Below are 115,343 nucleotides of genomic sequence, written 5' to 3' on the forward strand. Positions count from 1 at the left end.
CAAGTATTAACCAAGACGAGTAGACAGATCAAGAAAGTGACAAAGGCAAGCGGTGCTAGCACTCCTCCTTGCAAATGGTGAATGAGACCTGTCGTTTTGGAAATAGCATAAACGAAAACCAAATCATAGAAAAGCTCAGTGAATTCAACCCGCTTATGCTGAATCAGTGATGTCATAACAATTCCTTTCAAAATATGATTTTCCCTAATGTTTGGGAAGACAAAAACTAACACATACTATATCACAAAATTCCCAACAAAAACAAGTAAATACTTAACTACTGCTACATAAGAGTACAGCCTTCACTACAATCAAATCTTTTAAGTTATAATGATATTAATCGACCATTTCAAGATGCTAGGCGAAAATTGAATTGCACTACCGACTTGTCATACTTACCTACTAATTTTTTTGAAAATAAATTCCGCTAATAAAGTTTTATTGATTCACCTCAGCAGATACTATACTTTTAGAGCGATATTCCTCTTCGCCCATCTGAATTTGCAATTTCTTCTGCTGAAAATAAAGGTGACGTTCTACCTGATTGAGAGCAGCCTTGAGAGTCGCAAAGACTAGAATTAATGCAAATTCTTCCTTGGTAGTAACATTTGATAATCTCAGGGTTTTAATCTTCTATCTTCTAAGCGTCCCTATAGTACACTGTAAGGTCACATCAATAGCCTTAATTGCCCAATCGGATAGCCAAATGTCATGGTATCACTACATTATTGACCTTCTTTACTTGAAGTCATGTCTTACACATTTCTTTAGATTTTCATTTATTTGATCATATTTTGAAGTTGCAAAAAAACTATTCTGACACATTGTTATACTTAACAAAAATCAGAAATAGCGTTATAATAGTGTTATGACAAAAGAACTTACCCCAACTCAAGTCGAAGAATTAAAGCAAGCACTTAAAGATAAAAATAATGCTCCGCATCATAGAAAAATCCAGGCACTCATTCTTTATTCTGAATGCCATAATTTAACATCCGTAGCTAAATCAGTAGGTTTTGTCCATCAGACAGTCCGAAACTTATTGAATCGCTATCTAAGTGGTGGCTTAGAAGCCCTCTTAAAGGAAAATCGTGGTGGTCGCCGCCGCTCCTATATGACGCATGAGGAGGAAGAAGATTTCCTTAAAGAGCAAGTCTCTTCTTCTTTGAATGGAGAATTCATTACCGTTAATTCCCTCTTTAAAGCCTATCAAGAGAGAGTTGGGCACAAGACAAGCCGAGAAGGTTTCTATGCTCTCCTGAAACGTCATGGTTGGCGTAAAGTTAGCCCACGTCCCCAACATCCGAAAAAAGCAGACGCCGAAACCATTTTAGCGTCTAAAAATAAAATCTTTATTCAAGGAGAGAGTGAGTAAGCGTTTTATTAATGGAAAAGAATATCAAAAAATCCGCCTTATGTATCAAGATGAGGCGGGTTTTGGGCGTATCAGTAAACTTGGTTTCAAGAATAAAGTATTTAAGACTTTAAATGAGGTAATTGATAAACTTGAAGAGGTTATTCAAACCTTAACTGCTTATCAACTCAAATCAATTGTACATAGAGACTGGACTTCCGCTATTTTTGATTTTAACTGAGTATTAGCATGAAAAATACATATAATCATTTTTCTAGCTACATGCACTTTTCAAAACATTTCCACTAATTTACATCTTAATACAATTCTTCACTCTGGAAGCTGTTATTTCACATTTTTCTACAAAAAAATGAATCTCATATTTGAAAATATACTTTTTCTATGTATTTGTTGTTAGCTTATACTGTCACTCTTTCACATATTCCAAAATATCAGCCGGCTGACAATTCAATATGTCACAAATGGAAATTAGGGTTGTAAAACGGATACCCTTGGCTTTCCCCGTCTTAAGAATAGATAAATTAGCCTGTGTGATATCAATCATTTCTGCCAACTCTTTTGAGGTCATTCCTCGCTCCGCCAAGACCTTGTCCAAATTAACTTTGATGTATCCCATTAGATAAACCCATCTGCATCATCTTTTAGGGCTTTGCCTTTTTTAAAAATAAGAAATCCCGCAAAGGCAACAACCACAATAATAATGCCATAAAAATAATTAGTATGAGAAAAATCAAATAGTGAACTGGCATTCTCAATATTAAAGAAATCAAAAAGAAGATGTGCTCCAACTTGTAAAATGATAGTCATCAAGGTAAGCACTGCAATTCTTACACTACTTTCAGCATTTTCCACAACAAAATAGTTTTTCTCTGCTAGCCGGAGAATAATCTTTCTAAAATAGTAGAACGAGAAGGCGTAGCAAATAAGCACCGCAACAGCAATAAAGCCTACTAAAATAGTGACAGGATAGCTGGGAAGTTGTTCCCACTCCATTAATTCTAACACTTGATCTTGTAGAACAAAAAACATAAATATTCCCAAAACAACCACCGCAGAGCAAAGCAAGAGAAGGTATTGAGCTACTTTTGCTAAGAATGCAATAAATTTAAAAAGAATTGTTGTCATTATTATAACTCCTTCATAAACTACAAAATATCTTTTTTAACCGTTACTGTTGATTCTAATTCTTCGTAAATAACTTTACTATTATTCCACCCCAATCTACAAAGTTAGACATGGAAAAACTTCTATCAAAAACCCCTTTTATATTATCGTTTTACGATAATAATTCTTTATAATTATTGTAAAACAATAATTATAAAATGTCAAGAAATAAAGGAATTAAAAAACTGATTCTCAACAGAAATCAGTTTTTTTTGAAATTTAATTTTATTTCTCCAACTCCTTCAAAGCCTGATAAAAGTCTGGAAAATCCCGTTTTAGGAGGACAAAGTTGCCATCTCGGTTGAGAAAACTGTGTTCTGAGTGGCCTTGGCAGACAAGAATCTGGTCTTGATTTGTCATGGTGTAGTCCAGCGCCAGCCTTGCCCCCTTAACACTAGCCACTTCGATGACAATCGTAATCTCATCTGCAAAAGTCGAGGTTGCCTTATAGCGACAATCCACAGCTGTAACGGGGGAAATGATCCCCTTCGCCTCTATACAGTCATAAGGAAAACCAATATCCCTTAACAAAAAGGAACGTGCTTCTTCCATCCAGCGTACATAATTGGAGTGGTGGGTAATCCCCATGCGATCCGTTTCATAGTATTGAACGCTATGTTTGTATGTTTTCATGAGATTCTCCTAACCAAGGTTAGCAATGGTACAGCCACTACCTCCGGCATTTTGCGGTGCGTAGGCAAAGGATTTGACGTGTTTGTTTCGGCGAAGATAGTTGGTGACACCTTCGCGAATGACACCTGTTCCAATACCGTGAATGATGTCCACTTGTGCCATATTATTGAGCAGGGCTTGGTCAATAAATTCGTCTAGCTCTTGCATAGCTTCTTCGTAACGTTTACCACGGAGGTCCAAACGAGCTCGTGGTCCACCACCTGACTTGGTCTTCTTAATGACATTAACTTGCTTCTTCTTAGGTTTTTGAGTTTCTTCTTGTACCTTGACCAGACTAAATTCGTCCTCTTTCAGGGTCATCTTAATCAAACCAATCTGCGCTTCCCACTTACCATCCTTGAGTTGGCTGATGAGGGTCCCATGTTGACCATAAGCAGCGACAATAATGTCATCCCCAACACGCGGCGCACGAAGCTTCTTAGCTTTTTTGAGTACCTTATTCTTAGACAGGTCAACCTGCGGAGCTAGTTTTTTGAGTTTACTTTTGGCTTCAATGATTTCATGTGGCTTGAGTTCAGCTTTATCATGCAGATGTTTTAGAATGTCATCACTCTCAGCAAGAGCCAAGTCAACAATTTCTTGGGCCTGAGCAATAGCTTTTTCCATTTCCTTGTCACGTTCATGCGAGAATTCATTATAAAGTTTTTTGACTGCACGGTTGAATTTAAGATTTTCCTGCTCTACTTCCTTGATATGCTCAAGTCGTTTACGGGTTTCCAAAGTCTGCTGCTCTAACTGTTCAATGATACGATTAACATCACTGTCCGCATCAGTCATTTGCTCTGCTTCATTGACAATAACCTCTGCCAATCCCAAACGGCGAGCAATCTCAAAGGCGTTAGACCGACCTGGAACCCCCTGCATAAAATGATAAGTAGGGCTCAAAGTTTCAGTATCAAACTCCATGCTGGCATTTTCCACAAAGGCAGTCTCAATCCCGTAAGCTTTAAGTTCCGGATAGTGAGTCGTCGCCATAGTCTTGATTTGCGTCAGTCGTAAGTGTTCTAGGATAGCCATAGCCAAGCTAGCACCCTCTTGCGGATCCGTACCGGCTCCCAGCTCATCAAAAAGAACAAGACTATCGCTGTCTGCCACCTCTAAAATCTCCACAATGTGAGTCATGTGACTTGAAAAGGTTGATAAACTCTGCTCAATGGATTGCTCATCACCAATATCTGCAAAAATAGCATTAAATACAGCAACCTTGCTACCCTTATCTGCCAAAATAGGCATACCAGACTGGGCCATGAGTTGAGCCAATCCCAGCGTTTTCAACATGATGGTCTTACCACCTGTATTTGGACCTGTAATGACAATGGCTGTCAAATCGTTCATGAAGTGTAGGTCATTAGGAACAGGTTTGGTCAGCAGCGGGTGACGAACATTGAGCAACTGAACCGTTTTGTTTGCTGAAAGACTAGGCACCGTAGCCTGATTATCCTGCATGAAGAGATACTTAGCCCGTACAAAATCAAGGTGTCCCAGCAACCAAGCATTATTGCGAATGACATTGGTATGAGGACGGAGCATATCTGACAATTCACGCAGGACACGCGCCATTTCATGTCGTTCATCTGCACGAAGCTGCGTGATTTCTTCGTTGAGCTGAACAACTGCACGTGGTTCAATATAAACCGTACTACCAGACGCTGAAATGTCATGGACAACCCCTGCTACACGGTTACGGTATGTATTTTTGACAGGTAGGACACTTCTACCATTACGACTGGCAATGAGATTTTCTGACAGGTAGTCTCCCTGTTTTTTGAGGACGTCTTGCAGGACCTGACGAACCTGGCTTTCACTGGCAGTAATTTGACGACGGATTTTCTCCAACTCTGGACTGGCAAAATTCTCAATAAAACCACCATCATTAATGGCTTGCAAACTGCCTTGCAAGGTTGGAAAAATCTCCAGTTTTTCAAATAAATCCTTGAGAGCTGTCAGCTGAACGTTTTCCAAGTCTGCATAAAAGCGCTGCATTTCCGCAGAGACTTGCAGGACTTTCTTAATATCAATCATTTCAGGAATATTGACATCCGTTTCTAATTCTAAGCGGCGCAAGGGCTCCGAAATATCATGCAGATTACCCATGCCAAAGGAATGGTGCTCAATGAAAAGCTGTTCCATATCCACCATTTCTGCAAAAGCTCGACGAATCCGCTCACTGTCAGTCATCGGCAGCAATTTGCTTAGTTCCTCCTGCCCTTGTTCAGTTTGGAGATAGGCTGCAAAAAGCTGTTTGACTTTATCAAATTCTAACTGTTCCAAAATCTTAGTATTCATAGGCTCTATTATACCAAAATTTCAGAAATAATGACGGAAATGTCACACGAGAGCAACCTCTCTTTACTTTGAAGAGCAAAAGTTGACACTGTAAAACCTTTGAGGGGATGTCACTTTTATCCAATTAAATTGGCTAACTCAAATTTTCAAATGCTTAAAAACCTTTTAGCCTGATATAAGGCTCAAAAGATCAACGTTAGACAAAAAATAATTGAAATTTCTTTGTCTGTCAACGTAATAAATGACTATAAAGCAATCTAAAATATCATAAACGCTAAACTCGCCAACTACCGAAAACAAAAAAACAAGCTTGGAACAATTAAGTCCCAAGCTCATTTTCGGAGATTATGAAAAATTTTGAAATCAGTTCGTAGAAAACTAATCTCATAAAAATTTAGGATTGAATGTAGTATAGCACATGCATCAATAAAATGCAAAAATTTTGACTCATACAAGTCATTATGCCACCCAAAGCTGGCTTAAAAGTCCCGAAATAATTGGAAAATGGTTAACCAAAAATTTTATGACACCACTAGAAGCCAAGGTATTTTGTACAAAAGACATTGGAACCGTCGCAAGAACACTAAGGCCTAATTCCAGAAAAAGACATGTCACCAAAATCGCTAAAAGACCACTTACAAGATTGGTCTTTCGACTTTCAAAACGATCAAGCGGCGCAAAATGAACAAAAATTCCTAAAAAACGAACCAATAGGTACGATAAAAAAAATAAGATACAAAAAGACACACCAGCATAATAGACCGAACTGAGCTTAAAAACATTAATCGCTGTATAAAAAGACATGGTCACGCCTTCAGCCGGATTTGAGAAGGGTATCCAAAGAGAAATTTTTTCTGCCACTTTCTGATAATAGTTTGAAGCAATAATAAATGAAAACACTGCCCCAACACTATAAAAAACCTGTAAAATGATACCACGATTATAGCCAATGTAAAAACTCCAAGCTAAAGTCAGCAAGATTAAGAATGATAACATACTTACTCCTCACCAGTGTCTGCCCGACTTGCTTTTTCCTGCAAATCACTAATAGCTGTTTGACGCAATTCTTGGACTTCTTTTTCAATTTTTTCAACTTCAAGTTCACGTGTCAGCTGAGTTGATAGAGAGTTGATAGTCATCAAGATGGCGATCGTTTCATTATCAGCTTGAGGGAGCCTTTCTTTGATTGCCTGATATTTTTCTAGAGCAACACGTTCAACCTCTTCCATAAAGAGATTATCTTTATCTGTTGTCAGCGTCAGCACTTTTTCACCAAATGTAAATTTATAGCGATTCTTATTTTTCATACTAGTTACCTCTTTTAGCATTATACCGTAAAATTTAGCTTTCGTAAAATGATGAAAGAAAAACATCTCTAAAAACAGTTAAGACCTCCGTATTTTTTAGTTTTGTGATAAAATAGTGACATGACTGCAATTGTAATGACACTCGGTCAGGGACGAACGACCGACATTCCTCAAGAACTATCCCGCTTTCAAGTAAATAGTAATAATCCTTATGTCAGTTTTGCCGCCAAAACGCGAGAAGCTTCTGTCCTCATCTATACATCTGGCAAGGTCGTCTTTCAGGGGACTGGTGCCTCAGTTTTAGCTAGTCAATTTGGCTATCAGGATATTTTGGAAAATAGCAAAGCTAAAAGTCCAGCTGGGCAAAATCTTGCCTTAATTGGGTCTGATGAGGTAGGGAACGGTTCTTACTTTGGTGGTCTTGCAGTCGTTGCTAGTTTTGTCACTCCAGATGAACATGCTTGGCTAAAAAAACTCGGTGTGGATGATTCCAAAACTCTCAATGATATCAAGATTCAACAACTAGCACCGGTCTTAGAAGAAAAAATTCCCCATAAAGCTCTGCTATTATCCCCACAAAAATACAATCAAGTGGTCGGCAAGGGAAAGCGTCACAATGCTGTCTCAGTCAAGGTTGCTCTCCACAATCAGGCCATCTATCTGCTCTTACAAGAAGTTGCAAGACCTGACAAAATTGTGATTGATGCCTTTACTAGCCAGAAAAATTATGAAAAATATGTTAAGGCTGAAACCAATCACTTTGACAATCCACTGACATTCGAAGAAAAGGCCGAAGGGAAATATCTAGCAGTTGCCGTTAGTTCTATCATTGCGCGGAATCTCTTCTTGGAAAACCTTGATAAACTGAGCCAAGAAACAGGTTTTATCTTACCAAGTGGCGCCGGAAATAAGTCCGATAAAGTTGCCAGTCAGATTTTAGCAGCCTATGGCATGTCTGGCTTGGAGCATACTGCCAAGCTTCACTTTGCAAATACACAAAAGGCACAGGCCTTACTAAAAAAATAAGGAAAGATTAATGAAACATTTTATCAAAGAATGGGGACTTTTTATCCTCTTCATGCTAGCATTTGGCTTATCACGTTGGTTCATTTGGCAACCAGTCAAAGTTGATGGCCACTCTATGGATCCGACATTAGCAAATAGTGAACGTTTAATCGTGATTCGCACAACCTCTATCGACCGTTTTGACATTGTTGTCGCTAGAGAGACTGAAGATGGTCAGACCAAAGACATTGTTAAACGTGTTATAGGTATGCCTGGTGACACTATCTCTTACAAAAACGACATCCTCTATGTTAATGGCAAAAAAGTCAGTGAACCTTATCTAAAAACCTATCAAAAAGCTTTCAAAGACGATAAATTACAAAGCATCTATTCTTATAACAGCTTTTTCCAACAACGCGCACAGACTTCTACTGCTTTCACGACAGATGCTAGCGGAAATGCTGAATTTACAGTAACTGTCCCAGATGGAGAATATTATTTGCTCGGCGATGACCGTATTGTCTCCAAAGACAGTCGCGAGGTAGGTACTTTCGAAAGAACTGCCATTATTGGTGAAGTCAAATTCCGCTTCTGGCCTCTTTCAAGTTTTGGTAGCGTCGAATAATCTAGAGGGCTGGGCTCAGACTCAGCCTTTTCTTTGTAGAGTAGGAAAATCACTATGGAAGTTTATTTTTCAGGAACTATTGACCGTATTATTTTTGAAAATGCCAGTAACTTTTTTAAAATTTTATTGCTAGAAATTGAAGATACTGACTGTGAAGACTTTGATGATTTTGAAATTATCGTTACAGGAACCATTGCAGATGTCATGGAGGGTGAGAATTACACCTTTTGGGGTGAATTGACCCAACACCCTAAATATGGTGAGCAACTCAAAATCAATCGTTATGAGCGCACCAAGCCCAGCTCATCCGGTTTGGTCAAATATTTTTCTAGCGAGCATTTCAAAGGAATTGGTAAGAAAACTGCTGAAAAGATTGTGGCACTTTACGGTGACAACACCATTGATAACATTTTGGAGGATCCTAGTAAGCTAGATAGCATTTCTGGGCTATCCAAAGTCAATAAAGAACGTTTCATTGCCAAACTTAAACTCAACTATGGTACTGAGCAAATTTTAGCCAAACTCGCTGAATATGGTTTAACCAATCGTATCGCTGTTGAGATTTTCAATGCTTATAAAGATGAGGCACTGACCATCATTCAAGAAAATCCCTATCAATTGGTTGAGGATATTCAGGGTGTAGGTTTCAAAATCGCTGACCAATTAGCAGAACAATTAGGCATTGAAGCCGACTCTCCTCAACGTTTTCGCGCTGCTCTCGTTCACAGTCTCCTAGAAACCTCGCTAGAACAGGGTGATACCTATGTAGAAGCTAGAAAATTACTCGAAAATGCTATTGTCTTGCTTGAAGAAGCACGACAAATTGAACTAGAGCCCGCTACTGTAGCGCAAGAATTAAGTAACCTCATCGCCGAAGATAAGGTACAAAATATTGATACAAAGATTTTTGACAACAGTCTTTTTCACGCAGAAGCAGGTATCAAAAAACACCTGACACGCATCTTGGATACCCCGCTGAATACTGATTTTTCAACTGAACAACTCGCTGAAGAAATCACTGAAATTGAAAATAATCTCGGTATCAGCTATGATGACGTTCAAAAATCCGCCATCCAGCAGGCTCTTCAAAGTAAAGTTTTTATTCTGACTGGCGGACCAGGGACAGGGAAGACTACGGTTATCAATGGTCTTATCGCAGCCTATGCTAGTCTTAATCGACTTGATCTCAACAAGGGAGACCTCCCTATCGTTTTAGCAGCACCGACAGGTCGTGCTGCTCGTCGCATGAGCGAATTAACTCACCTCCCAGCAGCCACTATTCACCGCCATCTAGGTCTCAATGGTGACAATGACTACCAAGCCATGGACGATTATCTAGACTGTGACCTGATTATCGTTGATGAATTTTCTATGGTTGATACTTGGCTAGCCAACCAACTCTTTAGTTCCATTTCATCTAACACTCAAGTCATCATAGTGGGTGATAGCGATCAGCTGCCTTCCGTTGGTCCAGGACAAGTCTTAGCAGATTTACTAAAAATAGCTGAGCTGCCTCAAGTAGCGCTTACCAAAATTTTCCGACAATCGGAAGACTCTACCATTGTCACTTTGGCCGCGCAGATGAGACAGGGACAACTACCTCATGATTTTACCCAGAAAAAAGCTGATCGTTCCTATTTTGAAGCTCAAGCTCAACATATCCCGACTATGGTTCAAAAGATTGTCAGTTCTGCCATCAAAAGCGGTATCTCCCCACAAGAAATCCAAATCTTGGCACCTATGTATCGTGGGCAGGCTGGTATCAACAATCTCAATGTCCTCATGCAAGAACTCCTCAATCCTCTAACTGATGGCATAGAATTTCTCTTTAATGACATTAAATTCCGAAAAGGCGATAAAGTTTTACATCTTGTCAATGATGCCGAAGCTAATGTGTTCAATGGTGATATTGGCTACATTACCGACCTTATTCCAGCCAAATATACTGAGTCCAAACAAGATGAAATCTTCATAAACTTTGATGGAACTGAAGTCATCTACCCGCGTAATGATTGGATCAAAATTACACTTGCCTACGCTATGTCTATCCATAAATCACAGGGAAGTGAGTTTCAAGTTGTCATTTTACCCATTACACGTCAGAGTGGTCGTATGTTACAACGCAACCTCATTTACACTGCTATCACACGCTCAAAGAGTAAGCTAGTTATGCTGGGAGAAATCTCAGCCTTCGACTACGCCATTAAAAATGAAGGTGCCAAGCGAAATACCTATCTTGTAGAACGTTTTAGTCCTGACCTCATACCTCTACTGCCAGCTTCCGATTCTTTGAGACTACAAAGACAAACTTCAGACAAGACTGACCCACCCAAAGCAAACAAAGATGTCAGTTGCCAGTCAGACAACCAGTTAAGCCTAAACTTAGATGATGTTAATCTAGAAAATGAAACAATTGAACACCGCCTTACTGAGGAAAATCTTCACATCATTGATCCTATGATTGGTTTAACGCAGACTGATATCAAGCATTTTTTTAAATGATTTTTCTGTCTACTTATTGAAAAAATCATTTAAACATATTTACATTTTCAGTTTTTGTGCTAAAATAATTGTATATTAAATCTAATACAATTATTTTGGAGGTCTTCTATGATTTCTTATGAAAAAGTTAAGCAATCTTTTCGTAGCTTTACCATTTTGAGTATTGTTATCAATGCTATTGTTACGGTTATTTATCTATTGGGTATTGCTGGTATTTTATTACTTATGGCAAATCTAAACAATCCTAAGTTCACAGCCGCCTATACAGATAATCAATTGGCTACTCTAAAACTTTCAATCACACCCTTTGCTATTTTCATGTCTGTTTTATCACTTGCTATTGCTATCTCAATTATTGTTTTCAGTGCCCTAAACTTGTCCAAATTAAAGAAAAATGCAGAGCTTAGCTATATTCCACATTTCTTAGGTATCGGCGTATCGGTTCTTAACATTTTATTTAGTTTTACAGATCAAATTAGCATTTTAACCTTGGTTATCCAAGCTGCTCTTATCGCTATGTATTACTATACCTATTCCCGCGCAAAATTGCTTAATCAGCAACTTGAAGAGGAAGAAGATTAATATCTAAAAACACGAACTGATCTCAATCGGCATTCCACTGATAGAGATTAGCACGTGTTTTTTATACTTCTAGTAAAATATCTTGCTTCCCATTTTCCAGTCCAGTGACCGTCACACCAAGCAAGCGGACACCGGCTGAACTCTCTTCAAGACTATCATAAATCGTCTTAGCAGTTTGATTGATTTTATCAAAATTATCTGTCACATCATCTAAAGTCACACGCTTGGTCAAGGTTGAAAAATTAGCATAGCGTACCTTTAAGACCACTATCCTACCAACCTTTTTATTTCGGCTCAAGGTGTCAGCGACACGTTGAGCATTTTTGGAAATTTCTGCCTTAATGTCATTATCGTCATAGAGTAATTTCGCATAAGTCCTCTCACTGCCGATAGACTTACGCACTCGATTGGGTTTGACTGGTGAATTAGAAATTCCGCGAGCCTTACGATAAAGATCATAACCAAAACGCCCAAAGCGGTCAATCAAGGTCCACTCAGGAACCGCCAATAAGTCTTTTCCAGTAAAAATCCCCATGTCATGCAACTTTTCAACAGAGCGTTTCCCTACGCCATGAAATTTTTCGATGGGGAGTTTTTCTAAAAAAGCTTGCGCTTCTTCTGGCAAAACTAAGGTTAGACCACGCGGCTTTTCAAAATCTGAAGCCAACTTTGCCAAAAATTTATTATAAGAAATACCCGCAGAACACGTTAAATGAACTTCCTCCCAAATATCATACTGAATCATCTTAGCAATCTTAACAGCTGATTTAATGCCTAGCTTATTCTCTGTCACATCCAGATAAGCTTCATCGATAGACATGGGCTCGACCAAGTCAGTATATCGCTTAAAAATCTCACGAATCTGATAACCAATCTCACGATACTTGCGATGATTGCCAGAAATAAAAATAGCTTGAGGACAACGTTCATAGGCTTCCTTGGAGGACATGGCTGAATGCACTCCAAACTTTCTAGCTTCATAATTACAAGTTGACACCACTCCACGTCCACCCGTTTGACGTGGGTCGCTACCAATAATAACAGGTTTCCCCTTGAGTTCTGGATTGTCTCGTTCTTCAACAGACGCAAAAAAGGCATCCATATCGATATGAATGATTTTCCGAGATGTGTCATTTATCAAAGGAAAAATTAACATGATGCCTCCTAAGTGAGTGTCGCCTCATTTGCATTTCATAAAGTAATGCCTGACAGACCCTATTTATATATATTATACCTTTTTTCATCATTTTCATCCAAATTTTCAAATTTATAGGACAGATAAGATATCTTTAAGAAACTGTATTATAAAAGAAATACTATTTTAGAAGTTTTTTCACTTTAGAAAACGCTTCCTGTATGATAAACTATACTTGTAAATGTAACAGATGTGTTGTTACTAGATTTAAGGAGACAAATAAATGGCAACTGTAAAAACTAACACAGATGTTTTCGAAAAAGCCTGGGAAGGCTTCAAAGGAACTGACTGGAAAGAAAAAGCAAGCGTAGCACGTTTTGTACAAGCTAACTACACACCTTATGATGGTGATGAAAGTTTCTTGGCTGGCGTTACTGAACGTTCACTTAAAATTAAAAAAATTGTAGAAGAAACTAAAGCTGGCTATGAAGCTACTCGCTTCCCTTACGATAGCCGTCCTACTTCAATTGCTGGTATCCCTGCTGGCTACATCTCAAAAGAAGATGAATTGATTTACGGTATCCAAAATGATGAATTGTTCAAATTGAACTTCATGCCAAAAGGTGGTATCCGTATGGCTGAAACTGCTATGAAAGAAAACGGTTATGAACCTGACCCAGCAGTTCATGAAATCTTCACAAAATATGTAACAACTGTTAACGATGGTATTTTCCGTGCTTATACGTCTAACATTCGCCGTGCCCGTCACGCACACACTGTAACTGGTCTTCCAGATGCTTACTCACGTGGACGTATCATTGGTGTTTACGCACGTCTTGCTCTTTATGGTGCTGACTATTTGATGCAGGAAAAAGTTAACGACTGGAATGCTATCACTGAAATTGACGAAGAATCAATTCGTCTTCGTGAAGAAGTTAACCTCCAATACCAAGCACTTGGTGAAGTTGTTAAATTGGGTGACCTTTATGGTGTTGATGTACGCCGCCCTGCTATGAACGTTAAAGAAGCTATCCAATGGGTTAACATTGCTTTCATGGCAGTCTGCCGCGTCATCAATGGTGCAGCTACCTCTCTTGGACGTGTGCCAATCGTTCTTGACATCTTTGCAGAACGTGACCTTGCTCGTGGTACATTTACAGAATCAGAAATCCAAGAATTTGTAGACGACTTCGTTATGAAGCTTCGTACAGTGAAGTTTGCTCGTACTAAAGCTTATGACGAACTTTACTCAGGTGACCCAACCTTCATTACAACTTCTATGGCTGGTATGGGTGCTGATGGACGTCACCGTGTTACTAAGATGGACTACCGTTTCTTGAACACACTTGATAATATCGGTAATGCTCCAGAACCAAACTTGACTGTACTTTGGACTGATAAACTGCCTTATTCATTCCGTCGCTACTGTATGAAGATGTCACATAAACATTCTTCTATCCAGTATGAAGGTGTGACAACAATGGCCAAAGATGGTTACGGTGAAATGTCATGTATCTCATGTTGTGTATCACCACTTGACCCAGAAAATGAAGAACAACGTCACAACATCCAATACTTTGGTGCTCGTGTAAACGTCCTTAAAGCTCTTCTTACTGGTCTCAATGGTGGTTACGACGATGTTCACAAAGACTACAAAGTATTTGATATCGAACCTGTCCGTGATGACGTTCTTGACTTTGATACTGTTAAAGCTAACTTCGAAAAATCTCTTGATTGGTTGACTTCAACTTACGTAGATGCTCTTAATATCATTCACTACATGACTGATAAATACAACTACGAAGCTGTTCAAATGGCCTTCTTGCCAACGAAACAACGTGCTAACATGGGATTCGGTATCTGTGGCTTTGCCAACACTGTTGATACTTTGTCAGCTATTAAATACGCTACTGTTAAACCAATTCGTGATGAAGATGGCTACATCTATGATTATGAAACAACTGGTGAATACCCTCGTTGGGGTGAAGATGATCCTCGTTCAAACGAATTGGCTGAATGGTTGATTGAAGCTTATACTACTCGTCTTCGCAGCCACAAACTTTACAAGAACGCTGAAGCAACTGTATCACTTCTTACCATCACATCAAACGTTGCTTACTCTAAACAAACTGGTAACTCTCCAGTTCACAAAGGGGTTTACCTCAACGAAGATGGCACAACAAACCTTTCTAAACTTGAATTCTTCTCACCAGGTGCTAACCCATCTAACAAAGCGCGTGGTGGTTGGTTGCAAAACCTTAACTCACTTGCAAGCCTAGATTTCTCATATGCTGCAGATGGTATCTCACTCACAACTCAAGTTTCTCCACGTGCTCTCGGTAAAACATTTGACGAACAAGTTGACAACTTGGTAACAATCCTTGATGGTTACTTCGAAAACGGTGGTCAACACGTTAACTTGAACGTTATGGACCTTAAAGACGTTTATGACAAGATTATGTCTGGCGAAGATGTTATCGTTCGTATCTCTGGTTACTGTGTCAACACTAAGTACCTCACAAAAGAACAAAAGACTGAATTGACACAACGTGTCTTCCACGAAGTTCTTTCAATGGACGATGCTGCTGAAGCTATCTCAGGCCAAGCCTAAGCCTTAGCTCATACTAGAAAAGAGATTTGCTACTTGGCAAATCTCTTTCTTTTAACTATAATAAAAGACATGATAATCAAACAAACACGCAATACGCTGTCAGATACCTATCTTGACGCACTAAAAATTCGACAAATCGTTTTTGTCAAAGGACAAGGCGTTCCACAATCACTTGAAATTGATGAACATGAAGCACATTGTTTGCATTTTGTTCTTTACGATGACAATGGCAAAGCTGCGGCTACCTGCCGTATTTTACCTAGTAAAGATCTAACTTCTGCAATCCTGCAAAGAATGGCTGTACTATCAGACTATCGTGGACAAAGTCTTGGTAAACAGTTGCTTCAACAAGTAATCTCGTTTTGTCAAGAGCAAAACTTTCAAAAAATAACACTACATGCTCAGCTAACAGCAGAGGGTTTCTATCGCAAGATAGGCTTTCTACCTTGTGGTGACATTTTTGAAGAAGCTGGTATTAAGCATGTTACCATGGAAAAAGGATTAGTCTAATTTTACATCTTAAGACCTAAAGAGAGTATTTTACATTATTTATCGTATTTTAACTGACAGTTCTAATTGTGCTCTAAATTAAATTCAGATTTTGCTTACTTGATTTGATGAATGTCAATTTCCATAAAAACTTTATAACCTACTCTGCTATCCGAAAACTAAAAAGTAGCAAATTCCCATCTGCACATTATTGACAAAAATCTCATTCGATTTCTTTCGAACCTGTAACAACCTTTTTCAGACCGTTGAAGTTAATCTATTTTTGATTTTTATTAATACTCAATGAAAATCAAAAGTAGCCTAGGAAACGAAGCCGACGATAGAACTTGAGTTCATTAAGGCAAGTTGACAACGGATAATTTTGATTTTCGAAGAGTATAAGTATTCGTAAAAATGCTATACTACAGAAACTAAGTAAAACTCCCCAATCTTACTTTAACTAAAAACCAGCTCCTTATAAATAGAGCTGGTTTTATATTACTATCCGTGATGCCTTATTTCTTCCCTCTTAACCTCTTAAATGTTGCTTTAATAGTATCAGCGATGTCACTGCTTTGTTCTTTAAGATGTTCCATACGACGCTTGTTCATATCTTCTTGCACCTTACCGTAAAGATCATCTTGAACTTGACCAGCTAGTTCAACTTCTCGTCCAATTGCCAGAGCATCCCAACGCATAATGTTCACTTTAAATGGAGCAAAGACATGGTTAAGTATAGATTCATCCTCCTCATGAACCAGTGCAATGACAGCTACATCTCCATCAAGCAACTTAGTAGTGACTTCTTCAATCAAACTATTGTCAGTTGAATCTGTCATACTCCCACTTGCTGCACCAGCTAAGGCTCCCAAACCATAGCCAAAAATAACTCCTAGAGGGCCACTTAGAATACCAATAAGTCCACCAACGATACCACCAATGGTAGCATAATCACGAGTAGCATCATCAAAATCAACAGAATCCTTAATTGAAACCTTTCCCGCTTCGTTCTTAACGAGTGCAATCTGTGCAATCTGAGTCCTGTCATCCTGCTTAAAAGACTTTAATTCAGAAAAAGCCTGATAAGCTTCACTTTGAACATCGAAAACCGCAACTAAAACATTTGCCATAAGACCTTCCTCCATTTCCATGAAAAACAGTAACCGTTTTCTTTACTTTCATTATACCACCTTATCATAAAAAAAGCTGAGAAAAAATAAATTTCTCGGCTTTTATTTTATAAAAAATCAGCTAACTTTTCGTAGGTCCTACCATTACGAATGGTCACTTCCTTGTAAAGTGGTGTCTTGATTAGCTCCTTATGATAGGCTGTTTTCAAATATTGGCTTTCGCTGTATTTTCCCCAGAAAATGGCAAAGCTGCCAAAGTGAACCACTTCATCAACTAGGTTCATCTGACAAATCAAATCTTGAGCAAGCTTATGCTGGTCGGTTGAGGTGTAAAAAAGGACATCTTTTCGCGCCAAGTCACTGTGCCACCAAGCAGGAAGTTGGTCATAATCATCTTGATACTCTTTCTGACTAAGCAAACAAAAATGCTGAATGAATGGATAATACTCTGCAAAGAAAGCTTGCAATTTATTGCTAATCAACTCTACGGGCCGCTGGCTGTCAAAAAAGAGATTACCACTATTGATGTAGCTGGTCACCTTATCGAACCCCAGTTCAAACAATTCCTGTTTTAAATCAGCCATGACAACCTTGTTCTTGCCACCAACATTTATCCCTCGTAAAAGCAAAATGTAACGCATCTAGCCCTTCAACTCTTCCTTGATAGCATCACGAATAAGACGACGCCTTTCAATCCATAGTGGCCGATCATCATATTCAAAAGTACGATTAGTCAAAAAAATGGCCGCCAATTGCTCTTTTCTATTGACCATGACAAAAGGACCAGTGTAACCTGTGTGGTCGATCCAATCATCATCTAAATTCCAAGCAATCGAACGCGGTTTAACTTGACTGCCATAATTTTGCCAGAGTTTTTCTGCAAAATCATCACTCAGATAATGCTGACAAAATTTCTCCAAATCGTTTAGGGTTGAAAATAGCCCAGCTGATCCCGCATGAATATCTAATACTCTCGCTTTGGGATCGTGAACATAGCCATCCGATATTCCCTTAACTGTCGGAACTGCTCCTTCAACTGGGCCAAAGCTTGTTTGCTGCATAACAAAAGGCTTGAAAATCTGTTCTTCAAACAGACTAGGCAGGGGTTGCCCAGATAGTCTTTCCAGCATAAAACCAAGCAACAGAAAATTGATATCGGTATATTTAAAATCCTTATCCTCAGTCACTCGAATGTGATTGATAGCCTGTCTAAGTTCTTCTGCATTCATCTCATCACGATTTGGAATATAGGGGTCAATACCGCTAGTATGGGTCAAGAGCTGACGCAATGTCACAGAAGCATCATGAAAATCAGGATAATAAGCTGTCAGAGACTTATCCAGATCTAAAGCTCCGCTATTGACCATAAAAATCACCACAGTACCCACACCCACAACCTTTGAAACAGAGGCTAAGTCGTAAATCAATCCCTTCCCAACTGGCTGAATACCATCAATCGTTCCCAAGTAGTATTCTGACCACTGGGCATTACGGTAAATTGCTAAACTGGCACCGTGATAAAGATTTTCACCAATCTGCTTCCTGATAAGTTCAAGTGTTTTTTGACTCATTTGACAAACCAAATTTCAATCTGGCTAGGGTCTGAAATCACCAGAATATTTTCTTTCTTATCAAGATATATAGCCAAATTTTTGCTGATAAAATAATCTCTAAGTGCTGTCAAGTCATAATCTTTTGGCACTTGACATTCCATAATTTCTAAATCCCAAGTAACATTTGGTTCCACGGCTAAATCCGCCCCTTTAGCCTCAACAAATTCAAGTTTCAAAGGAAATTGACCATCAAAAACAGTTTGATAAAAATTCTTTGATGCCACTAAATCTGAAACATTTAAAACAATGCGCTCAAAATGATAAGCTGATAAGCCCTTGATTTCTGGTTGAACTGGTAGATTAGGGCGAGCAATGCCTTGTAAATCATTGATATCATCCTCAGCATGTAGGAGGAAAAGGTCTCCTTCTGGTGACAAAGTTTCGTAGGCATAACCTTTCTTTCCTTTAAAAACTTGTTGCGCTGTGGCACCATTTGCTAAAAGTGCCGCAATCTCATCAGGATTTTCAGCCTTAACTGAAATACGATTAACCTTCTTTATCCCCTCTACAGCCCTTGTACGCATGGACGGAGATTCTTCAATGATAAAACTAGAGGTTTTATGACCATAATCAGAAAAAATGGCAATCGCATTTTCCTCGCTAACTAACTTAAAGCCAAGACATGTTTCGTAAAATTCAATGTTTCTGTCGCGGTTATTTACTCGTAAAACAGGATGAGCAAATCTAATGTGTTCAAATAATGACATAGTGTCCTCCCTTACAATCTCTTCTATTTTAGAAAAAAACTCACCATTTGACAAGAAATTATGTGCTAACTCTCTGAAAATTTATAAACAAAAAAGAAGGCTTTCGCCTTCAAAGTTAATTCTTAAAGATACAAGTATTTGAACAAAGCCACTGCGGCAAGGGCAGCAAGAATAGGTGCTACAACGGGTACCCAAGCATACCACCATTTTGAATCGCCTTTAGCTTGACCAAGGATTGATTTTGGAAGCAAAGCATGGACGATACGAGGTCCAAGGTCACGCGCTGGGTTAAGTCCAGGACCAGTTGGTCCACCAAGAGAAGCAACAAGTGTCATCACCAAGAAACCAATTCCAATGTGTGCCACTGACAAGCTTCCTCCTGCCATTAGGGAAGCAGATGGATTTTGAGAAAGGAAATCAGACTCAGTTATCGCACCAGCGTATTGTTTCACGGTAGCAAGGATTGCTTCATGACCAAAGTAGTTTTTTGTCAAAGCAAGAGCTCCGAAGAAAAGAACGAATGAACCTGCAAATTCATTTAAGAAACCATTGATGTAAGAAGCTTTATGACTTGCTTTTGTACCATCATCAACAGCTGAAATAGTTGAAAATGAGCCAAGTACATGATTTGGATTTTCTGTTTGGAGATAGTAAGGTTTATAAACCATTACAACAACCAATTGACCAAAAATAGCACCAAGCATTTGTGCAACGATATAAGGTGCAACGTGTTGCCATGGGAAAAGTCCTGATACAGCAAGACCTAGTGTGAAGGCAGGGTTGATATGGTTTCCTGATACGTTACCAAACATAAGCGCAGGCATCATCACACCAAAACCATAACCAAGAGCAATGATAACCCAACCAGAGTTATTTCCCTTAGTACCCTTTAAGTCAACGTTTGCAACGGCACCATTCCCCAAAATAAGCAAGAAGGCTGTTGCGATAAATTCAGTGATGTATTTCACTGTCCATGTAACATCCATGTGTCTTTATTTCCTCCAAAATGATAATAATTTAGACATCTACCATTTTATCAAGTATAATAGACATTGTAAAGATGATAATAATAATTAAAACGTTTACTTTTTAGAAGGGAAAATTTCATGAAATACAATCAATTCTCTTACATTCCTGTCTCCGTAGAGATAGCAGAGCAAGAATTACAGGCCCTGGGCTTTGATGTTGCTAAGGAAAAAACTCCAAAAGAAAATCTGGAAATCTTTGTTCGAAAAATTCATTTTAATTATGCTGATACCGATTATCCTTTGTCAAACCTCATTTCTGATTTTGAAACTAACTTATTAGATTTTTTCCAGTCTAGTCGTAATTTGACTATTGAAGTTTTTAATACTATCGCTCTGCAAATACTAGGTTTTATCCCAAATGTTGATTTTTCAGACATTGCTAAGTTTGTTGAACAGATTAATTTTCCTGTACTTTTTAATGAAACTGAGTTTATCAGAACCCTACATCATTTGTTAGCCACTCGTATGAAAAAAGGTATGACTCTCATTGATGACTTGGTCAGCCGTGGCATGATTCCAATTGACAATGACTATCACTTTTTCAATGGTAAGTCTCTAGCAAGCTTTGATACCAATGACCTCATTCGTGAAGTTGTCTATGTGCAAGCTCCAGTGGACACTGATAACGATGGAGAGTTGGATCTTATCAAAGTCAATATTATCCGCCCTAAGGCAGCGCAAGCTATTCCTACCTTAATGACTGCAAGTCCCTACCATGAAGGTGTGAATGGTCCTGCTAATGATAAAAAACTCCATAAGATGGAAGATCAATTGGCTGTTAAGAAATCTGGTCAAATCTCAATTGAGAGTCAAGACTTTACTCCACTTGAAGTTCCAAGCTGTCATCTTCCTATTACCGAGGCAGAACAAACCTTTAATTATATTGACAGCTATAGTCTCAATGATTACTTTTTAGCTCGTGGTTTTGCCAATATCTACGTTTCTGGTATCGGAACAGCTGATTCAACAGGATTTATGACCAGCGGAGACTATGCACAAGTGGAAAGTTTCAAAGCTGTGATTGATTGGCTCAATGGCAGAGCAGTGGCCTTTTCTAGCCACCGTCGTGATAAACAGGTGTTAGCAACCTGGTCTAATGGTCTCGTCTGTACAACCGGAAAATCTTATCTTGGAACACTCTCAACAGCTCTAGCAACCACAGGTGTTGAAGGCTTGAAAGTTATTATTGCTGAATCTGCTATTTCATCTTGGTATGACTATTACCGTGAAAATGGATTGGTTTGCAGTCCTGGCGGATATCCAGGTGAAGATCTGGATGTACTCACAGAATTGACCTATTCTAAGAACCTATGGGCTGGGGACTATTTACGTAACAACTCCCACTACCAACTTCTTTTAAATGCTCAGTCTGAAGCCCTTGATCGTGAGTCTGGTGATTATAATCAATTTTGGCACGATCGCAATTATTTGCCTTACGCAGACAAGGTAACTGCTACTTGTGTCTATACCCACGGTCTACAAGACTGGAATGTCAAGCCACGTCAGGTTTATAATATCCTCAAAGCGCTGCCATCTTCTGTAGAAGCACATGCATTTCTACATCACGGTGAGCATGTCTATATGCATAACTGGCAATCATTAGATTTCCGCGAAAGTATGAACACTCTCTTGTCTGAGAAGCTACTGGCTCAAAATTATCACCTAGACTTACCAAATGTGCTCTGGCAAGACAATAGTCAAGAACAAACCTGGAGGGCCTTAGAACAATTCGGGACAACCACTTCCGTTAACCTATCTTTGGGGCTAGGCAATCGTATCATTGACAACTATTATGACAAAGAGGACTTCAATCGTTATGGCAATAATTTTAGAACTTTTAAGACTGACCTCTTTGCAGGTAAGGCTAACGCTATCTGTCTAGACATCACTCTTGAACAAGATATTCATCTCAATGGGGAAATGATTCTTCACTTAACTCTCAAATCCAGTGAAAATAAGGGCATACTATCTGCTCAAGTCCTTGATTTTGGCAAAAAGAAACGCTTTACAGATATTCCTGGCTTTGTTGACTACAACGCTATTGATAATGGTCGTAATTTCGCTCGTGAAGCTTTACGTGAATTACCATTCAGAGAAACACCATATCGGGTTGTCTCAAAAGGTGTTCTCAACTTACAAAACCGCACTAGCTTGTTGACTATAGAAGAGGTGCCTACTAATCAGTGGATGACCATTGATTTCAAACTACAACCTAGTCTTTATAAGTTCAGCAAGGGAGATAAGGTTCGCGTGCTTCTGTACACAACAGATTTTGAACACACCATCCGTGACAATTCTAGCTATGATTTGACCATTGATTTAGACAAATCTAGTTTAGAAATTCCTATAGAGAAATAGCGTGGGCATTTGACGCAGAAGCATTCTCTAAGTTCTCAGAGAAAAAACACCTCCTCTTGTTCATAGAATCTAGAGGAGGTGTTTGTGTTTTTATTCTCAACGAAAATCAAAATTGGGATAAGTAACGCAGATTCAGATAGAACTCAGCTTTTTTATAATTTTGGAATGACAGGCTAAAAACTTCCGTTGGAGGTTTTCACTCCTCAAATCAAGTCACAAGCGTCTGCGTTTAATTTTCAAAGAGGTTTATTTGTGAAAGGTCACGGTCATTTTAGTTCCCAAGCCTAGCTGACTTTCCACCTTAATATCGGCATGATGTTGATTGACTGCATGCTTGACAATGGATAGCCCCAGGCCAGTGCCACCCAACTTCTTCGAGCGACTCTTATCAACCCGATAGAAACGCTCAAAAATACGTTCCTGCTCATCTTTGGCAATCCCAACTCCTGTATCTTGTACCGTCAGAACAATCTTGTCCTCATTCGAGGTGATACCGACAGTCACATCTCCCTTATCACGGTTATAGATAATAGCATTATCACAAAGATTATAAATCAAGGAATGAATAAGGGCGTGATTACCAGTAATATAAGCTGGTTCCCCTAATAAATGCAAGTTGATATGACGTTCGTTTGCCTTAGCAGATAGACTTTCTAAGACTTCCTCTGATATCTGATAGAGATTGACGGGTTCCATAGCTAACTCTTCTGACTCATCAAGATGTGACAGTTTAATAATATCTTCTACCAACTGAATCATACGTTGAGACTCACTGTGGATTTTCTCAGCGAATTGTGGAACATCTTTTTGCGCAACAACATCACTAGCCAACATTTCAGAATACCCAGAAATCAGATGCAAAGGTGTTTTCAGTTCATGAGAAACGTTTGCTGTAAATTCACGGCGCAGCTGCTCTGCCTGAAGTTGCTCTGTGACATCAAAGAAAAGAAGCGCTAAACCAGTCACCTTATCCTCAGACTGAATAGGACGCACCATAACTTTGTAATGCGAGTCATCTAATTGCAAAATCCCTTCTTGCTTGCGACCTTGAAGACCTTTTTCAAGCCAATTATTTAGTGATAGGTTACGGATAATTTGTAACATATCTTTGCCCAAACACGTTTGATCAGTCTGTAAAATATCCTGTGCCGCCTGGTTGATACTGATGATGCGACAGTTATTGTCTAACAAAATCATACCTTCTTTAATTTTAGAAATAATGGTATCAAATTCTGACTGACGTTGCTCTATCACAACTTCTCGCTCAGTGACTTCCTTTTGATGTCTGGCAATCCGTCTTAGAAGGGGTGAAATTTCTTCATAGGCATCATTTTCAAGCGGATGATCAAGATCCAGCCGATTCAATGGTCCCACGACACTCTTAGCAATGGAGTGTGAAAGCCATAGAGAGAGGAAGAAGGCCAATACAAGAATAAGAGCTAAAGGCTGGAACATCCGAAACAAAAGCACTAAAATACTATGTCTAGTCACAGATAAGCGAATAACAGTTCCATTATCCAAGCGCTGAGCAGAATAAAGAGACTGAGTGGTTAAAGTTTTCGAGTAGCGAACACTCTCACCGTAACCATCTTTCAAAGCTTCTTTGATTTCTTCTCGATTGGCATGATTGTCCATGGTCTGTGCATCGGACTCATTATCATAGAGAACCTTTCCTTGATTGTCAACCCAAGTGATTCTGACATTTGACATCTTGAGCTCATTAAAATAATCTTGGCCTTCTAGAGAAACCCCTTGAGCAGCTAAGGCTGTCTCCGTCTGCAACTGCTCCTTTTGTACTTGAGTAAAATAACCATAAAGCAAGCCAACAACCATAAATAGGGTCACCAGAAGAACGCCTAGCGTGGCAAAAAAAGTTGAACGAAAGATTTTCTTAATCATCTGTTACCTCCAAACGATAACCAACGCCACGAACTGTCTTAATCAGATGACTAGCATCTCCAAGTTTCATGCGAAGGGTTCCAATATGGACATCAACTGTTCGTGTTTCTCCGATAAAGTGTTCTCCCCAAACTTTATCCAAAAGTTCCTGCCGTGTAAAAACACGGTCAGGATTTAACATCAATAAAGATAACAGTTCAAATTCTTTCAGAGTTAATTCGATTTTTTGCCCATTTTTTCTAACCGTGTAATTTTTTGAATCCAGAGCGAGGTTTTTTATTGTCAAATGAGTTTCCTGCTCCTGATTAGATGTACGTCTGAGGACTGCTTTAATGCGAGAAATCATTTCCATCATACCAAAAGGTTTAACCAAGTAGTCATCTGCGCCCAAATCTAATCCTTTGACTTTATCGAATTCTGTTCCTTTGGCAGTTGTCATGATTACTGGAATATCTTTTGTCATGCCATTTTCGCGTAGGGATTTCAAAATGGTCAATCCATCATCTACAGGCAGCATGATATCTAACAGTATAAGCTTGGGTTGCTCTTCTTCCATGGCTTTCCAAAATAGGAGGGAGTCAGGGAAACCCTGAGCCTCAAACCCTGCTGTTCGTAAAGTATAAAGCATCAGTTCTCGGATATCATCATCGTCTTCAACGCAGTAAATCATGTTTCTTCTCCATTCAGTTCACCAGTGATTGAAAAAATTACCCACTTAGCGACATTGACGGTATGGTCACCAATTCTTTCCAAATATTTGGCAATCATCAAAACATCAATAGTATATTCACCATCATTTCCAAGTTCAGCAATATGGGCAATTAAACTTGCCTTTATTGTATCAAATTCTTTGTCCACTGTGACATCTTTTTGGATAACTTTTAAAGCTAAAGCCTCATCATCATGGACAAAGGCATCCACACTGTCTGTTACCATATTGACAACGTGTTTGACCATTTGCTTGAGATGACGAAACTCAGCTCCTTCATGAACATGACCATCACCAATAATATCGGCAATTTCAGCAGATTGTGCACCAATACGCTTCATATCATAAACCATTTTTAAAGCAGCTGAAATACGTCGCAAATCCTTGGCTACTGGCTGTTGACGAAGCAATAGTTTAAGACATTGTGATTCAATATCTCTTTCCATCTGCTCAATTTTTTGATAGGTTTTACTGACATCATTGACCAGATGCTGATCATTTTCACTGATGGGCATTAAGGATTTTGAAATGATATCTTCACATAAAGACCCCATCAAAATTAAATTGGTATTGAGTGCATGCAGTTGATTTTCAAAGGTTGAGCGTATCATCCGAATCTCCCTGTTATATAATTTTCTGTGCGTTCGTCTTGTGGCATTGAAAATAGTTGGCTTGTTTTGTTATACTCAACAATTTCTCCCAATAGGAAGAAGGCTGTCTTGTCGGAAATCCGCACAGCTTGTTGCATGTTGTGGGTCACCATGACGATAGTATATTTCTTCTTAAGTTCAATAACCAAATCTTCAATTTTTGCTGTTGAAATCGGATCTAAGGCACTTGTTGGTTCGTCCATGAGGAGGACATCAGGTTCAATGGCCAAAGCTCTAGCAATGCAAAGCCGTTGCTGTTGACCACCAGACATTCCAAGAGCAGATTTATTGAGGCGATCTTTGACTTCATCCCAGATAGCGGCTTGTTTTAAGGAACGCTCCACAATTTCATCCAATTGAACTTTATTGTGAATGCCATGAGTTCGAGGCCCAAAGGCAATGTTATCATAAATACTCATCGGAAATGGGTTTGGTTTTTGGAAAACCATACCTACTTTTTTACGAAGGACATTGATATCCAAATCGCGGTAAACATCTTCTTTATCTAATGTGACCTCTCCAGTAATGCGGCAATTTTTCACCAAATCGTTCATTCGGTTAAGACTTTTCAGTAAGGTTGATTTCCCGCATCCTGATGGACCAATGAAAGCTGTAATTTCATTGCTGGCAATTTCCAAATTAATGTTTTTTAAAGCCTTGAAGTCTCCATAGTAGAGATCCAAATTTTTAATTTCTATTTTATTCATCGTTTGTTTTACTTCCTAATCGTCTAGCAATCAAACCCGACACTAGATTAATGATAATAACTAACACTAAGAGAACCACTGCTGTAGCATAGGTTTGATTGACATAAAGTCCCTCTCCTGAGATGGCATACATATGCACAGCCAAAGTCCGTGACGAACTGAAAACACTCTTAGCCACTTCAGCAACCGTACCTGCCGTAAAAATCAAGGCAGCCGATTCTCCAACAATTCGCCCGATCGCTAAAATAATTCCTGAGAAAATTCCCGGCATGGCGCTAGGAAGGACAATTTTAAAAATTGTTCGAAGTTTGCCCGCTCCAAGTGCAAAAGCCCCTTCACGATAAGAGTCTGGTACCGAAAGCAAAGCTTCTTCTGTTGTTCGCATAATCAGAGGCAAAATCATGATACTAAGTGTAACAGCTCCTGACAGCAAGGAAAGTCCCATGTGAGCGAACTTAACAAAGAAAAGGGCACCAAACAGTCCATAGATGATGGAGGGAATCCCAGAGAGCGTTTCGGTTGCAATCCGAATAACACTAACAAAAGGGTTATCCCGGCGCGCATATTCTGCCAAATAAATAGAAGCCCCTATACCAATAGGTACGGCAACACTTAATGCCAATATGGTCATAAAAATCGTATTAATTAAGGCCGGTAACAGAGAGACATTCTCACTATTGTAAGTCCAAGCAAACAAACTCATGTTTAAGTTGGGCAAGCCTTTAACCAGAATGTAACCTACCGTGAAAGCAATACCTACAAAAGTTGACAAAGCAGCCCCATAAACTAAAAAGTACAAAATTAGTGACACCAGATCCCGCCGACGTGACTGCCAATTTTGCTTGAAGCTGCGGTGATTGATATTTTCCATACTTACTCCTCTTTATGTAACAACGAAAAGCTGATGTTAATGATTAGGACAAATATAAAGAGAACAACAGCTGTCCCTATGAGAGCTTCTCTGTGAAGACCACTAGAGTAACCCATCTCCATAACAATATTGGTTGTCATAGTTCTGACTCCTGATGTCAAGGAATCTGGCAAGACAGCTTGGTTACCTGCAACCATGATAACTGCCATAGTTTCTCCGATTGCACGTCCAACCCCTAAAATGACAGCTGCCAAAATTCCTCGCTTCGCTGCTGGCAGTACCGCAAAAAAGATGCTACGCTCATGGGAAGCCCCCAGAGCTAAACCACCTTCATAATAAGACCTAGGAACAGCGCGAATAGCAGCCTCAGAAACACTGATAATAGTTGGTAAAATCATCAAACCAAGCAAGATTGAGGCAGTAAGAACCCCCATGCCAAAGCCACCGATGTTATCACGAACAAAGGGAACTAAAACAACCAAACCAAAGAAACCATAAACAACCGATGGAATTCCTGCCATGAGGTTAATAGCCGCCTTGAGTGGTCTGTAGATGGCTTCAGGACAAAAAGAAGACATAAAAACTGCTGTCAAAACTCCAATGGGGACTCCAATAATAAGAGCCCCTGCTGTCACATAAAGTGAGCCAACAATCATTGGAAAAATACCAAAAAGATTGTTAGCCGGTCTCCATACCGTCCCGAAAAGAAAGTTACCTAAGCCAATTTTGTGAATAGCAGGAATCCCACTCGAAAACAAAAAGAGGCAGATTAGTAGCACGGATAGAACAGAAATGCAGGCGGTAAGGAAAAATACCGCTTGCATCATTTTTTCTTTTGTATGATTCATTCATGACCCCTTAGTCTGAAAGACCGTCCCAGCTTGTTGTCTTACCTGTAAAAATCGTCTTGACTTGTTCGCTTGTTAAGCCATCAACTTTGTTATCTTTATTGACAATAACAGCAATTCCATCCATCGCAATAACTGTTGAGCTGACTCCTTTAGAGGTTTCTTCATCTTTCAAATCACGTGACGCCATTCCAATATCAGCTGTTCCCTCAATAGCATTTGTGATACCAGTTGAGGAGTCACTTTGTTGAATTTCTACTTCAACCTTAGAATTGACTTTGCTATAAGCTTCTTTTAATTTTTCCATAACTGGTGTGACAGAGCTTGATCCTGAAACGACAATCTTGCCAGAATCAACTGAAGATTGATAAGCTTTGGTATTGTCAAGTGGAATGTAACCATTTTCTTCTACGACAGCTTGACCATCAGAACTTAAAATAAAGTTGATAAAATCTTGAGCAGCCTCACTAATCTTATCTTTGGTAACAATGTTAAATGGACGAGAAATCTTGTAGCTTCCGGCTTTAATATTGGCAACACTTGCTTCAGTACCATCAATTTTCAAAACCTTGACGGTATCATCTAAAGAACCTAGCGAAGCATAGCCAATAGCTGACTTATCTCCAGCTACTGTCGTTAGCATAACAGAGGTCGAGTTAGTAACAATGGCCTTGTCCGTTGTCAAATCAACCTTTTCACCATTTTGCTCCTCTTGGACCCCGAAAAGTTCAACAAAGGCGCCGCGCGTCCCTGAACCATCTTCACGGGAAACAACACTGATATTACCAGATGCAGATGAAGAAGCAGACGAAGAACCTCCGTTTGATTTACCACAAGCTGAAAGTCCCACTAGAGCTGTCAAACCAGCTAAAGTCAGTACTGAAAACAATTTACATTTTTTCATGATGTTCTCCTTTAAAATCTTTACAATGACCATTATAGAGAGCAAACATCAAATCTATTACCATACTTTTGTAAAGTTTTTGTAAAATCAGCACCAAACGCTCGCTTTTCTCACACAGTTAAATAGGCAGTTGCTTTAAAAAATGCTATAATAAATGAAGCTTTAAGAAATACCCAAAAGGCAACATAAGGCAACGAAAATTTAACAAGAGGGTCTAAACCCTTGATACGAAAGGAATCTTAAAAATCTTATGATGAATATGCAAAACATGATGCGCCAAGCACAAAAAATGCAAAAACAGCTAGAAAAGAAACAAGCTGAGTTGGCAGAAACAAATTTCACTGGTAAATCAGCTCAAGAGCTCGTTACCGTAACTTTTACAGGTGATAAAAAACTGGTTTCCATTGATTATAAAGAAGCTGTCGTTGATCCTGAGGATGTCGAAACCCTACAAGATATGACTGCACAAGCCATCAATGATGCACTCAGCCAAATTGACGAAGCAACTAAAAAAACAATGGGAGCATTTGCAGGTAAATTACCATTCTAGAAAACAAAAATGGATTGGCAGAGCCAGTCCATTTCTATTTGTCATGATATGGTTTGATTTTCATCGAGTATATTAGTCCAAGGGATCTACAAACCAAATTGTAAATTGAAGAAATTCTTTTTCTTGCTCCAATCGGTAACAAAAACCTTGTTTTTCCAGAATTTGTTTAACCAAGTAAAGTCCTACTCCTGTCCCCCCATCTTCTTTAGCTCTGCTAAAATCTGGACGATAGAACGGAAGAAATAATTTGTCTAGTTCTTCCTTGTCAGGTAAATACTCTGCTTGATTTTCAATTCGTAGATAATGCTCCGTTAAACTTACTCGGATAGCCCCTCCTTCCTTTGTATAGCGAAAGGCATTATCTAAAAGATTCTTTATTGCTTTTACAAAATAAGTTGAATTAAGGCTGACCCATACTGGTTCAAGATTTACGATGAATTGGTAAGAATGGACTTTTGCAAGTGCCTCATAGGGCGTCAAATACTGCTCTATCAGTTCTTTCAAATCAACTCGCTCTTGCTTAACTTTCAAACTGAGATCCAAATTTGTGGCTTCCAAGATGGAACAAACTAACTGTGATTGCTCTTGCAAAATGTCTCGACATTTCTTCAAATAAGTCTCGTGATCTTTAAACTCTCCGACGTTATAAATCATGCCCTCTACAAGACCTAACATACTAGCAATGGGCGTTTTTAACTCGTGGGCAGTTATTCGCAAAAAATCAGCCTGCTCCTCTTCACGCGCCGCCCTTTTTACATTTTCAGCTCTTAATTCTTCAATACTTGTCAGTAATTTAGAATAAAGATAGTTCACATCCTGTGCCAAGATTGCAATTTCATCTTGACCGCTAACTTGACAAGATATTCCCTCTTCCATCAATTGCATTTGCCTTGCCGTCTGCGAGATGGCCTTGATGCGTTTGGTAGAAAGGTGACTGTAAATATAGGCCACCAAAGTTGACAATAATATAATAGCCAACAAAATAAAAGGATAAAATGTCACTAAAACTTGACTAACACCAGACAAAGATTGAAAACCATATTCAGCTTGAACAATGTATTTTTCTCCATCAGAACTCGTGATTAATTTTGACCAACTTCCGATTTGATCAAAATTTCCCTTTTCCAAATAATGCTGACTTTGAGCAATAATTTCCTTGTCGGATGCACTAGGATAAACAGCTTCACCCGATGATGTTAACAAATTAAGTAAAATATTAGGATAACGCTGATCGTACTTCTTAATATTTGAGAGAAGGCTTTCCTTAGATTGCCCATCCAGTTCTTTAACAATCGTGACATAGTCTTTTTTGAGTTCAAGTTGCTTAGCCTGATTATAGTAAATCGGCATGACATAAGCCATAAACCCAAGCAAAATCAAAATCGTTCCCGCAATCAAGCTACTGACAATCAGAAAATTTTTACGAACAATTCCCACACCTATTCCTCCGTAATCTGGTAACCACGTCCAATAACTGTTTTTAAAGGAAGAGAGGGCATTTTTTTCCGTAAATTCTTCATATGATTATCCAAGACACGGCTATCCAACTCTTCATAACCCCAAATAGCCATCATAAGCTGACTTCTACTTACAATTCGTCCCTTCCTATTAACCAAAAAAAGGAGAATATCATATTCTTTCTTGGTTAAATTGACTTCTTGTCCAGAAATCTTAACTGATCCCTCCTCTGGCAAAATGCTAATATCAGCAACTTCAATAGTCTGTCTAATCGTTTGATGCCGTAAAATATTCTCAACCCGCTTCATCAGAATTAGTGGTGAAAATGGTTTAGTCACATAATCGCTGATTAAATGATTAAAACTAATCAACTGAGTATATTCGTCATCCATAGCTGTCAGCATCATGACAGGAACCTGAGAGGTCCTTCTAATTTCTTTAAGTACTTCAATTCCCGTCATTGATGGAATCATTACATCTAAAATTATCAAATCAAAAGTTTCCTTATAAAAGGCTTCCAAAGCAAGTTTCCCATCAAAAATGGAGCATACTTGATGACCTTCTTCCCTCAAAAATTCACAAACAACTTGGTTGATAACACGATCGTCCTCAACAACCATTATTTTCGCCATAAAAACTCCCTACAAAACTTTCTTGTTTTATTATAATCTCCGACAGTTCTCTATGCAAGCTGAGAACCTTTGTTAGTGAAACTCTTTTAAAAAAACAGATAAAAAACAGATGAAATTTAGGTCAAATACCATTATCTTTGTTATAATAAAGCTTGACTTATGTATGGTTATAATCATACAAAAACAACTTTTGGAGGAACACATGCTAATTACAGTTATTGTCTGTCTAATTTTTTTGGCTCGGTTACTTTTTTTAAGATTATCACTAAAAAACGAAGCCAATATCCTGAAAAATGGTGGGAGAGAATACGGTCAAAAAAATACTCAAGTACTAACACTACTACATATTCTCTTTTACCTTTCTTGTTTAGTTGAAGCGATTCTTCGTGGACAAAATTTTGACTGGATCAGTACGATTGGACTGGTATTCCTTGCTTTTTCTATTTGGATGTTGTACTTTGTCACACGTATTCTTAAAGGTATTTGGACAGTAAAATTAATGTTGGTAAAGGATCATAAATTTATTGATCACTGGCTTTTTCGTCTAGTAAAACATCCTAATTATTATTTGAATATTATCCCCGAATTGCTTGGTTTGACTCTGCTTTGTCATTCTTATATTAGCTTTAGTCTTCTCTTTCCTTGCTACCTTGTCCTCCTCTATCGGCGTATTCGTCAGGAAGATGAACTCTTGCGAACCATTATCATTCCTAATGGTATTATTCAAAAATAGAAATTGGTGGTCTCATGAAAGAAAAATTGACATGTCTTAAGTGGTTTGATATTTTAATCCTTACTCTTATCATGTTTGGAGAAGGTATTTACAATTCCACCCTTCAATACATCGCCCTGACAAACCAGACAACAACCCTTGAGGAAAACCTTACCTTTTCTAGTTTCCAAAATTATCAAGCTTTAGTTATTCAGTCAATTTGGCTCTTGCTAGCTTTTCTGTACCTTGTCTTTCGAAACTTTGATTTTTCAGTCTGGACACGTCACATCAAGCTTGAAAAATGGTTAGCTGTAAAGGTTATTAGCTTGTTCTTAATATCAGCACTTGCTATGGATCTTTATTCCTTGATTAGCTACAATTTATCTCCCCTGACACCAAGTTTGTCGCAGATCTTTCCAAAGATTGACCTTTCACTCCTACTTTATTCCTTATTAAACGGTTTTTACGAGGAAATCTTTTTCTTAGGCGTTTGCCTGACCTTCAAACCTCAATATATAAAATGGACTTTTCTATATTCACTAATCATTAGGTGTAGCTTCCACACCTACCAAGGACTGGGAAATGCTCTTGCTCTAGGACTTCTGCTTGGTAGTATTTTCTTCATTTGTTATCAAAAATGGAAACCGCAAAATTTGCTTCCCTTTTTCTTAGCGCATGCTTTAGCAGATATATTCGGACTGACAATCCTGACTTATCTCTTTTACTACTGATAGCAAAATTGAACTAGCTTCTATCTGACAAAAGACTGGGGAAATTTGGAGATAGAGCGACCATCCTGCTGAGCAATAAAATACAGATGAGAGCAACAGTTATCAGGTTAAGTAAATAAAATCATACTCAATGAAAATCAAAAGTAGCCTAGGAAACGAAGCCGACGATAGAACTTGAGTTCATCAAGGCAAGTTGACAACGGATAATTTTGATTTTCGAAGAGTATCAAAATTTTATCATTAGATTGTTTGCTCATGTACTGACCACTTCACAAATAACTTTTTCAGATATATAATAAATAACTATGACATCAGATTGGAGAATTTTATGAAAACTTTTTTGATAAAAAATCGTTCTAACTTTGTTATTTTAGCACTCCTTATACTAAGTATCTCTGGCTTAAACGCTGATATTTCTGAATTGGCAAAAAGTCATGGACACAATAATCTTTATCCGACCTTTTTTCTAGCAACATCACTAACCTTTATCTACATCATTCCTTTTATTTTTCTCACCCTATATTTGAAAAAACGTTTTAACATTCCAAGTCCCGCCTTTTGGATGAGTTGGTTTTTTGGACTTGCCATCCCTGCAAATTTAGGTTCTTTAGGAAACAGTGGTCTCTCCTTCATTCTCTTAAATCTCAACTTGCCAAAAGATTTTATTGATAACTGGGGAGGAGCCCTCACAGCACCTTTCACTGAAGAAATCAGTAAAGGTTTAGTTGTCCTTTTAATCGCACTACTTTTACGACAAATTTCTCTTAAATCAGCGCTAGTTATGGGAATGATTGCTGGAATGGGATTCCAAATTGTCGAAGACCGCTTCTATATTTTCCAAGACCTCTTTCAAAATAATGGCAATGGCTACAGCATGGCTCTTGAACGTATCGCATCAAGTGGTGTTTCCCACTGGGTATTTTCTGGAACTTTTGCACTCGGATTGATCATATTGATGAGTAAAACCACTGCTGTCTCAAAGAAACAGGGAGTATTTTTCCTCTTAGCCCCTGTTGCCATGCACTTTATGTGGAACTCTCCACTTGATTTTTCAAACATTGATACAGTTTATGGTACCATCAACTGGCTAATCTTACTTTATGCTTTTAAAACAGTTGATGCTTTACCGCCAGAAAAGGCTCTTGTTAATCTGTAATGACATCACAAAAAGGTTTCATTTTCTGAAACCTTTTATTTTTTATAAACAGCAATCTTAATGAATTCAAAGAATTTGCACTCACCAGTATGATGTATTGGCCTAGCTAATATTTTCCATAATCAAGATGGTTTTAGGGATACGAACTGTATTTGAAAAAGACAACTGCTGACAGAATATAACCTAGAAAAAGATTCTAACCCCAAAAATTTCCTAAGGCTGCAAAAGGATTGTCACCATGACTTTCTTCTTGCTGAGTGAGATAGGTCTTATTTTCGTCAAATTCCATAAATTTCTCATATACAAGAGCAGTCATGCGAGCATCTTCTAAACTGTTATGGCTTCTTCCAGAAATATCTAAGAATTCAGCAACTGTGTGTAACTGTAAGTTTTTGATACCATTCAAATCTGTGCTACGACGACTGAAGGCCTCATCAAACACATCAACCTTATAAAGCGCGGTCAAATCTAAACCATTTTCAATAAGTAAAGGAAGATCAGACTTATGTGCATTGTAGCCAATCAGAGCTGTCTCACCAACAAAATCCTGAAACTCTGACATAACCTTCTCAATCTTGGGAGCGCCAGCAATTTTCTCTGCTGTAATACCTGTCAGACCATTAATAAATGACTGTAACGGAACGTTGGTATAGACATAGCTATCAAAGCTAGCTGTCTCTACACCAGCTTCAAACTTAACCGCTGATACTTGAATAATATGACTGATGTTATCAACAGTGTTAAACTCTAAATCAAAAGCGATATACTCTTTTAAATTCTCCATTTTTTCTCCTAAAAATTATACTAACCAGATATGTTCTTGCATTCCGTTAGAAATAGCAATAGACCTCGAAAATCAAACTCAGGTCTTGTCGACTTACGTTGATGAGTGTAAAACATCAATAGAATGATACAAGCTGCTACCCAAAAACTAAAAAGTAGCAGAATTCTACCTATATTTTGTTAATTTTGATTAAGTATACCTAGTTGTTACTGTAGGCAGAGATATTGGGACAAAATGTGAATCTTGAAACCTTCATCCTGCCGCCACCTCACCTTACCAACCCGAGACTATCTATCCACCTTCAATTTACCTATAATATTATAGTCTTTAGTTTGCTTTTAGTACTAGGCAACGAGCTGCAGGTTGCTAGAACAGCCTCTAGGCTGTTCTAGGTTGGAAATAAAACATGCGAAGCAAGTCACTTTCGTAAAGTACGGCAAAGTGAGTTCAAACAATCCAGTGGAGTGTTTGAAGTTGGAAATAAGGAACCGGAATTTCCTCTTACGTCGAAGTAATAAAAGATAAACTAATTAACTATAACATCAAAATAACAAAGCCAATTACTGATAGACTGTCCACCAAGTCCAAATTAGGACAAATTTTCATAAGAGGAATCAATAGCGTAACATGTGAAAGTGTTGATAAAAAATCGCCAACAGGTCTTTCTAGAACTTGTTGACGAGCAGGTGTGTAAGGATTATCCCTAACATCTCAAAAATTATTTTCCAAAAAGGCGCGCAAAGAAACCCTTCGGAACTACTGCTTGCACTTCCTCTTCTACTTTTGTTTGGATTTCTTCAACTTCAGCTTTAGCTTCGTTCAACTCAAGTTGCAGACGCTTGCTGTCTTCCATCGCAGCCAAAGTCAATTGTTGTTGCTGGTCAAGCTGCTTGTCCTTTTCAGCAATCTGCACATCTTTAACACGTAACTGCTCATCTTTGGCAGAAATTTGTTCATCTTTAGCTTTGAGTTGTTCATAAAGACGGGTAATTTCAGTGTTTTTTTCATCCACCAAGATTTCCAAAAGTTCACGTTGCTTAACTTCTTCACTAATGGGCTCATCTTCAAAGATGGTCTTCTTATAATGCTCCTCTAACTTAATCAGACCACTGCGTTTGACAACTGTTACACCTTTATCATTCTTCTCAAGATCTTCTTCTGGTAACATTTTGACGCGATTATTGACAGCCTGACGACTAATCCCTAAAATCTCAGCAATCTCACTAACGGTCTTTTCGATTGACATACTTCCCTCTTCCACTTTGAATTTACTTACCAAAATAGTACCATAATAGGCCTTTTCTGTCAATTTTCCTAAGAAACTTAACTACTGAAAAACATAGATTTATGCTACAATAACATCATGACATATTACGATACCATTATTATTGGAGGTGGTCCTGCTGGCATGATGGCAACCATCTCTAGCGCCTACTATGGACAAAAGTCGCTCCTCATCGAAAAAAATAAACGCCTCGGTAAAAAGTTATCTGGCACCGGCGGTGGTCGCTGCAATGTCACCAATAACGGTAGCCTAGATGATCTTTTAGCTGGCATTCCCGGCAACGGCCGATTCCTTTACAGCGTCTTTTCGCAATTTGACAACCATGACATTATTAACTTTTTCGAGGAAAATGGGGTAGCCCTAAAAGTTGAAGACCACGGGCGCGTTTTCCCAGCAACGGATAAATCACAAACTATCATTGGCGCTCTAGAAACTAAAATCCATGAACTTGGTGGCACTGTCTTGACCAATACAGAAGTTGTCTCTGTCAAGAAAATAAATGACCTTTTCCACATAAAATCAGCAGATAAAGCTTTCACCTGTGGAAAACTTATCGTCACCACCGGCGGTAAATCCTATCCATCCACAGGTTCCACAGGCTTTGGATATGACATTGCAAAACATTTTAATCTATCAGTCACTCCGCTTGAATCTGCGGAAAGTCCCCTTTTGACCGATTTTCCACATAAGGCATTGCAAGGTATCTCGCTGGATGACGTTACACTTAGCTACGGCAAACACATTATCACCCACGACTTGCTCTTCACTCATTTTGGTCTATCTGGTCCTGCGGCCTTGCGCCTATCTAGCTTTGTCTCTGGAGGCGAAATAGCAGAGCTGGACTTCCTACCACAAACATCATCTGATGATTTGCACAGCTATTTAAACGAAAACCGTGAAAAATCCATCAAGAACGCTTTGAAGAATCTAGTCCCAGAACGTCTAGCTGACTTCCTAGCTGTGGATTACCCAGAAAAAATTAAGCAGTTATCCCCAACTCAAGAGACTCAACTTGTGGATAAACTCAAAAAAATGCCCATCAAAATCACTGGAAAAATGTCTCTGGCCAAATCTTTCGTTACCAAAGGTGGCATCGATTTGAAAGAAATTAATCCCAAAACTTTGGAAAGTAAAAAAGTCTCTGGGCTTCATTTTGCTGGCGAAGTACTGGACATCAACGCCCATACCGGTGGATTTAATATTACCGCTGCACTCTGTACAGGCTGGGTTGCTGGGAGTGTGCATTATTAGAAATTGAGACTCTTCTTCCCAACTTAACAAGATATCAATTAGATTTTTTCTTCTATGTTAAGACAAATATCCAACATCATATACAAACTCTGATAAACTCTAGTTACTCAAAAAATTGTTTGCTAGTCTGTGAAAATTATAACAGTAATTTATTAACTCAGCTTGGATAATCTCAGGTTTAGCTACTACTTTTCATCTGTTTTATTGTTATTAAGCCTAAATATTATTTAATATCTCCTTTATTCAGCAAGAAAAAATTAACTAGTTAATTTTTTCTTGCTTTTATTCCCTTAAAGTGTTATGATAAGATTGTTAACCAGTTAATTATATTGCAAAGGAGAACTAATGGCTAAAAAATCTAAAATTGCTAGATATGAAAAGCAGTTAAAACTCATCGAACAATATGCTGACCTCCGCCGAGAGCTGAAGGCCAAAGGTGATTATGAGGCACTTCGCAAACTTCCACGGGATTCTAACCCTAATCGCCTTAAAAATCGCGACCGCATTGATGGACGCCCTCACGCTTACATGCGAAAATTCGGTGTTAGTCGTATTAACTTTAGAAATCTCGCTCATAAAGGTCAACTGCCAGGGGTTAAAAAAGCCAGCTGGTAATTATTAACTCTCATTAAAAATAATCTATCAAAAGAAAGACAAGTTTTTATCACAAAAAGAATAGGAATCCCACATGCTGTAAAATAACCACTTGGGATTCCTATTCTTTTTGTCGTTATTTAGTTTATCTTATAAACATAATGACGATTGTCTACGTCCAACAAGGGAAAATCGCTTGGCAGTTCAGGTTTGGAGATTTCTTTGAAGCCAAGATTTTGATAAAATTGCTGAGCTGTAGAAAATACTGAAGTCGTACCGAGATAAATTGCTTTCTTATCATGTTTTTGGCAATAAATTATAAAAGTTTTGATTAATTGACGACCTAGGCCACTTCCACGACAATTTGAAGCTACGAACATCTTTTTGAGAGCAACATTATTATCGGATAGACTGACAAGTCCAATACAGCCGACCACTCGCTTTTTATCATCTAAGACAATCCAGAATTCCCCCTTTTTATCTTGATAAGAAGCCTTAATATTTAACAAATCAGGTTGTTCCTCAATAGAAATAGGCAAATCAAACTCATCTTGTTGAATAGCCGTAATCAAATCAATCACTGCCTGATTGTACTTCTCTTCAAAAGGGATAATAGTCATTAGGCATACCCTCCTTTTTTAAAAAATTGTTAGGTTCTATTATAGTAAATTTTACTGTAAATGCAATAGTTTTTTGATACAAGTTATCCATTAAAAAATCCCCACATTATTTGTGCCATTGGAACCATCGCTGACCCCATTCAGATGGGCTCCAAGCAACACTTTAGATAAATTGAACTCAACCATAATCTTTATATTTATATTATTCAAGTTTGTGAAGAACCTGAAATGTTTCTAGGACAGTTGGCTGATGCCGTTCAGATTGATCGGACAAGATCATTTCAGGCAGTCAAGAAATTGATTAAACTGGGATATTTTGACCTCACAAGTGATATGACCAACTAGAAGATTAAGAGAGTTTTCCCCACGCAAAAAAGCTCTAGATGTTTACCCACAACTGCATTCCTACGGGGACTACCTATTACCCGATTTATCCATGGAAGAAAAACAATTGGATCTACTATTCTCTTACCTAAAATACTCATTTTCATTGAGTGTCACATACAAGAATAACCCATATTACAAATAAGTACAAAAACATACTAAGATTAGTAGTGAGGAAATCTCCGACGGGAGAGAGTACTCACTACTTTTTTCATTCTCAAGATGATAAAGTAGAGGTGTCTTGTTAAGTCGTGGGGCTTTTTGACGCTAGACGTCGCAACAAAAACTGGCAAGACACCTGTTTTAGAAAGAATGTTATCAAAGTATGTGGGACGCCAGACGTCGAGTATTGAAAATGACATCTCTAAAACAAGGAATCATTCAAGACAAAGAGGTAATATCATGCGTGCAGTTTTTGGGATTGATGTGAGTAAAGTAAGTTCAGAAGTGGCCATTCTAGTCAACGGCGAGAAGGTTCATGGCTATACCATGCCCAATGATGCCATTGGCTTTGCTCGGCTACTTGGCGATTTGAAAACCGTCCACAAGCCAGAAATCATCTTTGAAGCAACAGGCGTCTATTCTCGTCGTCTTCAAGCTTTTCTGGATGAACATGGCTACGCTTACACACGGCTCAATCCCTTAGAAGCCAAGAAGCAACTGGATAGCTTGCGTGTGCGGAAAACAGATCAAATTGACGCTGAAAAACTGGCTCAGTCCCAGTTTGTGCTGAATCGTAAACCGACCTATGTCCAAGAAGAAGTCTATCAAGACTTGCGGGATCTCAGCCGTTTCTATCAGAATCTGACTGAGGACATTGTTCGGGCTAAAAATCGTCTACACAAGGTCTTACAGGTCACTTTCCCAGAGTTGGAGACTATCTTATCAACGCCAACTGGGGAACAATACTGGAACTTAGTTACTGCGTTTCCTTGCAAGGACTTCGTGCTTGAGTTAAGCAAGGATGAACTCTCAAAGAGCATCCGTCTGTCCACTTCAAAACGGATTTCTGACGAGCGTGTGGCTTACTTAGCAGAGAAGCTGACAGCACTAGCTAATCAATCTTATTGTGCCGTTAAGAAAACCTCTCCAATGCTGGAAGAGGTGCGTTACTATGCAAAAGAATTGCTTAGACTTTCTGAACAGAGACAGGCAGTCTTAGACCAGATGGTGGAAATAGCTCAACCTTTACCAGAGTATGACATTCTGCTTTCTATTCCTGGTATCGCTGAGACGACTGCAACAAGTATTATTGGTGAACTGGGAGATATTCGCCGTTTTCAGTCTGCCAATCAAATCAATGCCTTTATCGGTATTGACCTAAGACACTATGAATCTGGAAACTTCATCGCTAAGGAACACATTACCAAGCGTGGCAACCCCTACGCTAGAAAGATTCTGTTCAAATGCATTCACAATATCGCTTCAGCTAGTCACACCAATCCTTGCCATATTGCAGACTTTTATGAGAAACGAAAAAGGCAATCGCAAACGACTTCAACCAAGCCACACACGATTGCCTCCATACACCGTCTCATTCGGACAATGTATTACCTCATTACGCATAATAAGCTTTACGATTATACTTCTACCCAAAATCGGTAAAACTGTTTATGCCATATTATTGTAACACCTTATTTCAAAAATCACAAAATAATACTTAACAAAAATCAAAAATAGCGTTATAATAGTATTATGACAAAAGAACTTACCCAAACACAAGTCGAAGAATTAAAGCAAGCCCTTAAAGATAAAAATAATGCTCCGCATCATAGAAAAATTCAAGCCCTTATTCTCTACTCTGAATGCCATAATTTAACATCTGTAGCTAAATCAGTAGGCTTTGTCCATCAGACAGTCCGCAACTTATTAAATCGCTATCTAAGTGGTGGCTTAGAAGCTCTCTTAAAGGAGAATCGTGGTGGTCGCCGCCGCTCCTATATGACGCATGAGGAGGAAGAAGATTTCCTTAAAGAGCAACTCTCTTCCTCTTTGAATGGAGAATTCGTTACCGTTAACACCCTCTTTAAAGCTTATCAAGAGAGAGTTGGGCACAAGACAACCCGAGAAGGTTTCTATGCTCTCCTGAAACGTCATGGTTGGCGTAAAGTTAGCCCACGTCCCCAACATCCGAAAAAAGCAGACGCCGAAACCATTTTAGCGTCTAAAAATAAAATCTTTATTCGAGGAGAGAATGAGTAAGCGCTTTATTGATGGAAAAGAATATCAAAAAATCCGCCTTATGTATCAAGATGAGGCGGGTTTTGGGCGTATCAGTAAACTTGGTTCGTGTTGGTCTCCAAAAGGTTATCGTCCTCACGTAGCAAGTCATCACATTCGTGAATACCGCTATTGTTATGGAGCTGTGGATGCCCATACAGGCGACTCGTTTTTCATCATAGCAGGCGGATGTAATAGTGATTGGATGAATGAATTTTTACGCCAACTATCGGCAGCTTATCCAGAAGATTATATTATTTTAGTCATGGATAATGCCATCTGGCATAAATCTCAGACCTTAAATATTCCTAAGAATATTGAATTTACCTTCATTCCACCCTACACACCTGAAATGAATCCTATTGAGCAAGTCTGGGCTGAGATTCGTAAACTTGGTTTCAAGAATAAAGTATTTAGGACCTTAAATGAGGTAATCGATAAACTTCAAGAGGTTATTCAAACCTTAACCGCTTATCAACTCAAATCAATTGTAGATAGAGACTGGACTTCCGCTATTTTTGATTTTAACTGAGTATAAGGTGTTGGTTTTGTATACACTTTTTATGTAAATCTTTAGTGTAAAGTAAGGTCACTTCCCTATTTTGATGACTGTATGAAAATTATTTTTTCTCTAAAACCTTGATAGACTTGACAAATGGTAGAAAACAAGCCCAACTTTACAGCTGGACTCGTTTAGGAGATTTATGAAAAAGAAAAGTTTTATAATTCCTATTACTAGAATGACTATAGTATAAAGGGGATGCCTTAAAGTAAACTAAACATACTATAAATTTTCGGTATCCCTCAATAGAAATTTTATCAATTCTCATTCTTCTTTCTCCTTAAATATATGTCTTCATTATACCACAAAACCCAGCCTTTTTAGGCTGGGCATTTGTTTAAATAACTCTTTATCTAATGTGGCTAAAATCAGCTTGAAACTAGGAAACGACACCGCAGATAGTGCTTGAATACGGCAAGGTGGTTTGACGAAGTATCAAGTGATGTTAGACCACTAGACCAATTTTTTCATATCTGCGATACGGTCTTCTATCGCATCATATTTATTGTCATCGATTTCGAAATTTTTATTCTTCATTATTAAATTTTTCAAGCAATTCTTCAGCAATAGATTGACTTTCCAACCTCAACAAACTGGCTTGGTCATCCGAATGATAAACAAAAGGCGATAAATTGCCGTACCAAACGATAGTACTATCTAAGATAACTGTGGTCGTACCAATCCTTTCTGGTACAAGCTTCACCTTTACATTGTCACTGTTTACCCCCGTTAGCCACTCGCTTAACTTATGGTATTTGGAGGCATGAATAACCACTTGTTTTCCTCGGAGCAGTCCCAATAGTTCCTGAATCTTATTAGAAGTGAACGAATGCAATTGTAAATAGACTGTTGAACGTGTGTTCCGCAAATCCTCTCTAAATGTCTCTTCGTAGTCCCTACCACTGAATAATACTTGGGTTGGTTCTTTCTCTCCAACCTGATAAGCCATTTTTCGATAAGCTATCTGACGTTTCTGGTACATTCTTTCAAGATAGGGAACGTGTATATCAAGATAGTCAACTATTCTTACCTCAGTTTTGCCTTGATAGGGACGATGAAGCCTCCCTGCATACTGTATGAGATTATTTTTCCAAGACAAAGGAGCGGCCAAAATTAATGTATCCAACTTTGGCATATCAAAACCCTCGCCAATATATTTTCCTGTTGAAACGAGGACAAAGGGACTATTCTCATCTAGCTCACTGATTCTTTTCAGAAGTTCTTTCGTATCCCTTCTTTTACTCGCTCCACTCAGACAAAAAATATTGGTCATTTCTTTTTCAATAAGTAGCTTTTCCAATAGTTCTATATGTTCCCGTCGATTGACCAAGACAAGGATGTTTCGTTTTTCTTGATATAGTTTGAAAATATCTTGCACGATCAAAGTATTGCGATGTAAATCTTTGGCAAGCCAATCATTAAGTGCTGAAAAGTTCGTACTATTCGACTGTTTCAAATCCAATTTCCCAAAAGATGTTAGACGGAGTAGCAACCTCTTTTTAAAATCGTATTGGCCTGATTGGGCAGTATGTAAAATTGGACCAACACGTTGAAAGACAATCGGTTGATGTCCATTTTTACGTTCTGGCGTTGCTGTTAAACCATATAGATATTGACCAGCAAATTGAGCAACTACTTTTTCAAACTGCATGGCTGTCACATGATGACATTCATCCACAATCATCATATCGTAATCCGACAAAAAGTCGGAAATAGTGTCCAATTGGAAGAGAGATTGAATCATAACCACATCCACCAGTTTACTCCTCCATTTTTTAGAAGCACCATATTGCCCAATATGCCCTATCACTTTTACACGCCCTGAAGGAGTATAGCGAATCGCTTCTTCCTCTTTAATCTCTAAAAATTCCCCCAACCTTTCCAACCACTGCTCCATCAGTTGACGATTGTGAACTAAGATAATCGTTCGGCATTTCCTTTGTGCAATCAAGGCTGCCCCCAGAACTGTCTTCCCAAAACCTGTTTCAGCACATAACAAGCCATTCTCACTAGCGAATAAATCTGCCAAAGCAAGCTCCTGCTCAAAACGCAACCTCCCTTTGAAGGAAATCTGAACCGGAGATAAACTGTTACGATTGTCCCTAATAGTTACCATTTCAAAGATTTCCTGTAGCTTAGCAAGTATTCCTCTTGGAAGATGCAAGGCTTCGTTTGTTTCTTCAAATAAATAGATGCGTTCTGGAGTCTGATAGGTTGGTTGTCTGGTCGCTTGTTTTAGATAAAATTCAGGGTTAGGAAAAGATGCCAGCTTTCTCAATAAGTAATTTGTTTTTGAAGAAATAGCCCTCTTCTCAACTTGAATAACGTTTGATAAGCTACAATCTAATACTGTATCATCTACAGTATCCGAAAACTCCTGTCCTAAGAAATCTAGTATTTTCTTCTGGTCAATCTTTTGAACCTGTTGAAGATAGGTCCATTGTTCAGAAAAGGGCTGAAAATGTTTATCAACAAAAACGGTTCTTCCCTTCTTGAAAGCTTCCCCTTGTAAGGGCAGTGCGATAAGATTGCCAAACCCTCCCTTGGGCAGAATATCTTGATTTGGAAACATACGGTCAAATGAAGAAAAGCGAATATCTTTTGACTCCTGCATAGCCAATTCCAGCAGTCTTTTTCCAACATTTCTCGCCTGCTGACAAGTAATTTCTTCCTCGAAGAAAAACCAGAGATGAGCACCATTGCCCGAACGAGAGATTTCGATATGCCCCTCAAAACCATGTTGTTCTGCTGTATCTCTTAGAATGGAGACCTCTTCTCTCCAATTATTTTTATCAAAATCAATCGCCAAAAAGGAACACGTGTCTGATAAACTCATTGGAAAAATGCCAATACTGATTTCGCCACGTAGGTGAGCCAATAATACCTGTTTGGTCAAGGGTTGACAAGTTCTCTTTTCAACAGGAAGTTTTTTCCAACCATAGTTGTAAGAAGGAAAATAGTTGATTTTTCCATTTTCATCAATATAAGATTTCGCATAAACATCTATATGTCCCTTAAATAGGCTGAACAGATGGAGAGTTTTTCATCGGTACTTAGTTGATGTTTTTGTTCTTCAAAGTAATCATACAAATGCTTATCACTTATCAGAAATTGCTGATTGCTATCTTGAAATTGCATTAAATTCAGAATCTTATCGGTAGCATAATAGGGAAAACGAGCAAGATGCTTTGCAACCTTACCCGTTAATTTTTCATAATAATAAGACATGTGAGTTCCTCCAAATTGCCTATTGAGACTATCAACGAAAAGTCAAAAGCCCAAGTATTCACTGGTCTATTTCCGGATTGAAAACTATCCTGTCTTTATTGATATTCATCTATCCCCAACTCCTCGTACATCCTCTCACTTGATAAATCATTCTGACCGTCCAAGAGGAGATTTTCAAAAAAGGCAGTTAAAAAATCTGAGCGTTTATTGACTAACTTAGCATTGTCAAGTACAAGGGCATCTCGAAAGTATTTGGCATGTTTTTGAAAAGGCTCGTTATCAATGTCGAAACCAAGTGAGCGAAGGTATTTGATAAGAAATACAGTGATTGTTCGAGTGTTCCCTTCTAGAAATGGATGGATTTGCCAAATACCTGAAATAAAGGATTGGATATGGGCAACAATGGCTTTTTTATCTAATCCAGCATATGAAAAATCTCTTTCTTGCTGGAAATCATAATCCAAAGTGGCGGCAATCAATGGAAAATCTGAATAAATCACAGTATCCCCCTTTAAAACTGGTTCATTTTTTGTAATGTTAACCATTCGATACTCACCAACTGGAATACTGCTGTCAAAAATATCCTGAAAAAGCTCTTTGTGGATATGTAAGAGGGTGGTTGGTCGGAGACTAAAACCATTTTGGGAGAGCATTTCAACAATTCGGAGAGAGACAATGTCTGCCTCTTGCGTACTGGCATCAGTTGACTGGTGGTATTTCGTAATCTCCTCGTACACCTGCTCATAGGTGTACTCTCCACGAGCTTGCCTATCAGCCAACTCTTCCATATAAACAGACGGAGTCAACCCATCCACTTTTTGAAGACCAAAACCAGTTTCCCAGAGTTCTTGCTTATCTTCATAGGAAAGACTTGGGTTGTCAATATTGTAAGTTGGTTGCATATATCTCCTTTGAACTGTCCAAATAAAAAACTTTATTCTACTATAGACTCCTCTATAACTTTAGTTCTCGGTATTTAGGAATTTTCGAGTATACTCTTGGCAATTTTATTATATATCCAAACAGATTTATTTTTTTATATTTTACTTTTGGACTCATATTTATCCCCCTATATTTATCTTCAATAATTTTTTCAAGTCTATTTGTGCAACTTGCATTTTTTAATAACTCAAAATAATGTTGAGATAATAATATTGAATTTGGGGCAGTATAGTCAATTGAATAGTTAGTAAGTGAGAAAAAAATAATTTTATCTGGATGTTGACCAATATATTTATTGTTGAAAAATTTCTCGAAAATATTATCTACATTTAATTTTGTTTTGGCAATAGTATTTTGTTTACCAGCTTTACTAAGAAGCTTTTTCAAATTCCTGATTTCATTTATTGAATCAACTGGTAACTTATATTTTAGTTCAATAACATGCACTGCATTTGCTATCTTATCATACACAATTAAATCTTCACCGGGACTACCATCCTTATCCGTATCGAATTCGTACCCTTCAAAGTCTTGTTCTCTCAATAGGTTTATTTGGTGTAATTCTAGTTTCTTCTGTTCATTTTGATAGAAGGAAGGTTCTTTTGCTGATAGTAAACGGAGAAGGTTTTTATCTAATCTCTGAGAACTAAATATACTAAACGAGAATAGCAACTTACCTTGTATAGGTATAAAATAAGATAGTATTGGATCACTTACAGGATTTTCAAAATCATATATACAAAAATCAATAATTTGTTCTATTTTTTCATCATTTAAACTAATTAATCCTGATAACTTTTCAATCCACTGGGCCTTACTTAGTTTAAGATATCCAATTTTATTTGCAACTTTTAGTGGATTGGAATATTCAATTTCTATAATACTATCTAATGCTTGACAGAAAATTTTATATTCATTCAATGTAAAATCTCCTATACTAATTTCTACTGTCAAATCAAACATTTTTTCAGTAATACCTTGTAAACTACGAGAGTATTTTAAAGCCTGTTGCTGTTCTTTTGTATGCCAATAACCATTATATATGTCATTTATTAAATATGTTTCTTTGGCAAATTCGAAACGTATAATTCCACTACAATTCACGACTTTTACAATACCATGTTTGCAAAGCTCAAGAAATTTTTTAAATTCAAGATAATTATATATGTTCTCAATTAACAAATTAAGTTCTTTGACATCTATTCGTGGTTGCTCTAGTATTGCACTATTCTGCAAATTTTGGAAAATAAAAGGAAGAGTTTCAAGTAAAATATCTACTTCATACTTCTTTGAAAAATAGTCTGATAATATTACTTTTGAAGTCTCATACCTTGTAACGAGGTATTCTATAGCAAAATCTCTTTGGAGTTTAAAAAAATTATGTCTTAATATTTCTTGTCTTATAGACTTTTCTTTATTTTCTAATTGCGCTAGTAAAGAGTACTTCATAAACTCTCCTTTCTCAAATTATTATACCACAAAACCCAGCCTTTTTAGGCTGGGCATTTTATCGTATTCTACCTACTTAACCAGTTTCTTCATCTCTTCAATCCGTCCTACTGTCGCATCATATTTTGCTTGGTAGTCGGCTTGTTTTTCTTTTTCTTTTTCAACGACTTCTGGTTTGGCGTTGGCGATGAAGCGTTCGTTGCTGAGTTTTTTGCCGACCATATCTAGTTCTTTCTGCCATTTGGCTAGTTCTTTGTCTAGACGAGCCAACTCTTCTTCTACGTTGAGGAGGTCGGCTAGTGGTAAGAAGATTTCAGCACCGGTGATAACGGCTGACATAGCTAATTCTGGCGCAGCAATGCTTGAGCTGATTTCCAACTGTTCTGGATTTGTAAAGCGGCGGATGTAGTTTTCATTTGACTTGAAGAAGGTTTCAAGCTCGCTATCTGCCGTCTTAATCAAGATAGTAATCGGCTTAGATGGAGCAACGTTCACTTCTGCTCTGCTATTTCGCACCGAACGGATCAAGTCCTTAAGGCTTTCCACTCCCTTGTGAGCTTCAGCGTTTTCAAAGGCTGGGTTGACAACTGGGTAAGCTGCCACCACGATAGATCCCTCTGCGTACTGGGCGAAGATTTCTTCCGTCACAAATGGCATGATTGGGTGGAGGAGGCGAAGGATTTGGTCCAGCGTGTAGAGAAGGACTGAGCGGGTCATGACTTTCTCGGCATCGTTATCGCTGTAAAGAACCTCCTTGGTCAGCTCGACATACCAGTTGGCGAACTCTTCCCAGATGAAGTTGTAGAGGATATGACCAGCCACACCGAACTCGAACTTGTCGAAGTTTTCAGTGACCTTGGCAATGGTTTCATTGAGGTTGTGGAGAATCCAGCGGTCCGTCACATTACCAGCCTCGCCAGCTGCGACTTTTGCGACATTGTCACGTGCCGCATCCAAGGTCAAGCTTTCATTGTTCATGAGGATATAGCGGGAAATGTTCCAAATCTTGTTGATGAAGTTCCAAGAAGCGTCCATCTTCTCATAAGAGAAGCGGACATCCTGACCTGGTGCAGAACCGTTTGATAAGAACCAACGAAGCGCGTCAGCACCGTATTTTTCGATAACATCCATTGGGTCAATACCGTTACCAAGTGATTTAGACATTTTACGTCCTTGTTCGTCACGGATAAGACCGTGGATAAGCACGTTTTTAAATGGACGACGTCCTGTGAATTCCAATGATTGGAAAATCATGCGGGATACCCAGAAGAAGATGATATCGTAACCTGTCACAAGGGTTGAAGTCGGGAAGTAACGTTTGAAGTCTTCTGCTTCTGTGTCAGGCCAACCCATTGTTGAAAATGGCCAAAGGGCAGAGCTGAACCAGGTATCTAGGACATCCTCATCCTGTACCCAACCGTCGCCTTCTGGAGCTTCTTCTCCGACGTACATTTCGCCAGATTCGTTATACCATGCTGGAATCTGATGCCCCCACCAAAGCTGACGCGAGATAACCCAATCGTGCACATTTTCCATCCATTGAAGGAAGGTATCGTTGAAACGTGGTGGGTAAAATTCTACCTTATCAGCTGTGTCTTGGTTGGCAATAGCATTTTTGGCTAACTCATCCATCTTAACGAACCACTGGGTGGACAGCCGAGGTTCAACCATAACACCTGTACGTTCTGAGTGACCGACTGAATGGGTCATTTTTTCAATATTGACAAGAGCACCGATTTCCTCTAATTTAGCAACCGTTGCCTTGCGGGCCTCAAAACGATCCATACCAGCAAATTCGCCAGCCAGTTCATTCATGGTGCCATCATCATTCATGACATTAACTTGAGGAAGATTGTGGCGTTGACCAACTAAGAAATCGTTAGGGTCATGGGCAGGTGTGATTTTAACAACCCCTGTTCCAAATTCTGGGTCAGCATGTTCATCTCCAACGATTGGAATAGCTTTGTTAACGATTGGAAGGATAACATTTTGACCAATCAAATCTTTGTAACGGTCATCATTTGGGTTAACCGCAACGGCTACATCACCGAACATTGTCTCTGGACGCGTGGTCGCAACTTCGAGGGCACGTGAACCATCTTCTAACATGTAGTTCATGTGATAGAAAGCACCTTCGACATCTTTGTGGATAACTTCGATATCAGAAAGGGCTGTACGAGCTTTTGGATCCCAGTTGATGATAAATTCTCCGCGGTAAATCCAACCCTTTTTATAGAGTTCTACAAAAACCTTGCGGACCGCTTTTGACAAGCCTTCATCAAGGGTAAAACGTTCCCGCGAATAATCAACAGAAATCCCCATCTTGCCCCATTGTTCCTTGATGGTCGTAGCATATTCATCTTTCCATTCCCAAACTTTATCAAGGAATTTTTCACGACCAAGGTCATAACGTGAGATACCATCTTCAGCAAGACGTGCTTCAACTTTTGCCTGTGTTGCAATCCCCGCATGGTCCATACCAGGAAGCCATAAAGTGTCAAAGCCTTGCATGCGTTTTTGACGGATAATAATATCTTGCAAAGTCGTGTCCCAAGCGTGCCCTAGGTGCAATTTACCAGTGACATTGGGCGGCGGAATCACGATAGAATAAGGCTTCGCCTTCTTGTCGCCCGACGGCTTGAAAACATCAGCCTCAAGCCATTTCTGATAGCGCCCAGCTTCAACTTCGGCTGGATTGTATTTTGGTGAAAGTTCTTTCATTTTAATTTCTCCTTTTGCTTCTTTTTCAGTTCACTCTCTAGCCTATCTCTTTTATTCTTCAGCTCACTCAAGTCATCGTCCGTTATTTGGTAATCAAATTTATGTAGCTGATTCCGTAGATAGTTAATTTCATCGTATAATTTATTTGATTGTTCTGTTATTTCTGGATTTTTAAACTCAATATTTCTTAACTTTGCTAAATACCTCTGTTTTTCCCAGTGTTTTAGAAAAACATAGACTACGCTAGGAATAGCTACTACAATAAGTAAGAAAATATTTTTTTCATTAAAAGGAAATGTTCCTTTCCATATATAAATCATCCGTACTATAGCATACAAATAAGGGATTATATACGCAACAATTATCCATCCCAACCTTTTTTTACTAGAAACAAATGAATCTGCTTTCCAAGAATTTTCTATAAAATCTTGTATTACTAGCAAGAATATTGAACAAAGATCTAAGCATATAAGCCAAGTACTAGAACTGGATGTAAAAGCACCAATCCCTAATATCATTACTGAAATTACACGAATTAAATTATAGCAGATGTCTGGAATTTTATATTTAATCTCTTCCTTTGAACGTTCCCAATCATATTTCAAAAGTAATTCTAAATAGCCAGTTAATTTAATAGTTTCACTTTCTGAGTAGTGAAAATTCTTTAACAAATCCCAAATATGTCCATCGCTCATATAATAATCATCAGTAAATTTATTACTAAAATCAATACCATAAGGATTTATTTGTGTTTTTAATCTACTTATTGCTGACTTTCTATTCCTGCCATCTAGCAAATCAACAATTATTGACTTCATTTCTCTTCGCCACTCAGAACGTTCTTTTGTTATATATTCTAAAGTGTTTCTTTTATTTGATCGAACGAGCCCAATAATCGTACTTATCAGCGTACCAAATCCAATACTTGATATAATTTGTAACCAATTCTCCTGCAGATATTTCAATATCAATTTTCCTCCTACCTATTTCCTTCCCAACTGTTCGATTTTTTCGAACAGTTCAACCTGTACATATTTTGCACAAGTTCCTACCCTTTCTTAAATCTCACACCGTTTTCTTTTAACTTTTTAACCGTAGCGGGGCCGATGCCTGAAATAGCTAAGATTTCTTTTTCGGTGTGCTTTTCCAGAGCCTCCTTGCTCATAATGCCAGCATCGCATAAATATCGGCCTTTATCTATCTGAATCCCTTTCATGCAGGGGGAATTAAAAAATTCTAATCGTTTGCGCGGGGAATCAGGCAGACTGTCCTGATAGTCTTCTGCTAAGGCAAGCATTTGATGGATAACAAAGTTTTTTGTCTCCAAAAAAGTCTGGAGAGGATGCAAGGCAATCTGGAGAGATAAAGCTGAATTAGGGCGATAGACTGAAACTTCATTAGCCATGTCAAGCAGGTGAACCCAATACGGGCTATCAAAAGCATACAGAACTTCGTTATTGATGGCAACTAATTCAGCAAACAAGGCTCTAGCCGCCTCAATGTCCCCGTTTAGCAACTTAGCAATAATCAGGTGCACAAGCACACCATCATCCTGCCAATCTTGGGCTAGCTGCTCTTCATAAAAATCTTCAATTTTCTCTTCTTGATAGAGGGAATTGTAAACACCCATCATCAGATAAATAAAGCCAGGTGGAAATCTATCATCAACAGCAATTTTAGACCGTACAAAATCCACTACTTGACCAGCTAAAGCGACCAGTCCCTCTTGCAAATAATTCTCTATCACAAAAGTGATAACCTTCAAAGGACTGCGCGCTTCCAAACTATACCAAGATTCATAATCAGCTTTCTTCCACTCTTCTAAAGCCACTTGATAAAAATCTTGTAGTTCTTTTAAATAATCAGCTGAAAATTCTGTGCTTCTCAAGATCAAGGATTGAAATCTTGCTTCAAAATGGTCTGGATATTCTGCCAGTAGATTGGTAAGTAAACGGAGCTGTATCTCTTCATCTTCCTCTTCCATCGCTTGGTAAAGGAGCTCATCTGCTTCGTCCATTTTAGTATCTCCAAACTTTAAAATAGAAGCTAATTGTTCTAAAATTTCAGGATTCCTAGTTTGTTCATATTCTTTAAAAAGTCTATTAACTGACTCCTCATCTAATTCAGGTTCAGAAAAAGCTTGTGGGTAATCAGCCTTTTCTGCAAAAGAAGCAAAATCAATAATGTTGTTTTCTTCTTGTTTTTGCTTCTGCTTTAATTCTTTTTTCCGATTTTTCTTTTTAGCCATAATTTTTCCTTTTTGTTCTGAAGTGTCAAATTAAACACACAGCTTCCCCATAATATCCCTCGTAAGGTGTTGTTCATTTGGGACATTTTTTAGCCTATATTAGCTTGTCTTCTCACTCACTTTTCAGCAATCCATAAATCGAATTTGTGCAACGTTTTTCTTGATCGTTTTGATACCTATGAGTATAGGCATTTAGGTAAAACAGATAAAGATAGAACTTTGCTATTTCTAGTTTTCAGATATAGTCTTTTAGTTTGCTTTTAGTACAAGGCAACGAGCTGCAGGTTGCTAGAACAGCCTCTAGGCTGTTCTAGGTTGGAAATAAGACATGCGAAGCAAGTTACTTTCGTAAAGTACGGCAAGGCGAGTTCAAACAATCCAGTGGAGTGTTTGAAGTTGGAAATAAGGAAACGGAGTTTCCTCTTACGTCGAAGTAATAAAAGATAAACTAATTGACTATATCAAACTACAAAGGTTTCAATGGAGTTTACACGTCGTCAAGTCAAGCTAATAAGGTCTAAATTCTATTTTCGAAGAATATTAAGTTTCATTTAAGCATTAATCGATATACTATAACCAATCCTAAAACTTTTCTTTTTCATAAATCTCCTAGGAAGTAGTCAGCTTATATTAACTGGCTACTTCCTTTATTTTTTCCAAAATCAGCTGAGCCGTTTCTTGCGCAGAAAGGTTGGTGTTGTTAATTTTGCAATAATGCTGTAGATTTTCTGGAGCTTGCTTGGGATTAAAATTCGCAAAACTAGCAGTATCAAGAATATCCTTCTCAGACCATTCTAAATTTCGCTTCAAAGGCTTGTGCTGCAAACGATTTTCAGTGCCATTGCGACGAAAACGCTCCTGCAAATCAGTCTCAAGTTCGACAAATAAAACCTCTCTCTCAAATGTGTGAAAAACATCTTGAATTTGTCTTAAAAAATCAACATCATTTGAGTCATCAAAGTCAATCACAACTGTAAAAATTAAAGGTTTATTACTTTGAGCAAATGCTTCAAAAAAATTCATTCTAATTTTTCGAATAAGCTCGGTTGAGATCGGCCCATATTCCATAAAACGCCGAACAAAATCAATGCTATCGTGATTATGAAACAAAGTCATATCAGTCATCTTTTCAACTTCTTGACCAATTGTCATCTTGCCAGATGCCTGTGCACCAATAATAACAAGATTCATCATCTCTCCTCCCACTCACTCTTCAACAGCCCATAAGCCAAATCATCACAGCGATTTCCTTGGGTATCTTTGCGGTCACGGATACGAGCTTCCAAAGTAAAACCTAGTTTTTCGGCCACGCGCTGACTTTGTTTGTTGGAACCATAACAACGAATTTCAACTTTGTGAAGGTTGAGAAGGGTAAAACCAATTTCAATCAAAGCACTGACAGCCTCTGTCATGTATCCTCTGCCCCAAAAATCTGGGTGGAGCATGTAGCCAATTTCAAAGACATCATCTTCATGACGGTGGTTGAAATCGCAAGAGCCGATAATGTGGTCACTCCCCTTGACTGTAATACCATAGCCTGATGGCAGATTTGCTTTTTCAAGATTTTGGTAGTAACGATTTTCAAAATAATCATACTCGTCTTCCAAGGTTGCAATGGGTGGCAGACCAGCTGGGTAAACCACATTTTCTAAGCTGACGTAGTCAAACATGTCTGGTACATCATCTATCGTCCGTTGCCGTAAAACAAGACGGTCAGTCTCAACTTTTGGCAGCTCTTTACCATTATAAGTTTCTAATATTTTCATTGGCTATTACCTCAATTTTTATCCGATCAGGATCTTCTAAATACAGGGCAAAATAATTTTCTCCACCTGCAAATGGATACCTCTCTTCATAAAGCAAGGGGACATCGTGTTCTTGAAGAATTTTCTTCAAACGCTCAACATCCCTTCTGCTGCCTCCGTTAAAAGCCAGATGATTAAGACCTACATGGCAACGGTGATAAGGGAGGGAAGCATACTTTTCAGCCACTTGAACAAAGACAATATAATGCTCATCTTTACGATAACTAAAACCATCTGACCATTCCTGATAGAGCCGATAGCCTAATTTAGGTAAAAGAAGATCATAGAATTCCCTGCTTTTTATCAAATGACTGACATAAATCTCGATATGGTTCACCAAGACTTCCTTTCTAGGATAAGTTATTAAGAAGCCATATTCACAAGCGAAGTGCTTGTAGATAAGAGATAGTTTTTCGCTAATCAAGGCAATTTTTTGAGGAATACTGACTGTATTTTGAAAAAAACTAACAATGAGTAGCTGAAAAACTAGCCTTAGGTGGAAGTGCTGAACTGTGAGTAAAGGTTCTAAGTTCTTGAAGCTAACTTTCTAGACTTACGACTAAAACTTCCAAGTTCATCACTTTCCACTTTGTCCAAATAGCGATAACGTCGCTCCTTCCCATCCCCCATAAAATAAAGTGGATGAAAGTTTCTACTGTTCAAATGACCTTCATCATCTAGTAAATCTCTATCTACCCAACGTTTAACAATCCGTGCTGTAAAATTCACATAGTTATCAAATTCCTGTATAGCTTCAACTTGGCATTCCAATGACAAAGGACAATCAGCTAACAAAGGAGCATCTATCTGATCTGCCTTACTATAGTTCACATCAAGCATTTTCAACTTATCGCGATGTGTAATAAAACCTGCTCGTTCCATCAAGAAAGATTGATTTTCTGTTGGAATATTTAGGGTGAATTCCTTAAAATATTTGATTTGCTCAGTAGCATTATTGCTACTGGACAGACCAATGACAACCATGTCACCTAGACTATAGGAAGAGCTGCTTGTTGTGATATTATAACCAAAGCACTGATCCTTATAGCCTAAGATAAAAATGGGGAAGCCGTAATAGAATTTCTCAGTTTCAAAAGGAAGTTTCATCTTTTGCTCCTTAAATAAAGTAAAAACGTTCTGATAATTTTTCATGCTCGTAAAAGTTTGATAATAGAGCTTACCAGTATCCAAGGCACAGTCACGCTGCATTTGTTTAGCTCTGCAACAAGCTTTTTTGCTTCTTCAGCTGAAAAACCATTGGCATTGTAATAGGCTAAAGTCACGTGTGGCGTAAAAGGATAGGGCAAAGGCATCACGCCATCAACCAGCCTGTACAGGCTCATCAAGTTAACATAGTCGACCTCCCTGTCTGGCACCAAGCCCATCACCAAGCTGGTATCTACCATATTAAAGATAAAAGAGCTTCTCATCTTGATTTTTGGAGAAAACAAAGACCTGACTGCCAGTTGCTGTTTCAACTTCTGGCGATTGCTTTTCAACTCAGGCATTAAACTACTCAGGCGTGAGCCACTTGACAAGTCATGTAGGGTCATGTGGTAACTGGAAACAGGAAAAGACTCTGCAAAACAGGCAGGCACTTCATCATAGAGCTTTTGGACAAGGGCTGCCAGCCAAGTCTTATCTTCCTCTTCCAAGTCAAAGACAACCGTATCGCCGTAAAAATCACAAAAGCTATTATCTGGATGGACTTTTACTGCTACAGAAATACCCGGCAAAAAGTCCGTTTCTGGTAAGGCTTATTCTACCTGCTCAAATTAATTGATCCGTTCTAAAAACTCTGAGAAAGTTTCCATCACTGCTCTCCCTTCAACAAAAAATCGTCCCTGCCTTTCGACAGGGACGAACTTTTTATAAATCCGCGGTACCACCCAACTTCGGGCAAATGTACCCGCAACTTTGTTTATCCAATTTTAGCCTTCAGCAACCAGCCTTAACATTTGTACGGATTTCTCAACCACACCGCTTTCTGTAACAAATGGTCTTTAAGACACCTCTGAATGCTTTTATTTTAACAAAAAATATCTGAGAAAGCAATGTTTGGAAATAGTTCTAAAAGATTTTTTGAAAAAGATAGTCATCCATAAAAATTAACAATAAGCTGTCTCATACCTATAGGAAAATAATTAAACTAGAGGTAGTGGTTAATGTGAGTAGGATGAAGGCACCAACATATCATTTGATTTCTGCGTATAAGTAAATTAAAACCTTGCCGAGGCAAGGTTTTTACTAATTCAATTATATTTCCGACTACGTTCGAAACGCGCTTCTATTTCTTTTTCTTGATTGAGGCTATTTTGATAACTCATTGATAAAATAAGCCCAACACCAATCAAATTTGAAATAAGGGAACTTCCCCCTTGGGAAATGAACGGTAGAGGAATTCCAGTTAATGGTAAAATACCAACAGTTGCACCAATATTTTCAAAAATATGGAAAAGAATCATCATGATAAAACCAGTAGAAATGAAGGTGTAGAAACGATTATTAGACTCAATGGTTACACGAATCATACGGTAAATCAAGAGCAGATATAAACCTAGTACAACTGCCCCACCCACAAAACCAAAATCTTCGGCAATAACGGTGAAAATCATGTCACTTTCCCTGACAGGTACCGATAAATCAAGAACGCTGAACCCTTTACCAAGTAACCCACCACTGCCAATAGAAATCATACCTTGAGTTTGTTGGTAGGCAATCGTCTCTGAAAAGTCAAAAGGATGCAGCCAAGCAGATATCCGATTAATCTGATAAGTATCCATACCCAAATTGAAAAGAAACTCTTTTCCTTGTGGCAGTAAAAAGATAAGCATAAAAATGCCAAAAAGGAGAATCACAAGTCCAATAATAGGTAAAATAATCCACCAAGAAATTCCAGCCAAGAGAACTATTCCAGCCAAGATTGCCGTAAAAACTAAGGCTGTCCCCAAATCTTTTTGTAAACCTAGCAAGAGCATGACAGGGGCCGTGATAAGAGCAAAAAGACCCAATAATTTGAAGTCTTCTCTTAGCGACATTGCCAAACGTCTCTCTTGAAACCAAACCGTCGTTTTAGCCAGCATCAAGATATAAGATATTTTCATAAATTCTGATGGTTGAAAAAGTGTCACGGAACCGATGGTAACCCAGTTTTTAGCCCCAGTAGAAGCGACTAACACCGGACTATAAAAGATTAGGGGAAGAATCATCAGCCCCAAACCAAGCACATACAAAAATGGGGTGATCTTCCAGAGAAATTCCGTCGAGAAAAGCATGACGACCACTGCAATAAGTCCACCTAGAGCCATCCAGATGACTTGTTGAGTCATGATACTACTCACACTGTCTGAGTAATCGTTAGCCGTTGCGATATAAACGGCTACGAGACCAATTAGAAGAAGAAAAAAAGTCGGTAAAATAACGGAATAATCCACACGACTATCAATAGAACGTTTCTTGCTTGTCATAGTACTTCCTTTAATTTTTTACCATCCTTTACTTGTCACCGTAGACTGATATTTGAATTTTGATTTGTATATTAGAACCTGTATTCACAAGTAAAGTGCTTCTATATAGGAGATAGTTTTTCGCTAATCAAGGCAGTTTTTTTGAGGAATACTGACTGTATTTTGAAAAAAACTAACAATGAGTAGCAAAAAACTAGCCTTAGATGAAAGTGCTGAACCGTGAATACAGGTTCTTAGACTGATTCGACAATCAAAGATACAAAAACAGTGCAAGAAAAGTCTTAACACTTAACTCAGGAAATATCAATTTTCTGTTTAGAGACGAAAAGATTCTTTCCAATCTATGCTGGCTAACCCCAGGTTAACTTGGTACTCTAGTATTTTTATAGGCATTTACTGCTTCATTATCTCGCTTTGCCGTACTCCAGTATAGCTTACATCTCACAACCGTATACCAAAATATCATAACAGAGAATTTAAAATCTTGGGAATGTCACAAAGAAATAGAGATTGCTTCCACTGACGCTAGACAAGAAATGTAACAATCAGATTTTATCTTGAACTGAGTATCAACTTACAGGATGGTCTGACAACCATTATACCATGTTTTGAAAAAGTCAGTGGTCAGAAAATGACAAAAATTTTATGTAAACGAAATCAAAAAAATAAAATCTGAGAACATGTCTCAGATTGACAACCTTTATTCGCTTTTATTAATATCTTCTTTTAGTTCATCAAGCTTAAATTTAGCAAAAAGGTATTCCCGATCTTGAACAGGAAAACGTTGATCTAGTTGGTCAACAGGACCAACCTCAACAACACCCTCGGTAATAACAAAATCCATAACATGGCCGCCAAAAGTGTGATCATCTGAGATGAAATGCAAGTGATAACCAGCAACACTAACACCGTGAAACATCTCTGGCGTCCAAATACCAACAATCGTGCCAGTAACGTTTTCTTTGGTGTATTCAGGTTGATGAGTTGCCACATCCGCAAACTTAGTATCTGGGGTTGATTTCGGAATCATTCGGACATGCATTTTTGAAAAGTGTCCCTTAATTTTGATAGAACGAAAAAGATTGACACCATCATAATAAGATTCGATGCGGTCTTCAAGTTCTTTATCGGTCATCTCAAACCGCTGTCTAAAGATTACTTCTGCCTGATGAGGAACCACCGCAGCATAAGGAACTTTGACATCATTTGACACTTCGACCACTTCTGCCTTCCCATCAGATCCCTTGGCTTGGTAGGCTTTACCATCAAGCACAATCAGCTCACCATCAATAGAATCTAAAGTCCCAATGCCTAAATCACCATGCTCTAACAGCTCACCTATCGTTAACGTTCCACCATACAACCCTGCCATCAAGGCACTGAGTGTATTGTACTGAAAAAGTTTAATTGCTTCTGCCATGATTTCCTCATTATCTCTTGGATTCTTATTTCCATTATAACATAGTTTCAAGATTGCTTTCTATGATTTTGTTTGCTAAAGAAATTGAGAAGCTCTTCTTATTCGCTCAAGAAATCTAGCATATTGACATCATCTGGTACCAATTTGAGATAACGCTCTGCTATGTCGCGAGCACGCTCGCGGTAGCCAAATTCACGCAAAATATAAGCATAATCTTGAAGAAATTCTGGATTTTCTTGTAAATCAGATGCCAAATCTTCATAGATCGCCAGAGCGGCCTCTTCATTTTCCAAGGCTTGATGGGCTTTAGCCACATTCCATTTGGTCAATAAATTATCAATATCATCATTTTCCAAGGCAAGAACGTCTTCAAAACGCTCTTCCTCAAGATAGAGATTGGTCAAGCGCATGAGAACTTCCTCATCATCTTCAGCAACTTTCTTAGCCTTGAGCAGATAATTTTCTGCTTGGGTACTATCATGTAATTCGTAGGATAATTGCGAAGCTAAAAGTAAGAGATTAACTGCAAATTCATTCTTCGTTAGGCCTTGCTGTACAAGGCGTAAAGCCTCTTGTATTTTGTGTTCTTCATGTAGTGACAAACCATAAACGTACTCGTATCCAGCAAAATCAGGATTCATGGTATCTAGTTGTTTGAAGTAAAGATTAGCTTTTTGATACTCTTTTTGATCATAAAGAATGGTCGCCAATTCAAAAACAGCTTCATCTTCGTATTCAATCTCAATTGTTTTTTCCAAAAATTCAATAGCCGCTTCAAACTTACCTAAACAAGCATAGGCACGGCCAATACGTTGATAAGTAGAAACTCCTGTCAATTCTAAAATCTCACGATTATCCAATTTAGCATAGGTTTGAATGGCTTGCTCATAATGCTCTAATTCATATTCGATTTCAGCTAAACCAAAGATAATCAATGGATCTTGACTTATTCGGTTAGCTTCCAATAATTTTTCACGCGCAACATCTGTCAATCCCTCCATGTCATACAAATCAGCCATGACAAGAAGAGCAGACAAGTAGTCCTCACTATCTGGTGAGATGGCATCCAAGTACAAGAAAGCTTCCTCAATATCCCCATCTTCTGCAGCAATTTGTGCCAGATTTATGTTTACTTCTGGAAATGCCTCACGTTCCTGCAAGTAGATGCGTTTAGCCTGTGGCAAAAATCCAATAGATTCCAGATATTCTGCCAATTCCAAGAGAACATCGCTTCCATCTTCTTTCAAAGCACGTTCAAAATATTTATTTGCATGAGCTAAATCCTGATTCTGGATTGAGGTCAGCATTTTTTTACTATTTAACATTTTTTGTGTCATCATCTCCTTGCTTAAAATCCTCTTCATAGAGGCCACTTATCACCTTGTACCAATCAAAGATTTCCTTAATGACAACCTTAACAGAAGCATAGATTGGGATAGCCAAGAAAACGCCCCAAACTCCAAACATAGAACCTGCGGTTAACAAAATAAACATAATAGTCACTGGGTGAATACTTAATTTACTTCCTAAAACTAACGGAGATACAAAACGTCCCTCAATGGTCTGTTCAATCATGAAAATAATAAGAACCTTAACCAACATCAATGGTCCCTGAACAGCTCCCATAATGACCACTGGAATCATAGCTAGAAAACTTCCTAAATAAGGAACCATATTCAATATTCCCGCCATAATCCCGAATGTTAAAGCATAGCGTAAACCAACAAGGCTAAACATAATCGAAAACATAAAACCAACTACAATGGCAACAGTCACCTGACCTTGCACATAGCCTGAAAGTTGCTGGTTGATATCTCCTAAAACCCTAGCAGTAGGTTGGCGAAATTTGGGAGGTAACACCTGAACTAAGCCATCCTTCATTTTGCCACTGTCTCGTAAGAAATAAAAAAGGACAAACGGTGAAATAATAATAGCAATCGTTACCCTAGCAATGATACCTGCAAAACTAGACGCCCAATCAAGTGCATTTTTTGAAAAGCTTTCAGCATAAGTCACTGCCTTGGCTGTAATATTAGAAAGCATATCTTGCAACTCAGACTTATAATTATTTAACCAAGGATTTTGTAAAACTTTTGTCGCCTCGTAATTTACTGAACGAACATAACCCGGCAAATTAGAGACGAAAGATAGGATTTGTTCACGAATCATAGGAATAATGCTGGCAATTGCCCAAATCAGCAAAATAACAATGACTGTAAAAACCACAAAAATGGCAGAGACGCGCCCCAAACCACGACGTTCTAAAAAATCAACTAAAGGTTTAATGAGATAATAAAGAAGCGCCGAAATGACAAGAGGCAGCATGATAATACCCAAAAATGATAAAATTGGAGTAAAAATAAAGGAAACTTTAGTCAATAAATAGACGGTTAAAAACACCAAAAAAGTAATCAGAACCGCTACAACTGCCTGATTATCTAAAAACCATTTATAAAACCATGAATCTGAAAATGTCTTCTTTTTTTGAGATTCCATCGAAAAGTCCTCACTATCTAATTATCAAGATAATATCAATTATATCATTTTCAACCAATTTAGGCTTACTGCGACTACATCCCAGTTTTGCTTTTTTGTCCTATCATCCTTGAATCTGCTTTGATACTAAATTTTATTTCCCATTGCACTTTATTGAGTAGGGTTGATATCTCCCTCTATCAGACCAACATTTCTTTTGTACGAGTTGAAGGATACACCAAATTCGCTTATCACATTTCGTATCAACTTCTCAACACCGTTCAATCCTGACTTTTGTTAAAAATAATCAAATAAAGAAACAAATTTTCAGGACAATAAACAGTCATGAATAGACTTAATAGGATTTACCTGGCGAGTATGCTCACCTAACATTTTCTCCATCCAAATCATATCATACCATGTTTGAAATTTATAACCAGATTGGTGAAATTTGCCAACCAAACGAAACCCCAGTGCTTCATGAAATTTTTGACTGCCGTTGGTCAAATAAGGATCCTCGTGATCTGTTGTCGCAATGCAGGCATTTAAATTAAGGACACCCATTTTTTTGAGTCTATTTTCCAGCTGCTCATACAAAAGGCGGCCGATACCAGCACCTCTAGCAGTGTTCGACAGATATACCGTTGCTTCAGCTGACCAAGCATAGGCAGCTCTAGGATGAAAGCTAGAAGCGTAAGCATAGCCTAAGATAGTCCCCTCATCCTCAGCAACTAAGTAAGGATAAAAAGCTGAAATCTTTTGAATACGCCCCTGAAATTCCTCCAAACTGGGTATTTCATATTCAAAAGTGATGGCAGTTTTTTCCACATAGTAGGCGTAAATCTGAAGTAGGTCTGCCGCATCCTCCAAAGCTACCTCTCTAATCCGAATTGACATAATCGTCTCCAATCTCATTTTGAAAAACATGAACAATCTGACCTTGCCATTTTGGTAATTCCTCTTTTAAAAAAGAGGGTTTTAAATTGATAGAAGGCAGCTGAGTAATTTCCACCCATTTGCAAGTTCCCGAAATATCTGGTTCATTCATATGGCTAGGTGTCCCTTCCAGAAGCTGACACAGGTAGTGGAACTCAATGTTATGATATTGCTGATTTCCTTGCTGGAAATGGTTTTCCACAATAAAAGCTAGTTGATCTGACGAGATGGTCACTCCTAATTCTTCCACAACTTCTCTAACCGCAGCCTGATGGCTGCCCTCGCCTAATAAAATTGCACCTCCGGGTACAATATACTGATTTTTTTCTTCACTAAAAACCGTCAGTAACTTACCATTGTTGACAATCAAAGCAGAGCTTCTTACGCCAAAAGTCAGCTGCCCTGCCTGCACCCTAAAATCTTTACTTGTCATAAAAAGTTACCTCTTTGTTCACCAATTTCTGCTCTTTGTCATAGGTAAATTTGGCAGAGAAAAAAGGAACATCTGCTAAAATCCATTTAAAAATTTCATAATCACCTTCCCAAGTCGGCTTGGACAGGACTTGGTCATAAGGAACCCACTCCAGAGTCCCCTCCCTAGACTCCTCATCAGAAATTAAGACTCCTTCAAAATCGGTAACCTTAAAGACGTAGGTATACCAATCTTGATTCGGGGTAAATTCAGGGAAAGTAATGACCCCTTTAAAATCCATTTTCTTAACAGTCAGATGGGTTTCTTCCAGAATTTCTCTTTTGGCACATTCATCTGGCGTCTCACCCGCTTCTATCTTCCCACCAACTGATATCCACTTACCTTCATGAACATCATTTGGCTTTTTATTGCGATGAAGCAAAAGCAACTCCTGACCATTATCAATGTAACAAATCGTTGCTAGCTGTGTCATACCACTCATCCTCTCTATTTTTCCTTCTATTATAGCAAAATTTTGTGATATAATGACTTTATTAGACAAATAAGGAGTCACAAATGATTGAAACGGTTTATTTTGGAACCTATACTCAAAAAACATCAAAGGGTATTTATGCCGCTGATTTTGATACAGAAACAGGACAACTTGATAATCTCAGACTTCTTGCCAAGGAAGGTTCACCAACTTATCTAGCTTTTTCCAGAGATGGCTACCTCTACTCTGTCAGTAAGCAAGAGGGACGAGGAGGTATTGCCAGTTTTAATCCAGATTTCCAGCTTATCAATCAAGTTCTCGAAGAGGGATCTGGGCTTTGCTATGTTTCCGTAGATGATAAACGCCAGTTGATTTATGGCGTCAACTACCATAAGGGACAACTCCTTATTTATAAGCGCCAAAATGATGGTAAGTTAAATCTAGTCAATAAACTGCAATGTCATGGGGCAGGTCCTCATCCAAACCAAGATCGTTCACACCTTCATTTTGCAGATTTAACACCTGACAAGTATCTGGTCACTTGTGACCTAGGAACAGATAGTCTAACTTCTTATGACATCAACGCAGATGGTAAGCTGACTAAAATTGGTAATTATCAAGCTGCACCAGGCGCAGGCTGTCGCCACCTCGTCTTTCATCCCGACTTCAAAATAGCCTACATGATTTGTGAGTTAAACGCTACCATTGAAGTTTTGATTTATGATGGCTATGGTCAGTTTGAACATTACCAGACTATTTCTACTCTCCCCGATGACTATCACGGCTTCAATGCTTGCGCAGCTATTCGCATTAGTTCAGATGGCAAGTTCATCTATGCTAGCAATCGCGGGCATAATTCTATTGCCGTTTTTGAAGTGGCAGGGGATGGTATCCTTGAAACACGCCAAATTATTTCAACTTTTGGCGAGAATCCACGTGATTTTAACCTTTCTCCTGATGGCAAATTTCTTCTAGCTGCTCATCAAGATTCTGACAATGTGACTATCTTTAAACGTGATAAAGCATCAGGAATACTGACCGAAATCAGCAATGACTTTTTAGTTCCTGAAGCCGTCTGTCTTGTTTTTAAAAAATAGCTGATATTTCCAATAATTAGCAAACAAATTGGTTTCAAAAAGTAAATAGTTATGGTTTAATAAAGGAAAAAGAAAAGAGGATTACAATGAACCCAAACGAACTATTTGAACAAATCAAAGAATTGATTGCCCAAAAAGACTTCAAGGCAGCCCAAAATTTCCTTGATAAGAACAAAGATCAACTAGGCGAGTATTTTGACCAAGCCAAAGCCCTTCTCGATGGTGCTGGAGGTATCGATGGTGTCATGAACAAAGTCAAAGGACTTTTTGGTAATAAATAAGACAATCAAAAACTTAGCCTTCCTTGGATTAGCTAAGTTTTTAGTATCCCCCAAAATACAAAAAATAACCTTGCCACCAACGACAAACGTTGATATGACAAGGTTTTTTAATTTTACTTAATAACTTCCTGAGTTTTAGCATAGTTAGCTTCAACAGCTTCTTTTTCAGCCTTCCACCAGTCTTGGTGTTCTGTGTACCAGTTGATGGTTTCTTGAAGCCCCTCTTCAAAATTAGTGAATTGTGGCTCCCAGCCTAATTCTTCACGCAATTTTGTAGAATCAATCGCATAGCGCAAATCGTGTCCTGCACGGTCTGTCACATGGTCATAGGCATCTTTGGGCTGACCCATTTTTTCAAGAATCAACTCAAGCACTTCCTTGTTGTTCTTTTCACCATCAGCACCGATAAGGTACGTTTCTCCAATACGACCCTTAGTCAGGATTGCCCAAACACCGGTTGAATGGTCATTGGTGTGAATCCAGTCACGAACGTTCTTTCCTTCACCATAGAGTTTTGGCTTGATACCTGACAAAATATTGGTGATTTGGCGTGGAATAAATTTCTCAATGTGTTGGTATGGACCGTAGTTATTAGAACAGTTTGAAATCGTTGCTTTGACACCAAAGGAGCGCACCCAAGCCTTAACAATCAAGTCTGAAGCAGCCTTGGTTGATGAGTAAGGTGATGATGGATTGTACTTAGTTTCAGCCGTGAATTTCTCACCTGGTCCTTCACCATGACCTGGCAAATCTTCACGAAGGGGAAGGTCACCATAAACTTCGTCCGTTGACACATGGTGGAAACGGATGTCGTATTTACGCGCCGCTTCAAGTAAAGTGTAAGTTCCGATAAAGTTGGTGTGAATGAATGGGCTTGGGTCATTGAGGGAATTGTCATTGTGACTTTCAGCCGCATAGTGAACGATTGCATCCGCTTTGGCAGCCAATTTGTCAACCAATTCGGCATCCGCAATATCACCAACAACCAACTCAACACGGTCACCAAGGATTTCTTCCAAGTTAGCACGGTTCCCAGCATATGTGAGTTTATCAAGAACGGTCACATGAACATCTGGGTGATTATTATAAACGTAATGCACGAAGTTTGAACCGATGAAACCAGCGCCACCGGTTACGATGATATTTTTATATTCTGTCATTTTTTTCTCCGAAAAGTTTTTTTCTTTTTTGATGCCAGACTACTTCAACATTTCTTTCAAGTAAGCAATCTTAGCAAAATCTTTTTGGTTATTTTTGTCTGCCCGATAGGAATCTTTGGAAGAGGCCAGATAGATTTTCAGATATTGCTCAAGTGTCGGTAAGTAATAATGAACACCATTCGTCTCTAGTTTTTCCAAATCCTCAAGCTCAACACCTGCAAAACTTGGCAGAGAGTGAAGGCCACCAAATTCAACGGAAACACTATTTTTCTGGAACTCATGCTCATGGCGGTCGACCAAGGTATAACCCAACCTTTCCATCATGGCAATCAGCTTATCTGATTGATAGATACGCTCCTCGTCTGGCACTTCCCAGCCTCTGGGATCACTAGGGACATGAATATCTAAATCACGCGCTTGCCAGTCTTGACCTGTTCGTTCTTCTAAACCGACAGATCCCATCAACAACGGTGTAATTCCTATTTGATTAAGCTCTCTTGCAATTTCCAAGAAAATTTCAAACATTACAAATCCTCTTTTTTCAAAGGCTTTACGTCTTTGAGGAGTGGATGATGTTTATCAGCTTCTGAGACTTCTGCTTCTGCCAAATTTTCCCATGTGATGCCCAGAGCTGGGTCAGCGTAGTTGACAAAGGCATATTTTGGCTTGAGTTCAAGCGCCCAGTAGTCGTTGACAAGGTAAGTATAAGCTACTTTGTCAGTCAACACTTGGAAGCCATTAGCTACACCGCGAGGGACAAAGATTCCTTTTGAGGCATCGATAACAGTTTGGTAAGTATTGCCAAAGCTCTCCCCCTCACGAAGATCAACCCAAGAACCAAGAACTTTTCCCTCATCAGCAACTGAGATGTATTTATCCCATGGCTCAGCATGCAGACCGCGAAGCACGTTCTTACGTGAGAAAGAAATGTTATTTTGCAATTTGCCCGCTTCAAAAAAGCTTTCTGGGAATCCTAGCGGCACCATTTTTTCTTTTTGGAAGTTCTCTTTAAACCAGCCACGGTTGTCACCACGAACTGGAATATCAAATTCCAACATGCCTGGAATGCCTTCGACAGGACGGCAAGCAAGTTCTTTTTCAAAAAATTGTTCTGTCATCTTATGCTTCTCCAATCAAACGGAGCAAGTATTGTCCGTATTCATTTTTCTTAAGCGGTTGTGCCAATTCGTACACTTCTTCTTTGGTGATATAGCCCATACGATAAGCGATTTCTTCCAGATTGGCGACTTGTACATTTTGCATGCGTTGAACCGTTTCGATATACTGAGCCGCTTCAAGCAGGCTTTCGTGGGTTCCTGTATCTAACCAAGCAAAACCACGTCCCATCAGTTCAACAGACAAATCACCGCGATCAAGGTAAGCCTTATTGACATCTGTGATTTCAAGCTCGCCACGAGGGCTTGGTTTGATGTTTTTAGCAATTTCTACGACATCATTGTCATAGAAGTAAAGACCAGTTACGGCGTAGTTAGAACGTGGGTGTTCTGGTTTTTCTTCAATAGAGATGGCATTCATGGCTTCGTCAAATTCTACGACACCAAAACGTTCTGGGTCTTTGACTTGATAACCAAAGACTGTTGCCCCTGATTCTTTTGCGGCAGCCTTTTGCAGCATCTTAGACAGACCTGGCCCATGGTAGATGTTGTCTCCAAGGATAAGGGCAACGCTATCATTTCCAATGAAGTCTTCCCCGATAATAAAGGCTTGCGCCAGTCCATCTGGACTTGGTTGTTCCGCATAAGACAGGGAAATGCCAAACTCAGAACCATCTTGAAGCAAGTCCTTAAAGCGAGGCAAATCTTGAGGCGTTGAAATAATCAAGATTTCCTTAATCCCTGCCAACATCAAGGTTGAAAGGGGATAATAAATCATAGGTTTATCATAAACCGGCATGAGTTGCTTAGATGCAGCGCGCGTCAAAGGGTACAAACGTGTCCCCGAGCCACCTGCTAGAATAATACCTTTCATAGTGAGTCTCCTCTTTTAATTCGTCGCTACTATTTTACCATTTTTTGCAGAGGCTGTCACTAATCGCCATTTTCCAACTATCTTTGACCACTGACTAATGTTGAATTTTGAATAAAACTCTAGTGGAAAACACTAATCTTTCAAAAGATTTTACAGTTGTAGCCATTTTACACTAAAAACGAGTTTGGGATCAAAATAATCCCAAACTCGTTACTGCAAATATCTAAGGTTATCACATGTCTATGACGACTGCTTACTAGGCATCTTTTTCGTCACGCTTTTTAGAAGCTGCAAGACCTAGACCACTTACAAGCAAGCTCAATCCTAATAAGTGATAAGGGAGATTTTCTGTATCACCGGTAGTAGGTAGTTGACTGCTTTCTTGAACTGCTTGTTTCGCTACTGGGGCAGAAGAAATATTTTTAGCTACTGTTGCTGCTGTCTGAGTAGCTTGAACTGTTTGCCCGATTCCAATCAGAATGTAGGCATCTTCTGCTAGTACAACTTTTTCTTCTAGCAACTGGCTTGCTACCAAGACGCCTTCCACATAAACGTCACGGTAGGTGCGTACCACGCTGCCTTCTTTACCAGTTGTTACTTCTTGTCTTACTCCTTTTGCTAGATCTGTCGTTTCTTGATAGTGCGTTGTAAACTCAAGAGGAGACGTTTCAGTCCTTTCTTTTGTTGTAAACTTCAATTCTGGTTTTTCTGCTGCTGTTGGCGCGTTATCAGGCACTTCAGTTACGAGTGAACTCAAACGTACAATTGCAGCTGTTAATGGTGCCAAAACAAAGCTATCTGCTGTTTTTGTTACCCCAACTGGATTAGTGATTGCTTCAAGACCAGCTTGAGCTCCATCAACAATAATCTCACCATTTAGGAGCGTTTTGTAAGCATCACTGAGAACGAAGCTACGCTCTTTGCTATCTGCATTCACAAAGACTGCATAACGATCTCCATTTGAAGCAATGGTTTGATAAGCAATGACAACATCCTCTTTAGCAATACCATTTTGACCAGGAAGACTAATTAGAGAAACACTAGTGTCCACATCAGTTTTCGTTGATAATCTAAAGGCATCTGTTGATTTTCTAAGTGCAATCAACCCTTTAGTGTAAGCCTGTGTCGCTACATTTTCAGGATAGGCTTCGGCATCAGTTGCCTTTGTCCAATCAAAATGATTAATAGCATCAGATGAATCATAGGAATCATGAATATAATAAGGGTAGTCAAATGGTGTACCATCTGCGTTGGTCAAGAGGTGAGATTTATTTGGAACCTTGTCATCTGATACAGGGTAACGGTAGGCTTCATCTTTGAACTGCTTGGTCCGACCATATTCCTGTCCAGAATGAATAAATGGTGTTCCTTGTGCTGTAAGAATGAGAAGATTTCCTAAACGTTGACGTTGTAAGATTTCCTTATAATTCTCAGCCTTACTTGGATCTTTCTTGATAGACTGCGCAATGATGTCAAATAGGGTGAGATTGTCATGTGCTGCAATATATTGAATCACATCGCCTGGGTCATCTGCCGTGAAGTTTCCAGGTTGAGCCTTAATGTCATTAAAGATTGATTGAATATCTCTAGCACCTGTTGTGATGAAGGCAGGTTGGCCTTCATTTGGATAACCTGATTTTAGGCTATTTCTAATCTCATCAGAGAAGACCGCAACGGTATCCGTGCTGCTCATCCAATCTTGATCAGCGGCTTTCTCAGGTTGGTTAGCATCCCCTGTATAAGTTCTCCAGCCTTCTCCTAGCATGATAATGTTAGGGTTAAGCTCTTTAGCAGCATTATAAGCTGCCTCAATCGCTGCTGCATCATGATCTCCCATCATATCAAAGCGGAAACCATCAACCTTAAATTCATCAACCAAGTACTTGATAGAATCTACCATGACGCGACGACTCATGTAGTGAGTTGTTCCCAAGCGGCCGCCACCAAAGCTAGATTTAGCAGTGCCATCAGCCTCCATAAAGTGGTAATAATTTGGCTCCAAATCTTCAAATAGTGACGTTTGTGCTGTGTGATTATAGACCACATCTAAAATCACACCCATTCCACGTTTATGAATTTCGTTGACAAGATTTTTAAATTCTTCGATGCGTTTAGCTGGATCAGTCGGATCACTTGAGTACATGCCTGTTAGAGAGAAATAGTTTTGAGGATCGTATCCCCAGTTGTAGTTACTGTTGCTTGATGCGTATTCACTGAGACGCTCTGCATTTTTCAACTCATTGACAAAATAGTAACTCATAACAGGAAGTAATTGAATATGGGTAACACCCAAATCTTGTAAATAGTCTAGACGTTCAGCAAAAGCTGCAAATGTACCAAACTGAGCCTTCAAATCATCTGAAATCGCTTCATCTGATGTAAAATCACGCACATGGGCTTCATAAATTACCGCATCTTCCCGTTGCTTGAAGTTTGGAATATTAGCATAAGTCAAATCACTTGGTCCATACTCGCTAGGATCCACAAAGGCTGCCTTAGCCACCTTATAAGATGGATCGGTATCTGCAAGGTCACTATTCCACTCGGCCAATGATTTAGCATAAGGATCAAGAACCAAAACAGTTGTATCACCGCGCGTGATTTCATAGTGGTAGTAGTAACCACGGTAATCAGATAGACCTAACGCTTTATCTGCTAAATGAACATCCCATTGACCTTTGTCACCCTTAGTCATGGCAACTTTTCCAATCACTTTGCTTTGATTGTCTTTGTCATAAACCACCAAATTAACAGCATCCGCACTTGGAGACCAGAGAGTAGCATCCACTACGCTACCGTTAGCTGTCACACGCGCACCAAGTTCGCCATCATATGCATAGAGGCTATCTTTCAATTGCCAGCTCATCTTAGTGGTAAAGCTATCGCTACCATATTTAAGCGTATAGCCTGCATGTTCTTGGTTAAAGTCACCTTTAATCCGTACTTTTTTACCAGCTTCATCCAAGGTCAATCCAGAAATAGTAACAGCTTGACCATCCTTGTCAGTAATTGTCATTTTCTCTAACAAACTTGCTTCATCTGCCCCTTCAAGGGTTGTAAAGCTAGCTTCTAGCTCTGTTAAACTAATATGTGACACCCCTGTAACACGGACGTTATTGATGAAGTAAGGATTGGTGTAAACTGTTGCATCATCATCTCTTAGGAAAATTTGACTATTTTTGGCTAAATCAGCAAACTTATAGTCATTTGGTTGGATTTTAACAGCATCGCCTTCCTTACTTTCATCAAGAAGAAGGAAACCGATGGAACTTGCAGCATCTGACAACTTCACATCAATATAGCGACCATACTTGCCTTCGTTATCAAAGTTGATACCGTCTGGCCAATCACCCAAAGTGACATCTTGGACATCTCCCCAAATCCAGAGAGCTTTATTATCATAATCACCATCCGTACGCAGATAATTGATACGGATATAACCTTTCTTAAGTGGTTCTGAATAATGCAAATTATAATTTTCATCAAACCAAGCTTCGTTCATCGCTGGACTAATCAACTCAACTAGTTTATCACCTGTGATATTGTCCCCTGCTGTATTATTAATCAACAGACTAATCTTGCTAGGTTTTTCTGTCATTTTGACGTCAAGGTAATAACCATAGTCATCTTGTTTAGCGTTAGCAAAGCTTGTGGCACCAGTTGGCCATGCACCATTATCACTTGATGGGGTTGCTACATCATCCCAAGTCCAAAGACCCAAGCTATCCAAGTTATCTGATGGTAAGGTCTTGAAATGAAGACGAATACTACCTTGGGCAATTGGTTCTTCTTCCTTGACTGGACTCGTAGCAGATATAATATCTCCGTTAGCCACCTTAATTAACATGGTACCGCCATTAGCCAAGGTTGGAACATCTACTTGAACAAACCATTTATCACCATCAGCTTGAGGCTTATAAGTTTTTCCAGAGTAATAATCTGTAAGAGTCGCATTTTCTCCTGATACTTCGATTAGAGCAGGTTTAGACTCATCAGCAACTGAATAAAGAATGTAGGCAGAATCGTCTTTATAGCTACGTTTTGCAAGCACCCATTTGGCAGCATCACTTCCACCAACAATAGTGTGATCCCCACGAGAAAGCAGCTCTGAGTTGGCATTACGGAAGTCAAGGACTTTCTTATAATGCGCTAAGATATCACTGTCTCCCACCTTAGACCAATCAAAATCATAACGATTATCATATTGTGGCCAGTTGTTAGCACCACTTTGACCTAATTCTTCGCCATAGTAGATGACTGGCTGACCTTTGGCAGTTAGGAGAGCTGTCGCTGCTAGCTTTAATTTATTTGTATCACCATTGATACTATACAAGAAACCATCTTCATCATGACTACCCAAGAATTGTCCCAAAGTAGCTGCACTGTTAATGGCCTCACCGCGCGCCGCTAATTCTTTATTGGCTGCAATCAAGTTGCCGTTTACCAAGAGTTTAGCGATATCCTTGAAGCCAAAATCAAGCAATGAATCCATTGTACCTGCTTTAAGGTCACCCTTAGTATCTTTATAATTAGCACCCCAAGATTCGCCAATCAGGTGGAAATCAATATCTTTCTCAGCTAGCTCATTTTTAAAATGTTGCCAAGTGGTATCATCAACGTGTTTAACAGTATCCACGCGGAAAGCATAAATACTGTTGCCCTTAGCTGTGGTTGAACGTTCCAACCATGAGGTTTGCCAGTCAACCAATTGACGACGAACAACATCATCTTCTGTCTTAAAGTCAGGCAATCCAGATAGAGAACCTTGTTGATCATCACCTTCTTTGTTTTCTTCCGGTGTTCTAACCAAACCTTTAAAGGTATTTTCTGTACCATAACCAGCATGGTTGAGAACCACGTCCACGATGATATTAATACCTTTTTCAGCAGCCTTGTCAATCAATTCATGGAAGTCAGCAAGGCTTCCCAAATGAGGATTAAGTTTCTCAAAGTTTGATGCCCAATAACCGTGGTAGGCGTAATATTCTGCGTCCCCAGCGCTACCTGGAATATTTTCTACAATAGGTGTCAACCAGATAGAGGTTACCCCTAATTCCTTAAGGTAATCAAGTTTTTCTGTGACCCCTTTGAAATCACCACCTTGATAAACACCACGCTGATTGGTTGCTTGTGCATAAGGCTGATTGTAAGGATTATCATTGCTAGTATCACCATTCTTGAAGCGGTCTGTCAGCATGAAGTAGATGATTTGCTCATCCCAATCTTTCTCGCCATCTTTCTTCTGGTGCTCTGTAATGGTTACTTTAACTTTAGTTTCATAGTAACCATTATTTGTATCATAAACCCTTACAGGCAGTTCATAATCTCCTGCAGCAACCTCACTACTTGCATTCAAAGTGACTTTGTTTAACTCCGGTGAAATATCAATGATTCCACCACCTATAGCTGTGCTGTCAACCTGAGTTTTGTAAATATCAACATTATCTGGGTTATTTACTGAGATAGATAAAATACCATGTTGATTGTAGTCAAACGCTTTATCAACTTCTGCTGTTAAGCTGATATTGGCTTTCCCAGGTTCCGCTTTGGATAAATCTAATTCCAAGGTTTCTGGGATATAATATGGATTTGTATAAACTGTTGCTTCGTCATTTCTGAGGAAAATTTGGCTATGAACTTGACGATTAGCAAAGCTCATATCTGAACTTTTATTTCCTGGTAGTTCTGGATTATTTTGGTTAACCACTAGGAACCCAATGCGAGATTCCAACGCCTTTGACAAGGGAACATCAACATAGCGTCCATATTGTCCTTCTGCTGTAAAATCAAGCGCACCGTCTGGCCATCCATCGCTAGCTACCGTATCACCCCAAAGCCAAAGACCCCAGCCATCATAGTTGCCATCATCACGCTTGTAGTTAATACGAACAACTTTTTCATCACTAAGAGGTTTGTAGGTATTTAACTTAAAGTCTGGCGCAATCCAAGCCTCATTCATTTGAGGAGCAACAATTTCAATTTTTTGATCCCCTTCAGTAACTTTTTCGCCATCTTTTAGGAGGAGATAACCAATAGAGGCTGGATTTTCAGATTGCTTAACATCTATATAGTAGCCATAATCGTCTTTTTGACTAGCGACGAATGGCTGGGCATCAGTTGGCCATTTATTACCATCAGAAGGAGTTGCAACACCGCCCCAAGTCCAAAGACCGTAGTGATCAATAGCACTATCATCCAAGCCGGCGAAGTGTAAACGAATGTTCCCCTCTTCAATCGGTACTGGGGCTGTTTCCTCAGTAGTTGTTGCTGGAGAAACGGTTGCCGCATTTTCTGTAGAATCAGTTGTTGACTTTTCAACAGAAGCCGCAGCACTTTCTGAAGGTTGCTCTTCAGAAATCGGGGTAGTTGTTGCTGGAGTCGCATCAGCTGTGATACTTTGATTTTCTGTTTGACTATCAGCTGCTAGCGCAGGGGGTTCAGCAGGAGATGAACTACCCGTTTCAGTTGCCACTACTACTTCATCTGTAACAGTTGTAGTTGTTGCCTGACTTGTCTCAGGACTTGCTGTCAAGTCTGTTACTTGAGTAGTCGAGCCACTATCACTTTGAGCTGTTACAACTTGCTCAGACTGAACGGCTGCCTCGTCAGCTCTTACAAGAGAATTAGGCTGACCTAGAGCAAAAAAACTAGCAGCAATAGCTACTGAAGCTACTCCCACTTTAAATTTTCGAATGGAAAAAATTTCTTTTTTCTCAAGCCATGATTTTGAACGTTTCTTAGGCATAATAATCTCCTTTGGATCTTACTTATACTTCAGTATAACTTTTTTTAAAATAAATGCAAGCGGTTGCACAAATGTTACCGGTAACATTTTTATGCCTAGTTCTGACAAATATAACAAAATATAACATTTGAATACACAGATTTCACTGAAAATAACGCTAATTTATACTCAATGAAAATCAAAAGTAGCCTAGGAAACGAAGCCGACGATAGAACTTGAGTTCATCAAGGCAAGTTGACAACGGATAATTTTGATTTTCGAAGAGTATTAATCCTATCTAGAGGGGCAGACAAAGCTTTAACATAGTAAAAACAAAAAGCAAATAAACATCTTCAACCATTAAATACTTTGAAGGGTTATTTGCTTTTTAGGAGATGAACATTTGGACCATAATCTAGTTTTTTCAGCTCACCTTTACTATTAAGTTACTCTGTAGACTTTAAACATAATGAACTAACAAAATTCAAACAAGTACGATCATCGTTCAATAATACGATAATAGATACAGCTGGTCAATTTGTAGATAAGATAATAAATAGCACAAATCAACAAAATGGTTATAACACTGACACTATAAATCAAAGAAGATGAGGTAACACCAAAGACTGCTAACATGCGTTTTAAAAGAACAAGGGAAACTGCGAAATGCAGACTAGCCATCAGAAGTGGCAAGAAAAATACCAAAATAATTTGCGAGTTGATTGTTCGTTGGACAAACTGCTTGCTCATACCAACTTCTTGTAAAATCTTGTAAGTTTTCCTATCTTCATGACCTTCTGAATATTGTTTGTAGTAAATAATAAGTGCCGCTCCTAAAAGGAAGCTGATTCCCAACATAAAACCTGTAAAAAGAAAGCCACCTGTAAAACTGAGCATCATAGCAAGTGTATCCGATTTTTGGACAATGTAACCATTAATGTTTTTATCAGTAAAACCTCCGCCTTTTGAGGTTATATGTTGTACTTGTTTATTAGATAAGTCTGTGAAAACATGATATTCCATCTTTGTTTCTACGCCCATCACTTCATCTACTTGACTGAATTTTTCCATAACCATTTCCAAAACGTTGTCGTTCGCAACCACAAGTAAAGCTGGATTAAACGTAGCATAGAGGTCAGGTAAGAATAACTTTTCAGGTCCTTTTATAGCTTGATAGGTTTCATTTCCTATAGTAAGCTGTCTAAGTTCATTGCTCACCTCCGGCGTGATAAACGTAATCTGATTATCTTTAAGTTGAGCTAACTCATTACCTAGTTTGCGAAAATCATCCTGCGTGACAAGGATAGTATAATAAAATTTTCCCTTTACTGGATTCGTTTGATTAGTAGGATTTAGAGCAAGCGCTTGCCCTCCATCATAGGGCAGTGCTAAAGTTGCAGTCAAGTATCTAATAGCACCATCTGCCTTTGCAGGATATTTTTTCAAAACAGATAATTGAAACGCTTCTTCTCCTTGCGAACGGTTGGCAACCTTGTAAATGATTGAGCTCTTTTTGGGAAACTGTTTATCGACAGAGCTAATGGTACCCGTGTGAAGTGAAACCGTCGTCGCAACTGTTACAAATGCCATAACGGCTAACAAAGTGATGTTAGCCAGACCAACAGCATGCTGTTTCATACGAAAAAGCATCTGCGATGTTGTGATAAAATGCTCAGGCTGATAAAAATAGACTTTATTCCTACGACGTCTTTTCAAATACCAGGCAATAAAGCTAACATAAAAAAGATAGGTTCCCAAAATAACAGGAAGTACCGCTAAAAAGAAGAGATAAATGACTGCTAAACCAGACTTATTACCCGATGAAAGAGACAGGTAATAACCTAATCCCAAAGATAAAAGTGATAAAACAGCTAAAAGTAAATTTCCCTTAGGTTCCTGTTCTCCCTTTTCACTGCTCCTAAAAAGAAGAAGGGGACTCACTTTTCCAATTGTACGCACTGCAATGATTTCTAAAACAGCAAATATACCTGCAAATATCACTGCAGTCAATACAAATGCCATAGGTATTACCACAAAATTAAACTGATTGACCTGTATTAGATTAATAAAAATCAGATATAGTAGATTAGAAAATGCGCCACTGAGAATACTACCTAGACAGATAATGATGATAAAAATCATCCATAGTTCAATACTTGCAATCAGCGACACTCTTTTCTTAGTCATGCCCAATATATTATACAGCCCAAACTCACGCGCCCTTTGTTTCATCAGGAAGTTAAAACTATAAATTTCCATAATCAAGGAGAAAATAGTCATCACGACCACCCCCAGTACCAAAGCTACTATGCCAGAACCCATAGTATTCTTTATAGGACTGAGTATTATCAGAAAAAGGGAAGAAAGCAAGGTGTACAGTACTGTACTTGCCAAGACAAAAGGAGCGAAAATAGATAGCGATTTTCTGATATTTTGATAAGCAAGCTTAAAATAAAACATTACTCACCTCCAGTATTTCTATTGAAACTCATTAACAAAAGTAAAGCCACGGTCTCTCACGCTATGGTATAAAGACGATTCATCTCTTGTGAGAGACCGGCGAGAAAATACCCATGTTCTAATAATTCTTCCGAGGTTTTTGAACGATTATTACGACCATTTTGAGGGGTTAAATTTGATTTTTTTCTAAACATAAAATTTGCCTCTTTTCTTAACTTGATAATTCTATTATAGACTCTTTTTAGACACGCTAACTTACAGTTCCTAACATCATTCTTACAAATTTGTAAGAATAGGATTCTTTGAAAATCACCTCATATGCAAAATGAAGCCGTACCTAAAACCAACATTCAAAGTGGAGTTTTAATTATTCAGTTTGCCTTTCTTGACTTCGTTAGCCAACTTGATGATACTCCATTAAAGATAGTTTCAATGTTCAAAGTACAAAAGTAAAGAGACTAGAACTCTAGCCTCTCTTATTTCATATTTCCCAAAATCACTAAAACGATACTCTCTGGTTTCCAAGAGTTTGCCGAGTTGTTCCTCCAACGACTAAATCTGCCCGATGATAATAGGATTCTTTTGTTTTTCGATGGTCAATTAGGTCTAAAAGGCGTTGTGCACAGATTTCTCCCATTCTTTCAACAGGTTGCTTCATAGTCGTTAATCGTGGCGAAGCAATTTTATCCAAAAAAACACCATCAAATCCAATAATCCCAATCTCTTCAGGTATCTGATAGCCTTTCCCTTCTAAAAAACGCTCTGCTCCCAAGGCAATACGATCAGAAGCACAAATAAAGCAACTGTTTTTGGGTATAGGTAACTCTCGCTTTAAAACTTCTCCCACTTGAGAAGCGCTATTAGCTGAACGAAGAATCTTAGGAGTAACTAACTTGTTAGAAAAAGCATCCAAATACCCCTCTTCTCTCGCCTGTTCAAATCCTTCCTTACTTTCAATTCCTAAAAAAGTCAAATGCTCATACCCCAACTCTGCTGCATAACGGGTAGCATCTCTACTAGCCTTGTAGTTGTCGGAGTCAACGAAAGGAATACCATAGTCATTTTCACCAAAGGCTACCACAGGCTCTGATAACTTTTTTATAAAGGGAACATCTTCTTGCCGCATCCCTGTCACAATATAACCATCACACTGCTTAATGGCCTGTAACTGTGACAAATCCGTTGCCAGCTGTAAAGCATACTGGTGCTTGTTTAATTCTGCAGATATTCCTTTGATTAATTTCATAAAATAGGGATCAACGCGTTCCAAATCTTCTAAAACAAGCACAGCAACCACAAGCGATTTTTTACAAACAAGTGCTTTAGCAACAGGATTAGGCTGATAGTCTAAATCTTCCATAGCTTTGTAGACTAATCTTCTCAATTCTGACGTTACCATCTCTGGATGATTGATAACCCTAGAGACCGTCATTTTTGAAACATTCGCACGCAGAGCAACATCCTTCAAAGTTGGCATATGTTTTCCCTTCTAAAATAAAATTCGCTTTTATGCAAGCGCTTGCTTCAATTGTAACATATCTCTAAAGAAAAGTCAGCAAAAACATTAAGCGTTTTCAAAAATAATGTCTACTTTTTTTCAAACTAATACTCAATGAAAATCAAAAGTAGCCTAGGAAACGAAGCCGACGATAGAACTTGAGTTCATCAAGGCAAGTTGACAACGGATAATTTTGATTTTCGATGAGTATAAAAATAAACTTGCATAAAAACAGACATCAGGTCTGATGATATACAAGTTTTAAATGGGAAAATTATAACAATTTAGAGTAAGTAAAAAGATTAAATTAATTCAAGAAGCATTATCAACTTCACATGTATAGGAAGTACGAAACAAAATATTGCTAAATGCAAAGACTTAAACACCTCTAACAGCGAAATAAATCCCACTTGGTGACGCAAAATTAAAATTAGGAAACGGCTCTGTTTGAACATCACTTGCTGTATCTGTCAATCCAGCAACACGTTCCTGGAGATTTTCAATCTCTTTAGCTTCAAACAAAACGCTTGGCACATGATCAATCACTTGAGGCGATACCTGTTTAATGAATTCTTTGTCATAAACAGTAAAGACTGTGCTACTGTCTTTATGCGGATTCATCTCAAAACTCTCATAGCCCATCATTTCAGTTTCATTTTGAATGCTAAACCCAATGGCAGCCCAAAACTCCTTCTCAGCAATTACATCATCAACATAGAGCATGATACCTGTAGTTTCTGTAAACATCTCTTCCTCCTTAAAATGTAACACTTTCAGACACAAAACCTGGGATATCAGTATTGATCTGCCAAGAAATACCAAACTTATCCACTAGATTAGCATAAGCTGGACTCCAAGGTGTTTCCTGAAGTTCCAAATCAATTCGTTTGGCATCAACAGACAATTTTTGATAAATAGCCTGAGCTTCTTCAACACTATCCAACTGAATACAAGCTGTCATGTTATTCCCCTGGATATAGTCGTAATCTGGACCATTATCAGACAACTGCAGACGAATGCCTCCGATGTTCAAATTAGCATTAAGGACCAAATTTTTATGTTCTTCTGGAGTATCAGGAATGGCTTGTCCAAAAGTTGTACAAGAGATCACTTCTGCATCAAAGACATCTTTGTAAAATGCAACAGCCTCTAAGCCGTTATTATCCGTTACTAAATATAGTTCTAGGGCTTTAACCATGAAAATCCTCTGTTCTTTAAAATACGCTTTATTATACCCAAAAAGTATCAAATCAGCAAAGAATTCGACTTATCATTAGCCTTTTTAACAAACTTATTCGATAATTTTTGCACCTAAGACATTTTGAAAATGGCTGAGCGCCCAGTCATGATTTTCTTTGGTCAAACTAGCAACAGCTGCTGCCGGAATTTCGAGCTTGTAGCCCAGATTATAAGCATCAATAGCCGTATGCAAAACACAAATATCCGTCAATACACCAGTCAAAATAATGGTTGTCACATGCCGTTCACGCAATCTGATGTCAAGATCAGTCCCAGAAAAAGCCGAATAATGACGCTTATCCATCCAGAAGACACGACTATCCGATTTAATATTTTCATAAACCACTCCTAATTTCCCATAAATATTACGTCCCTTGCTTCCCCTGATATTGTGTGGTGGGAATAGCTTGGTTTCAGGATGAAAAACATCCCCTTCGTCATGTCCATCGATAGCAAAGAAAATATAATCACCATTCTCAAAAGCTTCCTGTGTTAGTTGGGCAATTTTATTTTCGATAGCTTGAGCAGGCTTGCCAGCTGTCAGTTTACCATCATCTGCAACAAAATCATAAGTATAATCAATTGAAATCAAAGCTTTTGCCATTAGACATTCTCCTTTTATACAAAAGGGGCTGAAAAGCATATTCAGTCCCAGTTTATGTTTTATTTGTAATCTTTTAATTTATCAAAGATACCTTCATTGATAACTTTAAGATAAGTTCCCTTCATACCAAGTGAACGGCTTTCAATGATTCCTGCTGACTCAAGTTTACGCAGAGCATTAACAATCACTGAACGAGTGATTCCAATACGGTCAGCAATAACAGAGGCAGTCAATCGACCTTCAATCCCACCAAGTTCGTTCAAAATTGCTGCGACAGCCTTCATTTCAGAATATGAAAGTGTGTTAATAGCCATATTAACAGCTGTTTGCTTGCGAATCGTTTCTTCAAGATTTTCAGTCTGGAGGTTAAGTAACTGGATACCAACTACTGTACTGGCAATTTCAACTAGAATCAAATCATCTTCTAAAAATTCCTTGTCATTGCGCCAGATAATTAGTGATCCCAAACGCATACCCCCTCCATAAATAGGTGCGATAGTCGTCAGCCCATCTGGGTAGATGTCTTTAGATTCTACAGGGAAGATTGTCAGATCGTTATCAACAGAAAGGTTAGCTTCTGTATCATAAACACGACTAGCTGCCTTGACATACTCCTCTGACAGTTTCTTTTCCTCAAACATCTTTTCAACTCGGTCTGTATTAGTCTTATACTTGATGGCATACCCTAAAATATTACCACCACCGTTAATAATACATGAATTGCAATCAATAATATCTGCTAACTGAGCGGCCATTGTGTTGTATGGCAAATCAGTATCCAGATTATCTACCGAGCGTTGCAAAATAGATGTAATTTTTCGAGTTTTGTTTAATAAATTCGGCATTTTTCCTTTATCCTTTGAAATTGTTTGCAGTACAATTATATCAAAGCAAAACTGTTTTGGCAAATAATTATCAGAAAATTACTTCTTTTTTTGACAATTATTCATACCTTGAAAAAAGTCAAAACTAAAGCTACCAATCATACAGATAAATATAATAAAACACACTAAGAAAACAGCATTTTGATTGCATATTTCTCTCCAACCCTGATTTATCCTAAAGAGACACAAGAACAAATGAAGTACTTTTATAATAAGAGATGTTTTTTCGCTAACCAAGGCAGGTTTTTGAGGAAATACTGACTATATTTTAAAAAACTAACGATGGCAGCTTAAAGACTAGCCTTGGATGGAAGCGCTGAACTGTGAATACAGGTTCTAAGAGTATAAAAGTAAAAAACCACCTTCACGGTGATTTTTGGGCTGAATTAACGGCGATATTGTCGAAGGACGCGAGTCAATTTTTCTTGAACTTCTGCTAACTCTTCAACACGAGGTAAGTAAACAATACGAAAATGGTCTGGCGTCATCCAGTTAAAGCCTTTTCCAGGTACTAGCATCACTTTTTCTTGCTTCAAAAGCTGTAAGCAAAATTCTTCGTCATCATCAATCTGGTACATATCACGATCAATTTTAGGGAAGATATACAGACCTGCTGTTGGCTTGACTGCTGACAGCCCTGGTACTTCATTCACAGCCTTATGAATAAAATTGCGTTGTTCATAAATACGACCACCCGGTTTTAAAAGTTCATCAACCGACTGATAGCCACCTAAAGAAGTTTGTACAACATGCTGTGCCAAAACATTAGAACAAAGCCGCATATTGGCTAACATATTTAACCCTTCAATGTATCCTTTAACGTTGTGTTTTGGTCCCGAAAGTACCATCCATCCCACGCGGAAACCACAAATACGGTGAGACTTTGATAAACCATTCATGGAAACACAAAAAACATCTGGAGCCAGACTGGCAATGGCGACGTGTTCTTTACCATCCATAACCAGACGGTCATAAATTTCATCAGCGAAAATAATCAAGTCATTCTGACGAGCAATATCGACAATTTCCTCAAGTAGTTCTTTGGGATAAAGGGCACCAGTTGGATTATTAGGATTGATAACAACAATTGCCTTGGTATTTGAAGTAATCTTTGATTTAATGTCATCAATATCTGGGAACCAGCCTGCTTCTTCATCACATAGATAATGCACAGCATTCCCTCCGGCAAGGCTGACACAGGCAGTCCATAAAGGGTAGTCTGGCATCGGTACAAGCACCTCGTCACCATTGTCAAGAAGAGCTTGCAGGGAAATCGAAATCAGCTCAGAAACACCATTTCCAATGTAAATATCATCAATATCAACGTTTGGAAAACCTTTTAGCTGACAGTATTGCATAATAGCCTTACGAGCCGAAAAAATCCCTTTACTATCTGAATAACCTTCGCTGTTACGGGCATTCATAATCAAATCGCGAATGACCTCATCAGGTGCTGTGAAACCAAACTCAGCAGGATTTCCCGTATTAAGGCGAAGAATTTTTTCACCGTTGGCAATCATACGATTGGCTTCGTCCAAGATAGGACCCCGAATATCGTAAGCAACATGTTCTAATTTTGATGATTTGTCGAATGTTTTCATAGATTTTACCTCGTAAGAAGTATTATAACCCTTATTTTTGTAATTTTCAATCGGGACTATAATTCCCAATCAAAATTCTCGACTATTAAAGGCTGAAAATGCGTAGGAAATATTCAAGATAGCTGTCATCTTTTTTAAAGTTTGCTTTCATTTCTTTGACATCAGTTGGATAATCAGTAATAATACCATCACTACTGCTTTGCAGATACCTGGTAATATCTTCTTCAGCATTAATCGTCCAAGCGTAAATTTTCTTTCCTTTTGCATGTGCACTTGCCGCTAGCCACTCATTGTAAGAAAAATCCTCAATAGCATAGAAATCAACTGTTTGATTTGTAAAATCTCCAACTTGCAATGAAATCGTGTACCCAACCGTTAGGTTCTTATCTAGGCGTTTAACTTTTTCAACCGTTGGCAAATCTAATGACATAACTAGATAATCTCTTGAAACTCCTAACTGATTTAACTTATCAACAAAATCTTGCTCGTAATTTCTAGCTTCCTTTCCAGTTGGTTTCAATTCTACTAATAATTTTATACCTAATTCTTTAGCCTTTTTGACATAAGTATCAAAGGAAACAAGGTGAGACTTATGACCATTTTGATGGATTGGAAGACCCACGACTTGCTCAGCCTTCGAATCTGAGATAGCAATATTCTTTCCAGTTAAGCGTTTAAGATTATCATCATGACTAACTACAAATTGCCCATCTTTTGAATAAATCACATCCATCTCAACATAATCTGCTCCTGCTTTCACCGCTGCTTCCAAGGCCTCCAATGAATTTTCAACTCCTTTGCTGACAAGTCCTCTGTGGGCAATAACCTGAATATTTTCTGTTTTTTGACTTGACAGCCCGCTGCTATTATATATAAAGCTGACACCGCCAATAGCTATTAGTAGAGCTACTAAAGCAAACGAACGTCCTTTTTTTGGTTTTTGAGGAGTTAGCTGATCCTGCTCTGCTTTTTCCAAATCTAAAACATGTAGTAAGTAAGATAGAAAGCCTAGTTTGAAAAGAAGGCTAGCTGCAAAAACAGTTCCCCAAACAAAAGATAGGAAAAGTGTCTCTATTAGAAGATCGCTCTTGTTGCTATCTAGCACACTCGCTATACTAATCCCTAAAACAACAAAAACCATCGTGACAATCATCAGAATAAAAAGCACTAAAAGTAGACCTGATAAGGCAAATAATTTTCTTCCTTTTGTCATCTTCCATGATTGTGCCATGCTTTGAGCGAAATGCTGACCTTTATTGGTTACTGTTAAGGGTAAAGTGTAGATGAAACGCAGATTCAAATATCCCAACAAAGCATAAAGTCCATAGTAAATCACACTCCCGCTAGTCGTTTTGACCAACTCCCCTGAGATAAATTTAGGAATATAGAGATTTTCAAGAAGAGCTGAAGATAAAAAAAGTTGCAAAAAAGGAATCGTTAGAATCAAATATACCAAAAAGGCAACGATATGACCTCCTGATAATGATGTGAAAAAATTGCCTATGTCCTCTTTCAGTCTTGAAAATGTGAGTCGTAACTTCTCTTCCTTATAGCGGAGCATTTCCACCAACAATGTAAACTCAAAAAAGACCAAAAATGCCAATGCAAATAGGTACAGAAGAAGCAAGCCCAATGTCATCGGATTGATTAAAAAGGAGCTTAGATTATCAATGGTCAGTCCAGGCAAGTCCGAGCTGACTAGAGCTGCACGAAGTAAGAGAGACAAAACATAGGACCCAAGCGTTGTAATCACTAATTGCAAGATGGTCGCCCGTAAAATGTAGGTGTACTTGTAAGCGTACAAATCTTTAAGAATTGTAACAATTTTATTTTTCATCTTATTTCTATTTTTCCCCTATTCATAAAAATCAAAAGCCAATTTTTGTGACTTTTCTTAGTCAGTGGACGTAGGCTTTCTCTTGTTTAAATTGCATTCCTTTTTGGAAATCAGGCTTCAAATCCAATCTCACTTCACAAAGTCCATACCAACATCTCAGCGCAGAATCAATTAGCAGATTAGCTCGTCTTTTACATTCCAAAACTGAGCCATACACAAATTGAAAACTCCTAATTTATATAGTCTTTAGTTTGCTTTTAGTACAAGGCAACGAGCTGCAGGTTGCTAGAACAGCCTTTAGGCTGTTCTAGGTTGGAAATAAGACATGCGAAGCAAGTCACTTTCGTAAAGTACGGCAGGCGAGTTCAAATACTCCAGCGGAGTGTTTGAAGTTGGAAATAAGGAAACGGAGTTTCCCCTTACGTCGAAGTAATCAAAGACAAACTAATTGACTATACTAATCAAACTCGATGATATCGATTATATATCAGTTTGTTTTTGACAAAGTCCAAAGAAAGAGGAGTGGGAAATTCCCAGCCCCTGCTTTCATTACTTACGTTTTCGTGCAACAAGTTTTATTGGCGTACCTTCAAATCCAAAAGCTGCACGGATTTGATTTTCCAAGAAACGCATGTAAGAGAAGTGCATAAGTTCCTCTTCATTGACAAAGACCACAAAGGTCGGTGGTTTCACCGCAACTTGAGTTGCATAGAAAATTTTGAGGCGACGCCCTTTGTCTGTTGGTGTCGGATTAATAGCAATGGCATCCATGATGACTTCATTGAGGACCGCTGATGGAATACGACGGTTTTGGCTTTCACTAATGCGCTTAATCAACTCAGGAAGTTTATGCAAACGTTGCTTGGTTTCCGCAGAGACAAAGATTATTGGCGCATAACTTAGAAATTGGAAATTATCACGAATATCTGCCTCCCACTGAGTAACTGTATGATTGTCTTTTTCAATCGTATCCCACTTATTAACGACAATGATAATACCTTTACCAGCTTCATGGGCAAAACCTGCAATACGCTTATCATACTCACGAATACCTTCCTCAGCATTGATAACCATGAGCACAACATCCGAACGGTCAATAGCACGCATTGAACGCATGACCGAGTATTTTTCAGTATTTTCATAGACCTTACCAGACTTACGCATCCCAGCCGTATCAATCATGGTGTACTCTTGACCCTCACTGTCAACAAAATTGGTATCAATGGCATCACGTGTCGTTCCAGCAATGGGACTGGCGATTACACGTTCCTCACCAAGCATAGCATTGATAAGACTAGATTTTCCAACATTTGGACGACCAATTAAACTAAATTTTATAATATTAGGATTTTCATCCTCAAGTTCAGTTGGAAGATTTTCAACAATAATATCTAAAACGTCACCTGTTCCAATTCCATGAACAGATGACACTGGGTAAGGATCACCAAGTCCAAGAGAATAGAAATCATAGATATCATTGCGCATTTCTGGATTGTCAACCTTATTGACAACTAAAATAACAGGTTTATTGGTTTTATAAAGGATTCTTGCCACGTACTCATCTGCGTCTGTCACACCTTCCTTACCAGAAACAACAAAAACAATGACATCTGCTTCCGTCATAGCAATATCAGCTTGATGCTTGATTTGCTCCATAAAAGGCGCATCAACATCATCAATACCACCTGTATCAATAATGCTAAACTTGCGATTAAGCCATTCAGCAGTCGTATAAATACGGTCTCGTGTCACACCTTCAACGTCCTCGACAATAGAGATGCGCTCCCCCGCAATTCGGTTAAATAATGTCGATTTTCCAACATTTGGACGACCAACAATGGCAACTGTAGGTAAAGCCATAAAATAAATACCTTCCCCTCATTTAGGGGATTCCTTTCACATGTAACTAAGGTGCAGGAAAAACTCTCTCTGCTAATTTTGGTTAGTAAGCGGTTAAACTCTACTAAACCTTAACACTCATCAAATCAAGGCAACGAGGTCTAATACTCTTCGAAAATCAAAATTATCCGTTGTCAACTTGCCTTGATGAACTCAAGTTCTATCGTCGGCTTCGTTTCCTAGGCTACTTTTGATTTTCATTGAGTCTAAGTTTGACTTCCATCTGATGAAGCATTTTTCTATTGATAGAACATTCGCCTGAAAAAGCCGGCTAGCCACCGCTAGCTCAGCTATCCTAACGTCGATTTTCACCTTGTAAATGCATTTCTCTGGCCAGGAAACGAATGCGCTCCATAACACGTTTAGCCTGCCAAGACTCATCACCTTTACGGCCATCAGCTAACTTAGCTTCTAGATTAGCCATAGAATAATTTGACGTAAAGAATGTTGGCAATTCTTCTAACATGCGGTACTGCAAGATAACTTGAAGTACTTCGTCACGCACCCAAGATGAAAATTGCTCAGCACCGATATCATCTAAAATTAAGACCTGTGCTGTCTTGACCGCATCAATTTCTTCCTTGACACGACCGCCATTTATAGCATTTTTAATATCAATGGTAAAGGATGGGTAGTGCAACATGGTGGTGGTCACACCCTTACGCTCTGACAACTCATGCGCCATAGCAGCCAACATATAAGACTTGCCAACACCCATGTCTCCGTAGAGGTAAAGCCCTTTCTGACCCTGACTCGGATAGTCATTGACAAAATCAACTAAACTGCCAAAACTAGCCAGACGATGGTTGTCATCCAAGAAAATATCCTCAAAAGAAATATGCTTGTAAGATTTAGGCAAATTCATCAAACTGATTCGCCCTTCTACTGCCTGTTTCCGTTGAGCTTCCTTGAGTTCACGCGTCTCTAGGTAAGTCACATCAGCATAACCTTCATTCATGGTTAAAATAGGCTGATAACCCTTGGCAATATAACTCTCATCCCCGTTCTCGAATTTAGCACGTTCATTTCGGAATTGGTTGAACTTAGGCAGACTGAGCTTGATTTGTTCTGGTGTCAGCTGGTGAGCAGCGATAAAATCAGCCACATCTCTATCTGCTAAGATAGCCTGCATCAACTCTTCAGCTACCACACGACCTGAGCGTCCCAAATGATTGAGGGTTTGTCCAATTTTTTCCATCTACTCACTCCTTTCCTAATTTCTCAAGAAGTTGACGTTTTTCAGCTTCCAATTTTGCTAATTCTTCTTGACTAGTTTCATTCTTGTAATTTGGATTGCTCCATTCAGGTACATTCGATTTTTTGATTGGTTTAGCAGCATTTTTTTTCTGTATTTCTGGAGAATGGCGGAGCGCTACAACAGCTGCTTCAGCCGTCCCAATACCGCGGTATGAAAAATCGTTTGCCAAGGTCATCAAGTAAGGCTTAGACAGGTTAGCAGACTTGGTCTTGTTAAAGGTGTAAAGCACCAAAATGTTGATAACCTCATCCAAAAAACTCATCTGCGCCAAATCTTCTAAGAGATTACGCTCTGCTTTTGTCACAACAGCCTTGCGAGAAGATTTGATAACCTTGAGAAAATCAAGAGCCGATAGAGACTTGGCTTGCTGAATAACCACTAATTCACTGTTTGTAAAATCGCCATTGACCTGAGATTGGGACGGCTGCTGCTTTTTAGCCTCCATCCGTTTTAGAGAAATTTTGCGGTTAATGGCTGTTTCATTTGCCAAGCCATACACCTCAAACCAATTCATCTTATACTTATCTGCAAAAGCATAAAGCCCAATAACATCCATTTTTTCGTTTTCCGAAAAGGAAAGACCATCTCGAGTCATCAGACGTTGGAAACTGACCAAATCAAAGGTTGGATCCGTTTTCGACGACTTAGGTTGATTTTGTATTTCGGAATTGAAAACATCGGAAAATGTCTTAGAAATATCACGTGCATTCTCAGGAATGGAAACTTCCAATTCAGATACCGCAATCTCACCAATACGTAGCTCCAAAAGTCTCCGATAAACTGGGTCTGCCAGAAAAGTTTCGTTCCCTAGCGCAGGCTTTATTTTCAATATGTAACTATCCCTAGTCTGATAAAGAACCAATAAGTCCAAAGCCGTTAGCATAACTAAAGCTTCCTCCAAGCGCTTCATCCCAAATTGGAGGTGATTAAGCAACTCACTAAATTTATGAGTATGAGCCCCATTATCAAAAAAAGCAACAAGATATTCATAAACAGCAAGGGCGTCACTCCCCATGATAGGATAATAGAGTTGAATAAGGGTTGTGGAATCGTAAGAAACCCTATTATGCTTTAGAAAAAGAAAATCATCAATTGGATTCATTGGTTACACTACTTTTCTTACTACGGACACGATCAGTGATTTGCTTGAGAAGTTCCTCAATTTCATCAACATCCTTGAAAGATTTGTAAACAGATGCAAAACGAACATAGGTAATTTCATCTAGTTCAGCTAGTTCGTCCATGACCAGATTGCCAATAACTTCACTAGAGACTTCGCTATCATATTGGCTTCTAACAGCTTGCTCAATACGACTAATCGCATTTTCAATATCATTGCTTGAGACTGGACGTTTTTGAGCACTTTGGATAATACCATTGAGGATTTTATCCCGTGAAAATTGCTCCCGCGTACCATCTTTCTTAATCACTAAAAGTGGTAATTCTTCAACTCTTTCGAAGGTTGTAAAGCGGGTGTGACATTTTTCGCATTCGCGGCGTCGTCTAATCGTATTTCCTTCTTCTGCTTGGCGACTATCAACGACACTTGATTTATTAAAACTACATTTTGGACAACGCATGAAAACACCCCTATTCTAACATTTTAATACCTTATTTTACCATATTTTCAATAATAACAAAAGCCAAAGACAATTTCTTATTCTTTTAAGTTTTAAAACATTTATCAAATTAAGTTCGCAAAATAGCGTTTTGATTTTCGCAATTCATGATAATATTTTCATAATAAAAAGGCGTTTTTGCAACACCTTTTGTTAGAGATAAACGTTATATAGCTACTCTCTTAAATTTATTGATTTTTATAAATTATTCCAAGGAACGGTAGCTAATGTCATTTTGCACTATCAACAATCGGAATTTTTAGATGAAATGAAGTCCCAACTCCAAGTTGGCTATCAACCTGAATAGACAAATGATAGGCATTAGCGATTTGCTTTAGAATTGCTAAGCCGATTCCAGCTCCTTCTTGAGTTGATACTTGCATTTTTGAAGTTTCACTCCTATAAAATCGGTCAAAAATATGATCCAAATCTTGTTCCGACATACCTTGCCCATAATCAATAACCGACAAACAAGCAAAATCTTCTTGAACATTTAAGTCAACTTCAATCTTCTTAGAATTTCCAGAATACTTGACTGCATTATCCAATAAAATAATTAAGGCTTGTTCAAAATGCAGGGCATAAATCTTCCCAGTAATCGGTTTTATGTTAGAATCAAAATCAAAAGTAAAGTCCTCTTTCAAGAGTCTAAAATTGGCTAAAATTTTCTCAACGGATTCGCCTAAATCAGTCATTTCATCTTCATGTCCTTCAACAGTTCCTTGAAGGCGAACAGTGTCCAAAGTTTCATTAACCATAATAGCCATCCGTTGCATTTCTTGGGACATGATATTGAGACTTTTTTCCAAAATGGCAGGTTCCTCTTTCCCCCAACGCTGCAACATGCTAATATGTCCTGACAAAACAGCTATAGGGTTTCGCAACTCATGACTAATATCACTAATAAATTGTTGCTGTGTTTGGCGTTCTTGTTCAAGTTGCTTTGACAAATAATCAATGCTTTCTTTTAACTCAGCAATTTGTGATCGATTTCCTTCCTGATCTAACAATTCTTTTGAATTATCCGTACTAAGATTTTTAGCTTTTTGAAATGCCAACACTAATAACGATTGTTTTTTTATAAAACAACAAATCAGTGCGAGCATCAAAAATGATACAATTAGAAAAATTTGAAATCCCTCCTTTCTTACGAGTAAAATCTTTTTATGCTTCAAGCATAATCAAATACTCAGCCTAAAATTGCTTCCCACCATAAAACTTCTCAGTATCCCAATTCCCTTTTCGACTAGCTAATCGTCGAAATTCTAAAACTTATGTGGAAAAGAAATGGACGGATTACGACCATCATCAGGTTACGCACTATTTCTACAAGCTTCAGACCAACTAGGTCGTCATCGAACAGCATAAAACCTGACTATCTCTTTTGAGTTTCTCTTAGATTGAACCTCATTAAAAAAGCTAAATTATTTAACCCAAATCAATAATTGGACAAAAATATTCAGTTTCTTAATATTTTGGATGATTTATTGAAAAACGTAACAGTCATAACTTACACTCAATAAAGGTTGACAATAAATAAATGAATAACTAAAACTATTGATACCGAGGAATCTCAGCCACAGTTTTCAACTTCCCAAGCATTCTGTACGACTTTTAGAGTTAACAAAGAGACAATCATTCTTTAATTGCCCCTGCATTGTTCTTCATTTGGTACTTTTTTAAAACTCAGTTTACGTAAGCGCTACTCTATACCTCAAAATGTTCAAGCCTTTGAGTTCGTCAATTTTGTTAAGTCGTTTTTCAACAAAAAAGTTAAAGCACCTACCTTGCGTTTGTCAAGACATTCTTAATGTTCGCGAACTACATATCCCATACCACGAACTGTTTGAATGTAAGATTCTCTACCTGGAACATCAATTTTCCCACGAAGATAGCGAATATAAACATCAACAACATTTGTTTCGACAGAATCATCGTATTTCCAAACGCTTGCCAACAAATCCTCACGTGTCAAAACATGGTTGACATTGGTTACCAAAGCACTTAGCAAATCAAATTCACGCTTCGTTAAAGAAATTTCTTTACCTTCTCGCACAACCGAGCGATTTTGGGAATTGAGCTTCAAATTTTGATAATCGCCCATCGTAGATGAAGGTTTTTTAGAAGATTCTATATCTTGGCGTCGGAAGATAGCACGAACACGTGCTAGTAATTCCTCAATAGCGAAAGGTTTAATTATATAATCATCTGCACCGCGATCCAAACCAGCGACAATATCCATGACTGAATCACGCGCAGTCATCATCATGACATAAGTCGTTTTTTCGGCTTGAAGACGTCGTGTTATTTCAAATCCGTCCATTTCTGGGAGCAATAAATCTAGCAAAATAAGATCAAAATCTCTATCAAGTGCAACTTCAAGCCCCTCTCGTCCATTTGAGATTACGGTAACCTGATAGCCCTCGTGTTGTAATTCAAGTGATACAAAGCGTGCCAAATTCTTTTCATCTTCGATAACTAGAATTTTTTTACTCATTGTCTCCTCCTTTTAATATTTTTATCATTTTACTCACTACTCATCTGCTTAATTAGCTTTGTAATACGATTTCACTATTTCAAAATCAACATTTAAAACTCATTAAATTAAAAAAGAACTAAAATTTATCGACTTCTTTTCCCTTTTTTGCAGAAATCAAGATAATTTTAACTACCAAGTAAAACAATAGTACTGAAAAAGTATAACAGAAAAGTTTTTACTTGACTAGCTATTTCAAAATTTGTAATCATTTTGTCATTTAACGTATTTTAAATTTTTGAGAACGATTGCGCTCTTCCATTTTCTAATGACTTTTTGTGATACTGTTTACTCTTAATTTCCTAACCTGGCAAGCTTTCTTGCCATTTCCAATAAACAAACTCGCAAGAATCCTTGAATTGTGCATACTGTTTAGAACTTTTTGACACATACAAAATACAAACCCATTACTCAATGAAAATCAAAAGTAGCCTAGGAAACGAAGCCGACGATAGAACTTGAGTTCATCAAGGCAAGTTGACAACGGATAGTTTTGATTTTCGAAGAGTATTAGTTTGATTTTAGAAAAGTATAAATAATAGACTTCCCATAATGAACGTAAAAAAGACTGAGAATACTCCCCTTCCCTGTCTTTTTACTATTCATTTAAATCATTCTTCATCAAATAAACCGTTTAAGGCTGCAAAAGGATTAGTTTGTTCCTTTTTAGCCTCCTTAAGCACCTGAAATTGACTTTCTGTCATAACTGACCAATTCTTACCTGATGGAAACTCATCTGATTTGGCTTCCTCCTCTGTCAAGACACTCAAAGGAATATTTAACAAGATATTATCTAAAATGCTCTCAGTTAAGGAAATACTATTTCCCTCCACAATTAAGACTAACTCCTCATCCACTAAATCTCTCTTATCCACCAAGTCAGCTTCGTCAATAAAAACTTCCGAAATAAAGTCTTGAACCTCTAAAGGAACTGGTTTCATAGAACGACTAGATGGCAAGGTAAGCGTGTAAAGCAACTCATAGTTCAATAAATATAAATCATCATCGTAGGAGATAGTTCCTTTGGCAGTAACATTCTTCAAATCAATGATTTCAGGGTTACGTTCTTTGATTTCTTCAGCCAAATCAAAGCTGTTATTAAACCGAATACCTTCTGGGTGCTTTTTAATTTCTGTTAAAGTAAACATAATTTCTCTTTTCTTTCTCTTGGTTGACTTTATTATAGCAACTTTTAGAGGATTAGCAAAGCAATGTTCTTACATTTGACGCAAACGCTCAATTCTATCTGAGATAGAAGGATGCGTATAAAAGAGTGATCTCAAGCCATCTTCTTTCTTAACTGGATCGTTGATATAAAGAGCAGCACTAGCTTGATCAACGGAAGCTTGCATAGGAGCTGATTGGTCTAGTTTTTCAAGCGCATGAATCATTCCCAAAGGGTTATTAGTTAATTCAACTGAACTAGCATCAGCTAAAAATTCTCGCTGCCGAGAAATAGCTAACTGAACCAGAGTCGCCGCTAAAGGAGCTAAAATCAGTGATAGGATGGAAAATAACAATATTAAAATCCCCATACCATTATCTCGATCATCCGAGCGGCGACGTCCTCCTCCAAACCACATCATCCGACCACCTATACTAGCAATCAGAGTCACTGCACTGGCTAAGGCTACAGCAATGGTTGAAATACGGACATCAAAGTTACGAATATGACTGACTTCATGACCAACAACTGACTCTAATTCCTCACGATTCATAACTTTCAGAAGTCCCGTGGTGGCTGCAATCGCAGCATTTTCAGGACTAGATCCTGTTGCAAAGGCATTAAGAGAATTGTCTTCAACGATAAAAACACGTGGCATGGGAATTTGAGCCACCATAGCCATTTTCTCAACTGTTTCATAGTATTGGGGCGCATCTTCAGGCCTGATTTCACGCGCATTATTCATAGACATAACAACATTTGTTGACTGAAAAATCATACTAGCTGCATAAATAATCCCGATAATCAAAGCTAAAGCTGCACCTAGCTCTAGACTTCTCAGCAGGAGGTAACCAACCGCAGCACCGATAGCTGTCAGCAACAAGAAAAATACAATAATCAAGAGAACAGTTCGCCGCTTGTTACTAGCAATCTGACTTTGTAACATAAAAATACCTCACTTTCACCTCTAGTTAACCTCAATGGCTTATAACGTTAGAGATATTATATCAATTTTTACAACTTTTCAAAAGAAAAGAGGGCTTGTACGCAATGAACATCAAAATTAGGCTTGTTCCAACATTCTAGGAAACCATTGAAGACGGAAAATGAAACAGACGTTGTTCGTTTCAGCAATGTACAAATAGAATGCACCAAAATAAGACAGCAAAGTCTTTCGTTAAATTTTCGAAGAGTATTAACTGTAAAATATGGTAAAATAGAAGATACAGGTCTAAGCATGCACCAATCTTTACCGCATGTTTCAGTACAGATATCGATTAAGGAGACAAGATGACACCTGCTGAATTTTATCAATACTTGGCTGAACAAGGTTTTACGCTCAACGATTTACAAAAAAAACAATTTGAGCGCTACTTTGAGCTACTAATAGAATGGAACAAAAAAATCAATTTGACAGCTATTACCGAGAAAGAAGAGGTCTATCTCAAGCATTTTTACGATTCTTTAGCACCCGTTCTACAAGGTCATATCAAAAACGAACCTGTACGACTGTTGGATATAGGGGCTGGAGCAGGATTCCCCAGCCTACCTATGAAAATTCTCTGTCCTGAGCTTGAGGTCACCATTATTGATTCCCTTAATAAACGCATCAACTTTCTAACCCTATTGGCAGGAGAACTAGGCTTAGATAGAGTTCACTTTTACCATGGCAGAGCTGAAGATTTTGGCCAAGATAAAACTTTCCGCGCCACTTTTGATATCGTGACGGCTCGTGCAGTAGCCCGCATGCAAGTCTTGTCTGAACTAACTATACCTTTTTTAACTATTGGCGGGCGCTTGATTGCCCTCAAGGCTGCTGCAGCAGATGAAGAACTGGCTGATGCAAAAAATGCCTTAGCTCTGCTATTTGCCAAGGTCGTGCTAACATACAACTATCAACTACCAAATGGGGATGGCCGAAACCTCACCATTGTAGAAAAGAAAAAGGAAACCCCAAACAAATATCCGCGTAAAGCAGGGCTCCCCAACAAGAAACCACTTTAACCCTTTCTACTATAATTTTCACAAAAGCGAACAGGTTAGTCAGTAAACCTATTCGCTTCTTTTAATAGTGAAAAATCAGAATACGAATAAAAAGTAGAAGACTGATGTGGAGAGGATAGAAGGCATAAAACCCCCATTTTATCCAATTTGGTGAATAGCCTCGCTGGCCATTGTAGGCTGCCAGAATAGGGATAACTGTCAAAATTCCCAGATTTGACAGCCATTCTACCGCAGCAGTCGCCGTCCATTCTTTAGGAAAAGTCAAATACATCATTAGGAGACAGATTATCCCAAGAACCCACCTGGTATTTTCTGGTTTTCCATGATTTCTATAAAATCCAAAAATGATAGGAATACCAAAAAGATTCCAGTCTGAGGTAATGGAAGCAAGGATAAAGAAAATTAAAATTAGGATTTGTAAGAAATGATTTTTAACCTTTTCACAAGCCATCATCATTAAGACACCCAGCATTAGTGTGAACATGATGTTATTGATGGGATTGAAAAATGACCAGTTAAATTCAAAAAGGTAATGAAAAGGAAAAAGACTAATTAAGCCGAATAAGAAGAGTCGCCCTGCATATTTCCAACGACTTCGAGTATAGAAAAATCCTTCTACTAGTAAGTAAGCCATGATTGGAAAGGTCAAAAGACCTATTGTCAGATAAGTAAATTCCCATAACGGAGGATTCCACACATTCTCAAAAGTATGACCAACATGATTTAAAAACATAGCGATAATAGCGATCACTTTTAAATGAAAAGCATCAATTTTATTCATTAATAAAACTCCTTGTATGTCTAAGTTAATCTTTCTTATTGTACCACAGTCATCATACAACCTCAAGACTAGTCTTTTTAGTGCTTTTTTGCTATCATATTCTTAGCTTTTTGGAATGAAAGGACTTCTATTGTGTACTCTTTTCTAAAATCAGTGTCAGTGACACAACGACTGACATTTAGCTTTATGATTGTCATTATCATAGGAAGCTGCCTATTATCACTTCCTATAACCCACTACTCTAGTGCACCATCGACGACTTTTTTCGATCATTTATTCAACGTTGTGTCTATGGTTTGCGTGACAGGCTTATCGGTTGTTGCTGTTGCAGATGTTTACAACGGTTTAGGTCAGGTTATCGCCATGTGTCTCATGCAAATTGGTGGTCTAGGACTTGTTACCCTAATTGCTATCAGCATGTATGCTGTACGTCGTAGGCGGATAACCGTCACTGACCAGAATCTCTTGCAATCAGCCCTCAGCCGAGAAAATAGTTCCGATTTACGGCATTATCTCTTTAATGTCTATAAATTAACCTTTACTATTGAAGCTATTGCTGCACTGCTATTAATGCTAGACTTTATTCCACGATTCGGTTGGCAGCATGGAATTTTTAATAGTATTTTTCTAGCTATTTCAGCTTTCTGTAATGCTGGTTTTGATAATCTAGGCTCATCAAGCCTTAAAGACTATGCCCTTAATCCATTGATTAATTTTGTCATTGCTTTTTTAATTATTTCTGGAGGCATTGGTTTTGCCGTCTGGATGGATCTCATCCACGCTGTTAAACGTTATTTGACTAATCGCCCTAAACATCTCAGCTCAGCTATTCGTCCTATACGAAACCAAACGCGCTTGGTGCTTTACACAACTGGTCTCCTCCTCTTTTTAGGAACAGTATTAAGTTGGATGACAGAAATTGGGAACACAAAAACCATAGGAACTTATCATCCCTTTCAACAGTTAATGGTGAGTTTTTTTCAAACAGTAACTATGCGGACGGCGGGGTTTGCTACTATTTCTTACCAAGATGCACATCCTGCTACAAACATTCTCTACATGTTGCAAATGATTATCGGTGGTGCTCCTGGAGGAACAGCAGGTGGAGTAAAGGTGACTACCATAGCAATCACTTATCTTCTCTTCAAATCCGAACTGGATGGCCAGTCAGAAGTAACCTTTCGTAATCGTATTATTGCCAATAAAACCATCAAACAGACATTGACTGTGCTGATTTTCTTCTTTGCTGTCTTGATGACTGGTTACGTTTTGCTTCTTGAAGTAGAACCTTCTATCAAGCCATTAGCATTGCTTTTTGAGGCTATCTCTGCTATTGCTACGGTCGGAGTTTCCATGGATGTGACCCCTCAACTGTCAACTGCAGGACGTTTGATTATCATTGCTTTGATGTTTATCGGACGCGTAGGACCAATCACCGTACTGCTCAGCCTTCTTCAAAAAAAAGGGAAAACCATTCAATATGCGCCAATGGATATCACTGTTGGATAAAGACTAGAAAAGGAACAAATTATGACTAAAAAAATTGTTGGTGTACTTGGCTTAGGAATTTTCGGCAGGACCGTTGCTTTTGAATTAAGCCATTTTGATCAGGATGTTATCGCCTTGGACAATGGTGCTGCACATGTCCAAGAAGTTGCCGATTATGTGGCAAAAGCTGCTGTAGGTGATATCACAGACTTTGATTTTTTAAAGGCAGTCGGTATCGATCAATGTGATTCTGTTGTTATCGCAACAGGAAACAATCTTGAATCTTCAGTTTTGGCCGTTATGCACTGTAAAAAGCTAGGAGTTCCAATTATTATTGCTAAAGCTAAAAATGCCACTTATGAAGAAGTTCTTTATGGCATTGGGGCTACAAAAGTTATTACGCCTGAACGTGATTCTGGTAAGGCCGTTGCTGCTAATATGCTACGCCGTCACATTGAAAACATTATCCACCTTGAGGATAATCTAGCCATGATTGAGTTTTCAATACCTGAATCTTGGGTAGGAAAAAACCTTACTCAGCTTGATGTTCGTAAAAAGTATGATATTAATGTCGTTGGACTTCGCAGACCCAATGTGGCAAATCTGGAAACTCATATTGATCCTATGCAAGCATTTGAACCAGAGACAGATGTTGTTGCCATTGCAAGTAATAATACCTTTGAAAAATTTGATTATTTGGGTTATCTCAAATAAAAAACAATACTTAATAAGAATCAGCAATATAATAGATAGAACCTATAGTTATCAAATCATGTTATACTCAATGAAAATCAAAAGTAGCCTAGGAAACGAAGCCGACGATAGAACTTGAGTTCATCAAGGCAAGTTGACAACGGATAATTTTGATTTTCGAAGAGTATTAGTAACGTCTGAACTTGATTGTTAAAGATACAAAGAAGACAATCAGGTGTGGCTACTTATCAGTCATACCTTTTTTCATAGTCTTTTTTCAGGAAAGAGTCATTTTCAAAAAAAGATCTCGTTATGAGATCTTAAAGGATTATATAGTCTTTTAGTACTAGGCAACGAGCTGCAGGTTGCTAGAACAGCCTAGAGGCTGTTCTAGGTTGGAAATAAGGAAACGTAGTTTCCTCTTACGTCGAAGTAATCAAAGATAAACTAAATAACTATAAGTTAAAGAATCTATTATCTTTCACCCTTGTTACGAATAACAAAGCCATTTTTCTTCTCGCTTGATGTGCGGTGTGGACGTTTGTTGTCCTTATTTTCGAAATCCTTGCGATTTTTGTTTGACTTGCGTTTAAAATCACGACGGTCATCACGGTTACGATCACCGCGGTAAGAACCCCGACGACGATCATTATCTCGTCCACGATTACCGCGTCCACCTTTTCCACCAAAGCCATTTCCAGACGGTTTAAATGGTAATGGTTTTTCACGAGCAATTTCTACATCTGGTAATGTCGCTGGATCTTGAACCGTTAAGGTCAAGATATAAAGCGCCAGCTCTTCTGGGCTAAATTCAGCCGCTAGCTTAACAGCATCCCCCTTAAACTTATCAAAGTTTGAACGAATGTTATCATCTGCAAAATCACGTTCAATCTTCTTAAGGGCAACTTTTTTCTTCGCTTGAAAGGCTTCTTCTGCTGTAGCAGGTTTGAGGCCCTTCATACGTTTCTTCGTTAGGTTTTCGATGATAGAGAGATAACCCATTTCATTTGGTGAAACAAAAGTAATGGACTGCCCATGTTTGCCTGCACGACCAGTACGACCAATACGGTGAACATAACTTTCTGGATCTTGTGGGATATCATAATTGTAAACGTGAGTCACGCCTGAAATATCAAGTCCACGCGCAGCCACATCAGTTGCTACTAAAATATCAAGGTTGTCATTCTTAAAGTCACGAAGGACACGAAGACGTTTTCCTTGATCAAGATCTCCATGGATACCTTCAGCACGAAAACCACGAAGTTTTAGACCACGAGTTAGTTCATCAACACGACGCTTGGTACGACCAAAAACGATGGACAATTCAGGTTGATCGACGTCCATCAGGCGTGTCATAGTATCAAATTTATCTTGTTCTTTAACACGAACATAATATTGATCAACTAAATCTGTTGTCAACTCCTTAGCTGCAATTTTCACATGTTCAGGTTCTTTCATGAACTTTATACCAATTTGCTTGATTGGTTCAGGCATAGTTGCTGAAAAGAGCAAGGTTTGACGACTTTCTGGAACACGTGAAATGATAGCTTCAATATCCTCAAGAAAGCCCATATTAAGCATTTCATCTGCTTCATCCAAAATCAGAGTTTCAACATGATCTAATTTTAAAGCCTTACGTTTAATCAAATCAAGCAAACGCCCTGGCGTTCCGACAACAATATGTGCCCCTGAACGAAGAGCCTTGATTTGTTTTTCAATGCTTGAACCACCGTAGACTGAACGAACTTTCACGCCCTTTTCACGACCAAAACGGAAAAGTTCTTCCTGAGATTGAACAGCCAATTCGCGTGTAGGCGCAATAACTAAGGCTTGAATGACATTGCGACTAGTGTCGATTTTGTTGAGGGTAGGCAAACCAAAAGCGGCTGTTTTACCAGTCCCTGTCTGTGCTTGTCCAATAACATCCTTTCCTTCAAGTGCCAAGGGAATAGTCATTTCTTGGATAGGTGAAGGTTCTGTAAAACCGGCAGTAACTACCGCAGCAAGGATGTCATCTGATAAATTAAGTTCTGTAAATTTCAATGTTTCTCTTTTCTAAAAGGCAGTGCGAAGCTGCCTTATAAAACTTATTTTTTTGTCGTTTTAACAACTTATCCATTATAACACAAAGATTGACAAAAAAAAGAAATTTGACTTTTTTTGACCAATAATACGTTTTCATAATTTCTAGAAATGGCTTTGCCTTATAAATAATACTTTTTTGATACTCAATAAAAATCAAATTCCGACCAACTTCAAAAGTCCGTGAAAGAAACTATTTAAGTTTGGAGACAAAGCGAGCTAGGGTCGTATCAATACTTTCTATCTAGGGATAGTTTGGAAAATGAAGTATAGTCAATTAGTTTATCTTTTATTACCTCGACGTAAGGAGGCTGAGCAAAAAGTCCATCCTCGCTTCTCAAAGTTCGTATCAACATCTCAGCGCAGTGGTTGATTGGGTTTAATAGTCCAGTGGACTGTTAAAGGTTGGAGATAAGGTTTGCGAAGCAAATCTCAGCAATTCGTGTTTCACACTCCAAATCTGACCTCTACGACTGATGCGAACAGAGTTCGCTTCATTTCCAAACTCCAAAGGTTCCCCGAACCTTTGGAACTGTACGGGGGTGGGAGTAAAATAGTCCAGTGGACTATTTTGGCTCTATAATTTCTGTAGTGGGTAAAACCACCGTGGAGATTATGGAGCCATTTTGAGTATATACAAAAAGTCCCATATGACCTAGGAACTCACTTAGAACTCCACGGTCACTTGGATTATACAGCCCCTAAATGCCCTTCTTGTAAGGGACAAATGGCTAAATACGATTTCCAAAAAGCCTCCAAAATCCCCTATCTAGAAACTGCTGGCTCCCCTCTACTTATCCGTCTTCGAAAGCGTCGGTTCAAGGTGTAAAGATTGCGGAAAAATGGCTGTCGCTGAAACTCCTCTTGTCAAGAAGAACCACCAAATCTCTGTCGCTGTTAACCAGAAAATCGTCCATTTACTCATCGAAAACCAAGCAATGAAACAAATTCTACACAGGCTATCTATCTCGACGTCATCAGTTTTGAGAAAGCTCAATAAATTTAAGTTTGAAACGGATTGGAACATGCTTCCAGAAGTCATGTCCTGGGATGAGTATACCTTCAAGAAGGGGAAGATGAGCTTTATCGCTCAAGATTTCAACTCCCTAAACGTCATCGCCATCCTCAACGGAAGGTGAGCCTTATCACTGACCTCTGACACGTAAACAACCTGATAAGACACTTCCGCAAGAGCTTCATTTGCTTCTGTATTGACATAGATTTGAGCAGACTCAAAGCGATAATCCAACATGCAGTCTTTATAGACTTGGTTGATAGAATCTTCTTGACGAGCTACTTCTTCCTTAAAAGCAGAATCTGTCATATAGGGATTGATACGGTTGTTGTTCTCGCCCAGCTTTTCCTTGGTATAGTATTGCGTAAGAAATTCCTTGACTAGCTCGTCAGAGAGAACACTCGCCTTTTCCTTTTCTTTCTCTTTAGTCAATAGTTTATGAGCCTCAGTCTGGATTTGTTTCTGCGTGTGACTGGTCACTGAATGAGAACCAATAGCGTAACCCATCATCACCACAAAGCTAGTAACTGCCAGACCACCGAAGCCTATCAAAATCCGAGCCTTCATTTTATTTAACATCATTAGTGCTATCTCCTTTTCATAAGATAGCACCATCATAACAAGATGGACTTGGAAAAGTTATCACAAGAAAAACTACCACTCACTAATGAATGGTAGCTCTTCCTTAATTCGCATAATATGACAAATCAATCTCACCGTCATAAACAAAGTCATCATCCATGTGATGGGCAATTTCGATAACCGTGACTGGCAGATTAAAGAGCAAGTTTCGAATATTCTTGGCATTTTGGGCATCCAGCGGAGCGGTCACTTCATCTGCTAGAAGAACATCTTTTTGTCTAATGAGGTTTCGTGCAATGTCAAGCCGTACCCTTTGACCACCAGAAATATTGTCGCCATTGTTGATTATCTGGTAATCTAAAATATTGTCAAACTCAGCTGCCAAGCCAACTTGCTCCAGTTTTTCCAGCAATAACTCATCTGAAAAATCGTCTCCCAATGTCAAATTAAAGCGAATACTGTCATTAAAAAGATAGGGCGACTGCGCAATGAGACCAATACGATGCTTAAAGTCTGTCGCGACCTGACCATTTTTAGTCACCATCTCGATAGAGCCTTCATCAGGCTGCAATTCTTGTAAGATTAACTTAAAAAGTGTTGACTTCCCAGAACCACTTGGACCTTTAATCAGGTATTTTTTCCCTTTTTCAAAACGGTAAGAAAAAGCTGAAAAGAGCGTTCTACCTGCAAAGGATTTCGTCAATTGGTGACACTCTAAGGCTTCAAACGTGTCCGCAGAAAGAGAATGGGCATCATTTTCAGGAATAGGCTGAGCTAATATCTGATCAAATTTTTCAGAAATAGATTTTGACCCCTTCAGTCTAAAGATATTATCCACAATTGACATCAGGGGCTGTTCTAGACGTGTTGCCGCAATAAACATGATAATCAAATCGGTTGTTCGTAAATCTGTACCTGCTGTCATTAAAGCCAATCCTAAAAAGATTGGCAAAAGTTGCGAAACAAAAAGCATAAGATTTGCTAAAAAGTCAAAGAAAGCTCTTGATATTTCAAAGGATAGACGCTTCTCTTCGTAACGTTCTGACTGTTTTTTTACTGATTTGAGTGTGAGTAAAAGAGCTTTGTTTTGCTTTAAAGTTGCATTGCCCACAACGACATCACTAAGTAACGCCAAAAGATTACGTCTTGCTTCCGTTTGCTGACTCCCTTTTTGCTCTGCCATTTTACTAATGACCTGTTGAACCAATAAATATATAAGGGCACAGACGATAAACAAAAGACCAATCGGTATATTTTTGGACAAAAGATAACTGCTGAGCAAGAGAAAGTTACTCAACCGAGCAACAAGGAGAATACTTGGACTGATGTGATTCCACAAATAATATTCAACATCTTGTGTCAAAAGGGAAATCTTCTCATCATTAGCAATGTTTTGATGACCGAGCATCAAACTCTTGTACAGACGCAGGCGAATATTGCCGCAACCAATGGTCATAATGTAATTGATTAAGAGATTTCCAATAAACATCACTGCATAAAAAATCACATATAAGGTTAGTCCATAAAGCAAAAATCCCCCAATATTCTTACTGCCATTTAAAGAATCTAAGTCAAAAATCTTATTGGTCATCAAGGGCTCAATAAGAAAGACAAAGCTGTTTAAGATACAGGCGATAAGGGTTAAGGTCACTAAAAATTTATTAAAATACTTAAACATCTCATCACCTACAATTCTATCACAGCATCGTAAACGATTGTTTCGTCCACATGGTGAGCTACTTCGATAACGGTCATTGGCAGTGAAAAAATCAGCTCTCTAACGCGATGAGCATTCTCCTTATCAAGTGCCGCCGTCACCTCATCGAGCAATAAAACATCCTTCTGACGCAGTAAAAATCGTGCCAATTCTATGCGAACACGCTGACCACCTGAAACATTACTGCCGTTATTTTCAATGTTGAAGTCTAAGCCCTCGGGTAATTCTTCAAGCAGGTGGACTTGATTTAATACCCTAATCAATGCTTCATGCGAAAAAGTCTGGTTGAGACAGATATTTTCTGCTAAGGTGCCATTAAAAAGAAAGGGTGACTGACTCACCACGCCAATATTAGCTTGGTAAGACTCAAATCGTTGATTGTCATTGGTCACAAGAGCCACTTGTCCAGAATCAACAACCTCACCTTTGATAATGTTTAACAGGGTTGTTTTTCCCCGTCCGCTAGCTCCCTTAATAAGATATTTCTTCCCTTTTTCAAAAGTGTAGGAGAAATCTTTCAAAATAGCCTTTTCCCCATAGGATTTTGTGATATTTTGCAAAATCAGAGCTTTAAAATCAGGAATATAGGGAACTTCTACGTCATCAACACGTTTGTCCATCAGCTCATAGATTTTTGTTCTAATCGAGTTGGCAGCTTGCATACTAAATGTTGCATACATCATATTTTGAAGAGGATTCGATAAGCTATTTGACGCAATAAACATGGCAACAAGTGCTGACACTGGAATATGCCCAAAAACATTTGGCAATAAAAAATAAATTCCAATTGGTAATACACGTCCTAAAAATTGTGTCAAACCATTACAGAAAAAGAGGAAATTAGACAAGTAATAATAATTTCGGCGGGCGGTCTCATAAGTGAGGACTTGATGTTTCAATTTTCCATAGGTCGTGTCAAATGCCTGATGGTGTAACAGCGTGCTTCCGCCATTGACATAGTCCATAATGAGCGCCATGGAACGCTCTCGCTCCTCGCTCTGCTCTTGTCCCAAAGCATCCGCCATTTGACTCAAAAAAACTTGTGGTAACGGGCGTAATAGGGACCCTAAGATAAACAGAAGCGCTAGAACAGGATTTAAGATGATTAAATAGGCTGATACAACCAAGAAAATCATGCCATTTTGGGGCAAACGCATGACCTGAGTCACGTAATTGTCGTAGAAAAATTCTAAATCTTGACTGAGAAAATTTGTCGTCTCATGCTGGTCTATTGACTCGCTAGATAAGAGAAGTGTCCTCGTCAACTTATCTCGCAAGGCTAACATGATGCGTTTACAAGACACATCGTAAACGACATCAGCCCCAAATTCCAGACCATAAAAGAGCAGATAGGTCAATAGTCCTATAACAAACAATTTCCCGAGAGACTCAAAGTCCGTTACCGTATCAATGACAATCATTTTTTGAATAACTAAGGACTGTAAAATACTCGAAAAAGCCCCTAAGATAAAGACCACAATGGCAAAATAACGGAACTTCCCAAGATAGGTTAGTAATTTCATCATAGGCTCCAAATCTAAAAAGTTAGCCAGGAAAGGTTAGCTAACTAGTTAAAAGTTGATAGTAGTTTAGTAATATACCACCGTTATTCTAGAAATGTATCCCAATTTACATATTCAATAACCTAATGTGATATGATAATATTATACTGCTTATTGAATTGCGCAATATCTTAACCACAAATTCCATTAGTACAGCTATCATTTCTTTGTGTTTGGTAAACTTTAGTTGGGTCATATTTTTTATTTTCTTTTACAATCATGGTTAATTCCTCCAAAAAATTTAATTTATATCAAGAATATCGTTATAAGATTTAGTAAGAATAAAGAGTGAAAAATCCTTTTGTATTCGCTCTCTATAGAGACGACACAACCTCTCCCAAGATTTTTCTTGATTTATTCTTGCCAAAGGACAATATCCTGATTTACAAAGTAACACATATGGGCATTGACTACACCTATCGTACTCAATCCCTTTTATCCAATCTTCTCTTTTCTTGTGATTAAGAATACCAGTCAATACACTTCCGAAAATATTTTCTTTACGATATAGAGCTACTGTACAACTTTGGATAACTCCTCTTACATTAAACATATAATGGTGTTTTCTATTAGCATAACAATTGAGACTATTATGCAACATCATTTTAGGAGAATCTATGTAGTATCCAAGAGAAATAGCCTGTTGTGAACAATAATAACTGAAGTCCCCATCTGGTATATCAACGCAATAATCATCCAGCCTATCTCCTTGACCCCAATCCCCAATATTATGATAGGCAAGATTGAACCTACTATCTCCTTTAAATATTAAACCATCGGATTGTAAAAAGTTTTCCATTGATTTAACATTTTCTCTGGAAATATTGAATCTAAGTGTACAATGGTAGTATAACGGACTAGCTACCATCGATTTTAAATTCGTTAAGATTCTCTCATATGAACCTCTACCATTTTTTAATAAGCGTTGATTATCATGAAATTCTTGTTCCCCATCAATAGTTATTTGATAGCTAGTAACTTTACAATTTTTAACTAAATTTTGAAACATACGATTGTTCAATAAGTAACCATTAGTTGTAATACCTGAAAAATACTCAATGTTATATATTGAACATAATTCTAAAAATCTCTCAGATAATCGAACGATTGTTTTATAGCCAAGTAAAGGTTCTCCACCAAACCATTGAACACTAAACCTCTCAAACTTTCCCTCAGATAATAGTTTATCCGCAAATGTTACAATAGCATCTTCTACTTCTGGAGACATTGAAATATTTTCAAATTTTTCATAACAATACTTACATCTAAAGTTGCAATCTCCATGAGTTAGAATTGTAAATTCTAGCAATTTATCATCTTCGTTTTTAATTCTCGCTAGCGTATCTTGTAACTCATTTTCTTCCCGTTGATAATGATATAATATTAAATAATCATAATATTGCATTTTTGTTATTGCATCACATTCAATTTTTCGTAATAATTCATTCGTTATGAAAAAAGAATGGTTATTTTTAGTGTTGTAATATACATTTCCATCTGATAGGGATTTACTTAAAACATAAGGCGACATTTCCATAATGGAACCTCCTTCATCACACTTTAAGTATATCACTCTGAAAAAACTTTAAATTTCTTTCCCATATCTGCATGTTCTATTTTTCAGATAAAACTTTTTCCAAATGTCCTTCATAGAGCTTTGCGATGTGGTGACTTCCTGCTAATTTCATTGCTCCAATACACTTTCTCATTTCAATAATTGCTTTACAATCCTTCTCTTTTTTATATTGATACAGATGTTGTGCATACTGAAACACCAATCGCTCATAAATTTCAGTCTCAGTGAAAAAGCATTGGTTTAATTGTTTTTCAAAATACAGAGCATCCAGAAATTTTTCTCTCTCAACACATGTGATATATCCATTTAATAACATTGATGAGATTAATCGTCTATTATTTGGAATTTCTTTATAGAAATCAGAACGCCTAGACATTTCTCTAGCCAAAACCATAAAAGCATCATGTTTCAGGACATCTAAAGTATTTGAAAAAATCAATAATTCATAATATCCCCAATATTCTACACTAAAAAGATAATCGGTTAAATACGATAAATCATCCCTAGAATAATAAGCTTCTCCTGATAAATCTTGTAAACGAATTTTTAATAAAACGATATTAAGCTTATGAAACTTCTCTTGTTTAGGATTTGACTCCATTTGGGAATAGAGTAATTTTTTCAACCCATCAACATCATGATTAGATATAAAATGCCTAACTTTTGACAAGAGTTCATTCAGTTCATCCCTATGAAAATCATGAATCGCATACATAAATTCGTCAATAGGCATGTTAATCTCATCTAAAATAGCCATAAACTTTGAAATGGTTAAATCCGTCTCTCCCTTTTCAAAACGTGAGAGCTGAGATGTTGATATACCAGCCTTTTCGACATCTTTTAAGCGTAACCCTCTAGATTTTCGAAACTTTTTAAAAATTTCTCCAATTTTTTTCATCATACATCTCCAATAAGCATATATGGGAATAGTTTTTTGTTTTTAGTATTTTAGCATAAAATAGAAAAAAATAAAAGTGAGGTATTTCACATGAAAACACAAAAATTATTGTCTCTATTATTACTGGTTTTTGAAGGCATTATTATTATCGTTGTTGGCTAAGTTTCATTTCTATTGGAATATGATCTAGAAATTTGACTTTATATCTTCCTATCTAAAAGGGCTACCTGGACAGGTAACCCTTTTGTTATTATGCCATCCGACTTCTAATTACTTTCTCCCGTCGGAGATTTCCTCACTACTAATCTTAGTATGTTTAGACTTATTGAGTTTCCCACTCCTTATTTCCAACTTCAAACACTCCACTGGATTGTTTGAACTCACTTTGCCGTACTTTACGAAAGTCACTTGCTTCGCATGTCTTATTCTTATTTCCAACCTAGAACAGCCTAAAGGCTGTTCTAGCAACCTACAGCTCGTTGCCTAGTACTAAAAGCAAACCAAAAGACTATAAAATAGTTTATACAAGCAATATAGAGATATAACTGAAGGTCATCAAATTCACAACAAAAAATAGGTTTGAGGCACGCTCACCTCAAACCTCCAAATTATCTCAAAACTGCGGCTGCTAATGCTTGCTGAATTTCAACCACATTGTCATCACTCTTAAACTGCAATATTTCTGCAGGCTCCATAGCAGAAGATACCCAAATTTTAAGTTCTGCATCAAGATCAAAATGTCCTGAAGTTTCTACAGTAAAACGTGAAATTGAACGATAAGGAATAGATTTGTAAGAAGTTTTCTTGCCCGTCACTCCCTGTTTATCTACCAAAATCAACCGTTTTTCTGTAAAAACAATCAAATCCCGAATCAGCACAAAGGCCAACTCTACCTGCTCACCTGGCACCAAAATATCTTCCAACTGGCGCTCTACCTTGTCGGTATCCTTTTGCGATGCATTTCCAATCAACCCTGAAAAAAGTCCCATATCCTCACTCCTTTTAAAATTTTATATTATTATACCCTAACGTGGCAGAAAATGCAGTGATTCACCGTAACACGCGATAGCTTATCTTAGTCACAACTATAAAGCTAAATAAAATAAGAGAGATAATCAGACTTGGTAACCATAAGCTTTCCACCGTCTTTAAATCCATATTCATTATATGAACAACTTTATTAACTACTCCAAGGATAATAATATTAAATAGAAATGAAACCATACAGATTAGAAAAGTATGTAGGAGACCTTCTATCACCGAAATCCATAACAGATGCCTCTTTGAAACTCCTAAAGTTTCCAATTGTTCCATATCTCTCATATCTTGTTCAGAGTCCAAAATAGTTAGGGAAATGACATTGACTAAAATTAAAATAATAGGAGATAACATATAAGCTACAAAAGAAACCTTAGCTTCTACAATGCTATCAGCCTTATTTCCTACAAAAGCATTTTGAACAAATAACAAAAAACCAGATATTAACGTAACCCCCATCGTCATTGAAGTCTGTAAACCTTTAAAATACATAGGTTTATATAAAATATTCCAACTTGCCAAAACCGAAGCGTAATGATGCCCTAGACACCATTTTAAGCCTATTCTTATTAAATTGGACTGGAGACTAGGACTTATAGCTTGAATAACTAACAAATGAATAATAAGTAGTAATAAAGTTAAACTAGATTTTATTGTAATGTCATAAGTAGTTGAGTTTTTACCCAAAAATATAAAATAAATGCAGATAATCCAAATTGTAACTAATATCGTTGACAATACAAATTTTACTATTTTTGATAACGTTAATTTTTTATCACTAACCTCTTCAAATAGCGCGTTCCTTTTTAAAATTTGCCTTGCATAATAATAGCTTCCTATTCCAGATATAAGTGGGACAGTTATAAAACTCAATAAAAAGGTCTTTATATCAACTGATATAACCAAGTTTGGCAGGTCTTCACTTCCTACAAACTGTTGTAAAAAATGATAGTAGTAAGACGTCAAGGGAATTGCAAATAGATTTCCTATGAGACTGGCAAATAAGGAAGTAATCACCAATTGACCCGCTATTAAAAAGGAGAGTTGAGTTTGGTTTGCACCACTGATTGTCCATAACTTATAGTCTTGCTTAAAAATATCAAGCAAAAAATGAATCAGATTTGATATCAATAAAAACAATGTTACTCCACCAAAAAATATAAACATTTGGAAAAGCTGTGTAGCATTAGTTGATATACTTCGTGCACTATTGATACCTATCAAAGAAATACCAATAATTAAACTAGATACCAGCAAGACTGGAACAGTCCCTAACCACTGTCTTTTACTATAATTAAATTGATAATAGATTAATCTTAGCATTGTAACCTCCTATAATTTTTGATTCAAGTTAGTTTCCAATGCCACATATAAATCTTCAGCTGATGGTTTATAAAATTCCGTATCAATTTCCCCATCTTTTAAAATGAGCGCCCTATCAGTATATGAAGCTAACTCTATATCATGCGTAACCATCACAATACATTTCCCTTGATTGGCTAAATCTCTTAGTAAATCAAAAATAATCTGTCTAGAACTGCTATCCAAAGCTCCTGTCGGTTCATCAGCGAAAATAATATTACTATCAGTCAATATCGCACGTGCAATAGCCACTTTCTGTTTCTCGCCACCAGACAAGGTGCCAACAAAAGAATGAATATCAGCATTGAAATTCATTTGTTCCAAGAGTTTTTCTATCTTCTCTATTTGAATTCTTTTATGAGACAATCTAAATGGTAGTAGAATATTTTCAACTACGGGCAAGGCAGGAACAAGGTTATACGATTGAAAAATAAATGAAATATCCTCACGTCGCAATTTTGCTAACTTATTATTACGTAACTTATATGGGTTAACAGAGTTAATTTCCACGCTTCCAGAGCTTGGTACTAATAAACTAGACATGCATTTTAAAAGTGTTGATTTTCCAGAACCACTGACACCAAGTATACTTATAAATTCTCCATACTCAGCTTTCATAGAAATATTTTTCAAAATAGATAAAGACTGATTATTAGCCAATAAAAAATTCTTCGATAAATTCTTAACTTCTATAGCAATTTTATATGACATTTTACCCCTCCTATTTTAGAAACCGCTCACAACATTATTGTATCATATTTTACATGTCATAACATTTACATATGGGAATAATTATATTATCGGTCAGAGGTTTAACATAACGCATTGCTCTAAATCCAGAATTCTTTTTTCTGTTAGTTGTCAAACATGATATAATGAACTCAGCACTTATGCATTGTAATTGTAAACTAGAAGTTCCACTCATCAAAGCTAGATGAAAAGTAGCAAGACGAGTTTGAAAATAGTTATTTTGAGGATAATTATGAAAAACATTACTAGGTTAGATATCTTAGCTCAGCGCTTTTACAACCAAGGCTTTATCGAGCCCTATCAAGAAATCAATCAGCTTCTTCAAGACTCACTTGGTATTCAAGCTCAGTATCTTAATCACGGTCTTTTTAACATTGCTAATCGGATGAATTTGACCAAGTATGATCGTATTGAGAACAGTATCGCTGACAGCATCTTGGCATGGGGACAGCGCCAGACCTATCATTTTTACGAATTTGAAACGTGGCAGAGCATCTGTCATTTTTTGGCAAGAGAGAAACTTTGGGTGGTTTCATATTTTCAGGATGAAAATCTCAACCTCCTAGAAGAAAGTCAGCAACTCAAAAGCTATCTTAGTCAACCGCAAACCCGTAGCCAATTAGTAGACATTTATGGCAAACGGTGGGCAAAACTCTTTAACTGGAGTGCTCTTTTCCTTTATAATTCTCGTCAGGGTAGTCTATACCAAAAGTGGCTTCCTAAAGACCGCCTCGTTTGCTGGTCCAATCAGAAGTCGGCATCCTCGCCACAATTGTCTAGAAATCTTCTAGAAGCCTATTTTACTTTCTACGGGCCGGCAAGTCTGGCAGATGCTGCTCATTTTTTCGGTATCAGTCAGACATGCCTTGACCATCGTGAATTGCATAATCTTAGGTCTTTTGATTACTTCGGTAGAAGCTATTACTACAAGGTTTGGCAAAACGGTGCAAACATCCCTGAACTCCTCATCTTAGGAAAATTTGATCCACTCCTTGTTTCTTATAAATACAAAGAACTTTTAATTGCTCCCGATGATCAGCCGCTCATTTGGAAAAAAGCAGGGCAAATTTCAGCCTTAATACTGATAAAAGGTCAATTAAGAGCCACTTGGTCTATGTCTGTCAAAGGTTCTGCTATTGACTTTGAAGTCCAAGCTAAGCAAAAAATATCTCAAAAACATCAGGCAAGCATCCGCCGCAATTTCCGAAATTATGCGCGATGGATGGGCAAAAAAATGCGAAAAGTAAACTTTGAGCTGGAGTGAATAATTCTCAAACTGAGGGGCTGTCATGTCAAATTTCAAATAATAGAACCTGTATTCACAGTTCAATACTTCTATACTAAGGCTAGTTTTTTAGCTACTCATCGTTAGTTTTTTTCAAAATACAGTCAGTATTCTCTCAAAAAACTGCCTTGATTAGCGAAAAACGATCTCTTAGATAAAAGCATCTTACTTGTGAATACAGGTTCTAATGTTATGTTTTTGGCAAATCAATGTCTTGATTCCACCAATAAACTATCAGATTATGGTGAACTGTACTCTAATCAATGGAAATGAAAAATCAGACTAGGTGATACTGATAGATAAAATTAAAGTTCACCAAATCAGCGACATCTGAATCTGATTTTCAAAAAAATTAGTCCGTCCAGATGTTTTTAGCAAGATTAAAGGTTGCCCAAGCTTTTGGCCACCCTGCATAGAAGGCAACATGGGTAATAACCGCAGTGATTTCTTCCTTGGTTACCCCATTACTTTTGGCATTTTGTAAATGATACTCTAGAGATGAATCCGTCATGCCCGATGCCATCAAAGCCACAACGGTAATGATACAACGGGTTTTCAAATCAATATCTTGATTGTTCCAATTTTCACCAAATAGGACATCATCATTATAGTGAGCAAAGTCAGGAGCAAAATTTCCTAATTGGTCACGTCCGGCTGTTTGTTTGATTGTCATAAGTTCTCCTTCTTTCTTAAATGAGCCAAGGCTCAATTTCTACTTATAGTCAATAAAATTAAAATCAGATTTGCTCCAACAGCCTGAGACTAGACTATTGAAGGTTGGAAATAAAACAAATACAGCTCGTATTAGCAAGACACTGTTAGAACTGTATTCATCAAATTAAGTTAAGAACGTCAGAAGTTGACTTTCAAAGAATATTAGCTTCTTGATTAGCTTTAGTGTATTGTTCATCACTAACAGCTTCATACCACTCGGCTCTACCTGTAGTGATGGCAACATGGCTAAACCATGAATCTGCGGTTGCTCCATGCCAGTGTTTAACACCATCATGGGTGACAATGACATCACCTTGTTTCAATAATTGCGCAGCTTTGCCTTCTTCTTGATAAAGACCTTGTCCACCTGTAACTAAGAGGATTTGATAACCTCCCACATGAGCATGCCAATGGTTACGGCAGCCAGGCTCAAAAGTGACATTGCCAACTCCAAAATGGCCATCGGGTGCCTGCGCTAACAGATTCAAATAAGATTGACCTGTGAAAACATTAGCATAGGCATCGTTTTTGCTACCAATTGGAAAAATACCTGCTTCTTTTAGTTCTTCAAAATTTGCCATCATAACTCCTCCTTTTAAACTTTATAACGCGACAAAGACTTGATCGTTTCGGGATTATAGTGATTGATAAAGAGACTTTCCCCTTGATCTAAAGTTAAAATTTCTGCCATATCCTCATCACTTAAATTAAAATCAAAAACATCAAAGTTTTGTCTCATGCGTTCTTGATGAACGGTTTTTGGAATGACCACAATACCACGCTGAATAAGATAGCGCAATCCAACCTGAGCAGCACTCTTACCGTATTTAGCACCAATAGTGGTCAAAATAGGATTGGTAAAGAAATCATTTTTACCTTCAGCAAAAGGTCCCCATGATTCCAGCTGAATGCCATATTCATCACTAACTTTCTTCGCTTCAATCTGTTGATTAAACACATGGGTCTCTACTTGATTAACCATAGGAAGGATAGCATTAAAACTTGCCAAATCAACGAGGCGATCTGGATAAAAATTGCTGACTCCGATAGCTCTAATTTTACCAGCCTTGTAATATTCTTCCAGAGCACGCCAAGTTCCATAATAGTCTCCAAAAGGTTGATGAATTAAGACTAAATCAATGTAGTCCATCTGCAATTTGCGCAACGATTCGTCCAGAGAAGCTTTAGCTTTTTCATAGCCTGCGTTCGAAATCCAAACCTTAGTTGTGATAAAGAAGTCTTCGCGTGGTAGACCAGATTTTTGAACAGCCTTGCCGACAGCTTCTTCATTACCATAAGCCTGCGCTGTATCAATTAGGCGATAACCCACCTCGATAGCTTCAGACACCACCCGCTCGCATTCTCCTAAATCTGGTATTTGAAAAACTCCAAAGCCTAAAATTGGCATTTTAACACCATTTGATAAGGTTACTGTTTCCATCATTTTTCCTCACTTTCTGTAAACAATTCCTTTTCACGCTTTTTAATCATGTTTTGGTAGTTGTTAATTTTAAAATCAAGACGTTCCCGTGCTTGATTAAGTTCATCAATTCGTGAAACTAACTCATCGCGTTGCTCGATCAAGAGCGCTAGTCTTGCTTCTTCTGTCCCCTCGCCCTCCACTAGCAGGTTAATATATTCGATTAGAGATTCAACGCTCATGCCTGCTTTTCTAAAGCATCGAACAAATTCTAAAATCCCAATTTCACGCTCCGTAAAATCACGAATACCAGATTGATTACGGGTAATGTGTGGCAGCAAACCAATTCGCTCATAATAGCGGATGGTATCAGCCGATACACCTGTTAATTCACTTACTTTTTTGATATTCATTACATTTCCTTTCCCTATTAGACCACTAATAATCGCTACTGCGTTTATTAGTCGCCTAAGAATTCTAGACTAGCTAGCCAGCTTTTAACATCGGTCAAATGATTAAGAACGTGACCTTTTGGCAGCTTATGCCCAGTCCATTTTTCCATCATTTTTTGTGAATCATAATAACTAGAACCTCCAGAAGTTGCAAAGGAAACTAAATTTTTCCCAGTCAAATCAAGATCATCCAAAACCGTATGAACAATCTTTGGTGGAATCCCCCACCAAATCGGATGACCAATAATAATCGTATCATAACGTGATACATCTGGTAGTTTTCCCTTGTATGCTGGACGGGCTATTTCGGTATTTTGCTCCCGATTTGCTCGACTGTCTG

The 115,343-nt window shown here is 38.2% G+C and carries 97 protein-coding genes and 5 pseudogenes (2 of these 102 running past the window's edge); 23 read left to right on the forward strand and 79 right to left on the reverse strand.

Annotation, left to right across the window (positions count from 1 at the left end):
* Positions 1 to 176 carry the 5' portion of a low temperature requirement protein A gene (locus ABZ559_RS08980; RefSeq protein WP_367006062.1) on the reverse strand. Its footprint begins 973 nt before the window's first position, so 176 of the gene's 1,149 nt are visible here — the first part of the coding sequence; the start codon lies at positions 174 to 176; its stop codon lies beyond the left edge, outside the window.
* 692 nt (positions 177 to 868) lie between these two features.
* On the opposite strand from ABZ559_RS08980, the pseudogene ABZ559_RS08985 reads away from it, so the two are divergent.
* A pseudogene (locus ABZ559_RS08985) lies at positions 869 to 1,595 on the forward strand (helix-turn-helix domain-containing protein).
* Between the two features lie 186 nt (positions 1,596 to 1,781).
* Here the strand turns inward: ABZ559_RS08985 and ABZ559_RS08990 are convergent.
* The 6 genes from ABZ559_RS08990 to ABZ559_RS09015 all read right to left on the reverse strand — a co-directional run bounded on the left by ABZ559_RS08990 (position 1,782) and on the right by ABZ559_RS09015 (position 6,825).
* On the reverse strand, positions 1,782 to 1,991 hold the full coding sequence (locus ABZ559_RS08990; protein ID WP_273404790.1) for a helix-turn-helix transcriptional regulator: 210 nt from the start codon (positions 1,989 to 1,991) through the stop codon (positions 1,782 to 1,784).
* On the reverse strand, positions 1,991 to 2,500 hold the full coding sequence (locus tag ABZ559_RS08995; protein WP_367006064.1) for a hypothetical protein: 510 nt from the start codon (positions 2,498 to 2,500) through the stop codon (positions 1,991 to 1,993). Before ABZ559_RS08995 ends, ABZ559_RS08990 begins: the two co-directional genes overlap by 1 nt.
* Positions 2,501 to 2,764: 264 nt before the next feature.
* The gene (locus ABZ559_RS09000; RefSeq protein ID WP_367006066.1) at positions 2,765 to 3,172 is read right to left on the reverse strand and encodes an acyl-CoA thioesterase; all 408 of its coding nucleotides are present in this window, start codon (positions 3,170 to 3,172) and stop codon (positions 2,765 to 2,767) included.
* Positions 3,173 to 3,181: 9 nt separating this feature from the next.
* A complete protein-coding gene (locus tag ABZ559_RS09005; RefSeq protein ID WP_367006067.1) occupies positions 3,182 to 5,518 on the reverse strand; it encodes an endonuclease MutS2 in 2,337 nt (778 codons plus the stop codon).
* 459 nt (positions 5,519 to 5,977) lie between these two features.
* A complete protein-coding gene (locus tag ABZ559_RS09010) occupies positions 5,978 to 6,514 on the reverse strand; it encodes a CvpA family protein (RefSeq protein ID WP_367006069.1) in 537 nt (178 codons plus the stop codon).
* 2 nt (positions 6,515 to 6,516) lie between these two features.
* Positions 6,517 to 6,825, reverse strand: coding sequence for a hypothetical protein (locus tag ABZ559_RS09015; protein WP_018375981.1), 309 nt, complete (start codon positions 6,823 to 6,825; stop codon positions 6,517 to 6,519).
* A gap of 120 nt (positions 6,826 to 6,945) precedes the next feature.
* Here ABZ559_RS09015 and rnhC point away from each other — a divergent pair, with 120 nt between their 5' ends.
* The 4 genes from rnhC to ABZ559_RS09035 all read left to right on the forward strand — a co-directional run bounded on the left by rnhC (position 6,946) and on the right by ABZ559_RS09035 (position 11,539).
* Positions 6,946 to 7,851 carry a ribonuclease HIII gene (rnhC, locus tag ABZ559_RS09020; protein WP_277290950.1) on the forward strand — a complete coding sequence of 302 codons (906 nt, stop codon included), beginning with the start codon at positions 6,946 to 6,948 and terminating at the stop codon, positions 7,849 to 7,851.
* A 10-nt stretch (positions 7,852 to 7,861) separates the two neighbouring features.
* The gene (gene lepB, locus ABZ559_RS09025; protein ID WP_367006071.1) at positions 7,862 to 8,455 is read left to right on the forward strand and encodes a signal peptidase I; all 594 of its coding nucleotides are present in this window, start codon (positions 7,862 to 7,864) and stop codon (positions 8,453 to 8,455) included.
* A 54-nt stretch (positions 8,456 to 8,509) separates the two neighbouring features.
* Positions 8,510 to 10,957 (forward strand): ATP-dependent RecD-like DNA helicase, encoded by a 2,448-nt coding sequence (locus tag ABZ559_RS09030; RefSeq protein WP_367006072.1) that lies wholly within the window; start codon positions 8,510 to 8,512, stop codon positions 10,955 to 10,957.
* Positions 10,958 to 11,065: 108 nt separating this feature from the next.
* The gene (locus tag ABZ559_RS09035; protein WP_273414173.1) at positions 11,066 to 11,539 is read left to right on the forward strand and encodes a hypothetical protein; all 474 of its coding nucleotides are present in this window, start codon (positions 11,066 to 11,068) and stop codon (positions 11,537 to 11,539) included.
* A gap of 61 nt (positions 11,540 to 11,600) precedes the next feature.
* Here the strand turns inward: ABZ559_RS09035 and dinB are convergent, their stop codons facing one another.
* On the reverse strand, positions 11,601 to 12,695 hold the full coding sequence (gene dinB, locus ABZ559_RS09040) for a DNA polymerase IV (protein WP_367006074.1): 1,095 nt from the start codon (positions 12,693 to 12,695) through the stop codon (positions 11,601 to 11,603).
* A gap of 262 nt (positions 12,696 to 12,957) precedes the next feature.
* Here dinB and pflB point away from each other — a divergent pair, with 262 nt between their 5' ends.
* Both pflB and ABZ559_RS09050 read left to right on the forward strand, forming a co-directional pair.
* Complete coding sequence (pflB, locus tag ABZ559_RS09045) at positions 12,958 to 15,285, forward strand: formate C-acetyltransferase (RefSeq protein ID WP_321057381.1); 2,328 nt, start codon at positions 12,958 to 12,960, stop codon at positions 15,283 to 15,285.
* Between the two features lie 69 nt (positions 15,286 to 15,354).
* Positions 15,355 to 15,795, forward strand: coding sequence for a GNAT family N-acetyltransferase (locus tag ABZ559_RS09050; RefSeq protein ID WP_367006076.1), 441 nt, complete (start codon positions 15,355 to 15,357; stop codon positions 15,793 to 15,795).
* Positions 15,796 to 16,289: 494 nt separating this feature from the next.
* Here the strand turns inward: ABZ559_RS09050 and ABZ559_RS09055 are convergent, their stop codons facing one another.
* From ABZ559_RS09055 to gla, 5 genes are all read right to left on the reverse strand, one after another.
* Positions 16,290 to 16,904, reverse strand: coding sequence for a DUF1269 domain-containing protein (locus ABZ559_RS09055; RefSeq protein ID WP_321057373.1), 615 nt, complete (start codon positions 16,902 to 16,904; stop codon positions 16,290 to 16,292).
* Between the two features lie 107 nt (positions 16,905 to 17,011).
* A complete protein-coding gene (locus tag ABZ559_RS09060) occupies positions 17,012 to 17,545 on the reverse strand; it encodes a DUF1697 domain-containing protein (protein ID WP_273404833.1) in 534 nt (177 codons plus the stop codon).
* Positions 17,546 to 18,475 (reverse strand): serine hydrolase domain-containing protein, encoded by a 930-nt coding sequence (locus ABZ559_RS09065; protein ID WP_367006078.1) that lies wholly within the window; start codon positions 18,473 to 18,475, stop codon positions 17,546 to 17,548. It lies immediately after the preceding gene.
* Positions 18,472 to 19,224 (reverse strand): CppA N-terminal domain-containing protein, encoded by a 753-nt coding sequence (locus tag ABZ559_RS09070; protein ID WP_321057364.1) that lies wholly within the window; start codon positions 19,222 to 19,224, stop codon positions 18,472 to 18,474. The genes ABZ559_RS09065 and ABZ559_RS09070 overlap by 4 nt, the downstream gene beginning before the upstream one ends.
* A gap of 122 nt (positions 19,225 to 19,346) precedes the next feature.
* The gene (gene gla, locus ABZ559_RS09075; protein WP_321057363.1) at positions 19,347 to 20,210 is read right to left on the reverse strand and encodes an aquaglyceroporin Gla; all 864 of its coding nucleotides are present in this window, start codon (positions 20,208 to 20,210) and stop codon (positions 19,347 to 19,349) included.
* 120 nt (positions 20,211 to 20,330) lie between these two features.
* Between gla and ABZ559_RS09080 the strand changes: the two genes are divergently transcribed.
* The gene (locus ABZ559_RS09080) at positions 20,331 to 22,610 is read left to right on the forward strand and encodes a Xaa-Pro dipeptidyl-peptidase (protein ID WP_367006080.1); all 2,280 of its coding nucleotides are present in this window, start codon (positions 20,331 to 20,333) and stop codon (positions 22,608 to 22,610) included.
* A 246-nt stretch (positions 22,611 to 22,856) separates the two neighbouring features.
* Here the strand turns inward: ABZ559_RS09080 and ABZ559_RS09085 are convergent, their stop codons facing one another.
* From ABZ559_RS09085 to ABZ559_RS09115, 7 genes are read right to left on the reverse strand one after another with little or no spacing between them, the layout of a single operon-like run.
* Positions 22,857 to 24,509 (reverse strand): ATP-binding protein, encoded by a 1,653-nt coding sequence (locus tag ABZ559_RS09085; RefSeq protein WP_367006081.1) that lies wholly within the window; start codon positions 24,507 to 24,509, stop codon positions 22,857 to 22,859.
* A complete protein-coding gene (locus tag ABZ559_RS09090) occupies positions 24,502 to 25,179 on the reverse strand; it encodes a response regulator transcription factor (protein WP_041973771.1) in 678 nt (225 codons plus the stop codon). Before ABZ559_RS09090 ends, ABZ559_RS09085 begins: the two co-directional genes overlap by 8 nt.
* Positions 25,176 to 25,829: a phosphate signaling complex protein PhoU gene (phoU, locus tag ABZ559_RS09095; protein WP_024052985.1), complete on the reverse strand. Its 654-nt coding sequence runs from the start codon at positions 25,827 to 25,829 to the stop codon at positions 25,176 to 25,178. The genes ABZ559_RS09090 and phoU overlap by 4 nt, the downstream gene beginning before the upstream one ends.
* Positions 25,826 to 26,575: a phosphate ABC transporter ATP-binding protein PstB gene (pstB, locus tag ABZ559_RS09100; protein ID WP_018376001.1), complete on the reverse strand. Its 750-nt coding sequence runs from the start codon at positions 26,573 to 26,575 to the stop codon at positions 25,826 to 25,828. The genes phoU and pstB overlap by 4 nt, the downstream gene beginning before the upstream one ends.
* On the reverse strand, positions 26,568 to 27,446 hold the full coding sequence (gene pstA / locus ABZ559_RS09105) for a phosphate ABC transporter permease PstA (RefSeq protein ID WP_367006084.1): 879 nt from the start codon (positions 27,444 to 27,446) through the stop codon (positions 26,568 to 26,570). The genes pstB and pstA overlap by 8 nt, the downstream gene beginning before the upstream one ends.
* A gap of 2 nt (positions 27,447 to 27,448) precedes the next feature.
* Complete coding sequence (gene pstC / locus ABZ559_RS09110) at positions 27,449 to 28,294, reverse strand: phosphate ABC transporter permease subunit PstC (RefSeq protein WP_367006085.1); 846 nt, start codon at positions 28,292 to 28,294, stop codon at positions 27,449 to 27,451.
* Between the two features lie 10 nt (positions 28,295 to 28,304).
* The gene (locus ABZ559_RS09115) at positions 28,305 to 29,198 is read right to left on the reverse strand and encodes a substrate-binding domain-containing protein (RefSeq protein ID WP_367006087.1); all 894 of its coding nucleotides are present in this window, start codon (positions 29,196 to 29,198) and stop codon (positions 28,305 to 28,307) included.
* Positions 29,199 to 29,448: 250 nt separating this feature from the next.
* On the opposite strand from ABZ559_RS09115, the gene ABZ559_RS09120 reads away from it, so the two are divergent.
* Positions 29,449 to 29,748 carry a YbaB/EbfC family nucleoid-associated protein gene (locus tag ABZ559_RS09120; protein WP_041973759.1) on the forward strand — a complete coding sequence of 100 codons (300 nt, stop codon included), beginning with the start codon at positions 29,449 to 29,451 and terminating at the stop codon, positions 29,746 to 29,748.
* A gap of 72 nt (positions 29,749 to 29,820) precedes the next feature.
* Here ABZ559_RS09120 and ABZ559_RS09125 read toward each other — a convergent pair whose 3' ends face one another.
* Both ABZ559_RS09125 and ABZ559_RS09130 read right to left on the reverse strand, forming a co-directional pair.
* Positions 29,821 to 31,185 carry a HAMP domain-containing sensor histidine kinase gene (locus ABZ559_RS09125; protein WP_367006089.1) on the reverse strand — a complete coding sequence of 455 codons (1,365 nt, stop codon included), beginning with the start codon at positions 31,183 to 31,185 and terminating at the stop codon, positions 29,821 to 29,823.
* A 2-nt stretch (positions 31,186 to 31,187) separates the two neighbouring features.
* Positions 31,188 to 31,838, reverse strand: a complete 651-nt coding sequence (locus ABZ559_RS09130; protein WP_277291386.1) for a response regulator transcription factor — start codon at positions 31,836 to 31,838, stop codon at positions 31,188 to 31,190.
* Between the two features lie 202 nt (positions 31,839 to 32,040).
* Here ABZ559_RS09130 and ABZ559_RS09135 point away from each other — a divergent pair, with 202 nt between their 5' ends.
* From ABZ559_RS09135 to ABZ559_RS09145, 3 genes are all read left to right on the forward strand, one after another.
* The gene (locus tag ABZ559_RS09135; RefSeq protein ID WP_041973752.1) at positions 32,041 to 32,571 is read left to right on the forward strand and encodes an isoprenylcysteine carboxyl methyltransferase family protein; all 531 of its coding nucleotides are present in this window, start codon (positions 32,041 to 32,043) and stop codon (positions 32,569 to 32,571) included.
* A gap of 14 nt (positions 32,572 to 32,585) precedes the next feature.
* Positions 32,586 to 33,281 (forward strand): CPBP family glutamic-type intramembrane protease, encoded by a 696-nt coding sequence (locus ABZ559_RS09140; protein ID WP_018376462.1) that lies wholly within the window; start codon positions 32,586 to 32,588, stop codon positions 33,279 to 33,281.
* 328 nt (positions 33,282 to 33,609) lie between these two features.
* Entirely contained in the window at positions 33,610 to 34,437 is an 828-nt protein-coding gene (locus ABZ559_RS09145; RefSeq protein WP_367006091.1) for a PrsW family glutamic-type intramembrane protease, read from the forward strand.
* 196 nt (positions 34,438 to 34,633) lie between these two features.
* On the opposite strand, the gene ABZ559_RS09150 is transcribed toward ABZ559_RS09145, so the two are convergent.
* A complete protein-coding gene (locus ABZ559_RS09150; protein ID WP_367006092.1) occupies positions 34,634 to 35,221 on the reverse strand; it encodes a 3'-5' exonuclease in 588 nt (195 codons plus the stop codon).
* 718 nt (positions 35,222 to 35,939) lie between these two features.
* Positions 35,940 to 36,467: a DUF536 domain-containing protein gene (locus ABZ559_RS09155; RefSeq protein ID WP_277291688.1), complete on the reverse strand. Its 528-nt coding sequence runs from the start codon at positions 36,465 to 36,467 to the stop codon at positions 35,940 to 35,942.
* Positions 36,468 to 36,584: 117 nt separating this feature from the next.
* Between ABZ559_RS09155 and ABZ559_RS09160 the strand changes: the two genes are divergently transcribed.
* Positions 36,585 to 37,757, forward strand: a complete 1,173-nt coding sequence (locus ABZ559_RS09160) for an NAD(P)/FAD-dependent oxidoreductase (RefSeq protein ID WP_367006093.1) — start codon at positions 36,585 to 36,587, stop codon at positions 37,755 to 37,757.
* 345 nt (positions 37,758 to 38,102) lie between these two features.
* Positions 38,103 to 38,372, forward strand: a complete 270-nt coding sequence (rpsN, locus tag ABZ559_RS09165; RefSeq protein ID WP_018376457.1) for a 30S ribosomal protein S14 — start codon at positions 38,103 to 38,105, stop codon at positions 38,370 to 38,372.
* 119 nt (positions 38,373 to 38,491) lie between these two features.
* Here rpsN and ABZ559_RS09170 read toward each other — a convergent pair whose 3' ends face one another.
* Complete coding sequence (locus ABZ559_RS09170) at positions 38,492 to 38,971, reverse strand: GNAT family N-acetyltransferase (protein WP_367006095.1); 480 nt, start codon at positions 38,969 to 38,971, stop codon at positions 38,492 to 38,494.
* Positions 38,972 to 39,757: 786 nt separating this feature from the next.
* Here ABZ559_RS09170 and ABZ559_RS09175 point away from each other — a divergent pair.
* Positions 39,758 to 40,960, forward strand: coding sequence for an IS110 family transposase (locus tag ABZ559_RS09175; RefSeq protein ID WP_367006097.1), 1,203 nt, complete (start codon positions 39,758 to 39,760; stop codon positions 40,958 to 40,960).
* 90 nt (positions 40,961 to 41,050) lie between these two features.
* Positions 41,051 to 42,107, forward strand: a pseudogene (locus ABZ559_RS09180) (IS630 family transposase).
* Between the two features lie 556 nt (positions 42,108 to 42,663).
* On the opposite strand, the pseudogene ABZ559_RS09185 reads toward ABZ559_RS09180, so the two are convergent.
* From ABZ559_RS09185 to ABZ559_RS09270, 18 genes and pseudogenes are all read right to left on the reverse strand, one after another.
* Positions 42,664 to 45,365, reverse strand: a pseudogene (locus ABZ559_RS09185) (DEAD/DEAH box helicase family protein).
* 95 nt (positions 45,366 to 45,460) lie between these two features.
* Complete coding sequence (locus tag ABZ559_RS09190; RefSeq protein WP_367006099.1) at positions 45,461 to 46,267, reverse strand: Fic family protein; 807 nt, start codon at positions 46,265 to 46,267, stop codon at positions 45,461 to 45,463.
* A gap of 52 nt (positions 46,268 to 46,319) precedes the next feature.
* Positions 46,320 to 47,756 carry a hypothetical protein gene (locus ABZ559_RS09195; RefSeq protein ID WP_367006100.1) on the reverse strand — a complete coding sequence of 479 codons (1,437 nt, stop codon included), beginning with the start codon at positions 47,754 to 47,756 and terminating at the stop codon, positions 46,320 to 46,322.
* Between the two features lie 72 nt (positions 47,757 to 47,828).
* Complete coding sequence (locus tag ABZ559_RS09200; protein ID WP_367006102.1) at positions 47,829 to 50,477, reverse strand: valine--tRNA ligase; 2,649 nt, start codon at positions 50,475 to 50,477, stop codon at positions 47,829 to 47,831.
* Positions 50,474 to 51,448: a hypothetical protein gene (locus tag ABZ559_RS09205; RefSeq protein WP_367006104.1), complete on the reverse strand. Its 975-nt coding sequence runs from the start codon at positions 51,446 to 51,448 to the stop codon at positions 50,474 to 50,476. The genes ABZ559_RS09200 and ABZ559_RS09205 overlap by 4 nt, the downstream gene beginning before the upstream one ends.
* Positions 51,449 to 51,525: 77 nt before the next feature.
* Positions 51,526 to 52,725 (reverse strand): hypothetical protein, encoded by a 1,200-nt coding sequence (locus ABZ559_RS09210; protein WP_367006106.1) that lies wholly within the window; start codon positions 52,723 to 52,725, stop codon positions 51,526 to 51,528.
* 630 nt (positions 52,726 to 53,355) lie between these two features.
* On the reverse strand, positions 53,356 to 53,916 hold the full coding sequence (locus tag ABZ559_RS09215) for a shikimate kinase (RefSeq protein WP_367007650.1): 561 nt from the start codon (positions 53,914 to 53,916) through the stop codon (positions 53,356 to 53,358).
* Positions 53,916 to 54,491: a GNAT family N-acetyltransferase gene (locus ABZ559_RS09220; RefSeq protein WP_367006108.1), complete on the reverse strand. Its 576-nt coding sequence runs from the start codon at positions 54,489 to 54,491 to the stop codon at positions 53,916 to 53,918. The genes ABZ559_RS09215 and ABZ559_RS09220 overlap by 1 nt, the downstream gene beginning before the upstream one ends.
* Positions 54,469 to 54,870, reverse strand: coding sequence for a VOC family protein (locus tag ABZ559_RS09225; RefSeq protein ID WP_367007651.1), 402 nt, complete (start codon positions 54,868 to 54,870; stop codon positions 54,469 to 54,471). Before ABZ559_RS09225 ends, ABZ559_RS09220 begins: the two co-directional genes overlap by 23 nt.
* Positions 54,871 to 55,055: 185 nt before the next feature.
* A complete protein-coding gene (locus ABZ559_RS09230; RefSeq protein ID WP_367006110.1) occupies positions 55,056 to 55,637 on the reverse strand; it encodes a flavin reductase in 582 nt (193 codons plus the stop codon).
* 41 nt (positions 55,638 to 55,678) lie between these two features.
* A complete protein-coding gene (locus ABZ559_RS09235; RefSeq protein ID WP_367006111.1) occupies positions 55,679 to 56,266 on the reverse strand; it encodes a ligT like phosphoesterase in 588 nt (195 codons plus the stop codon).
* Positions 56,267 to 56,782: 516 nt separating this feature from the next.
* On the reverse strand, positions 56,783 to 57,997 hold the full coding sequence (locus ABZ559_RS09240) for an FtsW/RodA/SpoVE family cell cycle protein (protein WP_367006112.1): 1,215 nt from the start codon (positions 57,995 to 57,997) through the stop codon (positions 56,783 to 56,785).
* Positions 57,998 to 58,697: 700 nt separating this feature from the next.
* Positions 58,698 to 59,417 (reverse strand): acetolactate decarboxylase, encoded by a 720-nt coding sequence (gene budA / locus ABZ559_RS09245; protein ID WP_277291368.1) that lies wholly within the window; start codon positions 59,415 to 59,417, stop codon positions 58,698 to 58,700.
* 98 nt (positions 59,418 to 59,515) lie between these two features.
* Complete coding sequence (locus ABZ559_RS09250; RefSeq protein ID WP_367007652.1) at positions 59,516 to 60,742, reverse strand: hypothetical protein; 1,227 nt, start codon at positions 60,740 to 60,742, stop codon at positions 59,516 to 59,518.
* Positions 60,732 to 61,913: an AI-2E family transporter gene (locus ABZ559_RS09255; protein ID WP_367006113.1), complete on the reverse strand. Its 1,182-nt coding sequence runs from the start codon at positions 61,911 to 61,913 to the stop codon at positions 60,732 to 60,734. The genes ABZ559_RS09250 and ABZ559_RS09255 overlap by 11 nt, the downstream gene beginning before the upstream one ends.
* A 306-nt stretch (positions 61,914 to 62,219) precedes the next feature.
* A complete protein-coding gene (locus ABZ559_RS09260) occupies positions 62,220 to 62,789 on the reverse strand; it encodes an N-acetyltransferase family protein (RefSeq protein WP_367006114.1) in 570 nt (189 codons plus the stop codon).
* Positions 62,773 to 63,261 (reverse strand): NUDIX domain-containing protein, encoded by a 489-nt coding sequence (locus tag ABZ559_RS09265; RefSeq protein ID WP_367006115.1) that lies wholly within the window; start codon positions 63,259 to 63,261, stop codon positions 62,773 to 62,775. The genes ABZ559_RS09260 and ABZ559_RS09265 overlap by 17 nt, the downstream gene beginning before the upstream one ends.
* Positions 63,251 to 63,733 (reverse strand): 8-oxo-dGTP diphosphatase, encoded by a 483-nt coding sequence (locus tag ABZ559_RS09270; RefSeq protein WP_026217099.1) that lies wholly within the window; start codon positions 63,731 to 63,733, stop codon positions 63,251 to 63,253. The genes ABZ559_RS09265 and ABZ559_RS09270 overlap by 11 nt, the downstream gene beginning before the upstream one ends.
* 83 nt (positions 63,734 to 63,816) lie before the next feature.
* Between ABZ559_RS09270 and ABZ559_RS09275 the strand changes: the two genes are divergently transcribed.
* Positions 63,817 to 64,830, forward strand: coding sequence for a lactonase family protein (locus ABZ559_RS09275; RefSeq protein WP_367006117.1), 1,014 nt, complete (start codon positions 63,817 to 63,819; stop codon positions 64,828 to 64,830).
* Positions 64,831 to 64,916: 86 nt separating this feature from the next.
* The gene (locus ABZ559_RS09280; RefSeq protein WP_018375249.1) at positions 64,917 to 65,111 is read left to right on the forward strand and encodes a hypothetical protein; all 195 of its coding nucleotides are present in this window, start codon (positions 64,917 to 64,919) and stop codon (positions 65,109 to 65,111) included.
* Between the two features lie 113 nt (positions 65,112 to 65,224).
* Here ABZ559_RS09280 and rfbB read toward each other — a convergent pair whose 3' ends face one another.
* The 21 genes from rfbB to htpX all read right to left on the reverse strand — a co-directional run bounded on the left by rfbB (position 65,225) and on the right by htpX (position 94,530).
* A complete protein-coding gene (gene rfbB, locus ABZ559_RS09285; RefSeq protein ID WP_367006119.1) occupies positions 65,225 to 66,271 on the reverse strand; it encodes a dTDP-glucose 4,6-dehydratase in 1,047 nt (348 codons plus the stop codon).
* Positions 66,272 to 66,310: 39 nt separating this feature from the next.
* Positions 66,311 to 66,796 carry a phosphoribosylanthranilate isomerase gene (locus tag ABZ559_RS09290; protein WP_367006121.1) on the reverse strand — a complete coding sequence of 162 codons (486 nt, stop codon included), beginning with the start codon at positions 66,794 to 66,796 and terminating at the stop codon, positions 66,311 to 66,313.
* The gene (locus ABZ559_RS09295; protein WP_018375252.1) at positions 66,796 to 67,389 is read right to left on the reverse strand and encodes a dTDP-4-dehydrorhamnose 3,5-epimerase family protein; all 594 of its coding nucleotides are present in this window, start codon (positions 67,387 to 67,389) and stop codon (positions 66,796 to 66,798) included. The genes ABZ559_RS09290 and ABZ559_RS09295 overlap by 1 nt, the downstream gene beginning before the upstream one ends.
* 1 nt (position 67,390) lies before the next feature.
* Positions 67,391 to 68,260 carry a glucose-1-phosphate thymidylyltransferase RfbA gene (gene rfbA / locus ABZ559_RS09300; RefSeq protein WP_367006122.1) on the reverse strand — a complete coding sequence of 290 codons (870 nt, stop codon included), beginning with the start codon at positions 68,258 to 68,260 and terminating at the stop codon, positions 67,391 to 67,393.
* A 256-nt stretch (positions 68,261 to 68,516) separates the two neighbouring features.
* Entirely contained in the window at positions 68,517 to 75,005 is a 6,489-nt protein-coding gene (locus tag ABZ559_RS09305; protein ID WP_367006123.1) for a pullulanase, read from the reverse strand.
* 477 nt (positions 75,006 to 75,482) lie between these two features.
* On the reverse strand, positions 75,483 to 77,444 hold the full coding sequence (locus tag ABZ559_RS09310) for an ABC transporter permease (RefSeq protein ID WP_367006124.1): 1,962 nt from the start codon (positions 77,442 to 77,444) through the stop codon (positions 75,483 to 75,485).
* A gap of 499 nt (positions 77,445 to 77,943) precedes the next feature.
* The gene (locus ABZ559_RS09315; protein ID WP_367006126.1) at positions 77,944 to 78,921 is read right to left on the reverse strand and encodes a LacI family DNA-binding transcriptional regulator; all 978 of its coding nucleotides are present in this window, start codon (positions 78,919 to 78,921) and stop codon (positions 77,944 to 77,946) included.
* Positions 78,922 to 79,320: 399 nt separating this feature from the next.
* Complete coding sequence (locus ABZ559_RS09320) at positions 79,321 to 79,689, reverse strand: glyoxalase (protein WP_367006127.1); 369 nt, start codon at positions 79,687 to 79,689, stop codon at positions 79,321 to 79,323.
* Between the two features lie 10 nt (positions 79,690 to 79,699).
* On the reverse strand, positions 79,700 to 80,140 hold the full coding sequence (locus ABZ559_RS09325; RefSeq protein WP_321056256.1) for a VOC family protein: 441 nt from the start codon (positions 80,138 to 80,140) through the stop codon (positions 79,700 to 79,702).
* Between the two features lie 93 nt (positions 80,141 to 80,233).
* The gene (locus ABZ559_RS09330; RefSeq protein ID WP_367006129.1) at positions 80,234 to 80,785 is read right to left on the reverse strand and encodes an isochorismatase family cysteine hydrolase; all 552 of its coding nucleotides are present in this window, start codon (positions 80,783 to 80,785) and stop codon (positions 80,234 to 80,236) included.
* A gap of 59 nt (positions 80,786 to 80,844) precedes the next feature.
* Positions 80,845 to 81,630 (reverse strand): GTP-sensing pleiotropic transcriptional regulator CodY, encoded by a 786-nt coding sequence (gene codY / locus ABZ559_RS09335; protein ID WP_018375264.1) that lies wholly within the window; start codon positions 81,628 to 81,630, stop codon positions 80,845 to 80,847.
* Between the two features lie 425 nt (positions 81,631 to 82,055).
* Positions 82,056 to 83,270: a pyridoxal phosphate-dependent aminotransferase gene (locus ABZ559_RS09340; protein WP_367006131.1), complete on the reverse strand. Its 1,215-nt coding sequence runs from the start codon at positions 83,268 to 83,270 to the stop codon at positions 82,056 to 82,058.
* Between the two features lie 85 nt (positions 83,271 to 83,355).
* The gene (locus ABZ559_RS09345) at positions 83,356 to 85,107 is read right to left on the reverse strand and encodes a glycerophosphodiester phosphodiesterase (protein WP_367006132.1); all 1,752 of its coding nucleotides are present in this window, start codon (positions 85,105 to 85,107) and stop codon (positions 83,356 to 83,358) included.
* 549 nt (positions 85,108 to 85,656) lie between these two features.
* A complete protein-coding gene (gene der, locus ABZ559_RS09350; protein WP_018375772.1) occupies positions 85,657 to 86,967 on the reverse strand; it encodes a ribosome biogenesis GTPase Der in 1,311 nt (436 codons plus the stop codon).
* 334 nt (positions 86,968 to 87,301) lie between these two features.
* Positions 87,302 to 88,204: a primosomal protein DnaI gene (gene dnaI, locus ABZ559_RS09355; protein ID WP_018375771.1), complete on the reverse strand. Its 903-nt coding sequence runs from the start codon at positions 88,202 to 88,204 to the stop codon at positions 87,302 to 87,304.
* Positions 88,205 to 88,208: 4 nt separating this feature from the next.
* Positions 88,209 to 89,366: a helicase loader gene (locus ABZ559_RS09360; RefSeq protein WP_367006134.1), complete on the reverse strand. Its 1,158-nt coding sequence runs from the start codon at positions 89,364 to 89,366 to the stop codon at positions 88,209 to 88,211.
* Positions 89,353 to 89,844, reverse strand: coding sequence for a transcriptional regulator NrdR (gene nrdR, locus ABZ559_RS09365; RefSeq protein WP_018375769.1), 492 nt, complete (start codon positions 89,842 to 89,844; stop codon positions 89,353 to 89,355). The genes ABZ559_RS09360 and nrdR overlap by 14 nt, the downstream gene beginning before the upstream one ends.
* Before the next feature lie 269 nt (positions 89,845 to 90,113).
* Positions 90,114 to 90,941, reverse strand: a complete 828-nt coding sequence (locus ABZ559_RS09370; protein WP_367006136.1) for a HAMP domain-containing sensor histidine kinase — start codon at positions 90,939 to 90,941, stop codon at positions 90,114 to 90,116.
* A 749-nt stretch (positions 90,942 to 91,690) separates the two neighbouring features.
* On the reverse strand, positions 91,691 to 92,380 hold the full coding sequence (locus ABZ559_RS09375) for a response regulator transcription factor (protein ID WP_367006137.1): 690 nt from the start codon (positions 92,378 to 92,380) through the stop codon (positions 91,691 to 91,693).
* Between the two features lie 650 nt (positions 92,381 to 93,030).
* Complete coding sequence (locus ABZ559_RS09380; protein ID WP_277291428.1) at positions 93,031 to 93,567, reverse strand: YceD family protein; 537 nt, start codon at positions 93,565 to 93,567, stop codon at positions 93,031 to 93,033.
* Between the two features lie 69 nt (positions 93,568 to 93,636).
* On the reverse strand, positions 93,637 to 94,530 hold the full coding sequence (gene htpX, locus ABZ559_RS09385) for a zinc metalloprotease HtpX (RefSeq protein WP_273414810.1): 894 nt from the start codon (positions 94,528 to 94,530) through the stop codon (positions 93,637 to 93,639).
* Between the two features lie 344 nt (positions 94,531 to 94,874).
* Between htpX and rsmG the strand changes: the two genes are divergently transcribed.
* Positions 94,875 to 95,588, forward strand: coding sequence for a 16S rRNA (guanine(527)-N(7))-methyltransferase RsmG (gene rsmG / locus ABZ559_RS09390; RefSeq protein WP_367006138.1), 714 nt, complete (start codon positions 94,875 to 94,877; stop codon positions 95,586 to 95,588).
* Between the two features lie 61 nt (positions 95,589 to 95,649).
* Here rsmG and ABZ559_RS09395 read toward each other — a convergent pair whose 3' ends face one another.
* Positions 95,650 to 96,369 (reverse strand): TraX family protein, encoded by a 720-nt coding sequence (locus ABZ559_RS09395; RefSeq protein WP_367006140.1) that lies wholly within the window; start codon positions 96,367 to 96,369, stop codon positions 95,650 to 95,652.
* A gap of 186 nt (positions 96,370 to 96,555) precedes the next feature.
* Between ABZ559_RS09395 and ktrB the strand changes: the two genes are divergently transcribed.
* Positions 96,556 to 97,878 (forward strand): potassium uptake transporter channel subunit KtrB, encoded by a 1,323-nt coding sequence (gene ktrB / locus ABZ559_RS09400; protein ID WP_277291429.1) that lies wholly within the window; start codon positions 96,556 to 96,558, stop codon positions 97,876 to 97,878.
* 21 nt (positions 97,879 to 97,899) lie between these two features.
* The gene (gene ktrA / locus ABZ559_RS09405; protein WP_018375760.1) at positions 97,900 to 98,571 is read left to right on the forward strand and encodes a potassium uptake transporter gating subunit KtrA; all 672 of its coding nucleotides are present in this window, start codon (positions 97,900 to 97,902) and stop codon (positions 98,569 to 98,571) included.
* A 453-nt stretch (positions 98,572 to 99,024) separates the two neighbouring features.
* Here the strand turns inward: ktrA and ABZ559_RS09410 are convergent, their stop codons facing one another.
* Positions 99,025 to 100,593, reverse strand: a complete 1,569-nt coding sequence (locus tag ABZ559_RS09410; protein WP_018375759.1) for a DEAD/DEAH box helicase — start codon at positions 100,591 to 100,593, stop codon at positions 99,025 to 99,027.
* 673 nt (positions 100,594 to 101,266) lie between these two features.
* Between ABZ559_RS09410 and ABZ559_RS09415 the strand changes: the two are divergent.
* Positions 101,267 to 101,768: pseudogene (locus ABZ559_RS09415) on the forward strand (transposase family protein); the annotation flags it as partial.
* 2 nt (positions 101,769 to 101,770) lie between these two features.
* On the opposite strand, the pseudogene ABZ559_RS09420 reads toward ABZ559_RS09415, so the two are convergent.
* The 8 genes and pseudogenes from ABZ559_RS09420 to ABZ559_RS09455 all read right to left on the reverse strand — a co-directional run.
* Positions 101,771 to 102,226: pseudogene (locus tag ABZ559_RS09420) on the reverse strand (hypothetical protein); the annotation flags it as partial.
* Positions 102,227 to 102,332: 106 nt separating this feature from the next.
* The gene (locus ABZ559_RS09425) at positions 102,333 to 103,907 is read right to left on the reverse strand and encodes an ABC transporter ATP-binding protein (protein WP_018375757.1); all 1,575 of its coding nucleotides are present in this window, start codon (positions 103,905 to 103,907) and stop codon (positions 102,333 to 102,335) included.
* 8 nt (positions 103,908 to 103,915) lie between these two features.
* Positions 103,916 to 105,472 carry an ABC transporter ATP-binding protein gene (locus ABZ559_RS09430; protein ID WP_033418589.1) on the reverse strand — a complete coding sequence of 519 codons (1,557 nt, stop codon included), beginning with the start codon at positions 105,470 to 105,472 and terminating at the stop codon, positions 103,916 to 103,918.
* Positions 105,473 to 105,749: 277 nt separating this feature from the next.
* Positions 105,750 to 107,045, reverse strand: coding sequence for a radical SAM/SPASM domain-containing protein (locus ABZ559_RS09435; RefSeq protein ID WP_018375754.1), 1,296 nt, complete (start codon positions 107,043 to 107,045; stop codon positions 105,750 to 105,752).
* Between the two features lie 76 nt (positions 107,046 to 107,121).
* The gene (locus ABZ559_RS09440) at positions 107,122 to 107,982 is read right to left on the reverse strand and encodes a helix-turn-helix domain-containing protein (RefSeq protein ID WP_018375753.1); all 861 of its coding nucleotides are present in this window, start codon (positions 107,980 to 107,982) and stop codon (positions 107,122 to 107,124) included.
* A gap of 608 nt (positions 107,983 to 108,590) precedes the next feature.
* Positions 108,591 to 108,971, reverse strand: a complete 381-nt coding sequence (locus ABZ559_RS09445) for a PH domain-containing protein (RefSeq protein ID WP_367006141.1) — start codon at positions 108,969 to 108,971, stop codon at positions 108,591 to 108,593.
* A 61-nt stretch (positions 108,972 to 109,032) separates the two neighbouring features.
* Positions 109,033 to 110,343, reverse strand: coding sequence for an FtsX-like permease family protein (locus ABZ559_RS09450; RefSeq protein WP_367006143.1), 1,311 nt, complete (start codon positions 110,341 to 110,343; stop codon positions 109,033 to 109,035).
* Positions 110,344 to 110,352: 9 nt separating this feature from the next.
* Positions 110,353 to 111,093 carry an ABC transporter ATP-binding protein gene (locus tag ABZ559_RS09455; protein WP_277291315.1) on the reverse strand — a complete coding sequence of 247 codons (741 nt, stop codon included), beginning with the start codon at positions 111,091 to 111,093 and terminating at the stop codon, positions 110,353 to 110,355.
* A gap of 271 nt (positions 111,094 to 111,364) precedes the next feature.
* Here ABZ559_RS09455 and ABZ559_RS09460 point away from each other — a divergent pair, with 271 nt between their 5' ends.
* The gene (locus ABZ559_RS09460) at positions 111,365 to 112,396 is read left to right on the forward strand and encodes a crosslink repair DNA glycosylase YcaQ family protein (protein WP_018375749.1); all 1,032 of its coding nucleotides are present in this window, start codon (positions 111,365 to 111,367) and stop codon (positions 112,394 to 112,396) included.
* A gap of 373 nt (positions 112,397 to 112,769) precedes the next feature.
* Here the strand turns inward: ABZ559_RS09460 and ABZ559_RS09465 are convergent, their stop codons facing one another.
* The 5 genes from ABZ559_RS09465 to ABZ559_RS09485 form a co-directional block, all read right to left on the reverse strand.
* The gene (locus ABZ559_RS09465; RefSeq protein ID WP_018375748.1) at positions 112,770 to 113,090 is read right to left on the reverse strand and encodes a carboxymuconolactone decarboxylase family protein; all 321 of its coding nucleotides are present in this window, start codon (positions 113,088 to 113,090) and stop codon (positions 112,770 to 112,772) included.
* A 193-nt stretch (positions 113,091 to 113,283) separates the two neighbouring features.
* Positions 113,284 to 113,715 (reverse strand): cupin domain-containing protein, encoded by a 432-nt coding sequence (locus ABZ559_RS09470; protein WP_273414882.1) that lies wholly within the window; start codon positions 113,713 to 113,715, stop codon positions 113,284 to 113,286.
* Positions 113,716 to 113,726: 11 nt separating this feature from the next.
* Positions 113,727 to 114,572, reverse strand: coding sequence for an aldo/keto reductase (locus ABZ559_RS09475; protein ID WP_277291319.1), 846 nt, complete (start codon positions 114,570 to 114,572; stop codon positions 113,727 to 113,729).
* Positions 114,572 to 114,964 (reverse strand): stress response transcriptional regulator NmlR, encoded by a 393-nt coding sequence (gene nmlR / locus ABZ559_RS09480; RefSeq protein WP_018375745.1) that lies wholly within the window; start codon positions 114,962 to 114,964, stop codon positions 114,572 to 114,574. Before nmlR ends, ABZ559_RS09475 begins: the two co-directional genes overlap by 1 nt.
* Before the next feature lie 47 nt (positions 114,965 to 115,011).
* Positions 115,012 to 115,343, reverse strand: the 3' portion of a protein-coding gene (locus tag ABZ559_RS09485) for a flavodoxin (RefSeq protein WP_277291318.1). The gene runs 145 nt beyond the window's last position; 332 of the gene's 477 nt are visible here — the last part of the coding sequence; the start codon falls outside the window, past its right edge — the gene reads right to left on this strand; the stop codon is at positions 115,012 to 115,014.

The organism is Streptococcus sp. ZY19097 (assembly GCF_040731245.1).
GTDB classification, from domain to species: domain Bacteria; phylum Bacillota; class Bacilli; order Lactobacillales; family Streptococcaceae; genus Streptococcus; species Streptococcus orisratti.

Coding starts and splice junctions, on each gene's coding strand:
- ABZ559_RS09325 (WP_321056256.1), bottom strand. CDS start 80,140: ATGGTTAAAGCCCTAGAACTATATTTAGTAACGGATAATAACGGCTTA.
- ABZ559_RS09070 (WP_321057364.1), bottom strand. CDS start 19,224: ATGTCATTATTTGAACACATTAGATTTGCTCATCCTGTTTTACGAGTA.
- ABZ559_RS09015 (WP_018375981.1), bottom strand. CDS start 6,825: ATGAAAAATAAGAATCGCTATAAATTTACATTTGGTGAAAAAGTGCTG.
- budA (WP_277291368.1), bottom strand. CDS start 59,417: ATGGCAGAAGCAATTAAACTTTTTCAGTACAATACACTCAGTGCCTTG.
- ABZ559_RS09460 (WP_018375749.1), top strand. CDS start 111,365: ATGAAAAACATTACTAGGTTAGATATCTTAGCTCAGCGCTTTTACAAC.
- ABZ559_RS09445 (WP_367006141.1), bottom strand. CDS start 108,971: ATGGGACTTTTTTCAGGGTTGATTGGAAATGCATCGCAAAAGGATACC.
- ABZ559_RS09440 (WP_018375753.1), bottom strand. CDS start 107,982: ATGAAAAAAATTGGAGAAATTTTTAAAAAGTTTCGAAAATCTAGAGGG.
- ktrA (WP_018375760.1), top strand. CDS start 97,900: ATGACTAAAAAAATTGTTGGTGTACTTGGCTTAGGAATTTTCGGCAGG.
- ABZ559_RS09455 (WP_277291315.1), bottom strand. CDS start 111,093: ATGTCATATAAAATTGCTATAGAAGTTAAGAATTTATCGAAGAATTTT.
- rpsN (WP_018376457.1), top strand. CDS start 38,103: ATGGCTAAAAAATCTAAAATTGCTAGATATGAAAAGCAGTTAAAACTC.
- dnaI (WP_018375771.1), bottom strand. CDS start 88,204: ATGGAAAAAATTGGACAAACCCTCAATCATTTGGGACGCTCAGGTCGT.
- ABZ559_RS09360 (WP_367006134.1), bottom strand. CDS start 89,366: ATGAATCCAATTGATGATTTTCTTTTTCTAAAGCATAATAGGGTTTCT.
- ABZ559_RS09310 (WP_367006124.1), bottom strand. CDS start 77,444: ATGTTTTATTTTAAGCTTGCTTATCAAAATATCAGAAAATCGCTATCT.
- ABZ559_RS09435 (WP_018375754.1), bottom strand. CDS start 107,045: ATGGAAATGTCGCCTTATGTTTTAAGTAAATCCCTATCAGATGGAAAT.
- ABZ559_RS09000 (WP_367006066.1), bottom strand. CDS start 3,172: ATGAAAACATACAAACATAGCGTTCAATACTATGAAACGGATCGCATG.
- ABZ559_RS09160 (WP_367006093.1), top strand. CDS start 36,585: ATGACATATTACGATACCATTATTATTGGAGGTGGTCCTGCTGGCATG.
- ABZ559_RS09260 (WP_367006114.1), bottom strand. CDS start 62,789: ATGTCAATTCGGATTAGAGAGGTAGCTTTGGAGGATGCGGCAGACCTA.
- ABZ559_RS09290 (WP_367006121.1), bottom strand. CDS start 66,796: ATGTTTGAAATTTTCTTGGAAATTGCAAGAGAGCTTAATCAAATAGGA.
- ABZ559_RS09470 (WP_273414882.1), bottom strand. CDS start 113,715: ATGATGGCAAATTTTGAAGAACTAAAAGAAGCAGGTATTTTTCCAATT.
- rfbB (WP_367006119.1), bottom strand. CDS start 66,271: ATGACAGAATATAAAAATATCATCGTAACCGGTGGCGCTGGTTTCATC.
- pstB (WP_018376001.1), bottom strand. CDS start 26,575: ATGAATAAAATAGAAATTAAAAATTTGGATCTCTACTATGGAGACTTC.
- ABZ559_RS09395 (WP_367006140.1), bottom strand. CDS start 96,369: ATGAATAAAATTGATGCTTTTCATTTAAAAGTGATCGCTATTATCGCT.
- dinB (WP_367006074.1), bottom strand. CDS start 12,695: ATGTTAATTTTTCCTTTGATAAATGACACATCTCGGAAAATCATTCAT.
- ABZ559_RS09155 (WP_277291688.1), bottom strand. CDS start 36,467: ATGTCAATCGAAAAGACCGTTAGTGAGATTGCTGAGATTTTAGGGATT.
- ABZ559_RS09275 (WP_367006117.1), top strand. CDS start 63,817: ATGATTGAAACGGTTTATTTTGGAACCTATACTCAAAAAACATCAAAG.
- ABZ559_RS09080 (WP_367006080.1), top strand. CDS start 20,331: ATGAAATACAATCAATTCTCTTACATTCCTGTCTCCGTAGAGATAGCA.
- ABZ559_RS09035 (WP_273414173.1), top strand. CDS start 11,066: ATGATTTCTTATGAAAAAGTTAAGCAATCTTTTCGTAGCTTTACCATT.
- ABZ559_RS09380 (WP_277291428.1), bottom strand. CDS start 93,567: ATGTTTACTTTAACAGAAATTAAAAAGCACCCAGAAGGTATTCGGTTT.
- ABZ559_RS09090 (WP_041973771.1), bottom strand. CDS start 25,179: ATGATTTACTGCGTTGAAGACGATGATGATATCCGAGAACTGATGCTT.
- ABZ559_RS09190 (WP_367006099.1), bottom strand. CDS start 46,267: ATGCAACCAACTTACAATATTGACAACCCAAGTCTTTCCTATGAAGAT.
- phoU (WP_024052985.1), bottom strand. CDS start 25,829: ATGATACGCTCAACCTTTGAAAATCAACTGCATGCACTCAATACCAAT.
- codY (WP_018375264.1), bottom strand. CDS start 81,630: ATGCCGAATTTATTAAACAAAACTCGAAAAATTACATCTATTTTGCAA.
- ktrB (WP_277291429.1), top strand. CDS start 96,556: ATGATTGTCATTATCATAGGAAGCTGCCTATTATCACTTCCTATAACC.
- ABZ559_RS09250 (WP_367007652.1), bottom strand. CDS start 60,742: ATGTTAAATAGTAAAAAAATGCTGACCTCAATCCAGAATCAGGATTTA.
- ABZ559_RS09210 (WP_367006106.1), bottom strand. CDS start 52,725: ATGGCTAAAAAGAAAAATCGGAAAAAAGAATTAAAGCAGAAGCAAAAA.
- ABZ559_RS09305 (WP_367006123.1), bottom strand. CDS start 75,005: ATGCCTAAGAAACGTTCAAAATCATGGCTTGAGAAAAAAGAAATTTTT.
- ABZ559_RS09135 (WP_041973752.1), top strand. CDS start 32,041: ATGCTAATTACAGTTATTGTCTGTCTAATTTTTTTGGCTCGGTTACTT.
- ABZ559_RS09085 (WP_367006081.1), bottom strand. CDS start 24,509: ATGATTAAGAAAATCTTTCGTTCAACTTTTTTTGCCACGCTAGGCGTT.
- ABZ559_RS09425 (WP_018375757.1), bottom strand. CDS start 103,907: ATGTTTAAGTATTTTAATAAATTTTTAGTGACCTTAACCCTTATCGCC.
- ABZ559_RS09295 (WP_018375252.1), bottom strand. CDS start 67,389: ATGACAGAACAATTTTTTGAAAAAGAACTTGCTTGCCGTCCTGTCGAA.
- ABZ559_RS09375 (WP_367006137.1), bottom strand. CDS start 92,380: ATGAGTAAAAAAATTCTAGTTATCGAAGATGAAAAGAATTTGGCACGC.
- ABZ559_RS09050 (WP_367006076.1), top strand. CDS start 15,355: ATGATAATCAAACAAACACGCAATACGCTGTCAGATACCTATCTTGAC.
- ABZ559_RS09120 (WP_041973759.1), top strand. CDS start 29,449: ATGATGAATATGCAAAACATGATGCGCCAAGCACAAAAAATGCAAAAA.
- ABZ559_RS09320 (WP_367006127.1), bottom strand. CDS start 79,689: ATGTTTACAGAAACTACAGGTATCATGCTCTATGTTGATGATGTAATT.
- ABZ559_RS09330 (WP_367006129.1), bottom strand. CDS start 80,785: ATGGCAAAAGCTTTGATTTCAATTGATTATACTTATGATTTTGTTGCA.
- ABZ559_RS09220 (WP_367006108.1), bottom strand. CDS start 54,491: ATGAAAATATTAGAAACTTATAATGGTAAAGAGCTGCCAAAAGTTGAG.
- ABZ559_RS09465 (WP_018375748.1), bottom strand. CDS start 113,090: ATGACAATCAAACAAACAGCCGGACGTGACCAATTAGGAAATTTTGCT.
- ABZ559_RS09315 (WP_367006126.1), bottom strand. CDS start 78,921: ATGCCAACTTTGAAGGATGTTGCTCTGCGTGCGAATGTTTCAAAAATG.
- ABZ559_RS09140 (WP_018376462.1), top strand. CDS start 32,586: ATGAAAGAAAAATTGACATGTCTTAAGTGGTTTGATATTTTAATCCTT.
- der (WP_018375772.1), bottom strand. CDS start 86,967: ATGGCTTTACCTACAGTTGCCATTGTTGGTCGTCCAAATGTTGGAAAA.
- nrdR (WP_018375769.1), bottom strand. CDS start 89,844: ATGCGTTGTCCAAAATGTAGTTTTAATAAATCAAGTGTCGTTGATAGT.
- rsmG (WP_367006138.1), top strand. CDS start 94,875: ATGACACCTGCTGAATTTTATCAATACTTGGCTGAACAAGGTTTTACG.
- ABZ559_RS09345 (WP_367006132.1), bottom strand. CDS start 85,107: ATGAAAAATAAAATTGTTACAATTCTTAAAGATTTGTACGCTTACAAG.
- ABZ559_RS09130 (WP_277291386.1), bottom strand. CDS start 31,838: ATGGCGAAAATAATGGTTGTTGAGGACGATCGTGTTATCAACCAAGTT.
- ABZ559_RS09475 (WP_277291319.1), bottom strand. CDS start 114,572: ATGGAAACAGTAACCTTATCAAATGGTGTTAAAATGCCAATTTTAGGC.
- ABZ559_RS09150 (WP_367006092.1), bottom strand. CDS start 35,221: ATGGAGAATTTAAAAGAGTATATCGCTTTTGATTTAGAGTTTAACACT.
- ABZ559_RS09175 (WP_367006097.1), top strand. CDS start 39,758: ATGCGTGCAGTTTTTGGGATTGATGTGAGTAAAGTAAGTTCAGAAGTG.
- ABZ559_RS09215 (WP_367007650.1), bottom strand. CDS start 53,916: ATGAATCTTGTTATTATTGGTGCACAGGCATCTGGCAAGATGACAATT.
- rfbA (WP_367006122.1), bottom strand. CDS start 68,260: ATGAAAGGTATTATTCTAGCAGGTGGCTCGGGGACACGTTTGTACCCT.
- ABZ559_RS08990 (WP_273404790.1), bottom strand. CDS start 1,991: ATGGGATACATCAAAGTTAATTTGGACAAGGTCTTGGCGGAGCGAGGA.
- ABZ559_RS09200 (WP_367006102.1), bottom strand. CDS start 50,477: ATGAAAGAACTTTCACCAAAATACAATCCAGCCGAAGTTGAAGCTGGG.
- ABZ559_RS09280 (WP_018375249.1), top strand. CDS start 64,917: ATGAACCCAAACGAACTATTTGAACAAATCAAAGAATTGATTGCCCAA.
- pflB (WP_321057381.1), top strand. CDS start 12,958: ATGGCAACTGTAAAAACTAACACAGATGTTTTCGAAAAAGCCTGGGAA.
- ABZ559_RS09010 (WP_367006069.1), bottom strand. CDS start 6,514: ATGTTATCATTCTTAATCTTGCTGACTTTAGCTTGGAGTTTTTACATT.
- gla (WP_321057363.1), bottom strand. CDS start 20,210: ATGGATGTTACATGGACAGTGAAATACATCACTGAATTTATCGCAACA.
- ABZ559_RS09230 (WP_367006110.1), bottom strand. CDS start 55,637: ATGAAACTTCCTTTTGAAACTGAGAAATTCTATTACGGCTTCCCCATT.
- ABZ559_RS09060 (WP_273404833.1), bottom strand. CDS start 17,545: ATGCGTTACATTTTGCTTTTACGAGGGATAAATGTTGGTGGCAAGAAC.
- ABZ559_RS09450 (WP_367006143.1), bottom strand. CDS start 110,343: ATGCTAAGATTAATCTATTATCAATTTAATTATAGTAAAAGACAGTGG.
- rnhC (WP_277290950.1), top strand. CDS start 6,946: ATGACTGCAATTGTAATGACACTCGGTCAGGGACGAACGACCGACATT.
- ABZ559_RS09255 (WP_367006113.1), bottom strand. CDS start 61,913: ATGGAATCTCAAAAAAAGAAGACATTTTCAGATTCATGGTTTTATAAA.
- ABZ559_RS09270 (WP_026217099.1), bottom strand. CDS start 63,733: ATGACACAGCTAGCAACGATTTGTTACATTGATAATGGTCAGGAGTTG.
- htpX (WP_273414810.1), bottom strand. CDS start 94,530: ATGTTACAAAGTCAGATTGCTAGTAACAAGCGGCGAACTGTTCTCTTG.
- ABZ559_RS09065 (WP_367006078.1), bottom strand. CDS start 18,475: ATGAGTCAAAAAACACTTGAACTTATCAGGAAGCAGATTGGTGAAAAT.
- ABZ559_RS09145 (WP_367006091.1), top strand. CDS start 33,610: ATGAAAACTTTTTTGATAAAAAATCGTTCTAACTTTGTTATTTTAGCA.
- lepB (WP_367006071.1), top strand. CDS start 7,862: ATGAAACATTTTATCAAAGAATGGGGACTTTTTATCCTCTTCATGCTA.
- ABZ559_RS09195 (WP_367006100.1), bottom strand. CDS start 47,756: ATGAAGTACTCTTTACTAGCGCAATTAGAAAATAAAGAAAAGTCTATA.
- ABZ559_RS09115 (WP_367006087.1), bottom strand. CDS start 29,198: ATGAAAAAATGTAAATTGTTTTCAGTACTGACTTTAGCTGGTTTGACA.
- pstA (WP_367006084.1), bottom strand. CDS start 27,446: ATGGAAAATATCAATCACCGCAGCTTCAAGCAAAATTGGCAGTCACGT.
- ABZ559_RS09005 (WP_367006067.1), bottom strand. CDS start 5,518: ATGAATACTAAGATTTTGGAACAGTTAGAATTTGATAAAGTCAAACAG.
- ABZ559_RS09265 (WP_367006115.1), bottom strand. CDS start 63,261: ATGACAAGTAAAGATTTTAGGGTGCAGGCAGGGCAGCTGACTTTTGGC.
- ABZ559_RS09240 (WP_367006112.1), bottom strand. CDS start 57,997: ATGACAAGCAAGAAACGTTCTATTGATAGTCGTGTGGATTATTCCGTT.
- ABZ559_RS09055 (WP_321057373.1), bottom strand. CDS start 16,904: ATGGCAAATGTTTTAGTTGCGGTTTTCGATGTTCAAAGTGAAGCTTAT.
- ABZ559_RS09170 (WP_367006095.1), bottom strand. CDS start 38,971: ATGACTATTATCCCTTTTGAAGAGAAGTACAATCAGGCAGTGATTGAT.
- nmlR (WP_018375745.1), bottom strand. CDS start 114,964: ATGAATATCAAAAAAGTAAGTGAATTAACAGGTGTATCGGCTGATACC.
- ABZ559_RS09340 (WP_367006131.1), bottom strand. CDS start 83,270: ATGAAAACATTCGACAAATCATCAAAATTAGAACATGTTGCTTACGAT.
- ABZ559_RS09430 (WP_033418589.1), bottom strand. CDS start 105,472: ATGATGAAATTACTAACCTATCTTGGGAAGTTCCGTTATTTTGCCATT.
- ABZ559_RS09030 (WP_367006072.1), top strand. CDS start 8,510: ATGGAAGTTTATTTTTCAGGAACTATTGACCGTATTATTTTTGAAAAT.
- pstC (WP_367006085.1), bottom strand. CDS start 28,294: ATGAATCATACAAAAGAAAAAATGATGCAAGCGGTATTTTTCCTTACC.
- ABZ559_RS08995 (WP_367006064.1), bottom strand. CDS start 2,500: ATGACAACAATTCTTTTTAAATTTATTGCATTCTTAGCAAAAGTAGCT.